At 54.8% G+C, this 113,699-nt stretch carries 115 protein-coding genes and 1 tRNA gene (2 of these 116 cut by a window edge); 68 read left to right on the top strand and 48 right to left on the bottom strand.

Features of this window, described 5'->3' with window-relative positions:
- The 4 genes from larE to rlmN all read right to left on the bottom strand — a co-directional run.
- Nucleotides 1-59 carry the 5' portion of an ATP-dependent sacrificial sulfur transferase LarE gene (gene larE / locus COMA1_RS02725; protein ID WP_245630818.1) on the bottom strand. 778 nt of this gene lie to the left of the window's left edge, so the window shows 59 of its 837 coding nt (coding positions 1-59); its start codon is at nt 57-59; its stop codon lies off the left edge, out of view.
- Nucleotides 60-86: 27 nt separating this feature from the next.
- The gene (locus COMA1_RS02720; protein WP_176697801.1) at nt 87-1,376 is read right to left on the bottom strand and encodes a M16 family metallopeptidase; all 1,290 of its coding nucleotides are present in this window, start codon (nt 1,374-1,376) and stop codon (nt 87-89) included.
- Between the two features lie 114 nt (nt 1,377-1,490).
- On the bottom strand, nt 1,491-2,870 hold the full coding sequence (locus tag COMA1_RS02715) for a M16 family metallopeptidase (protein ID WP_245630817.1): 1,380 nt from the start codon (nt 2,868-2,870) through the stop codon (nt 1,491-1,493).
- Nucleotides 2,871-2,892: 22 nt separating this feature from the next.
- Nucleotides 2,893-3,972, bottom strand: a complete 1,080-nt coding sequence (gene rlmN / locus COMA1_RS02710) for a dual-specificity RNA methyltransferase RlmN (RefSeq protein WP_176697800.1) — start codon at nt 3,970-3,972, stop codon at nt 2,893-2,895.
- A 141-nt stretch (nt 3,973-4,113) separates the two neighbouring features.
- Here rlmN and COMA1_RS02705 point away from each other — a divergent pair, with 141 nt between their 5' ends.
- From COMA1_RS02705 to COMA1_RS02665, 9 genes are all read left to right on the top strand, one after another.
- The gene (locus COMA1_RS02705) at nt 4,114-6,396 is read left to right on the top strand and encodes a transglycosylase SLT domain-containing protein (protein WP_090743409.1); all 2,283 of its coding nucleotides are present in this window, start codon (nt 4,114-4,116) and stop codon (nt 6,394-6,396) included.
- A gap of 67 nt (nt 6,397-6,463) precedes the next feature.
- Entirely contained in the window at nt 6,464-6,718 is a 255-nt protein-coding gene (locus COMA1_RS02700; protein ID WP_090743406.1) for a hypothetical protein, read from the top strand.
- The gene (locus COMA1_RS02695; protein ID WP_176697799.1) at nt 6,711-7,007 is read left to right on the top strand and encodes a cell division protein ZapA; all 297 of its coding nucleotides are present in this window, start codon (nt 6,711-6,713) and stop codon (nt 7,005-7,007) included. Before COMA1_RS02700 ends, COMA1_RS02695 begins: the two co-directional genes overlap by 8 nt.
- Before the next feature lie 385 nt (nt 7,008-7,392).
- A complete protein-coding gene (gene rny, locus COMA1_RS02690; RefSeq protein ID WP_176697798.1) occupies nt 7,393-9,126 on the top strand; it encodes a ribonuclease Y in 1,734 nt (577 codons plus the stop codon).
- Complete coding sequence (locus tag COMA1_RS02685) at nt 9,123-9,902, top strand: TIGR00282 family metallophosphoesterase (RefSeq protein WP_090743400.1); 780 nt, start codon at nt 9,123-9,125, stop codon at nt 9,900-9,902. The genes rny and COMA1_RS02685 overlap by 4 nt, the downstream gene beginning before the upstream one ends.
- A 139-nt stretch (nt 9,903-10,041) precedes the next feature.
- Nucleotides 10,042-11,370 (top strand): exodeoxyribonuclease VII large subunit, encoded by a 1,329-nt coding sequence (gene xseA, locus COMA1_RS02680; RefSeq protein WP_176697797.1) that lies wholly within the window; start codon nt 10,042-10,044, stop codon nt 11,368-11,370.
- A 49-nt stretch (nt 11,371-11,419) separates the two neighbouring features.
- The gene (gene xseB / locus COMA1_RS02675; RefSeq protein ID WP_090743394.1) at nt 11,420-11,677 is read left to right on the top strand and encodes an exodeoxyribonuclease VII small subunit; all 258 of its coding nucleotides are present in this window, start codon (nt 11,420-11,422) and stop codon (nt 11,675-11,677) included.
- Nucleotides 11,678-11,771: 94 nt separating this feature from the next.
- Nucleotides 11,772-12,500, top strand: a complete 729-nt coding sequence (locus tag COMA1_RS02670) for a TlyA family RNA methyltransferase (protein WP_245630816.1) — start codon at nt 11,772-11,774, stop codon at nt 12,498-12,500.
- A gap of 39 nt (nt 12,501-12,539) precedes the next feature.
- Nucleotides 12,540-13,463: an SDR family oxidoreductase gene (locus COMA1_RS02665; RefSeq protein ID WP_090743388.1), complete on the top strand. Its 924-nt coding sequence runs from the start codon at nt 12,540-12,542 to the stop codon at nt 13,461-13,463.
- A gap of 89 nt (nt 13,464-13,552) precedes the next feature.
- Here COMA1_RS02665 and COMA1_RS02660 read toward each other — a convergent pair whose 3' ends face one another.
- Together COMA1_RS02660 and aat are read right to left on the bottom strand one after the other, a co-directional pair.
- Nucleotides 13,553-13,873: a rhodanese-like domain-containing protein gene (locus COMA1_RS02660; RefSeq protein WP_090743386.1), complete on the bottom strand. Its 321-nt coding sequence runs from the start codon at nt 13,871-13,873 to the stop codon at nt 13,553-13,555.
- A 94-nt stretch (nt 13,874-13,967) separates the two neighbouring features.
- Nucleotides 13,968-14,669 (bottom strand): leucyl/phenylalanyl-tRNA--protein transferase, encoded by a 702-nt coding sequence (gene aat / locus COMA1_RS02655; protein ID WP_090743383.1) that lies wholly within the window; start codon nt 14,667-14,669, stop codon nt 13,968-13,970.
- Nucleotides 14,670-14,684: 15 nt separating this feature from the next.
- On the opposite strand from aat, the gene COMA1_RS02650 reads away from it, so the two are divergent.
- Nucleotides 14,685-14,885: a hypothetical protein gene (locus tag COMA1_RS02650; RefSeq protein WP_090743380.1), complete on the top strand. Its 201-nt coding sequence runs from the start codon at nt 14,685-14,687 to the stop codon at nt 14,883-14,885.
- A 204-nt stretch (nt 14,886-15,089) separates the two neighbouring features.
- On the opposite strand, the gene COMA1_RS21760 is transcribed toward COMA1_RS02650, so the two are convergent.
- Nucleotides 15,090-15,218 carry a hypothetical protein gene (locus tag COMA1_RS21760; RefSeq protein ID WP_281176216.1) on the bottom strand — a complete coding sequence of 43 codons (129 nt, stop codon included), beginning with the start codon at nt 15,216-15,218 and terminating at the stop codon, nt 15,090-15,092.
- 468 nt (nt 15,219-15,686) lie between these two features.
- On the opposite strand from COMA1_RS21760, the gene COMA1_RS02645 reads away from it, so the two are divergent.
- Together COMA1_RS02645 and COMA1_RS02640 are read left to right on the top strand one after the other, a co-directional pair.
- Entirely contained in the window at nt 15,687-15,956 is a 270-nt protein-coding gene (locus tag COMA1_RS02645; RefSeq protein ID WP_090743377.1) for a hypothetical protein, read from the top strand.
- Between the two features lie 404 nt (nt 15,957-16,360).
- Nucleotides 16,361-16,828 carry a hypothetical protein gene (locus COMA1_RS02640; protein WP_141654194.1) on the top strand — a complete coding sequence of 156 codons (468 nt, stop codon included), beginning with the start codon at nt 16,361-16,363 and terminating at the stop codon, nt 16,826-16,828.
- 228 nt (nt 16,829-17,056) lie between these two features.
- On the opposite strand, the gene COMA1_RS02635 is transcribed toward COMA1_RS02640, so the two are convergent.
- The 11 genes from COMA1_RS02635 to COMA1_RS02585 form a co-directional block, all read right to left on the bottom strand.
- On the bottom strand, nt 17,057-17,242 hold the full coding sequence (locus COMA1_RS02635; protein WP_141654193.1) for a hypothetical protein: 186 nt from the start codon (nt 17,240-17,242) through the stop codon (nt 17,057-17,059).
- 82 nt (nt 17,243-17,324) lie between these two features.
- Nucleotides 17,325-18,461 carry an ATP-binding protein gene (locus COMA1_RS02630; protein ID WP_090743368.1) on the bottom strand — a complete coding sequence of 379 codons (1,137 nt, stop codon included), beginning with the start codon at nt 18,459-18,461 and terminating at the stop codon, nt 17,325-17,327.
- A 474-nt stretch (nt 18,462-18,935) separates the two neighbouring features.
- Entirely contained in the window at nt 18,936-20,894 is a 1,959-nt protein-coding gene (locus tag COMA1_RS02625) for a variable surface family protein (protein ID WP_090743365.1), read from the bottom strand.
- 150 nt (nt 20,895-21,044) lie between these two features.
- Nucleotides 21,045-22,427 (bottom strand): M23 family metallopeptidase, encoded by a 1,383-nt coding sequence (locus COMA1_RS02620; RefSeq protein ID WP_090743362.1) that lies wholly within the window; start codon nt 22,425-22,427, stop codon nt 21,045-21,047.
- A 38-nt stretch (nt 22,428-22,465) separates the two neighbouring features.
- Nucleotides 22,466-23,944, bottom strand: coding sequence for a Dickkopf N-terminal cysteine-rich domain-containing protein (locus tag COMA1_RS02615; protein WP_141654191.1), 1,479 nt, complete (start codon nt 23,942-23,944; stop codon nt 22,466-22,468).
- Between the two features lie 57 nt (nt 23,945-24,001).
- The gene (locus COMA1_RS02610) at nt 24,002-24,835 is read right to left on the bottom strand and encodes a DsbA family protein (RefSeq protein WP_090743357.1); all 834 of its coding nucleotides are present in this window, start codon (nt 24,833-24,835) and stop codon (nt 24,002-24,004) included.
- A 551-nt stretch (nt 24,836-25,386) separates the two neighbouring features.
- Nucleotides 25,387-26,637 (bottom strand): helix-turn-helix domain-containing protein, encoded by a 1,251-nt coding sequence (locus COMA1_RS02605; RefSeq protein ID WP_090743355.1) that lies wholly within the window; start codon nt 26,635-26,637, stop codon nt 25,387-25,389.
- A 315-nt stretch (nt 26,638-26,952) separates the two neighbouring features.
- Nucleotides 26,953-28,659: a tetratricopeptide repeat protein gene (locus COMA1_RS02600; RefSeq protein WP_090743352.1), complete on the bottom strand. Its 1,707-nt coding sequence runs from the start codon at nt 28,657-28,659 to the stop codon at nt 26,953-26,955.
- A gap of 27 nt (nt 28,660-28,686) precedes the next feature.
- Entirely contained in the window at nt 28,687-28,992 is a 306-nt protein-coding gene (locus tag COMA1_RS02595; protein WP_090743349.1) for an anti-sigma factor family protein, read from the bottom strand.
- Between the two features lie 16 nt (nt 28,993-29,008).
- A complete protein-coding gene (locus tag COMA1_RS02590; RefSeq protein WP_281176235.1) occupies nt 29,009-29,623 on the bottom strand; it encodes an RNA polymerase sigma factor in 615 nt (204 codons plus the stop codon).
- A gap of 89 nt (nt 29,624-29,712) precedes the next feature.
- Entirely contained in the window at nt 29,713-30,939 is a 1,227-nt protein-coding gene (locus tag COMA1_RS02585; protein ID WP_090743343.1) for a hypothetical protein, read from the bottom strand.
- 447 nt (nt 30,940-31,386) lie between these two features.
- Between COMA1_RS02585 and COMA1_RS02580 the strand changes: the two genes are divergently transcribed.
- The 3 genes from COMA1_RS02580 to COMA1_RS21930 all read left to right on the top strand — a co-directional run bounded on the left by COMA1_RS02580 (nt 31,387) and on the right by COMA1_RS21930 (nt 32,177).
- Nucleotides 31,387-31,578, top strand: a complete 192-nt coding sequence (locus COMA1_RS02580; protein ID WP_090743340.1) for an antitoxin family protein — start codon at nt 31,387-31,389, stop codon at nt 31,576-31,578.
- A 204-nt stretch (nt 31,579-31,782) separates the two neighbouring features.
- Nucleotides 31,783-32,001, top strand: a complete 219-nt coding sequence (locus tag COMA1_RS02575; protein WP_090743337.1) for a type II toxin-antitoxin system HicB family antitoxin — start codon at nt 31,783-31,785, stop codon at nt 31,999-32,001.
- Entirely contained in the window at nt 31,998-32,177 is a 180-nt protein-coding gene (locus COMA1_RS21930) for a type II toxin-antitoxin system HicA family toxin (protein WP_090743333.1), read from the top strand. Before COMA1_RS02575 ends, COMA1_RS21930 begins: the two co-directional genes overlap by 4 nt.
- 544 nt (nt 32,178-32,721) lie before the next feature.
- Here the strand turns inward: COMA1_RS21930 and COMA1_RS02565 are convergent.
- Together COMA1_RS02565 and der are read right to left on the bottom strand one after the other, a co-directional pair.
- Entirely contained in the window at nt 32,722-33,297 is a 576-nt protein-coding gene (locus tag COMA1_RS02565) for a PEP-CTERM sorting domain-containing protein (RefSeq protein WP_090743330.1), read from the bottom strand.
- Nucleotides 33,298-33,725: 428 nt separating this feature from the next.
- A complete protein-coding gene (gene der / locus COMA1_RS02560; protein ID WP_090743327.1) occupies nt 33,726-35,108 on the bottom strand; it encodes a ribosome biogenesis GTPase Der in 1,383 nt (460 codons plus the stop codon).
- A gap of 83 nt (nt 35,109-35,191) precedes the next feature.
- Between der and COMA1_RS02555 the strand changes: the two genes are divergently transcribed.
- Nucleotides 35,192-35,890, top strand: a complete 699-nt coding sequence (locus tag COMA1_RS02555; RefSeq protein ID WP_176697795.1) for an HAD family hydrolase — start codon at nt 35,192-35,194, stop codon at nt 35,888-35,890.
- Here the strand turns inward: COMA1_RS02555 and COMA1_RS02550 are convergent.
- A complete protein-coding gene (locus COMA1_RS02550; protein WP_176697794.1) occupies nt 35,887-36,459 on the bottom strand; it encodes a class I SAM-dependent methyltransferase in 573 nt (190 codons plus the stop codon). The genes COMA1_RS02555 and COMA1_RS02550 overlap by 4 nt on opposite strands.
- A gap of 341 nt (nt 36,460-36,800) precedes the next feature.
- Here COMA1_RS02550 and leuS point away from each other — a divergent pair, with 341 nt between their 5' ends.
- Genes leuS through holA form a run of 3 tightly spaced genes read left to right on the top strand, consistent with a single transcriptional unit; the run spans nt 36,801 to nt 41,021 of the window.
- Nucleotides 36,801-39,236, top strand: coding sequence for a leucine--tRNA ligase (gene leuS, locus COMA1_RS02545; RefSeq protein ID WP_090743316.1), 2,436 nt, complete (start codon nt 36,801-36,803; stop codon nt 39,234-39,236).
- Between the two features lie 58 nt (nt 39,237-39,294).
- Nucleotides 39,295-39,888: an LPS assembly lipoprotein LptE gene (gene lptE / locus COMA1_RS02540; RefSeq protein ID WP_090743314.1), complete on the top strand. Its 594-nt coding sequence runs from the start codon at nt 39,295-39,297 to the stop codon at nt 39,886-39,888.
- 20 nt (nt 39,889-39,908) lie between these two features.
- On the top strand, nt 39,909-41,021 hold the full coding sequence (holA, locus tag COMA1_RS02535; protein WP_090743311.1) for a DNA polymerase III subunit delta: 1,113 nt from the start codon (nt 39,909-39,911) through the stop codon (nt 41,019-41,021).
- On the opposite strand, the gene rpsT is transcribed toward holA, so the two are convergent.
- The gene (rpsT, locus tag COMA1_RS02530) at nt 40,993-41,271 is read right to left on the bottom strand and encodes a 30S ribosomal protein S20 (protein WP_090743309.1); all 279 of its coding nucleotides are present in this window, start codon (nt 41,269-41,271) and stop codon (nt 40,993-40,995) included. The genes holA and rpsT overlap by 29 nt on opposite strands.
- 87 nt (nt 41,272-41,358) lie before the next feature.
- Between rpsT and pyrF the strand changes: the two genes are divergently transcribed.
- From pyrF to COMA1_RS02515, 4 genes are all read left to right on the top strand, one after another.
- Nucleotides 41,359-42,072, top strand: a complete 714-nt coding sequence (pyrF, locus tag COMA1_RS02525; RefSeq protein WP_090743306.1) for an orotidine-5'-phosphate decarboxylase — start codon at nt 41,359-41,361, stop codon at nt 42,070-42,072.
- 63 nt (nt 42,073-42,135) lie between these two features.
- A tRNA-His gene (locus COMA1_RS02520) sits at nt 42,136-42,212 on the top strand.
- Nucleotides 42,213-42,287: 75 nt separating this feature from the next.
- A complete protein-coding gene (locus tag COMA1_RS22100; protein WP_407921306.1) occupies nt 42,288-42,587 on the top strand; it encodes a DUF6538 domain-containing protein in 300 nt (99 codons plus the stop codon).
- A 322-nt stretch (nt 42,588-42,909) separates the two neighbouring features.
- Nucleotides 42,910-43,788, top strand: coding sequence for a site-specific integrase (locus tag COMA1_RS02515; protein ID WP_176697793.1), 879 nt, complete (start codon nt 42,910-42,912; stop codon nt 43,786-43,788).
- Between the two features lie 567 nt (nt 43,789-44,355).
- Here COMA1_RS02515 and COMA1_RS02510 read toward each other — a convergent pair.
- The 7 genes from COMA1_RS02510 to COMA1_RS21755 form a co-directional block, all read right to left on the bottom strand.
- Nucleotides 44,356-44,553, bottom strand: coding sequence for a hypothetical protein (locus tag COMA1_RS02510; protein ID WP_090743300.1), 198 nt, complete (start codon nt 44,551-44,553; stop codon nt 44,356-44,358).
- Nucleotides 44,554-44,783: 230 nt separating this feature from the next.
- Nucleotides 44,784-45,251, bottom strand: a complete 468-nt coding sequence (locus COMA1_RS02505; RefSeq protein ID WP_090743297.1) for a hypothetical protein — start codon at nt 45,249-45,251, stop codon at nt 44,784-44,786.
- A 149-nt stretch (nt 45,252-45,400) separates the two neighbouring features.
- Nucleotides 45,401-45,694: a hypothetical protein gene (locus tag COMA1_RS02500; protein WP_090743294.1), complete on the bottom strand. Its 294-nt coding sequence runs from the start codon at nt 45,692-45,694 to the stop codon at nt 45,401-45,403.
- 329 nt (nt 45,695-46,023) lie between these two features.
- Nucleotides 46,024-47,970 carry a hypothetical protein gene (locus tag COMA1_RS02495; RefSeq protein WP_090743291.1) on the bottom strand — a complete coding sequence of 649 codons (1,947 nt, stop codon included), beginning with the start codon at nt 47,968-47,970 and terminating at the stop codon, nt 46,024-46,026.
- A gap of 231 nt (nt 47,971-48,201) precedes the next feature.
- Entirely contained in the window at nt 48,202-48,612 is a 411-nt protein-coding gene (locus COMA1_RS02490; RefSeq protein ID WP_090743288.1) for a hypothetical protein, read from the bottom strand.
- A 198-nt stretch (nt 48,613-48,810) separates the two neighbouring features.
- Nucleotides 48,811-49,404 (bottom strand): hypothetical protein, encoded by a 594-nt coding sequence (locus COMA1_RS02485; RefSeq protein ID WP_090743285.1) that lies wholly within the window; start codon nt 49,402-49,404, stop codon nt 48,811-48,813.
- Nucleotides 49,405-49,409: 5 nt separating this feature from the next.
- Nucleotides 49,410-49,538, bottom strand: coding sequence for a hypothetical protein (locus tag COMA1_RS21755; protein WP_281176215.1), 129 nt, complete (start codon nt 49,536-49,538; stop codon nt 49,410-49,412).
- Nucleotides 49,539-49,853: 315 nt separating this feature from the next.
- On the opposite strand from COMA1_RS21755, the gene COMA1_RS02480 reads away from it, so the two are divergent.
- Nucleotides 49,854-50,453 carry a recombinase family protein gene (locus tag COMA1_RS02480; protein WP_090743282.1) on the top strand — a complete coding sequence of 200 codons (600 nt, stop codon included), beginning with the start codon at nt 49,854-49,856 and terminating at the stop codon, nt 50,451-50,453.
- A gap of 157 nt (nt 50,454-50,610) precedes the next feature.
- Here the strand turns inward: COMA1_RS02480 and COMA1_RS02475 are convergent, their stop codons facing one another.
- Complete coding sequence (locus COMA1_RS02475; protein ID WP_090743279.1) at nt 50,611-50,949, bottom strand: hypothetical protein; 339 nt, start codon at nt 50,947-50,949, stop codon at nt 50,611-50,613.
- Nucleotides 50,950-51,148: 199 nt separating this feature from the next.
- On the opposite strand from COMA1_RS02475, the gene COMA1_RS02470 reads away from it, so the two are divergent.
- Nucleotides 51,149-51,841, top strand: a complete 693-nt coding sequence (locus COMA1_RS02470; protein ID WP_141654189.1) for a hypothetical protein — start codon at nt 51,149-51,151, stop codon at nt 51,839-51,841.
- Nucleotides 51,842-52,153: 312 nt separating this feature from the next.
- Here the strand turns inward: COMA1_RS02470 and COMA1_RS02465 are convergent, their stop codons facing one another.
- A complete protein-coding gene (locus COMA1_RS02465; protein ID WP_176697792.1) occupies nt 52,154-53,110 on the bottom strand; it encodes an ATP-grasp fold amidoligase family protein in 957 nt (318 codons plus the stop codon).
- A 693-nt stretch (nt 53,111-53,803) separates the two neighbouring features.
- Here COMA1_RS02465 and COMA1_RS02460 point away from each other — a divergent pair.
- The gene (locus COMA1_RS02460; RefSeq protein ID WP_090743270.1) at nt 53,804-54,160 is read left to right on the top strand and encodes a hypothetical protein; all 357 of its coding nucleotides are present in this window, start codon (nt 53,804-53,806) and stop codon (nt 54,158-54,160) included.
- Between the two features lie 148 nt (nt 54,161-54,308).
- Here the strand turns inward: COMA1_RS02460 and COMA1_RS02455 are convergent, their stop codons facing one another.
- Nucleotides 54,309-54,959 carry a PilZ domain-containing protein gene (locus tag COMA1_RS02455; protein ID WP_141654188.1) on the bottom strand — a complete coding sequence of 217 codons (651 nt, stop codon included), beginning with the start codon at nt 54,957-54,959 and terminating at the stop codon, nt 54,309-54,311.
- Nucleotides 54,960-55,214: 255 nt separating this feature from the next.
- On the opposite strand from COMA1_RS02455, the gene COMA1_RS02450 reads away from it, so the two are divergent.
- Nucleotides 55,215-56,114: an integrase core domain-containing protein gene (locus tag COMA1_RS02450; RefSeq protein ID WP_090742504.1), complete on the top strand. Its 900-nt coding sequence runs from the start codon at nt 55,215-55,217 to the stop codon at nt 56,112-56,114.
- A gap of 288 nt (nt 56,115-56,402) precedes the next feature.
- Nucleotides 56,403-56,693 carry a hypothetical protein gene (locus COMA1_RS02445; RefSeq protein ID WP_090743266.1) on the top strand — a complete coding sequence of 97 codons (291 nt, stop codon included), beginning with the start codon at nt 56,403-56,405 and terminating at the stop codon, nt 56,691-56,693.
- Nucleotides 56,694-56,755: 62 nt separating this feature from the next.
- Here COMA1_RS02445 and COMA1_RS02440 read toward each other — a convergent pair whose 3' ends face one another.
- A complete protein-coding gene (locus tag COMA1_RS02440; RefSeq protein WP_090743263.1) occupies nt 56,756-56,974 on the bottom strand; it encodes a hypothetical protein in 219 nt (72 codons plus the stop codon).
- A 139-nt stretch (nt 56,975-57,113) separates the two neighbouring features.
- On the opposite strand from COMA1_RS02440, the gene COMA1_RS02435 reads away from it, so the two are divergent.
- The gene (locus tag COMA1_RS02435; protein WP_090743260.1) at nt 57,114-57,938 is read left to right on the top strand and encodes a hypothetical protein; all 825 of its coding nucleotides are present in this window, start codon (nt 57,114-57,116) and stop codon (nt 57,936-57,938) included.
- A gap of 41 nt (nt 57,939-57,979) precedes the next feature.
- Here COMA1_RS02435 and COMA1_RS02430 read toward each other — a convergent pair whose 3' ends face one another.
- Nucleotides 57,980-59,278: a BaiN/RdsA family NAD(P)/FAD-dependent oxidoreductase gene (locus COMA1_RS02430; protein ID WP_090743257.1), complete on the bottom strand. Its 1,299-nt coding sequence runs from the start codon at nt 59,276-59,278 to the stop codon at nt 57,980-57,982.
- Between the two features lie 309 nt (nt 59,279-59,587).
- Between COMA1_RS02430 and COMA1_RS20935 the strand changes: the two genes are divergently transcribed.
- Entirely contained in the window at nt 59,588-59,743 is a 156-nt protein-coding gene (locus COMA1_RS20935; protein ID WP_176697791.1) for a hypothetical protein, read from the top strand.
- 76 nt (nt 59,744-59,819) lie between these two features.
- Here the strand turns inward: COMA1_RS20935 and xth are convergent, their stop codons facing one another.
- The 3 genes from xth to COMA1_RS21320 are packed head-to-tail and all read right to left on the bottom strand — an operon-like array spanning nt 59,820 to nt 61,207.
- Nucleotides 59,820-60,593 carry an exodeoxyribonuclease III gene (gene xth / locus COMA1_RS02425; protein WP_090743253.1) on the bottom strand — a complete coding sequence of 258 codons (774 nt, stop codon included), beginning with the start codon at nt 60,591-60,593 and terminating at the stop codon, nt 59,820-59,822.
- Nucleotides 60,594-60,623: 30 nt separating this feature from the next.
- Complete coding sequence (locus COMA1_RS21925; protein WP_342672681.1) at nt 60,624-60,974, bottom strand: type 2 periplasmic-binding domain-containing protein; 351 nt, start codon at nt 60,972-60,974, stop codon at nt 60,624-60,626.
- Complete coding sequence (locus COMA1_RS21320) at nt 60,869-61,207, bottom strand: LysR family transcriptional regulator (RefSeq protein ID WP_218055291.1); 339 nt, start codon at nt 61,205-61,207, stop codon at nt 60,869-60,871. Before COMA1_RS21320 ends, COMA1_RS21925 begins: the two co-directional genes overlap by 106 nt.
- 381 nt (nt 61,208-61,588) lie before the next feature.
- Here COMA1_RS21320 and COMA1_RS02415 point away from each other — a divergent pair, with 381 nt between their 5' ends.
- Complete coding sequence (locus COMA1_RS02415; protein ID WP_245630815.1) at nt 61,589-62,671, top strand: cytochrome-c peroxidase; 1,083 nt, start codon at nt 61,589-61,591, stop codon at nt 62,669-62,671.
- A gap of 268 nt (nt 62,672-62,939) precedes the next feature.
- On the opposite strand, the gene COMA1_RS02410 is transcribed toward COMA1_RS02415, so the two are convergent.
- Both COMA1_RS02410 and COMA1_RS02405 read right to left on the bottom strand, forming a co-directional pair.
- Nucleotides 62,940-63,788 (bottom strand): mechanosensitive ion channel, encoded by an 849-nt coding sequence (locus COMA1_RS02410; RefSeq protein ID WP_090743250.1) that lies wholly within the window; start codon nt 63,786-63,788, stop codon nt 62,940-62,942.
- Between the two features lie 9 nt (nt 63,789-63,797).
- Complete coding sequence (locus tag COMA1_RS02405; RefSeq protein ID WP_090743247.1) at nt 63,798-64,319, bottom strand: hypothetical protein; 522 nt, start codon at nt 64,317-64,319, stop codon at nt 63,798-63,800.
- 69 nt (nt 64,320-64,388) lie between these two features.
- Between COMA1_RS02405 and COMA1_RS02400 the strand changes: the two genes are divergently transcribed.
- The 6 genes from COMA1_RS02400 (at nt 64,389) to COMA1_RS02375 (ending at nt 70,756) form a co-directional block, all read left to right on the top strand.
- On the top strand, nt 64,389-65,318 hold the full coding sequence (locus tag COMA1_RS02400; RefSeq protein ID WP_090743244.1) for a formylglycine-generating enzyme family protein: 930 nt from the start codon (nt 64,389-64,391) through the stop codon (nt 65,316-65,318).
- A gap of 91 nt (nt 65,319-65,409) precedes the next feature.
- Nucleotides 65,410-66,228, top strand: a complete 819-nt coding sequence (locus COMA1_RS02395) for a polyphosphate kinase 2 family protein (protein ID WP_090743242.1) — start codon at nt 65,410-65,412, stop codon at nt 66,226-66,228.
- A gap of 129 nt (nt 66,229-66,357) precedes the next feature.
- The gene (locus COMA1_RS02390; RefSeq protein ID WP_090743240.1) at nt 66,358-66,600 is read left to right on the top strand and encodes a MauE/DoxX family redox-associated membrane protein; all 243 of its coding nucleotides are present in this window, start codon (nt 66,358-66,360) and stop codon (nt 66,598-66,600) included.
- Between the two features lie 706 nt (nt 66,601-67,306).
- Nucleotides 67,307-68,305, top strand: a complete 999-nt coding sequence (locus COMA1_RS02385; RefSeq protein ID WP_090743237.1) for a chromosome partitioning protein ParB — start codon at nt 67,307-67,309, stop codon at nt 68,303-68,305.
- A gap of 86 nt (nt 68,306-68,391) precedes the next feature.
- A complete protein-coding gene (locus COMA1_RS02380) occupies nt 68,392-68,742 on the top strand; it encodes a 4a-hydroxytetrahydrobiopterin dehydratase (RefSeq protein WP_090743234.1) in 351 nt (116 codons plus the stop codon).
- Between the two features lie 163 nt (nt 68,743-68,905).
- The gene (locus COMA1_RS02375; protein WP_090743231.1) at nt 68,906-70,756 is read left to right on the top strand and encodes a RiPP maturation radical SAM C-methyltransferase; all 1,851 of its coding nucleotides are present in this window, start codon (nt 68,906-68,908) and stop codon (nt 70,754-70,756) included.
- A 14-nt stretch (nt 70,757-70,770) separates the two neighbouring features.
- Here the strand turns inward: COMA1_RS02375 and COMA1_RS02370 are convergent, their stop codons facing one another.
- The 3 genes from COMA1_RS02370 to COMA1_RS02360 all read right to left on the bottom strand — a co-directional run bounded on the left by COMA1_RS02370 (nt 70,771) and on the right by COMA1_RS02360 (nt 72,364).
- The gene (locus COMA1_RS02370; protein WP_090743228.1) at nt 70,771-71,103 is read right to left on the bottom strand and encodes an arsenosugar biosynthesis-associated peroxidase-like protein; all 333 of its coding nucleotides are present in this window, start codon (nt 71,101-71,103) and stop codon (nt 70,771-70,773) included.
- Between the two features lie 53 nt (nt 71,104-71,156).
- Nucleotides 71,157-71,438, bottom strand: coding sequence for a hypothetical protein (locus COMA1_RS02365; protein WP_090743225.1), 282 nt, complete (start codon nt 71,436-71,438; stop codon nt 71,157-71,159).
- Between the two features lie 95 nt (nt 71,439-71,533).
- On the bottom strand, nt 71,534-72,364 hold the full coding sequence (locus COMA1_RS02360; protein WP_090743222.1) for an inositol monophosphatase family protein: 831 nt from the start codon (nt 72,362-72,364) through the stop codon (nt 71,534-71,536).
- Nucleotides 72,365-72,550: 186 nt separating this feature from the next.
- Between COMA1_RS02360 and COMA1_RS02355 the strand changes: the two genes are divergently transcribed.
- Nucleotides 72,551-73,066: a winged helix-turn-helix domain-containing protein gene (locus COMA1_RS02355; RefSeq protein ID WP_090743219.1), complete on the top strand. Its 516-nt coding sequence runs from the start codon at nt 72,551-72,553 to the stop codon at nt 73,064-73,066.
- Nucleotides 73,067-73,290: 224 nt separating this feature from the next.
- Here the strand turns inward: COMA1_RS02355 and lpxC are convergent, their stop codons facing one another.
- Nucleotides 73,291-74,220, bottom strand: coding sequence for a UDP-3-O-acyl-N-acetylglucosamine deacetylase (gene lpxC, locus COMA1_RS02350; RefSeq protein ID WP_176697790.1), 930 nt, complete (start codon nt 74,218-74,220; stop codon nt 73,291-73,293).
- 569 nt (nt 74,221-74,789) lie between these two features.
- Between lpxC and COMA1_RS02345 the strand changes: the two genes are divergently transcribed.
- The 20 genes from COMA1_RS02345 to COMA1_RS02250 all read left to right on the top strand — a co-directional run bounded on the left by COMA1_RS02345 (nt 74,790) and on the right by COMA1_RS02250 (nt 95,239).
- Nucleotides 74,790-76,700, top strand: coding sequence for a sensor histidine kinase (locus tag COMA1_RS02345; RefSeq protein WP_176697789.1), 1,911 nt, complete (start codon nt 74,790-74,792; stop codon nt 76,698-76,700).
- Complete coding sequence (locus tag COMA1_RS02340; RefSeq protein WP_090743211.1) at nt 76,697-77,572, top strand: response regulator transcription factor; 876 nt, start codon at nt 76,697-76,699, stop codon at nt 77,570-77,572. The genes COMA1_RS02345 and COMA1_RS02340 overlap by 4 nt, the downstream gene beginning before the upstream one ends.
- Nucleotides 77,573-77,611: 39 nt before the next feature.
- The gene (locus tag COMA1_RS02335; protein ID WP_090743209.1) at nt 77,612-79,486 is read left to right on the top strand and encodes a response regulator; all 1,875 of its coding nucleotides are present in this window, start codon (nt 77,612-77,614) and stop codon (nt 79,484-79,486) included.
- Between the two features lie 50 nt (nt 79,487-79,536).
- A complete protein-coding gene (locus tag COMA1_RS02330) occupies nt 79,537-80,787 on the top strand; it encodes a hybrid sensor histidine kinase/response regulator (RefSeq protein ID WP_176697788.1) in 1,251 nt (416 codons plus the stop codon).
- A 35-nt stretch (nt 80,788-80,822) separates the two neighbouring features.
- Entirely contained in the window at nt 80,823-82,073 is a 1,251-nt protein-coding gene (locus tag COMA1_RS02325; protein ID WP_090743204.1) for a GGDEF domain-containing response regulator, read from the top strand.
- Between the two features lie 220 nt (nt 82,074-82,293).
- Nucleotides 82,294-82,971: a succinate dehydrogenase cytochrome b subunit gene (locus COMA1_RS02320; protein WP_090743201.1), complete on the top strand. Its 678-nt coding sequence runs from the start codon at nt 82,294-82,296 to the stop codon at nt 82,969-82,971.
- The gene (locus COMA1_RS02315; RefSeq protein WP_090743197.1) at nt 82,971-84,884 is read left to right on the top strand and encodes a fumarate reductase/succinate dehydrogenase flavoprotein subunit; all 1,914 of its coding nucleotides are present in this window, start codon (nt 82,971-82,973) and stop codon (nt 84,882-84,884) included. Before COMA1_RS02320 ends, COMA1_RS02315 begins: the two co-directional genes overlap by 1 nt.
- 45 nt (nt 84,885-84,929) lie before the next feature.
- A complete protein-coding gene (locus COMA1_RS02310; protein ID WP_090743194.1) occupies nt 84,930-85,718 on the top strand; it encodes a succinate dehydrogenase/fumarate reductase iron-sulfur subunit in 789 nt (262 codons plus the stop codon).
- 147 nt (nt 85,719-85,865) lie between these two features.
- Nucleotides 85,866-86,405, top strand: coding sequence for a PilZ domain-containing protein (locus COMA1_RS02305; protein WP_090743191.1), 540 nt, complete (start codon nt 85,866-85,868; stop codon nt 86,403-86,405).
- 167 nt (nt 86,406-86,572) lie between these two features.
- Nucleotides 86,573-87,175, top strand: a complete 603-nt coding sequence (locus COMA1_RS02300; protein ID WP_090743188.1) for a LemA family protein — start codon at nt 86,573-86,575, stop codon at nt 87,173-87,175.
- 25 nt (nt 87,176-87,200) lie between these two features.
- Nucleotides 87,201-88,094, top strand: a complete 894-nt coding sequence (locus tag COMA1_RS21750; RefSeq protein ID WP_218055290.1) for a TPM domain-containing protein — start codon at nt 87,201-87,203, stop codon at nt 88,092-88,094.
- Nucleotides 88,081-88,743 (top strand): TPM domain-containing protein, encoded by a 663-nt coding sequence (locus COMA1_RS02290; RefSeq protein WP_176697786.1) that lies wholly within the window; start codon nt 88,081-88,083, stop codon nt 88,741-88,743. Before COMA1_RS21750 ends, COMA1_RS02290 begins: the two co-directional genes overlap by 14 nt.
- Nucleotides 88,744-88,856: 113 nt before the next feature.
- Nucleotides 88,857-89,372 (top strand): bactofilin family protein, encoded by a 516-nt coding sequence (locus tag COMA1_RS02285; protein ID WP_090743181.1) that lies wholly within the window; start codon nt 88,857-88,859, stop codon nt 89,370-89,372.
- A gap of 167 nt (nt 89,373-89,539) precedes the next feature.
- The gene (murJ, locus tag COMA1_RS02280; protein ID WP_090743178.1) at nt 89,540-91,153 is read left to right on the top strand and encodes a murein biosynthesis integral membrane protein MurJ; all 1,614 of its coding nucleotides are present in this window, start codon (nt 89,540-89,542) and stop codon (nt 91,151-91,153) included.
- Between the two features lie 25 nt (nt 91,154-91,178).
- The gene (locus COMA1_RS02275; protein WP_176697785.1) at nt 91,179-91,691 is read left to right on the top strand and encodes a methylated-DNA--[protein]-cysteine S-methyltransferase; all 513 of its coding nucleotides are present in this window, start codon (nt 91,179-91,181) and stop codon (nt 91,689-91,691) included.
- 3 nt (nt 91,692-91,694) lie between these two features.
- On the top strand, nt 91,695-92,162 hold the full coding sequence (gene dtd / locus COMA1_RS02270; RefSeq protein ID WP_090743172.1) for a D-aminoacyl-tRNA deacylase: 468 nt from the start codon (nt 91,695-91,697) through the stop codon (nt 92,160-92,162).
- Between the two features lie 127 nt (nt 92,163-92,289).
- Complete coding sequence (locus COMA1_RS02265) at nt 92,290-93,273, top strand: IS30 family transposase (RefSeq protein WP_090743169.1); 984 nt, start codon at nt 92,290-92,292, stop codon at nt 93,271-93,273.
- Between the two features lie 87 nt (nt 93,274-93,360).
- Nucleotides 93,361-93,927, top strand: coding sequence for a hypothetical protein (locus COMA1_RS02260; RefSeq protein WP_090743165.1), 567 nt, complete (start codon nt 93,361-93,363; stop codon nt 93,925-93,927).
- Complete coding sequence (locus tag COMA1_RS02255; protein ID WP_090743162.1) at nt 93,924-94,808, top strand: isoaspartyl peptidase/L-asparaginase family protein; 885 nt, start codon at nt 93,924-93,926, stop codon at nt 94,806-94,808. Before COMA1_RS02260 ends, COMA1_RS02255 begins: the two co-directional genes overlap by 4 nt.
- Nucleotides 94,805-95,239 carry a VOC family protein gene (locus COMA1_RS02250; RefSeq protein WP_090743159.1) on the top strand — a complete coding sequence of 145 codons (435 nt, stop codon included), beginning with the start codon at nt 94,805-94,807 and terminating at the stop codon, nt 95,237-95,239. Before COMA1_RS02255 ends, COMA1_RS02250 begins: the two co-directional genes overlap by 4 nt.
- Nucleotides 95,240-95,407: 168 nt before the next feature.
- Here the strand turns inward: COMA1_RS02250 and COMA1_RS21745 are convergent, their stop codons facing one another.
- Complete coding sequence (locus COMA1_RS21745) at nt 95,408-95,536, bottom strand: hypothetical protein (protein ID WP_281176214.1); 129 nt, start codon at nt 95,534-95,536, stop codon at nt 95,408-95,410.
- A gap of 421 nt (nt 95,537-95,957) precedes the next feature.
- Between COMA1_RS21745 and COMA1_RS02245 the strand changes: the two genes are divergently transcribed.
- Genes COMA1_RS02245 through COMA1_RS21740 form a run of 9 tightly spaced genes read left to right on the top strand, consistent with a single transcriptional unit; the run spans nt 95,958 to nt 109,209 of the window.
- Complete coding sequence (locus COMA1_RS02245; RefSeq protein WP_090743156.1) at nt 95,958-96,281, top strand: hypothetical protein; 324 nt, start codon at nt 95,958-95,960, stop codon at nt 96,279-96,281.
- Nucleotides 96,278-97,018, top strand: coding sequence for a hypothetical protein (locus COMA1_RS02240; RefSeq protein WP_090743153.1), 741 nt, complete (start codon nt 96,278-96,280; stop codon nt 97,016-97,018). The genes COMA1_RS02245 and COMA1_RS02240 overlap by 4 nt, the downstream gene beginning before the upstream one ends.
- A gap of 28 nt (nt 97,019-97,046) precedes the next feature.
- Complete coding sequence (locus tag COMA1_RS02235) at nt 97,047-97,520, top strand: Tle-like phospholipase domain-containing protein (protein WP_090743150.1); 474 nt, start codon at nt 97,047-97,049, stop codon at nt 97,518-97,520.
- Complete coding sequence (locus COMA1_RS02230) at nt 97,517-98,281, top strand: hypothetical protein (protein WP_090743148.1); 765 nt, start codon at nt 97,517-97,519, stop codon at nt 98,279-98,281. Before COMA1_RS02235 ends, COMA1_RS02230 begins: the two co-directional genes overlap by 4 nt.
- Before the next feature lie 45 nt (nt 98,282-98,326).
- Nucleotides 98,327-100,063, top strand: a complete 1,737-nt coding sequence (locus tag COMA1_RS02225; RefSeq protein WP_090743145.1) for a Tle-like phospholipase domain-containing protein — start codon at nt 98,327-98,329, stop codon at nt 100,061-100,063.
- Nucleotides 100,060-100,800, top strand: a complete 741-nt coding sequence (locus COMA1_RS02220) for a hypothetical protein (RefSeq protein ID WP_090743143.1) — start codon at nt 100,060-100,062, stop codon at nt 100,798-100,800. The genes COMA1_RS02225 and COMA1_RS02220 overlap by 4 nt, the downstream gene beginning before the upstream one ends.
- A 28-nt stretch (nt 100,801-100,828) precedes the next feature.
- The gene (locus COMA1_RS21315) at nt 100,829-102,232 is read left to right on the top strand and encodes a hypothetical protein (protein ID WP_090743141.1); all 1,404 of its coding nucleotides are present in this window, start codon (nt 100,829-100,831) and stop codon (nt 102,230-102,232) included.
- Nucleotides 102,229-102,966, top strand: coding sequence for a hypothetical protein (locus tag COMA1_RS02210; protein ID WP_090743138.1), 738 nt, complete (start codon nt 102,229-102,231; stop codon nt 102,964-102,966). The genes COMA1_RS21315 and COMA1_RS02210 overlap by 4 nt, the downstream gene beginning before the upstream one ends.
- Before the next feature lie 12 nt (nt 102,967-102,978).
- Nucleotides 102,979-109,209, top strand: a complete 6,231-nt coding sequence (locus COMA1_RS21740; protein ID WP_090743136.1) for a calcium-binding protein — start codon at nt 102,979-102,981, stop codon at nt 109,207-109,209.
- Between the two features lie 302 nt (nt 109,210-109,511).
- Here COMA1_RS21740 and mtgA read toward each other — a convergent pair whose 3' ends face one another.
- Nucleotides 109,512-110,321, bottom strand: coding sequence for a monofunctional biosynthetic peptidoglycan transglycosylase (gene mtgA / locus COMA1_RS02200; RefSeq protein WP_090743135.1), 810 nt, complete (start codon nt 110,319-110,321; stop codon nt 109,512-109,514).
- 16 nt (nt 110,322-110,337) lie between these two features.
- Between mtgA and yihA the strand changes: the two genes are divergently transcribed.
- The gene (gene yihA / locus COMA1_RS02195) at nt 110,338-110,949 is read left to right on the top strand and encodes a ribosome biogenesis GTP-binding protein YihA/YsxC (RefSeq protein ID WP_090743134.1); all 612 of its coding nucleotides are present in this window, start codon (nt 110,338-110,340) and stop codon (nt 110,947-110,949) included.
- A gap of 54 nt (nt 110,950-111,003) precedes the next feature.
- Here the strand turns inward: yihA and COMA1_RS02190 are convergent, their stop codons facing one another.
- From COMA1_RS02190 to mfd, 3 genes are all read right to left on the bottom strand, one after another.
- Nucleotides 111,004-111,960: a peptidylprolyl isomerase gene (locus tag COMA1_RS02190; RefSeq protein ID WP_090743132.1), complete on the bottom strand. Its 957-nt coding sequence runs from the start codon at nt 111,958-111,960 to the stop codon at nt 111,004-111,006.
- An 85-nt stretch (nt 111,961-112,045) separates the two neighbouring features.
- Nucleotides 112,046-112,942, bottom strand: coding sequence for a peptidylprolyl isomerase (locus COMA1_RS02185; protein ID WP_176697784.1), 897 nt, complete (start codon nt 112,940-112,942; stop codon nt 112,046-112,048).
- A gap of 25 nt (nt 112,943-112,967) precedes the next feature.
- On the bottom strand, nt 112,968-113,699 hold the end of the coding sequence (mfd, locus tag COMA1_RS02180) for a transcription-repair coupling factor (protein WP_090743126.1). 2,718 nt of this gene lie beyond the right edge of the window; the window shows 732 of its 3,450 coding nt (coding positions 2,719-3,450); the start codon falls outside the window, past its right edge — the gene reads right to left on this strand; it ends in the stop codon at nt 112,968-112,970.

The following is a 113,699-nucleotide window of genomic DNA, read 5'->3' as shown; positions in this document are numbered from 1 at the left end:
AGAAGTTTGTCTTGGAGCCCAGCCACTTGCATAGGTGCTTCGTTCCTAACGTCGCGCATACATCACGATGATTTTTACGCGCCCGGCTAGTGACGGACTTTCGCTTTGGTAATGTTCCCCACTACCACAAGGGCGTAAAGCTGAGGGTTGAGGTATTGTTTGGCCACACGCTGCACGTCATCTTTTGTGACGCGGTCAATCCATTTGGGGTATTGGCTGAAGTAGTCGAATCCGAGGCCGAAAAACTCCACCTGTCCCAAGACTTGAGCCAACTTCGCCGTGGAATCCAGTCGTAACGGGAAACTCCCCATCAAAAACGACTTGGCTTCGGCTAGTTCGTGGTCGGTCACCGGTGCCTCACGGATTGCTTTCATCTCAGCTAAGACGCTGCTGATAGCCTGGTTGGTGGTCTCAGTGCGAGTCTGGAGGCTGATCCAGAATGATCCCGGCATGGCTCTCGCGTCATAGTGGCTCGTGATGCCGTAGGCAAGTCCCTGCTTGTCACGAATGGAATCCATCAGACGCGATGAAAATCCACCGGCTCCTAGAACATGATTCATGACGGTAACCGCATAGAAGTCAGGGTTCGTTCGGGTAATTCCAGAATGACCCAACATAATAGTAGACTGAGTTAGGTCTTTTTCGATGAATTGGACGGCCTTCTTCTCGACGCTGGGGGGTTTTCTGACGGGCCGAGGTTGTGCAAGGCCTTTCTTCCAAGACCCGAAATGTAGCTGAACGAGCGACGTCGCTTGTTCGACCGTCACGTCACCAACGATGGTCAGGATGACTTGGTTAGGGAGGTATTCTCTTGCGTAGAAGCCTTGGATATCGGACAAGGTGATCTTGTTGAGGGTCTCCTCGGTTCCCTGTACCGGCCAGCGGTAGGGGTGAGTCTGATAGACCAGTTGGTTGAAGGCTTTCATCGCCACATGGCCGGGATCATCGTTGTCGCTCGCGATTTCACCATGGATCTGTGATCGAACCCGTTCAAATTCCTGTTTAGGAAATGCCGGACGTTGAAGGATATCGGCAAGAAGCGTAAACCCCAGGTCAATATCCTTTCTCAGAATACGGGCCGACGCGGTCGTGAAGTCTTCACTGGCTTGCGCGCCGAGTGATCCCCCGACAAAGTCGATCTGTTCGGCGAGTTGCTTGGACGATCGTGATGTCGTGCCCTCATCGAGCAGGCTGGCTACGAGATTGGCAACACCTGCCTTCTCCGGAGGATCCTGCGATGAGCCGGCTTTGATGAGCGCATGGAGTTCCACGATGGGAAGGAAATGTTGTTCCAACACGACGACCGTCATCCCATTCGGCGCGGTGAACTTAACAGGTGCGAGGTCGGCAGCGGCCGCTCCCTGGGGAATACTCATCGACAATGTGGCACAGAAAGCCCAGTACATTGGTTGGAAAAGTGAACGCACTCGAGCGAGTCGGGAGCGCGAATGAGAGTATCCCGCAGGGCATGCAGTGTGAGTCATGGTGTCCTAGGACTTTCCATCATGGGTCGATGAGGAAGGCGATTCGGGGGGCTTTGCTGGTAAGGGGATGAGAATCCCTGTCGTCCGACTGTCAGGAGTCAAATACTGCTTCGCGACACGTTGAATATCTTGGGCCGTGACCGCACGGATATGCTCAACAAACTGATTGATACGTCGCCACCCTGCGCCGACGGTCTCTGCTTGTCCCATGAGCATGGCATGGCGAAAATTCGAGTCTTGCTCAAACACGCGCGACGCTTCCACCTGATTCTTGGCTCGTTGGAGTTCCAGCTCCGATGGGAGCTCATTCTGAAGACGCAAGACCTCTCGTTGGAGCGCTTCTTCTACAGCCTCGACCTTCGTTCCAGGATTGACCACCGCATAAAAATAGAAGAGGCCGGGGTCGGTTTGCAGCAAACTATAGTCTGCACCGACTGCAAGCGCCATTTTCTGGTCATAGACCAGACTCTGGTAGAGGCGGGAGCTCTTCCCATGCGAAAGGATCGACTCAAGGAGGTCCAGGGCGTAGCTGTCGTCGCTTGAATAGTTGGGGATGCGAAACCCTGTCATCACAAACGGAACCTGGGCTTCCCGCTTGAGGAGAAACCGACGTTCGCCGCGCTGTTCCGGCTCGGGCGGCAGAACGTGTTTCGGCGATGGGCCTCTGGGGATCGGCTCAAACAAGCGTTTGATCGTGGGGAGTAGCGAGTCGGTTTTGATATCGCCCACCACGATCAACGTGGCGTTGTTGGGGGAATAAAAGGTGTCATAGTGGCGCTGTAAGTCTTCGATCGCCATCGCATCGAGGTCTGCGAACCAGCCGATCACCGGCCAATGATAGGGATGGCTCATGAAGACTTGGGCGAACAAGGCTTCGACCAAGGCACCTTGCGGGTCATCCTCGGACCGCAAACGGCGTTCTTCTTTCACGACGTCGCGCTCAGTCTGGAACTCACTGTGATCGAGGAGCAACCCCTGCATCCGGTCGGCCTCTAGTTCCAAGGCAAGCCCGACACGGTCGGCCGCCACATTTTCAAAATAGGCGGTGAAATCCTGTCCGGTAAAGGCGTTGTCGATCCCACCATTCTTTCGGATAATTCGGGAAAACGAGCCTTTGGGATACCGGGCCGTGCCTTTGAACATCATGTGTTCAAGCATATGCGAGAGTCCCGCGCGACCCATGACTTCATTACGGGAGCCCACCTTGTACCAGACCTGGACCGTAGCCACTGGGGCTTTCGGGACCTCGATCAGCAGCACCTTCATACCGTTGGTGAGGATGTACTCGTTAGGGTCGGCTCCCATGGAGATGGAACGGTCGCCCAGGATTAGGAGAATCCCTGCCAGGGAGGCAAACCAAATGCGTGTGATAATCGGCCTGATCATGATGGATGTTGGATGGAGCATGCTAACAACGAGTTTCAATAGCTGTCAAGGTAACGGGAGGTTGGTTACCGGAGACGTCACCAAGTTGTCCGCAGGCGCCATACACGTCGCGCCCGCGACTCTGGCGGACATACACATCGAGTCCCGCCTTACGGAGATCGGATTGAAAACGAAGCACGTCCTTGTCGGACGGACGATGAAAGCGACTTCCAGGGAACTCGTTAAATGGGATCAGATTGACTTTGCAGCGCAAGGGTTTTAGCAACTGCACGAGGCGCCGAGCATCGACTGGAAGATCGTTGACATTGGCCAGCAGGACGTACTCGAACGTCAACCGTTGGTGAGGGGCAAGTGGGTACCGTCGACAAGCAGCCAGGAGCGATTTGAGGGACGCGATATTACTGGCGGCAGGCATCAGGTCTCGACGTTGTTCTTCCGTAGTGGCATTCAGAGAGACGGCGAGATTCACGCCCATCGCCGCGACGTCGGAAAGGCGGGAAGCCAGGCCGGCTGTCGAGACGGTAATGCGTCTCCGCGACCACCCCAGGCCCCACAGTTTGTTCGTGAGACCAGCGACGGCGGCCTTGAGTGTCTCCACATTGGCGAGGGGTTCTCCCATTCCCATGAAAACGAGATTCGTGATGCGTTCATCAGATGTCAGGAGGTCTTGGGAGGTCAGGACTTGGTCGATGACCTCATGGAGCTTGAGGTTACGTTTCAGTCCCATCTGTCCGGTGAGGCAGAACCCACAGTCCAACATGCATCCTACCTGTGTCGACACGCAGAGGGTCAGCCTGCTGTCGTCAGGGATCAGTACGGATTCGACCGACATTCCGTCTTCGAGTGTCAAGAGTACTTTACGTGTTCCATCTTGAGATTGGAGAACGCTCACCTGTGTCGAGCGACCGATGGAGGCGGATTGCGAGAGTGCGACTCGATCCTGCATCGGCAGATCGGTCATGTCCATGATCGTTCGAAGACGTCGTTGGTATAACCAGCGCAGGATTTGTGTGGCTCGATACGCAGGCCAGCGTTGTGTGCGGACAAACCGGGCCATCTGAAGTTCGGTGAGGGCCAAAAGATGAACCGATGCGTTGACCATATGTTCCCTGCCTTGGATGAGCAGCCTACCATAGCTCATGTCACCCCGCATATGATTCGGGTCACTCACCGACCCGCAATTCTTTTTCCATTGGAGGTGGCTCTGTATATAATAGGAACGGGTGGGTTGTGATGGGTGACTATGAGAAACCATAATGTATCGGCCATCGTCGGCATCTGTGTGACGTTGCTCAGTGTGTTCGTGCCGTCGCGTGACGCGCACACCGCGCAGGTTGCCGCGCTGGACCAACCGAATACCGAGAGCTGTGCCTCTCCCGAGGAGTGTTTTCTGGCAGCGGTTTGGCCAAGGGAACGACTGGGGAATGTCTTGACGAAGGACCAAGTCCTTGCACTGAAACTGGAGCGGCTCCGGAAGGTCATGGAAGGGGGGGCGGCGTCGCTCTGGGCTAAGAGGGCCGGGTTACTCTCCGGCGTGATTCTGACGGATCGTAATCCTGCTGCCGCGCTGCCGTATCTTCGAGCTGCACAGCAAGACTTTCCGGTCCTCGACGATTACATCCGATTCTGGATCGGCGAGGCGCACTTACGCTCGGGGGAGGTCAAGGAGGCTGCGGCGATGTTCGAAGGAGTGCCGCAAGCGGTCCCCGATTCCAACTTGCTCAACTTGGCCGCGCTCCGTGCCGGGGAAGCCTGGTACCGAGCTGCCAGTTGCCCCGAGGCCATCTCTTGGTCTCTGAAGGCAGTGAGTGGAAATGATAAAGACCCTCAAGTCGCGCAGGCCTGGCTGCGATTAGCCTCGTGTTATCTCCGTGAAAATCAATTGACCGAAGCCCGAGACACGTTGAAGCAGCTCTGGGTGAAGTTTCCGCAAACGAAAGAAGCCAAGGAGGCGGAGGCGTTATTGGCGAGCAACGGCGGAGGCACGTCGTGGAGTGTATCTCCTGACCTGCACTATGAGCGTGCCCAGGCATTTCTGGCACAGTCCCTTCATTCGGAAGCGATTGATGAACTCAAGAAGTTCATGACCCTCGATCCGTCCTCTCCGCAACGCTCGGATGCCAAACTCAAATTGGGGATTGCACAGGTTCGACTCAAGACCTACGACCAGGCGCGCGACACATTCTCTGCGCTGAGTGAGGATCAAGGGCCTCGGGGGGATGAGGCGACGGTTTGGCTGGGGAGAGTCTACCTCCGCCAGGGGTTGGGGGAGAAGCTGTTGGATTTGTGTCGTACGCTGTCCAAGCGGACTTTGACGCCGGAACAGAAAGGACAGATCAACCTGTTCGCTGGAATCTGGCTGGAGGATCAAGCTCGCTTCGACGAAGCAGCTGAACGATATCGGCATGTTGCCAAGATGGGTGACCCTGCTTCTCAACGAATTGAGGCGCAGTGGCGGGAAGGGTGGTTGTTGTATCGAACGGAGCGCCAACGGGAAGCGATCCGTGTGTGGCAACAGATTATCGATCAAAAAGACAGCGACATTGAACCGCAAGCGCTCTACTGGATTGCGCGCGCCCACGGGCAGCTTGGGGATACCAAGGCGAAAGATCTGTTTGTGCAAGTCTGTCAACGGTTCCCGTACACCTACTATTGTCAGATGGCACGTGAGCAGGGGAACATACCGGTGCTTCCACGGCCGGAACAGGAGTCGACCGTTTCACCTGTGTCAGCCGTCCAACCCGTTTTTGAAGCCGCTCACGCACCGACACCGGAGAGCCAGGTGACGAATCGGACACAGATCGAACAACAATCGGCCTTCCGGCGGGCGATTGAATTGAGACTGCTTGGCCGAGAGCAAGATGCCGCGAGGGAGCTGAGCGCCTTGACGGATCGGTATAGTCGAGAGCCTGAAGTGTTAGCAGCATTATCCATCATGCTGAATGAAGTCGGCGCGTACCATCATGCGTTGCGCCTCGTGCGATCGCGATTCCGAGAGAAATTAGAGCGGACCGGGGGAACAATCGCCGACGGCTTGTGGAATGTGGCCTATCCAACCGGATTGATCCCGACGATTAAAGTGTCGGCAACCAACGGGGTTGACCCCTTTCTGGTTGCGGCCATCATCCGAGAGGAAAGCCAGTATGATTGGAAGGCGGTTTCCCGCGTCGGTGCCATCGGCTTGATGCAAGTGATGCCGACCACGGCCACGGCCGTTGCGCAGCAACATCATCTGCCAAACGTGACTCGAGAGGATCTCTTCGATCAAGAAATCAACATTCGGATCGGTGTGCGGTATGTGGAACAGCTCCTGGCACAGTTTTCCGGCAATATCGTCCAAGCGATCGCAGCGTACAACGCCGGTCCGGTTGTCGTGGGGACTTGGGCGGAGACGTATCGCGGTCGAAGTGAAGATGAGTTCGTAGAACTGATTCAGTACCAAGAGACCCGGCAATACGTCAAACGGGTGCTCCGTAGTTACAAGGAGTATCTCCGCTTATACGGTGCCCCCAAAACCGTTTCTTGACAGGATCTTGTGAAATTTTTATAGTGCGCCACACTCTGTTGTGGCCTCTAACCAAGAGGGGATGATTATGTCGCTGGATCGAATGGATGCGCTCGAAACGCGAATTCGTGACCTGGTCAAGCTCGTTCAAGAGCTCAAACGAAAGAACGGACTCTTGGAGGAAGAACTCAAGGCGGCTCGCCAGCAGTTGGCCCAGCAGGATGACGTGAATCGCAGATGGGAAGTGGAGCGAACTGATATCAAGACGCGAATCGAAAAAGTCATGAGCGAGATTGAGCTGCTCGAGTGTATCGAGGATCCAAGGGAGGTGGCCATTGACTAAGACCATCGATGTGGAAATTTATGGTCACCGCTATGCCATCACCGGAGACAGCGATGATGCCTATGTCCGTCGGCTGGCTCATTTTGTCGACGACCATATGAAGCACCTCGCGGAGGGAATGAAGACCACGACACCCTCGAAACTAGCCGTGCTCACCGCGATTAATTTAGCTCACCAACTCTTCGAGTCCGAGAAGAAGCGGGTTCAGGGCGAGGCCGATGTCGAACGGCGGATGGTGACCTTAATGGAATCGATCGAGGAGCAGATGCCGTCGTCGCTCTTCCGATAGCGGTGATTCGCCTTGCTTTCAAAGAGTCCCTTTGTTATCGTGTAGATATGTCAGTATCGGTGGATGAGGTAAGGGCATAGCGTTGAACCGTTGAATGACTTGGAAATACGTGTCAAGAAAGCCACAGGCAGTGTTGTTCTGAAGGGATACGAAGTGTTTGTTCAAGGGGTGTGCAATTTGCGGATCGTGGATAGTCGATCATGCCGGTTCACCTTAGGACGGGCAGATGCGCAAGGCGCACTACGATCACGGCAAATGCCGGCCGGACAGGGGGATGATCCAGCGTCTAGAGCTGTGTTGTTCGCCGCCTCGTGTGGTTGACTGAGGAGTGCGAGGCAAAGGCAAACAGCGGAACCCGGCAGGTTAGGAAGTTGTATCCTGATGAATGCCTGTACTTCCAAGTGAAGCGATTTCTCGTCTCCTAAGCCCTTCCTTCGTCATCACCGCACATGTCCGAATCGTGTCCGTTGTCTGTGACGTGCCATGGTGTGTCCGTCTCGATCCAAGCGGATCTGACCGGGCGAAATTTAAGAAGGGGGTGACTCCCATTTCTACTGAAACGATTGTGTCCATCATACTTTCTCTGATCGTCGGCGCTGTAGTCGGGGCGGGTGTATTTGAGCTGTTCCGACGCCGTGTGACGGGAGCCAAACAGGCTGAGGCGGAAGAACTCGCGAAGCAGGTTGTCCAGAATGCACAGCGAGAAGCGGAGAATGTGCTTAAGGAAGCCAGGTTTGAGGCCAAGGATCTTGCGTTTAAGGCCAAGTCCGAGTTCGAACAAGAGCAAAAGGCGAAGCTAGGTGAACTATCAGGAGTGGAAAAGCGGCTCATCCAGCGGGAAGGTGTGTTGGATGGAAAATTGACGGCCGTAGAAAAGCGCGAGAGCGAAGCCCGGAAGCGCGAACAGGATTTCGCAAAACGGGAGGAAGGCTTGGCGGCGAAAGAGACTGCCTGCGCCAAGGCGGAGCGTGAGCACCGTGAGGCCTTGGAGCGTGTGGCAGGCATGACGGCGGAAGAAGCCAAGAAACAACTGATCGTCGAGATGGAGTCGCAGGCGAAACTGGATGCCGTGGGGATTGCCAAGCGGACCATTGAAGAGGCCCGCGAGAATGCCGAACGCGAGGCGCGGGAAATCATTACCTCATCGATTCAACGCGTGGTTCGTGACTATGTTTCGGAGTCGACGATTTCTGTCGTCCCGATTCCGAATGATGCGATGAAGGGGCGGATCATTGGCCGTGAGGGGCGCAATATTCGCGCCTTGGAAGCGGCGACAGGCATTGACCTCATCATTGATGAAACGCCTGAAGCCGTGATTATTTCCGGGTTTGATCCGTTGCGGCGCGAGATTGCAAAAGTATCCTTGGAACGCCTGATGCATGATGGACGCATCCATCCCACGCGTATCGAGGAGATCGTTGAAAAGGTTAAGGTCGACATCGACAAGTTGATGTATGAGGAGGCCGAGAAAATCATCTTTGAACTGGGTCTCTCCGATTTTAACCCGGAGTTGATAAAAGTCTTGGGTCGCTTGAAATATCGAACGAGCTACGGCCAGAACAATCTCTATCACGCCCGTGAAGCCTCCTACATCTGCGGCATCATGGCGTCGGAATTGGGCCTTGATGTTAAGTTGGCTCGGCGGGGGGCACTTCTTCATGATATCGGCAAAGCCGTCAGTCATGAAGAGGAGGGGCCGCATGCCATGCTGGGGGCTGAGATTGCCAAGAAATACGGAGAATCGGCAAAAATCGTCAATGCCATCGCGGCGCACCATGAGCAAGTGGAGCCGATTTGTCCGGAGAGTGTATTAGTGGCGGCGGCTGAGGCCTTATCGGCCGCACGTCCGGGCGCAAGGCGTGAGGCACTTGAGTCGTATGTGAAGCGGCTGGAGAAATTAGAATCGCTCGCAACCGGGCACAAAGGCGTCCAGAAGGCGTACGCCATCCAAGCAGGGCGTGAAATTCGGGTCATTGTCCGACAGGAAGATATTACGGATTCTGAGTCCTTTCAGCTGTCGCGTGAGCTGGCGAAGAAGATCGAACAGGAGTTGACCTATCCGGGGCAAATCAAGGTGACGGTCATTCGGGAAAGCCGATACGTGGAATACGCCAAATGAAGGTGTTATGCATCGGCGATGTCATGGGAGAGCCGGGCCGTCGAACGCTTGCCCGCATGGTGCCTCGGCTGGTGGCCCAGCGCCAGATCGATGCGGTGATTGCCAACGGCGAGAACGTCGCGGGGGGGTTCGGAATTACACGGGAGTTGGCGGAGGAACTCTTTGAAACGGGCGTGTCGGTCATTACGACCGGCAATCACGCGTGGGATAAAAAAGAGGCGGTTGAATATTTCTCTCGTGAACCGCGTCTATTACGACCGGGAAACTATCCTCCGGGAGTCCCGGGAAATGGCAGCGTGGTCTTCGAGACGGCAAGTGGAGAACGGCTCGCCGTCCTTCAACTGATGGGGCGGGTCTACATGCCGACGCTCGACTGTCCGTTTCAAGCAGCCAAGCGTGAGTTGTCACGGTTGAAACGAGAGACATCGGCCATTGTTGTCGATATGCATGCGGAGACCACGTCTGAAAAAATGGCGATGGGGCATTTTCTGGATGGAGAGGTGACGGCCGTCGTTGGAACACATACTCATGTGCAAACGGCCGATGAACAGATCCTTCCGAAAGGCACCGCCTATATCACGGATATTGGAATGACGGGACCGCTTCATTCAGTCATCGGGGTCAAAAAGGAACTCGCCATCGAGAAGTTCTTGACCGGCATGCCCAAGCGCTTTGAGGTCGCCTCAGGGCCTTCGGTGTTTTGTGCCGTCTTGCTCGAACTGGATGTGCGTTTGGGCAAGGCCGTGGCGTTCGAACGGATTCGCCAGATTGATTAAACGAAGCGTTACCCGATGGTTCACGTGTCGCTAGCTGCTTCCTGATCACTCTGAGTGCCTCACGGGTTTCATGAGAAGAGGACTCACTCATACCAAACCGTCTTCATCTCTTTTCCCTCTCGATTCGCCCTCGAGACAGGTGCTGACAGTCTCAGAACTGACGGCCATGGTGCGGGCCTCCCTCGAGACGTCCTTTTCGGAGGTGTGGCTTGAGGGGGAAATCTCGAACCTCCGGGCACCAGGGTCTGGGCATCTGTATTGTACCCTGAAGGATCAGACGAGTCAGATTCGCGCGGTGATCTTTCGATCAACCGCCCTTCGATTGCGGTTTGGCCTGGAGGACGGTCTCCATGTCATCGTGCGTGGGCGAGTGTCGGTCTATGAACCGCGGGGGGAATATCAGCTCATTTTGGATCATGTTGAGCCGAGAGGGCTGGGCGCCCTTCAGTTGGCCTTGGAGCAACTGAAGCGCCGCCTGGAAGACGAGGGGCTCTTCGATGTCACCAGGAAACGATCACTTCCGGCATTGCCACGGACCGTTGGTCTTGTGACCTCAGCCACTGGGGCGGCGGTTCGAGACATGATGGCGGTCCTACATCGTCGATGTCCCATCGTGCGCATTATTCTCGTGCCGGTCTCAGTACAGGGCGACGGATCGGCGGAACAGATCGTGGCTGCGATTGACGCGTTGAATCAACTGGAGGCCGTCGATGTCATCATCGTCGGGCGAGGCGGCGGGTCATTGGAAGATCTATGGAGCTTCAACGAAGAGATTGTCGTACGGGCAGTCGCCTGCTCAGCGGTGCCTATCGTATCAGCCGTCGGACATGAGACGGATGTGACGCTGACCGACTTTGCCGCAGATGTCCGAGCCCCAACACCCTCTGCCGCTGCCGAACTGGTCGTTCCGGTCTTAGCGGAGCTGGTCGAACGACTAGAGTTGCTCGTCACGCGCGCTCGGCAAGCTATCACCGCGCAGTGCGTGGAGCAGCATCAGCGCCTTGATCTTGTGTTGGCCGAGATGGGCCACATTCGGCTACGGATTCTCAAAGAAGCCCAGCGAGTGGATGAGGCCGTGGCTGATCTGCGAGAAGCGACACAGGCCACGCTAAGGAGTGCGATGGTCGATGCCCAAGCATGGACGCAAGCGTTGATGTCGCAGAATCCGGTCTTCCGCGTGCATCGGGATTTGGGGATTATTCCACAGTTGCGGTCGCGTTTAGCTGCGGCGATGGATCATGTCGTGACGCAGAAAATGCAACTGACACGCGGCACCCTCTGGAGATTGAATGGGCTGAGTCCGCTTGCGATTCTGGAACGTGGATATGCCATTCTTGAAATGGTGCCGAGCCGTCAGGTCATACGAGGTGTTGAGCAGGTGGCTGTTGGAGATGAGGTGGTGGCCCGTCTGACCAATGGGCAGGTTCGTTGTACGGTGAATGACGTCACGTCGAATCCATCGGTTTAAAATCGTACCGGGGCTTCGCTATAATGAACGCTCTTGAAGGGAGAAGGTTGTGGCTGGGGTGAAATTTGAACAGGCGATGGCTCGATTGGAAGTCATCGTGGGGGAGTTGGAAAAAGGCGATCTGCCCCTCGATGAATCGTTGAAGATTTTTGAGGAGGGTATTCGACTGTCGAAGAGTTGCCTCAAAGTATTGGAAGAGGCCGAACGAAAGGTCGAAGTGCTCGTCCAGGATAAGAATGGGAAGAAGCAGCTGCGGGCGTTCACCTCGGATGACATTGATGTCGTCGGCTCTGCCGAAGAGTCCTAGTCAGTTGTTCCGCTGATCCGCGATTCCTTTTTGATCTTCCCCTCTCGACCGCATGGCGACACGAGCGCGACGCGAGAAACATAGATGTGACCAGGTGTTGACGGCTCAGGGCCTCGTCCAGAGTCGTGATGCCGCCGTGCGGATGATTCTGGCGGGAAAGGTCAAGAGCGACGGAGTGCTTGTCGATAAACCCTCCAGGCTGATCCCTATCGATGCCTCCATCGAGATTGCCGGAGAGGACCAGCCGTTTGTCGGCCGCGGTGGGGAGAAACTCGACGCGGCGCTGGACGCAGGGACGATCAATCCACAGGGGTGGGTGTGTCTCGACGTCGGTTGTTCGACGGGCGGGTTCACAGACTGTCTGCTCCAACGGGGAGCGATGAAGGTCTACGCCGTCGATGTGGGCTATGGGCAATTTGACTGGCGGCTCCGTCATGACCCGAGGGTTGTGCTGCTTGAGCGGACCAATATCCGCTATATGGAGCGCTCCGCCGTTCCAGACCCGATTCAGCTGGTCGTCATCGATGTCTCCTTTATCTCATTGACGAAGGTCCTGCCGGCCATCACGCAGTTTCTCCGACCACAGGGTCAGGTCGTCGCCTTGATCAAGCCGCAGTTTGAAGTCGGCAAAGGTCAGGTTGGTCGGGGGGGGATCGTACGGGATGAGGGACAGCGAACGGAGGTTGTTCAGCGAGTGATACGATTTGCTGAGGAGCTGGGGTTACGGACTCTGACTACCGTTCTCTCCGCCGTCAAAGGAAAGAAGGGGAATCAGGAGATATTCGCAATCTTTGAGTACAATGCGCCGATTCATGATATGTAAGGAGCATCGGTAACGGAGAGTATTGATTCAGGAGGGCCAATGAAAGTACTCGTCACGGGTGGTGCAGGATTTATCGGATCTCATGTGGTGGATCGACTGATCGAGGAGGGGCATCAAGTTGTCATCGTCGACAATCTGGTGACCGGAAAGCGCAAGAATGTCAATCGCGCCGCCAGTCTCTATAAAACCGACATTACCAGCTGGCGCCTCGAACGGATCTTTCGCAATGAACGGCCCAATATCGTGCTGCATCTTGCGGCGCAAGTCAGTGTGCGCAATTCTGTGGCCGATCCGGTCTTTGATGCGCAGGTGAATGTGCTGGGTACCATGAACGTATTGCAACAAGCGGTCCGATACGGGTGCCGAAAAGTGGTGTTCTCCTCATCCGGCGGGGCGATTTACGGAGAACAAGAGGCCTTTCCGGCCCCTGAATCGCACGTCACCAACCCCTTGTCGCCCTATGGGATCAGCAAACTGTGCGGCGAACATTACTTATCGTACTTCCAGCGAGTCGGCGGGATCCCAGTGGTCAGCCTTCGCTACGCCAATGTCTATGGACCGAGACAAGATCCAGAAGGCGAGGCGGGTGTGGTGGCGATCTTCATTCAAAAGATGTTGAACGGGGAACAGCCCATCATCAACGGCAATGGCCGTCAAACCAGAGATTTTGTGTTCGTTGAAGATGTGGCCGAGGCCAATCTGGCCGCCATGGGTCAGGATGCGCATGGAGTCTATAACGTCGGCACCGGCGCTGAAACATCCGTGAACGAGTTATTCCGCATGCTGGCTGGATTAACCGGGTCAAGTGCCAAGGAAGTTCATGGGCCGGCCAAAGCCGGCGAGCAGATCCGGAGCGTCGTGGACGCGGCGAGAATCAAACAAGAGCTCGGGTGGGAGGCCAAGATGGACCTCGCAGAGGGGCTCAAGCAGACGGTGGAATTCTTCCAAGGAAAAGTTCAATAACCAGTCATCCCATGTACACGGAACGTCGGTCACTCGAAGCCCTTGCCGCGTTGAGCGAGGGGGGCCAGTGGCGGGCGTTCCTATTGTGATCAGTACCGGGGGACAGTCCCATCCACTTGGATCGACCAGGCATCGATCCCACCGATCAAATTCTTCACGTTGGAAAATCCCTGTTGAAGCAGGAATCCGGTCGCATCGCCGCTGCGCATACCATGATGGCAGTACGCGATAATCTCGGTGTCCCTATCCAATTTGGACAGTGACTGGGGTAACGTGCCGAGTGGAATCAGCACCGAGTTATCCAGTCTGGCCAACTGGTTCTCCCAGGGCTCGCGGACGTCCAAGAGTACCAACTGATCCCCTTTATCGATCCGAGCCTTCAGCTCTTTTGGTGTAATCGTAAAACTCATGTGACCGCCTCCTTTGTATTAAAACAAATCATAAGCGAGTGAAGAAAAGGCTGTCAAATGTGGTCGGCTAGCCTGGTTAACCGAACTCCTCTGCTCATTCCGTGTCTGATGCCTCGTCGAACACCCAGCGTCCCCGGCGGTCTGGAAGTGTGAGTGCTGCGGTGAGCTGATCGATAAAATCCGACCGTGGAATCTCTTCTGCACCGAACCGCATGACATGGGGAGAAGATTGTTGGCAATCGATCAGGCGGAAGTTCCAGGTCTGGAGTTGCTGGACAAGCCGCACGAGGGCAACCTTTGATGCATCATCCACTCTGGTGAACATGGATTCGGCAAAGAAGGCGCCACCGAGGGCCACACCGTAGACGCCACCGACCAGGCGGCCGTCTTGCCACGTCTCAACAGAATGGGCGTAACCGAGTTCGTGTAAGCGGGTATACGCGTTCAACATGTCTCCGGTGATCCAGGTTCCTCCTTCTGGATATTGAGGACGTGGCCCTGCACATTGCTCCATGACCTGCCGAAAGCAGGTGTCGAGCGTGACCATGAATGCATTTGAGCGAAGTCGTTTCTTCAGGCTTCGCGGCACGTGAAGTTTCTCGGGAAACAACACAGCCCGAGGATCCGGTGACCACCAGAGAATGGGATCGTCTTCGTTGTACCAAGGGAAAATGCCGTGCCGGTACGCTTCGAGTAATCGTTCGGGACGGAGGTCTCCTCCGACAGCAAGCAGACCTTCTGGGGAGGCTCGATCTACTGAAGGGAAACGAAGGTCGTGTCGGTGTAAACGAACCATCGCTACGTACGATACGTGAAGTGGGGTGAAAAGACCATGCCGGCCGGGGGCAACGGTTTCTTACATGCTCAAGAAAGCGCCAATCGGCTTCAATCGTATGATTATATCGGAGGTCTCACGATGGGAACGGCACGCAGGGTGATCGTCGGCACAAAACAGCAGGATCAATGGCTCAAGACTTCAGGTCGAGCGTGGGGAATTTACGAACGACAGTGAATATATCAACGATCAGAACAGCTCTAAACTTCTGACATTGAAGGACACCAGCCAGGAAGGGTTGGAAGCACGTGGAACTCACTGAGTTGACAAGAACTGTACGGATGTCGGAGCCGTGTGACCACGGCTCCGACCCGTACTCCCGTTCCGTCGGTAGGCATTCGCTTCTTCACGCTCCAGTTGCGGCACTCAGCAACACACGACTCATCTCATGAAACCGCCGAAATAGAATGCAAATCCGACGATCCCGATAAGAAGCGCGCCATACAAATACACCCATCCTGGTTCGTGAATGAGGTCGTCTTTTACGTCTTTTAGATGTAGATCACTCATAGAGCACCTCCTTGTGTGAACCTTCCTTTGTTCCTCAGAAGAGTGTTTGGACCGCCCTCTATGTTTGCTCCATACTAATCAGCAGAACATTTCTCTGCTATCGCCCAGAAGAGTGAATTTGCGGCTACACCGAATGGGTGAGGGAACTGGTAAGCAGAGGAAGGATCAATAGGACGTGAGGTATGTCGGATAGCCTCTGCACGACTCAAAACGGTCGATCAACGAATTGAAAAGCAGCCCAACGTCGGTGTGTACGGTGGACTAAGGATGTGAGCCTTCTCAAAATGGAAAAGGCTTATGCGGATCCCGGTGAGAATTGGTCCTGTAATCGCATTCATTGAAACGATAAGACTTATGGCGTATGGTTCGCGAACAGGAACGGTGTATTAGGCGGATGGAAACTGACAGATCCGGTTCTTATGCGGATCCGCCTAAACAGAGTTGGGCATATCTTGCACCTCGCTGTTTATGAAAGACATCACCGACCCACGTTGGATCAAATTCAAGGGGATACTGTTTCTGGTTGTCGGCCTCTTGTCCTCCACTCTGTTGTTACTTAATCGCTTCGATCTCAAAACAGTGCTGCTATTCGCCATCAGCATCTGGTGTTTTTGTCGCGCCTATTACTTCGCATTCTACGTGATCGAGCACTATGTGGACTCGACCTGCCGATTCTCTGGACTCTTCTCGTTCGTTCGGTACATGATGGGCCACCGGAATGATAATCGATCTGCCTAATTGTCGAGGGGGAACAGTATGGAGCCGCCCACGCAGGATACGGTAGCCGGCTCATCCGCCACCTTGCCCATGCTCTAGGTGAGGAATTCGGCCGGGGGATGTTTATTGCTAGCCTCAGGAACTTCCGGTAGTTCTATCTCACCTTCCCTTCCCCGATGTGGGAACAGGCTACGCATTGCATAGCGAATTGAGCTGAACACAGGTGGCTGATCATGCAGATTGAAGACCCAAAAGCTGGTGTCAAAGCGCCCGAGTTCATTTATCTGCAGGAGATAGAACGTGGCGTGCTATAGCCGTAGCCTATCGTTCGAAAGGGACGCTGCAAGAGCGCGGCGTCGTTTGGCATCGAAATGCACCTTGCTCCTATCGACGCACAGCGGTTCATTCAAGGTTACAAGCTTTTGATGCTTGAGATATTAGGTGAACAGGAAGATCGCATCACCGGCAGCGTCGTTCCGTTGCTTGCGAAGGCGCGTGCAAAACTCGTCGGTAAGCGGGCCTTGTTGCATAAGTCGATTGCGCGGCTTGAAGAACGAAATGTCAGACTCGATCGCGAGGTCATAATGGCCATCGAAGGGCTTGAAGTGCGGCAGTGGGTCTATCTTTGCGACACGATACGTCATTCCATGATGATTGATTCAACCGCTGATCGGGCATTCGGGGTGCTCGGGCTTACGCAGGGAATCCGCGATATTGTCGGCGGTACCGGACTCGTCATAGAGGCAGGGTTGGTTCATTACTGCGGGCGATATGTATGTGACGGCGTTATTTCACAAGTGGTGTGGCTCGGGCCAGGATACAGAAGAAGTTGGAATGAGATATTCAAGGAGATCAAGGCCTCAGGGCAATTTCATCTGAAAGCCGATGTCTAACCGTGCTGTCGACCGAACGTCCGCAAGGCATGCGTACGATACGTTTCGTCGTTACGCTTCCATCTCATCCGGTTACAGCCTGTATCAATGCAACAGAGCCAAGGACGACTTTATGACGCGGTGTGATCTCCGTGCCGACTTTCGCGATTGGCTGGGAATAGACGTTTGATGTCTGAATTCATCCGGAGTTGTTCCCCTATGAAGCAACGCCCAGACGAAACGAGTGGACTACTCTGTAGGTTTCTCCGCTGAGGCTAGGATAAGGCTGAAACATCGAATCGGCATCGAGTTCAATAATTCGCGCTGGAGGAAGTAGCGCCAGACTTCGTCGTCTTTGCCGGGTATCTCATCGAACCAGCGTTTGACCTCGGTGAGGCGGTGAAGCATCCGACCTTTGTCTTCATGGTTTGGCATAAAGATCATGCTCTGGTATAGGGAACGGGAGTCCATCTCAACCTAGGGGCAAGATAAGCGCTATGAATCAGGCGGCAGAGCCTTATGTGGCGCGCACCATGTGCGCGAGCGGTACCACCTCAACATTGTTTGCCAACGAGTATGGCTGCTCGCCTGGATACACGACCGTGAGGTGATCAAGCTTGAGGTCGGCCAGCGCAGTCCGCATTGAGGGTGTGAGTTGTGGCGCATCCATCCGTTTACACTCCACCCCGATCCGGCGGCCTCTATGAAACAAGAGTAGATCCAATTCAGCGCCAGTGTGCGTCGCCCAGTAATAGGCTTCGTCAGACCGGTACGCCTTCAACACTTCCTCAATCGCGTAACCTTCCCAAGACGCACCGACTTTCGGGTGATGCTCCAGGGCACGCTGGTCGGTGACACCTAAGAGCGTATGCAGGAGGCCGCTGTCCCGTACATAGACTTTCGGAGCTTTGACCTGTCGCTTGCCAAGATTCTCAAACCAGGGTGGCAATTGCCGAATCATCAGTACGCCGGTCATCAGATCCAGATATCGCCGCACGGTGGACTCGCTGATGGCTAGGGCGCGGGCGAGTTCTGCGGCATTCCATGTTTGTCCATGGTAATGCGCCACCATGTGCCAGAACCGGCGGAGCGCGACAGCTGGGATGGTGACGCCGAATTGCGGTAGGTCCCGTTCGAGAAAGGTCTGCAGAAATTGTTGGCGCCAGGCCACAGACTGGATCTCGCCGCGTGCCGTGAAGGCTCGCGGAAATCCTCCGCGCAACCAGTGGCGGGGCTGCAGTTCGGCCCCCAGGTCGGCCAAGCGGAACCCTTCCAATGGAACGGTTGCCACTCGGCCAGCGAGTGACTCCGACGATTGCCGGAGTAATTCCGGTGAGGCACTGCCCAAAATAAGGAATCGTGCCGTCACCGGCTGACGGTCGGCCAATACCCGCAAGAGCGGAAACAACTCCGGCCGGCGTTGGATTTCATCGATCACCACCAGCCCTTTGAGCGGACGCAAAGCCGTGGCCGGTTCTGCTAATCTGGCGAGACTTGCCGGATCTTCCAGGTCAAAATAGTTGGGGGAGTCGGTCGCGACAAACTGGCGAGCTAATGTCGTTTTGCCGCTTTGACGTGGACCGATGAGTGCGACGACCGGGTTGTGGCGGAGCGCTGTCCGTATGGCATGGATGTCGCGAGCGCGGTCAATCATGACACATAACTATACCATGAAAATCCTGCTTCGAGTGATGGAATTTCATGGTGTTACTTGCCCCGCACCACCTGGTTCGCACAGTGTATGTCTAGAAACAGCCGCTGGGGACATCTGTTCCTTTGACCATGTCTGCCCAATACGTGAACGAGCAATAGAACTGAGAGGACTACTCCTTGGATTTTTCCGCCGTCGCTAGGATCGGCTCAAACATCGGAGCGGCGTCGAGCACGACCTTCAGCAACGGGCTACGAAGGAATAATGCCAAACCTGACCAGCGGCAGGTTGGGCGACGTAAAATGATTCCGTCGCTTTCAGAATGATCGTTGCCCCTCCTGCAATCATTGAATTGGTGCAATACCTGGTTCCAAGTCGGATGAGAGCAGGGCTCTTGCCTCCTGCCCTCATCCGTCCTACGACCTTTTATTCCCTATGCTGGGTATCGCCGCTGGAATCAGCTTTTACCCCACGTCACTATTTGCACTCGTATTTTGGCGCTCCAGAACACTCCCCGGATTTGCATTTGTGATCATTGCCGAAGGAACCGAGCTTGCCGCACTTTTCGCCTTTGTTGAGCTTCGGTCGACAGGCATTCACTGTTGTGTCGATTCCTGCATCACACCACTTTCCAGGTCCGCAGTCCGCATCTGCTTTGCACACACAGGTGCCCTTGGTTCCATCAAGGCTACTACACTTACCCTCCTTGCAGGCATCATTGAGATAGCAGGTCCCACCCATCGGCACCGAATTGGGGGTGTAGCACCGAGACAACTTGCAATAGCCACTTTTGCATTGATGATCACCGCCGGCGATGTCACAGGTCTCATTGTCATTTTTCAGCATCAGGCAACTATTCTTGGTGGCATCCAACCCGGCATTGCAGTACTTGCCCGTCCCACAATCGGTATCAGCCTGACAGACGCAGGTGCCCTTTGTTCCATCAAGGCTACTACACTTACCCTCCCTGCAGGCATCATTGAGATAGCAAGTTTCGCCCATCGGCACTGAATTGGGGGTATAACAGCGAGAGAGCTTGCAATAACCGCTTTTGCATTGATGATCACCGCCGGCAATATCACACGTCTCGTTATCGGGCTTTTTTGCCATGCACTGGTTCTTTTTGAGATCGACGCCCGCGTTGCAATATTCGCCGTTGCCACAATCATTGTCGGCGTTACACTCTTTCTGCTTCGTAATATATCGAGAGACGGCCAGATAGTGGTAAATCGTCCGCTTTTCTGAAACTCCGGCATCACACATCTGGTATGTTTTGGGCGACCAATTCGCGTACTGCTCGTTGTCGCACCCATTGTCCTTGTATTCGATACCGTCTTTCTTGTCCTTCACCTTCCCGTATTCGTCGTCTAAGCCGAATGCATGACCGACTTCGTGCCAATAGGTGCCATCGGTGGTCATCGTGGAGAAATTGTTGAACTGAATCAGGTTGGACTTATACATCTGATTGAAATCATAGGGTAAGAATTTTGTCGCAAACCGTATTGTCAGATGGTCGTCATCCTCCAGGAGGTTCAACGTCGACTTGGGGAACTGAGACTCGTTTCGCCCCTTCATGAGCAGTTTGAGCTGAAACAGATCCTTGATCGACCAATAGTTTTCGGCGGTCCGCACAAAATTATCGAGGATCCAATCCTCAGGCTTTACTTTCGCGGCCTGATTTTCCGCCGGGTCAGGACGCCAATACAGATCTCGGGTCTTGTCCACACGGCACCCTGAGAAAGCAGAGCCGTCCTTCCCGTACTGATAGTCAATTCTCCCCAAGCTGATGAACTTGTTCTCGGGATCCCGCTGATGGATTTCTTTCTTGTCATACTTGCCCGCGTCTCCTGGGAAGTATGTTGTGGTGGAGCACAAGGTCGTTGCGATCGACACCGCCCCAGGTTTCAGGATGAAACTCTGCGCCTTTCCTCCACCGGCCGGAGACTCCAGCTGTGAGGCATCGTACAATTGGCCGGCATGTGTAAAGTTGAAATCCACACGATCAGGGACCACATCGTTGATAATCGGTCGGTACGGAATGATCATGGTCCAAATGCCATCTTGTTTGCTCAAGACATAGACATACTTGAGCTGTGTCACGAACGTGCCGAAGAAATTGTAGTGTCCGCGGATGACTTTCGGTTCAACGTCGCGCGCCTTGAGTATCTGCTTGTCGGCACTGGTTCCGGCGTTGGCCGTGATCTTGGCGACATCATTCCCCTTCGTGTCGCGTTGACGGTTACACTGCAGGATAATCTCATTCCACATCCGATGGCCACGCTCTACCGCACTAGGAAAGAGTTCTTCATAGAAATCCACATCCTTCTTTGTTTCGCTCGTTGTGGTCTTGTCCTTCACGCTGTCACATAAGTCGGCATAAGCAGGCGTCGTGAGCAGTACTAGGCCGAGCGACATCAATCCCCATATCGATTTCATCACATCTCCTCCCGACCCCCGAGACTCCTCCCAGTGGGTCTTGTACATCGTTGCAGGCACAACCGTCTCAAGCCTGGCGAGACGAACCTTCCTGAGCGTGACATGACGGACAGCAGATGTTCATCCCCTTAGGCTAGGCGTTGGCCCGAGCTATTTACATTCGTACTTAGGGAAGCCCGAACATTCCCCTGATTTGCATTTATGGTCATTTCCAACGGAACCAGCCTTCCCACACTTTTCACCCTTGTTCAGCTTGGTTCGGCAGGCATTGAGTTTGAAGTCCATTCCCCTATCGCAGTATTTGTCTGTATCACCGCAGTCCGCATCGTTCTGACAGACACACACTCCTTTAACACCTTGAAGGTCACTGCATTGTCCTGCTTTGCAGGCGTCATTGACGTAGCACGTGTTGCCTGGGTCCACAGACTGTGGGGTATAGCATCGTCCGTACTGGCACTTCCCACTCTTGCACTGATGTCCACCGCCAACCGCTTCGCAAGCCTCGTTGTCGCTTTTGAGCGGCAGACAGGCGTTTTTGGTCAAGTCGATCCCGGCATTGCAGTACTGCCCATCGTTACAATCGTCGTCCTTTTTGCAGCCGGATTTTCCGCCGACTACATAATCAGCCCCATCCGCAAATGTAAAAGTACCCTGTGGCCCCAGGAAACGCGGATTTCGTACGTACTGATAGTAGTCGCCCTCCAACTCCAACTCTCCACTCGCCGGGTCGACTGTAGGATTTGAGATGGAGGGCTGCACAACTTCAAAATGGAGGTGGGCTGGCCACGCACATCCGACATGTCCTTCGTCCCCCAGATAATCGCCCTGTTGGACGTGATCGCCAACCTTCCGCTTAGCTTTGGCCGTGGTCGTGCCCAGTTGCATATGCGAATATTTGGTCCATTCCCCATTGTCATGTTTGATCCAGACGAAGTTGTTAAAGCATTTTGCATTTCGAAGCCATCGCTTGGGATGTTGTTGCTTATCTCGACTGTCCTCGATGTACATGATCTCACCATCGGCTGCCGCCACGATCCTATAGGGTCCCCCACCGCGTCCGACCATGTCGATTTTTCCAGGAGGATTGTGATCTTGAAAATTCCGATTGACGTGTACCTTGGTCCCATCCACATAAGGTATCCGATACAACCCCTCGGAGACTTTGACCTCAGTTACCCCTAACTGCGGGAGTAAGCCCTGCATAGTCAGGCATTGCCGTTCAGTCTCGTCCGCCTTACGCAGGCAGAGGTCCTGATCCGGCGTCGGCCCGTCCATGCAGGTTGCATACGCCTTTTGAGCAGAGGGCTCGCACACCGCAGCCCCATTGGACTCTGCTGGCACAGTTTGACCCTTTTGTTTTTCCTCCGGCGCCTTGGATGCCTTGGCCATCAAGGAATGTGCCGACGCGCTCTCAGATTCAGCGTGAGATCGAAGAGCAAGTCCTAGCTCGAGAATCGCAATGAGACACCACATGCCAACGGCTGCGCGTGACAGCCTGGTCCAACCAGTCGACTGTTGTACGATTACATTCATGAGCCACCCCCTATTCGTGTTCCTCGTTCAAGCAAGCACTACTTGCATTCGTACTTCGGTGCGCCGGAACATTCGCCAGACTTGCATTTATGATCATTGCCGAAGGTGCCGAGTGCTCCACATTTCTCTCCTTTATCAAGTTTTGCCCTGCAGACATTCGCTTTGGCATCAACTCCGCCATCACACCATTTCCCCGAGCCACAGTCTGAGTCTTTCTTACAGACGCAGGTGCCCTTGGTGAGTCCACCGACCGGTGCGGTGCACTTCCCCTCTCGGCATTCGTCGTCAAAGCGACAGGATTCGCCCATTGATGCGGAAGCTGATGCAGAACAGAATCCTGTCTTGCATCGGCCTGCCTGGCATTGTTGATCCTTGGTGCAGACAGAACCGTCGCTCAACTTGTCTTTGCAGGTGCGTTTACCAGAAATCGGGTCGCCGCAGTAATTGCCCGATCCGCAGTCGGCGTCGGCTCGGCATTCGTCCGGATCGGCACATACACCCCAGCTACAACGGTCAGACGCACATTGCCGCTTGGTGGTGCACAGCGTCCCGCGGTCCAACTTAGGCTTGCAGACATTTCTGCTGAGATTCAGGATCCCTGCGGTGCAGAACTCTCCATCCTCGCAGTCGGTGTCAGCTTCGCACTGCCCTTCACCGCGTAAGCCGGCGAGTTTTACATAGTCAACCTTGCCGTCTTTAGTCATGAACTGTTGTCGTTGGTTGGCCGCACGTTCTTGCTGACAGGTGTTCAAGGTTTCGGTGCCTGTTACAGTAAACTCTCCCGTCTCATCCGAGATCAGACTTGAGCAATAGTCCATGATGTTCGACACTCCACCCTCACAGGCGTAGTACTGATTACCGTTGCTACGATCACGTACGGCGATCCTTCCATTACACGAATTGCAATGGCCTAAGTCGGGATTGAAGACATTCTTGTTGGCAAAATCCTTGTTGCATTGCTTGTTGAAGCCAATATAGGGCTCGAAAGTATGTTTGAGGCTGAAGAAGTGTCCCAGTTCATGCGTTAAGAGATATTTATCGCTACCCTCGCTCAGCCAAATCCCCTTCTTGCGGTTGAAGGGGTTGACGTCATGTGGAAAGTTTGCCCAGCCACCCCAACACTTCTGTTTGCCGAGTAGGTCGTTCCAGCACAATGTGTTACCCACAAGCAAGGTGAGATGTCCCTCCGTTTCCGTCCTGGCTTGATTGTCAAAGTGTTCATCCATGAATTTGTTGAACTCTGCCATTCCGTTAAAGGCAAGACTGGAGAGGTTTCGGCCGGCCACGGTGGTCTTCCGCTCAATGGTATAGGTGATTGTTAGCCGCGGTTTCGTCGCATATTGCCTCTCCGCTTCTTCAATCCACGATCGGATACGACGAACTTCCAAGTCTTCATTGCTTGTGTCTTTCGTCCCGTTCACGAAATGTAGGTTGAGGCGAAACTCGTCAAAATTGTCCGCTGCCGATGCGAAGCCTGAAGTTAATGCGAGCAAGAGAACAATGGATATGATCTTCATTGCGAGTTCCTTTCCATCGCAGCTTGCCTTATAGCCAATCCGCGTCACCTTCACTCCTCAGTGTGCCATTGCCTGTGGTTTCTGCAGCAGGTTGCCGATAATACGGTCGAAATCTCGTTTCGGATGGTTGCCGATCAATGAGATGCCGTTAATGAGAAACGCGGGTGTGCCGTCGAAGCCGAACCGTTCAGCTTCCGCTCGATCAGCTGCGATACGTTGCGCCACTGCGTCGCTCTGTAAATCGCGTTCGAGCTGCGCATGGTCGACATCCAGTGTTGCGGCAATTTCCTGCACGGCTTCGACGCCGCGAGACAAGTTCCGTTGCTGCTGGAACATGAGGTCATGGAATCGCCAAGCCTCCTCTTCGTTCTGTAGCGAGATCGCCTCAAAATATCGTGCGGCTGGTTCAGCCGTGGCGTGAAAGCTCAACGGGTTGTGCTTGTAGACGAAACGAACCTGGTCCGCATATGTAGAAAGCACGTCCTGTATGGCGGGCGACACCGCTCTGCAGTACGGGCATTCGAAATCGCTATATTCAACGATCGTCACGGGCGCTTGGCGGGTCCCTCGCATCGGCCGATCAGTCGCCACGTGAGGAACTTTGGGATTTGCCAGCTCGGCCCGCCATCGGGATTCTTCAACCTTCGTTTTTCGAATCTCGGTTCCACGTTCCACGAGATCAGCGAGAACTACAGGATCATGTTCCAATGCACGAAGGATCAGGTCAGGATGTTCCCGTAACGTCTCTTCAACCTGAGCTTTGATAGTGGTAGACGCTGACTGCAGATCAGAGGGCTGAGCCCACATCTCTTCGGTATTACCGACGAGACTTCCGAGTGATATGACTAGACTGAAAGACAAGAATGAGAATGTTCTCCGGATTGGTGTCATCACAAGCACCTCCTCGATAGTGGGTGATCATTGACCACATGCTTTGTCTCACGTGTTTTCAAAGCGATCAATTCAGGAATCGCTCCGCTGTAGGCCGAATCAGCAAAAAGTATTCCTCAAGTTGCACTATGAAAACGGCCCATGTCTCCTTGAGTTGGAACATGCGATCACGATGATGCCCGTCCTATGAGATACAGTCGTGTATCTATTTAGATACGCGATAGGCTGTCGAAGAATGAAGAATACACTTCCGATAGGTCAGGCTCCGTCATGATCAGAATTAGCCCAATGAAGCTCGCTTCCGTGGCTGGAGCGTGTGGCACAGGCTCGTAGTTTCTATTGCGCCGTCTGAATACCATGGTTTCCCATAGTCGGTTCAGGAGTAGATCTCTCCTTCCATGCAGTAATCAGTTCTTCCCTAGATGTAACAGGAAAGGCCACGGGATCTGTCGCGGCTGTCATGGTGGCGAGAATAGAAGGAGACGTGAGGAGACGCTATAGTTAATTTTACACGTACAGCCTATAAGCAGATTCAAGGTGCTGGGCTGGTCTCACGCGTCGCGTTGCAATCGTACAGGCAGCTCGCTCCGCGAATGCACACCGACTTTGCGAAAAATGGACTGCACCTGATTCGCCACGGTATGTTCGCTGCAGTTACGGCGCTGTGCAATGTGACGGTTCGTGGAGCCCATCAACAACGCGGCAAGTACTTCTCGTTCGGCGTCAGTAAGGTTCGCAACCTGACCGGCAGGAAGGAACGGATAGGTGCCGATCAGCAATGTATTCTCATGCACTCCATATTCCGCCAGCGTGGCTCGTGGTCCGTTCGGTGAAAAAAATGCCGCGAGCTCTGTGAGCGATGATAAACCCAGTTTGCGAACTGCGCGCGTCGTGCAGTTCGTCACGGCGGACGCTGAGATCCCCAGCATATAACTGATCTCCTTGCAGCTGTGCCCTTGACCGATGAATTCGGCAACTTGGCGTTCGCGCGGGGTAAGGCCACGCGGATCGGGAAACCGGGGATCATTCTTGATTGCAAGGACAAAGCGGCGTCCATCGGAATCAAAGTGATCAACGAGCGACCAGCGACCATGGACGAGTCCCTCCCAGGCCGCTAACGCCTGATCCGGGTCACGCCGGCCGTGATGGGTTCTGAGCTGTTCAAGGCGGCGGACAGACTTACGCAATGATACACGTGCGGACGGACGTTCCGCGCCCTTACGGGCTTCGTGGAGTTTTCCGGATCCATCGAAAATGGCCTCCACGGACGGAGAGTCGAGATCCAACGTCTGTGCGAACTCGCGCAGCCGGAGTCCGGCACCCAGATGGCTCGCCACACATTGCCAACGGTGGCGCTCCTGCACGGTCGGTACGATTCGTTCTGAAAACAACCAACACAGGATGAGCGCGCTGCCTTGGCCTGTCAGCCCCTTGATTGCGATCTTATCGAGGACCACACCGTTCGTAATCTGCTGAACAACCGCCGCAAGATCTGGCTCACGTGTGTACAGCGCTTCGCTGAGTGATGTCACGGCCGGCCCGCTGCGGAAAAAGTGGCTGACCGCCGGAGTGTGCACCTGCATACTGGCTGCAAGAATGTCGCGTGCGTGCGTCGGCCCCAGTGCGGCCGACCGTTCAAGCTCTAGGTTGCTTGGGGTATAGCGATAGGTGCCGATGGTGGGCCAGAATCCTCGCTTCGATAGAGGAGCGGCGTGTTCCAGTAGACGGTTCAGCCAGCTGTCGTCGTCCTCTTCAAGCCGATACACTTCTTCAATGAGCCCCACCCAATCCTTGGCGTTCATGGCTCTGGAATGCTGTGTTCTCCAATAGGTCGAGTTAGCAGCGAGCCGCTACAATCAGTCGCCAGCCGCCGTTGAATTTTTCAGTCTCGAAATTTCTGGCTACTATACCTGGTGAGGTCAACCAATTCATCTATGTCCCTTGTTCGGTCAATACGCGATTAGGCTCTCACGTCAACGGAATAGAGGAGCGGAATGATGGATGACCGCTCCTTGCACGAGAACCCACTATCGGGGCTATTCTCTCCAAACGAGAGGCGTTCAGCGTGGAGAGATCTGACCGACCGCTGTGCATATCATTCAGCGGCGATGAAGAGATTAATGCGAGGGCTTTTCAGTGGCTGCCAGGATGGATTGAAACATCGGATCGGCGTCGAGTACGGCCTTCAGCAATTCTCTGTGGAGAAAATACTGCCAGACTTCGTCGTCCTTTCCGGGGATCTCATCGAACCAGCGTTTGGCCTCGGTCAGATGGTGGAGCATCTGTTCTTTATCTCCATAGTTCGGCAGGAAGATCATGCTGTAGGCCATGGCGTATTCGGCGAGAAACTTGTCGAGCGGCCGTTCCGCGAGTTCCAGCGACGCCTTCGCAGCGTCATAGGCGCGGATACTGTCCTGGTCATGCAAGATCCGATTCCAGGCCACTTTGTTGATGCGGGACCAGGCCAGTTGTAGCAGGGCTTCAGCCTTGGGAGTCTGTCGGTCGGACGGAATCTCATTGGCCAAGGCTTCGAATGTTTCAATCATCGGCACCTGATCGTTGTTCCAACGATAGGCCATCCCAAGCCGAAATCGGTTCTCCAACTGCTCAGGATGGGTGCGTGCGAGAGTTTGCAGTGCCGGCAATAGCCGGTACAGCAGATCTGCAGAAGTCGGTTGCGAAAACCCACCGACTTCCATCCCCAACGAGAGATCAAGGCGGTCCGACGCGGCGGCGATCGTCCAATAAAACTCGTTGAGCATTTGGGCGAGTGCGGGATCCTTGACGAGGAGCTTGTGGCTTCGGGTCGCGTCCTGCAGCAGAGCCGCATAGAGATTCTTGGCTAAGACGGTGAGGGCTTCCGTCTGTTGTGGGTCAATGAGGAGAATGCGATTGAGGAGGGCGACGCGGTCACGCAGCTCGGGGAACGAGGCAGCGCGGGCCGCCGCCGCAGTCAATGTGCCCGGTTGATCGTTCGGGCTCCACCAGATGATGGAGTCGGCAAGGGCGCGGCTTCGCTCGGTGATGAACGGGATGCGTTCGGGGACCGTGCTTGGAGGCTCAGCCTTTGTGTCTACGAGAAGATGCACCACGGCTGTGTCGCGTGGAAACCCATGTGACCGGAGTCCGCTGAGCACGACCCATTGCGTGGTAATGGATTTGATGGCGCGGCGTTCGCGCTTGATGGTGCTGGTCCAGTGAACGGTGCCCGGCCCGTACGCAATCGGAGATGTGAGCGGGTCGTGGTAGTGAACGGTTAGGTCGACCAGTGTCGCGGGTACTCCAAACACCGTCCCATTCGGTTTCAGCCGGAAGGATCCGCTTGGAATAGCGCGGCTTCCGGTGACGGACAGATCAAGGCCGGTGCCTGGAGGGGAGGTTCCAAGCACATCCATGACAAAGGCCGAGGCTTGTGCGCCGGCTAGTGTATCCCCATAAAACACGAGAGGACCTGAACTGGGCCAGAGGACATCCATTCCGATATCCGACCGATTCAGGAAAGGACCATGTCCTGCCGTCATCACTCTCCAGCATTCGTCGTAGGAAGGCTCCTTTGCAACGGCGGATTTTGCTGTTGTTGCCGGAGCGGTGACCAAATTGTACTGGCAGGCAAAGTCGAGTTGCCCAGCCCCGATCTTGTCGCCGTTGGCAAGTGCTGTGGCATAGCGCAAGGCGGTGTCGATGGCGGTGGTCTGGACGGCCTTGTGTTTTGCCGTGGTGCGGGGCGCTTTCGACGCGGCGCTTGCCGTCTCCGGTACGTTCAATTCAACAGCCGTCAAGAGTCCGGAGAGGAGGAGTAATCCACGAAAATAGGTCTTGGTCATGATCAGTATTGCTCAGGCTGTTGGAGGTTAGCGAGTGTGTGTGGTCCCCAGGATCTTTTTCCGTATCATCGCTCGGCTTGCTGCCGATAATGTCGGCGGAGGACTATGGCGACAGAGTGACACGGTTTGGCGCAGCGATGTCACAAAGGTTTCGCAATTCGGACATGCGCCCAGATGTCGGCGAATTTCCTCGCAAATATCTCCGGAGAGCTCGTCGTCGATATAGGCGGACAACTGGCGCAGGATACGCAGGCAGTGGGCTTTCCCATGAGCCTGTTTTCGTTGCGTGGATGCCGATCGTCGTGGTCGTGTCGAAGTTCGACGTGGTGCCATCTGAACAGTCCTTCCGCTACCTCATCTCGTGGTGCTCATGGTCACTGAGCGGTTCCCCAAGTCCTCGTGCACTGAGCTGACGGCGTACAAACAACCGCGCTCGATGGAGACGTGATTTCACGGCTCGTTCATTCAATCCCATGATGGTTCCAACCTCCTTGGCGCTGAGGCCTTCCATATCGCGAAGCACCAAGACCATCTTATACTTTTTCGGCAGCTGATTGATCGCGCGGTCGAGCGCCTCTCGTAACTGCTTATTGTGGAGTGCGGCTTCGGGGCTCAGGCCATCGATCGGAATCTGTAACCGAAACTCACCGTCGGATGTGGGGATGAATTCCTCAAGGGACAACTCTCGCTCAGGAGCGCCCTTCCGTTTTCGCCGCATGCGGAGGCAGACGCGCGAGGCGATCGTGTACAGCCACGTCGAAATCTGCGCATCGCCACGGAACCGGTCGAGGCCTCGATAGGCATTCAAAAAGGTCTCCTGAACCAAATCCTTGGCCGCTTCCGCCTCACCACACAAGCGGTGAGCGAAACGATGCATAAGATCCACATGATCTCTGTATAGCGTATCAAAATCCTTCGCCGATTGGGTCCGAGCTGAGGATTTTTCTGGCCGGCGACGGGTCATGAGAGATGTATTCATATGTCGCGCAGTCTACGGGTGGATTGAAAAGAGAGTCAAGACGAAGGGTGGGGATGGACAGGAGAGGAGTCGGCCTACTTCACGCGATACAGTTCAACGACCTCGCCTTGGCCGTTGAGCTCCACGGTAATGGGGATTCCTTCTCGCGCCCCGTTCAGGTCGGATTTGCTGACTCCGACGGAGTAGGTCTGTTCTCCTTCAGGCGTCCAGAGTCGAACCTGGGCATGATCCGGAGCCGTGAAGTCCAATGGTCCTGTCACGAAACGGCGGATCAGAGCCGTATCGTTGGCGGCTGCAAGATCCGCCACGACGGAGTCGTTATGCATATGCAAGGTCATGGTCTGCCCGATCTTGGCGTTCTTGATGCCGATCTTGGTGTTGACGTTGACGATGCCGATGGGCGTCTTGAAGAAGATAAAATTCGACTTCATTTTAGCGATCGTTCCGGTCAGTAACAGCTGCGCCTTACTTCCCGGGGGGGCGATCTGCCCGATCTGAAGATCGAACTGGAGGTCATGCACACCGATGACGTTACCGGTTCCGTCCACTTCCACCGTCACAGAATCGCTGTTTTTGGGGGCCGTGAGCGCAGACTCGTAGGTTCCCATGTGGAACGCTTTCAGCCCACTATTCGGCGTCCACAGGAGTAACTTTGTATTGTCTCCGCTGTCTCGCCTAAACGGTCCGGTGAGGTAGCGGTGAACGAAGGTCCCATCAGTCCGCCGTACAATATCAATGACGATATACTCGTCGTGGACCAGGAAGGACACTTCTTGGGAAGCGGGGAGCGTTTTGAGCGTGGTCTTTGAACTGAGCGACATGAGCCCGATCGGCGTTTTCAAAAAGACGATTCCCGGTTTGGCTCGCCAGACTCGGCCTGTGATCTCGATGGATGGGTTGACGTCAACGCGAACGGGCGCCGGTTCTGCAATTGCTGGTTGAGCGGTCGGCTGGCTGTCTATCGGCGGACTGTCCACCGGTGGCTGAACCGCCGGGGCCGTATCTGTGGCCTGAGCAGGTGGTGCTTCAGGCTCTTGTGGCTGAACGGCTGGCGGGAGATCGCTCTGTGGCTGTGCTGGGATGACCTCTTCGGTTGCTGGTTGGGTGGGTGGGGGCTCGTCAGTTTGGGCTTGGGCCATTGTTGAGGTGGTATCGAGTTGCGTTTCGAAGGGGACGGAGTTTGAGAGATGCTCCTGGGGTTTGTCGCCGTCTGCGAGGCTGGCTGTGGCACAGCCGGCATTGACGACTCCCATCAGAAACACAGCCAATGCTAATTGTCGAGCCTGTCCAAATTGATCCATGGCAAGAACGCGTGGTCCGGATAAGAGGTGGACGTTGGATTCTGTCTAAATAGAGACTCCCTCTCGTGTGAAAAGAGTGATGAGGGGATCAACCTCCAAGAACCAAGGATTCACCTATGCGAATAACATGAGGTCAGAATGGGAGTCAACTTGAAATCGGATTTGTTCGTGGGGAGAGAAGCGAAAGCTGAATCGGCTCTCAATATGAATCAAAATACAACAGCGCAATGGATGCGATGAGAAATTCAGACAGCCAAACGGTTTGTCATTTGCCAGCAAGTTCATGACTCATAGTGGGCGCGTGTGTCCATGTTGCCACAGTGGTTGAGCCTGGTTCATGTTGGATTCCCGAAGGCTCTCTGCTACACTTCTTTTCTAGATGACACGGCTGCATAGCCGGATGCTGTCAACGAACGATTAGGCTCATCTGACTGAAGGAGCCGCGATATGACGACTACGATACGGGCTCGAATGAAAGGCGGGATCATCGAACCACTGGACCGCGTCGATTTGCCGGAAGGTCAGGATATGATGATCACGATCCTCATCCCACCATCGACAGCGGACCGAGAAGCGTTTCGGCACAGTGCTGGAAGGTGGCAGGGCACGTTTCTTCCTGTGATTTCCTCTTCCCGATAGGAAAGCCTCGATCTGCACTTCCAAGATTAGGTCGTGGCGATCATTGGAAACCCAGCTTGTCCCTATTTTCCTGCTCGGTCTCGTGTTTGATCAGATCAGTTCTATTGCGAGGAGGCAGACAGGAATTATACTGCTTTGGGTGCCTCGGATTCTCATACGGGGCCAGGGAGTCCGTTCTCCGATCAATAGCAGAAAGGAGCTTGAATGAAAGCTGAGTTCACGGCAATTATCGAACCGGCACCCGAGGGGGGCTACTGGGCTATGTGCCCGGAGATTTCCGGCGCCAACGGGCAAGGGGAAACACTGGAGGAGGCGAAGGATAGTCTGCGGCAGGCGATTGAATTGATTCTCGAAGACCGCAAGGCGGATATTCTTCGCGGACTGCCCGAAGATGCGATTCAAGACAAGGTACTGATTGAGTGAAACGGCGAGATCTAGAGCGCAAGCTGCGGATCGCTGGTTGCTATATGAAACGGGAGGGTGCTTCCCACTCCCTTTGGGTGAACCCGAAGACCGGGGTTATCGAGGCGGTCCCACGGCATGCCGAGATCAAAGAACCATTAGCGAAGAAAATCCTGAAGAATTTGAATGCAGAGTGAGTGATGGATAGTTCGTTAATCGGATCGTGTCAGTATCAGGGAATAGGTTGAAATCGCCTGGACTGTTCTCTGCCCCCGCTCGACTACCATGATTATCCTAAAGTCAGTCGGTCCCCGTGTTTAGTCCTCCTGACTCCCATCTCGACAGACTCCACGAAATAATTTTGAGGAAAGGTGCGCTCCTGGCAGACTATCGATCTGGGATGATTCCGCAAGCCGCGCAGAGAAATGAGGTCAGAGCGGCCTTGTGTTAGTGGCATCTCAACTGGCAGGGGCGGCTTTTCAAAAATTGCCTTCTGACTCCGACCTTCGCTCTCTCGCCGATTCCTCAAGGCACCTATCTTCCTCTGGTTTCCTCTCCGCGATCGAGGAAGCGCGATCTTTTTCTCCAGGTTAAGCCTTCGTGGTGAGCCGAAAGTCAGATCTTCCTATAGAAGCACAGGCTTTTCAGGGGTGAAGCGATGGGCCCCAGCAACGACTGCTGAGGCCATGCTTTATACAATGCACGCTGCTGGTTGAGCGGAAGGCGCGAGAGCTTTTCAACTCATGCTTTGTCTTTACCGACTCGGGACCTCCACACTCCTACCCCTACGAGGCCTGCTGCCAACAGGAGGACCGTGGCAGGCTCTGGGACCGGTGAGGAAGTATTGACAGAATTGACAGAACCCCCGGCAGCGAGGAAAGAGTTATTTCCACTGACAGCCGTTTGGGTGTACTCAAAAAAGCTAAAGACCGGAGCCCCAACAAAATTACTAATATGGAGGTAGAAATCATCCGTTGATGGAAGGATCTGTATACTCTCGGCGCCGGTCTCAATCCCGCCAACGATTAGGAGTTGAGTGCTGGCATCGAAGTTGTAGGCGAGTGCAGACCCTAAGGAAATATTTAAGGTGCTCAATGCAATACCGGCAGTTTCGTCAACCACTGTCACTGTGGGATCAAGCGTGATAGTGAAGCTGCCGGTAACAGGGTCTACTGGTGCTGGATCAGTTCCTGTGGAGATGCCAAATGAACTGGCACTAAAGGAGACATTGTACGTTATCGGGACGGCACCCACCACGGGAACGGATATGATGCAGCACAGAATCGCGACGCTAAAACACCCAATCAATCGGATCATTTTACTTTATTCCTCCAATTAGGTATTTGTACAAGAATGAATCTGCAACAAATTTGCAGCAATTGCCGTGCCGAGATTCTCGGTCATTGAAAATCAACTTAGTTGGATACGTCCCAACGGCGCTGACAGAGATGAGTGTAAGTAAATCTTACAGCATTGTATGGTAGAGAATCCCTGAAAAGCGCCCACGTCGTCGCGACACTTGATTACAAAGCATTGATCATTTGTATTTATTTAGGAGCTGAGCCCCGACGTGCAACATCTGTAAAGATTCTTTACATGTGTGAAGGTGTAAAAACGACAAACGAGAAGATAGGAAACCATTGTGCCTCTTCCTTTTTGGGGCATCTGCGGGATTGTTGTGTATTCTCAACGGACCAGCTAAAGTTTATGTATCAACAGTGAACGAGGATCTTCGAAGGGGCTGCTTACTTCTTTCTCACCATGATGCGGAGCGGGGTGCCGGTGAAGAGGTACGTCTCGCGGAGTTGGTTCTCTAAGTATTTTAGGTATGCGGGGGTGATGTCTTCAGGATGACCGACGAAGAGGACAAAGACCGGCGGTTTGGTGGCGACTTGAGTCATAAAGGCCGACTTCGTCCCGGCTGTGGGTTTGTGCTTCCGAGCCGGTAATGGATGGGTCTCCAGAATTTTCTGCAGCCAGATATTCAACGCGCCGGTGGAGACGCGCTTGGTAAACATCCCGTGCACATCTTTGAGGAGCGGGAAGAGGCGGCGAATAGATTCCGGTTTGAGGGCTGAACCATAGAGGACGGGGGCCCAGGCCAGAAAGGGAAACCGGCGGTTGAACTCGAGTTCGTACGCTTGTCGCGCGTTCTGGTCTCCGGCCCGCAGATCCCACTTGTTGATCAAGAGAATACAGGCACGGCCCTGCTTGAGAATCGCGCCGGCGATCTTGGTATCTTGCTCTGTGACGCCTTCCACTCCGTCCAAGAGCAACACGGCAATGTCGGATCGTCCGATGGCACGGAGCGATCGGAGAACGCTGTAGCCTTCTATTCCTCGGTCAATCTTGCCTCGTCGTCTGATCCCCGCCGTATCGGTGAAGACGTAGGACTGATCTTGGTGGGTGACCAGTGAATCCACCGGATCGCGCGTGGTTCCCGGCACATTGCTGACCACGACACGCTCCTCTCCGAGCAGCGCGTTCACGAGCGTGGATTTGCCGACGTTCGGACGGCCGACGATGGCCACACGGGGGAGTTGTTGCAGCTCGTCAGATTCCTCCGTTGAGGGAAGTAGGGGGTAAAGGGCGTCTAAGAGTTCAGAGACCCCGAGCCCATGTTCGGCGGAGATGGGATAGAGCTCATCCGTGCCCAATTTATAGAAGTCGGCGAGTAAGGGCTCGGATTTTGGCGTATCGATCTTATTGACTGCGTAGAACAAAGGTTTCGTCACGCCGCGTAGGAGTTTCACCACCTCATGGTCCGGGGGAGTCAATCCTGACCGGCCGTCCAGGAGGAAAATGAGGATGTCTGCCTCGGCGATCGCGAGTTCCGATTGACGTCGGATCAAGGTCAGCATGCTGTCCGACGAAGACAGATCCAATCCCCCCGTGTCGACCAGTCTGAACTTTCGGGTGCGGTAGGTGGCATCAGCATAGTTGCGGTCGCGCGTCACACCAGGGACGTCGTCTACGATCGCGATCTTCTGGCCAAGGATCTTGTTGAACAACGTCGACTTTCCCACGTTGGGGCGACCGATGATGGCAATGAGTGGGGGAGGTCCGCCCTCGGTTGGGAGCAACGGAAGGGTCGGTTCTTGTTTCTGACCTGATTTTGCACGAGGCATGATGATTCGGACGGTAACACATGGTTTTTCATAAACACAACCTGCCTCGTCTTCTCTTCACTCACTCGGGTATAATCTGGTCAATGACGCAGTCCTCAGCCCGCAGTCCTCAGCCCTACTTCGATTGGTCCCAGATCGATGATGTGCTCCTGGATATGGACGGCACATTGCTGGACCGCCACTTCGATAACTTCTTCTTTGACGAAGAATTGCCGCGGCGGTATGCCGCGTTGCACAGGCTCTCATTTCAGGAGTCTCGCGATCGTCTCATGGCGATGTACCGATCGGTCGAAGGAGAACTCGCGTGGACGGACCTGAACTATTGGACCAGGCGGGTCGGCATTGATGTGGTGGCGATGCACAAGGAACTCGATCACATGATCGGATTTCTACCAGGCGCTGAGGAATTCTTGCGCCATCTTCAACAGCTGGGGAAACGCGTGACCATCATCACGAATGCCCATTCGACCGGAGTGTCGGTCAAAATCTCGAAGACCGGTTTGGATCGGTATGTGGACCGAATTGTGGATGCTTTTGAGGTGGGGTATCTGAAGATGCGGCCGGAGTATTGGCCGAATTGTCAGCGCTTGTTGGGTTTTGATCCCTCGCGATCCCTCTTTATGGATGACGATGAAGGCTGTCTAACGGCGGCAAAAGCATTCGGAGTTGCTCATTTGGTGCATAGTGCGAAGTCGAGTTCGGAATTGCCGCCGGCCCCGCTTCCACAGTTTTTCTCGGTCACGGGATTTACGTCGCTCTTGAACGGCAGGTCGATGGGCTAGTTCTGTCTCACCGCCGTGCCTCGATACATTTCTCCGCCTAGTCTTGGTACCCCCTGCATGGCAAATCGATCGAGCTGAGTGATGTTCAGCCCGGCTTGAGCGATCAGATCATCAATCCGGCGATTCAGATTGCATCCGCAGCCGATGATGTTCTGGACAGGATTGAGTCTGTCCTGCCATCGGGCAATCTTGTGGTCGTCGCTCCTGCCATGTTCCAAAAAGAGAAACCTGCCGTCTGGTTTGAGTGCACGGCGCACTTCCCGCAGCGCACGCACCGCATCGGGAATGGTGCAGAGGGTCCAGGTACTGACTACGCAGTCGAATGTCCGGTCTTCATAGGGTAGTCGCTCGGCGCTGTGATGGGTGATCTCAACCGGAAAGGGCACGCCTGCACGACGCTTCGCCATCCGCGTGGGAAGCATAGGGGTGGGGTCAACGGCCCGCACCCGCGACACGTTAGGGCCATAGTGAGAAAGATTGAGTCCGGTCCCAATCCCAATCTCCAGCACCTCGCCGGCCACCGATTGGAGCACCTCGGTCCGTAATTGCTGGAACTCCTCCCCACGCATGACATGTTCCATCAGGCGAGGGAAGACGTGATTGCAATAGAGTCCCATCCGAGGGGCAGTATAGCAAACTTTAGGAGCCTCTCCGACAGTGACCTTTTCTACTGGAATAAACGATCTACGGCCATCTGCATCGTTCTCGGCTCCGAACAATCCTCACGGTATTCCAGCGAATAGACCTCCGGCTTTTCAGTGCCTGTGGCCTTGCGGCTCGCCGCATCTCCTTCGTCTCGCTACGAAGGCCATATCGGACAGGCTCCTCTACCTGGCAGAAATCTTGTGACCCCCGAGGGTCTATGTTAGAGTCCTTCGTCATTTTTGACAGAGGGAGTGAGTAGCAATTAATGGGCAAAGGATACGATCACCGCGCCATTGAGACGAAATGGCAGCAGTACTGGGAGGATCATCGGACGTTCCGCGTTGCGGACGATCGCGAGAAGCCCAAGTTCTACTGTCTCGATATGTTTCCCTATCCCTCCGGATCCGGTCTCCATGTCGGCCATCTTGAGGGGTATACCGCCACAGATATCGTCTCGCGCTATAAACGGATGAAGGGGTTCAATGTGCTCCATCCCATGGGCTGGGATGCGTTCGGGTTGCCGGCAGAGCAATATGCCGTGAAAACCGGCATCCATCCGGCCAAGACGACAGCGGACAACATTGCCACCTTCAAGCGCCAGATGAAGCGCGTGGGGCTCTCGTATGACTGGGAACGCGAGCTCAGTACGACGGATCCCGGGTACTATCGCTGGACGCAGTGGATTTTCCTCAAGCTCTTTGAGCGGGGATTGGCCTACGTGGCGGAAGTGCCGGTGAATTGGTGCCCACAGCTTGGGACGGTATTGGCGAACGAAGAAATCATCGACGGCAAGAGCGAAGTCGGCGGGTTCGATGTGATCCGCAAGCCGATGCGGCAGTGGGTGCTGAAAATCACCGCCTACGCCGATCGATTGCTTGAAGACTTGAAGCTGGTTGATTGGCCTGCCAGCACGTTGGAGATGCAGAAGAATTGGATCGGGCGGTCGATCGGGGCCGAGGTCGATTTTGCGCTGGCCGATGGGAAGGGCGCCATTCGCGTGTTCACCACCAGACCCGACACGTTGTTCGGCGCAACCTATATGGTGCTTGCGCCGGAACATCCCCTCGTTGATGTCATCACGGGCAAGGCGCAAGCAGACGCTGTCCAGAATTACCGTGAGGGTGCCGCCAGGAAGAGCGATCTGCAACGGCAAGAACTTGAGAAGGAGAAGACGGGGGTCTTCACCGGTGGCTATGCGGTGAATCCCCTGAACCAGGAGCGATTGCCGATCTGGATTGCAGACTACGTACTGATGAGTTACGGGACCGGCGCCATTATGGCCGTGCCGGCGCATGATGAGCGTGACTGGGCGTTCGCGCGTCAATATCAGCTCCCGGTTCGCGAGGTCATTACCGGCGGGAATGTGCAGGAAGCGGCCTTTACCGACACGAACCGTGGGACGGTCGTCAATTCATCGACCAGCGACGGCAGCTTTTCGATCAACGGGCTGATCCCGTCCGAGGCGATTCCCAAAGTCACCGAGTGGCTTGCGAAGCAAGGGAAGGGCACCAGGGCCGTCAACTACAAGCTTCGAGATTGGCTTTTTGCCCGGCAGCGGTATTGGGGTGAGCCATTTCCGATCGTGTGGGTCGATGGCGAGGCCCGTCCACTTCCGGAGGAGCAGCTTCCTTTGATCCTGCCGGAGACGAGCAACTTTAAGCCGTCAGGCACCGGTGAAAGCCCGCTCGCGAACTTAGAGACCTGGTTGGCAACAACCGACCTCGCCACCGGTAAGCCGGCTCGACGCGAAACGAACACGATGCCGCAATGGGCGGGTTCCTGCTGGTACTACTTGAGATTCATCGACCCCAAGAATTCCGCTCAGCTCGTCGACCAGGCAAAAGAACGCTATTGGATGCCGGTGGACTTATATATTGGGGGGAGCGAGCATGCTGTGCTGCATCTCCTGTACTCGCGGTTTTGGCACAAAGTGTTGTTCGATATCGGTGTGGTGAGTACTCCTGAACCGTTCATGAAGCTCGTGCATCAGGGCATCGTCTTGGGTGAAGACAATCAGAAGATGTCCAAATCACGCGGCAATGTGGTCAATCCCGATGAGATGATCGACCAGTTCGGTGCGGATGCGGTGCGGCTCTACGAAATGTTCATGGGACCGCTGGAGGCGATGAAGCCCTGGAGCACCAGAGGCGTCGAAGGCGTCACCCGGTTCTTGGAACGAGTCTGGCGTCTCATCGTCGATGACGAAGGCCACTTGTCCAGCACCGTAGTTTCAACCGCTGCGAGCCTCGAGCATCAGCGACTCCTCCACCAGACGATCAAGAAAGTGACGGAGGACATTGAGGCGCTCCGGTTCAATACAGCGATTTCACAGATGATGATCTTCACGAATGAGATGACCAAAGCGTCGCAGCGACCAAGGGCAGTGATTGAGCCCTTCATCCTTCTGCTCACTCCATTTGCTCCGCATGTCGCAGAGGAACTCTGGAGACTCCTCGAGCATCAACCCAGTGTTTCCCAACAGCCCTGGCCGACGTTTGATCCGGCCCTGACGGTCAGCGAACGCGTGACAATTCCGATCCAGGTTAACGGAAAGCTCAGGGCGAAGCTGGAGGTGGCGCTTGAGGTCTCGCGCGAAGAGGTTGAACGACTCGCTCGTGCGGAAGCGGCGGAATGGCTCCAAGGAAAAGAGCCGAAGAAGGTGATCTACGTCGAGAAGAAGTTACTGAACTTCGTGGTCTAGAGAAGTGCTGAGTACTGAATGCAAAATAATTAGGAATCAAGAGAGCAGGAGGCCGTTCATGTTTCTTCTCGGCACTCTCATCTCAGCACTCGTTGCCGCGATGCTTACCGGATGCGGCTATCAGTTTCGGGTGGGCGGGGCTGGCCCAACCATCGGTGGGGCTCCCGTTACCACGTCCACGGAGCCTCCTCCCCGGCTTGCTATCAAGACGTTGATCAACAATAGTTTTGAACCGAATCTAGAAGCGCGTTATACCAATTACTTCCGTGACGAATTTTCCAGCGGCAGTGGGGCGCAAGTTGTTTCTGAGTCTGAAGCGGCGGATCTCGTGTTGAGCGGGCAAATTCTGTCAGTGTCCCTGCCGACCCTCAGTTTTTCACAGACGACGACGTTGGAAAGCCGGGCCGAGGTTGTCGTGCTGATTCGGGTGGAAGAGGTCCGTTCGGGCAAGATTGTCTGGACGCAACTCGCCAAGGGCGGGTCAGAGTTCTTCGTTACGCCGGACCTTCAATTCAACCGTGTCCTTCAGAATCGAGCAGTGGAGCAGGCAGGTCGCATCCTGGCTGCTGACTTGGCATCACGGTTTCTGTTACAGGTGGAGACCGGGGCATTGAGGAAGCAGGTTCCCGCGTCAGTCTCTTTGCCGCAATAGCCTCGATACGGTAAATACCGATGGCCTCAACTCTGAATCATCTGCAGCTCGAGTCGTCTCTGAAACAGCAGGGACCCGGATGTCTGTATCTCGTGGTGGGGGAAGAAGATTTATTGAGAGATTCTGCCGTGAACGCCCTCACGCAAGCGGTTCTTGGCGCAGAAGGGGATGCATTCAATTGTGAACAGTTCTATGGTGATGAAGCGAGTGGGGCCGATATTCGGAACAGTATGGCCGCTGTCCCGGTTTTCTCAGCACGCCGCTTGGTCGTGGTGAAAGCCGCGGAGAAACTGAATGCGCGAGAAAGCGAGCCTCTGCTCGAGTGCGTGAACCATCCTATTGAATCCACAACCGTGGTCTTTGTCAGCTCAAAGATGGACGGTCGCCTGAAATTCTCCCAAGCCCTTGCCCGATCGGCGATTGTGGTCGATTGCTCCCCACTTCGTGATGCCCAATTACCGGCCTGGATTAGCCGCGAGGCCGAACGTGTTGGTCTTCGCTTGGAGGACGCCGCCGCTCAATTACTCCAGGAGGTCTGCAGTGCCTCGCTGTATAGTGTGCGGCGAGAGTTGGAGAAATTAGCTTCGTATGTGCCGCCTGATCGCATGGTCACTGCTGCAGATGTTTACCAGCTCCGTGGTATGGAGCCAGGTGCGTCGGTGTTTGACCTGGCGCTGGCTATTGCTGAAGGTCGTCAAGGGCGGGCGCTATCAATTCTGGCGAGGAATCTGGAGGCTGGGGAAGCACCACTTCGGATCCTCGGGTCACTCGCGTGGCAATATCGCCGGATTTGGAAGGCGAAAGACACCCTGGTCCAAGGAGGGCGTGAAGGGGAAGCCGCACGAAACCTGCGAATGGACCCGGGCAGGGTCAGGGCATTTTTGAATCAATTTTCCGAGTCTCACCTCGCCCTGGCAATCCGGCTCTTCTTGGACGCTGACGGACGGCTCAAGGGGGGAAGCAGTAGTCGTCCGAAGATGATCTTAGAACGACTACTTTTGACGCTCTGTGGGGAGTCAGCAGGTAAAGGAATTCAGCCAACGCCTCCGACACAGGCTTCACCGAAGCGAAGCGGGACACGGACTGTCTCGAACGTGCGGACGATTAAGAGCCGGAACCGGACAGTGCGTTGACGCGATGGGCCAACCGTGAAATACGCCGGGAGGCGGTATTGCTATGAAGCACGCCTTTGGAAACAGCTTTTCCAATCGCCGAGGTGGCTTCCAGCAAGCTGGTCTTCGCCTCGTCAACTTTTTTTCCGGCCACTGCGGATTGGACCTTCTTGATGAGCGTTCTTACGGTGTTGACGGTGGCTCGATTCCGCTCATGGCGTCGCTCGGATTGGCGTGCTCGTCGAATCGTTGATTTGTGAATTCGGGGCATCGATTACTCCTGTAAGTAAAGAAATAATTTTGTATCATAGGGTCTTGCTGACCGTCAAGGATCAGTTTTTGGAGAGGAGCAAGGAAGATGATGAAGATCGTGGCACGCGATCGGCTTATGTTTGCATTGGATGTTCCCTCGACAGGGGATGCCGATCAGCTTTTGGATCGACTCCAGGGGCATCTGACATTCGTGAAGGTCGGACTTGAACTCTACACGGCAGCGGGACCGGAGATGGTGAAGCGGATCGTGGAGCGAGGCATGCGGGTGTTTCTTGACCTAAAATTTCTCGATATCGAGGAAACAGTTCGTCGTGCGACGAGTCGGGTGGCCGCGATGGGGGTCGAGTTCTTGACCGTTCATGCCAATCGCAAGGCACTGACCGCCGCCGTGCAGGGGCGTGAAGGCTCATCGCTCAAGTTGCTGGCTGTGACCGTGTTGACGAATTTCGACGGCAACGACCTGCGAGAGATGGGGATTCAGCGGACGGTCCAAGACCTTGTGACCGCTAGGGCGGTACTGGCCTCAGAAGTCGGTTGCGACGGTGTGGTCGCGTCCGGTGAAGAAGCCACGGCACTCCGCCGGACCGTCGGGCCGCATTTCACGATCGTGACGCCGGGTGTCCGGCCAGCCGGTAAAGGGGTTGATGACCATGCTCGCGCGACGACGCCTACGCAAGCCATTGCCGCTGGAGCGGACTATCTGGTGATCGGTCGACCGATTCGTGATGCGGCAGATCCTGCTGCGACCGTCGGCGCTATCCTGTCGGAGATGCAAGCGGCATTTGATGCACGTGGGTAGCTGGAGTTGAGTTGCGATAGCAGTCGGCCCTTTGTTAATATCTCGATTCTTCAAACCCGTATGGTGGGTGTAGCTCAGTTGGTTAGAGCGCCGGATTGTGGATCCGGAGGTCGCGGGTTCGAAACCCGTCATCCACCCCATACAAATCATAGAAGCCTATCCTAGAGCGACGTTCCAGTCTTTTCCGTTCCTGAGAATGTAGCACTGTTACAGTTTTGCTACGGTCTCGGGGGCGGTTGTGTCTACGTTCTTCGTTCACAAAAAGCGGAAGTTCCTATACGCTCGTCTCACCATTCCCCAAAGCCCTTCGGGTTTATTTCCGAGGAAGGGTAGAGGTCTGGAAGTCTCTCAAGACCACGGATAAGGAGGAGGCATCCTGCCGTGCATCGCAGTGGATCGCCTCAGGGACACGTCTCTTCTTCACCCTGCGTAGACTCGGCGAAGCCTCGCGGAAACGTGGCAGACACATGACCAAAGGCCAGATAGAAGCACTCGTCTCAAGATGGGGCCAGTGAAGACTTAACCTCAGGAGACTACCGCACGGTTGCCACCGAAGCCGATGAACTGCTACAGGCCGCCAACCTTCCCGCCCTCGATCATGCCAGTTCAGAGTTTGCCCGTCTGTGCCGCCGTCTCCTGAGGGCTAAGATAGAGTATGCCCGTGTTGAAGCGGATCGATGGGGAGGCAAGTATCAGGAGAACCACAAGACGGCGGCTGAACCTATTCCAAGCAAGGAGACCCAAGAGCCAAGCCTGCCCTTCTCCGTTGTCCTAGAGAAGTATCTTGCTACCAATTCCCGTCCTGCCAGAACAGCCGATCCAATGAAAGCAGAGTTCATGAGGTTCCTGCAAGCCATAGGAGGGGACAATCCCATAGCGACCATCACCAAGGCCGATGGAGTACGCTACAAGGAGGGTCTACAACTCACGCGGAAAAGTCACCCGACTACCGCTATGAAGCATCTGTCCAATGCTGACGCTTTCTTCCGCTGGGCCGAAGTGCATGGATATATCCCAGAGGGGAAGAACCCCATGAAGGGCCTCGGCATCAGTAAGCGGCAATCCAAGAAGGCGGCGTTGAAGCGGCGTCCGTTTAGCGCTGAGGAGCTCTTGGCCGTGTTCTCTTCCCAGGAGTTCCTACGACAACGAACGGAGAGACCTGAGCGGTACTGGGTTATCCTCTTGTGTCTCTTCCAAGCCTGTAGAAGGGAGGAGGCTGCACAGCTCTACCACAAGGATCTGATCCACGTGGAGGGGATTCCCTGTATCAAGATCACCGATGAGGAGCCGGACCAGACCTTGAAGAATGAGCAAAGTAGGCGACGGGTACCTACTCACTCCAGCCTGATCCAGCTTGGATTTATGGAGTACGTCTCACAAATACAGAAGACGGGGCATCCTCGCATATTCCCCCAGCTCAAGCGGAAGGGGAAGAATGGTTATGCTGATCCGGCGGGGAAGTGGTTTGGTCGAGCACTTACCGAACTTGGTCTGACCGATCCTCGGTTGGTGATCCATTCACTGAGACATGGGGGAATTACCAAACTCCATAGTGCTGGTGTACCAGTCAATATCGTGGAAACCCTCGTAGGACACTCAGCGGGGAATGTTCATGAACAGTATGTGCACAAGGAGCTGTTGGCTATGGAGACACTAAAGGAGGGGTTGGAGAAGTTACAGTACCCGGAAGTGGTGAAGGTTCTCACGGAAGCTTAATAGTCCCTTCAGCCTCGATCGAGGAGTCAGGGCTTTGGACAATAGTGCCATGTCCGCCATTTTTCAAACTGTCCCTGAGCATCGGATAGGATCTTTCCCCAATCCTTCCTGATTGGCCTTACTCCAAACTCCTCCACGGTTAGACGTAGAATCTGTTCAATGGATACGCGCCCGGTAGGTAGATGCTTCTTATGGAAGTCGACAATTGGAGGGATCGAGGTTGGAACATGAAGGTGAAGATGTGGAGATAACATGCCTGTGTTTGGGTGCCAATCGTAGGATAGAATCTCCTTACCGCGCCTATCTTCAATTCCGTAACGATACGAAGTCATCTTCACCTTGTACGGTCCCCGGTCTCCATCGGCTTCCACAATCTTGTATTGCATGGAAACTGAAAGCCAGAGGGAAACACCAGGTAGCGAAAACCTGCTGCCCTTTGCCACGGTAGCAGCATAAGGCCCACCGTCCAATTGGTAAGAACCCGCGTGATAGATGACCGATTTTGTGAAGCAAGAAAGAACTAACTGGATAGGACGAAGGAAATTATCGACAGCTTCTTTGGGGGTCTTACCGGCCAAAGGGGAGTAGCATTGCTACGCGCATGACGTTAGGAGTATCAGCGGAACCGTTGAACTTCCCGCTGTCCCAGCGCTTGATGAACTCACTGCCGCTCATTTTAAGGTAGGTCTTCGCCTGACGATCAAACATTTTGCGAGCCTGATCGGTGGTGAGCTTCTTTACTTGTACGTTTTTACTCTTTGTCATTGTCATCTACTCTATTACTTCAGGCCTACTGTGGGACTAAGGTACCATAAAGTTCCAAAAAGGTGCAAAAGGATTCAAAATGTTACAAAAAAGATCTTTTGACCATTTGTTGCCCTTGAACTCACCCTTCTTTTAAGAACAGGCGGCCTGCGCTCCAATAACGAGAAGACAGACCACCCTACCTACTCTAAGTAATATCATCCCGAAGCAATTTTTGGGATCATCTTGGTTTAGTTGTCAGTCCTCACGGTCTGGTTCTTCCACCCTGCATAGGGCACTGCTGAGACAACACCCTTAGGCGAAGCATCCTGCACATTGTCTACCAACGGAATACGTACAGTGAGTGTCCTAAACCCCGTGGCCTTGATCGTGACCAAGACTTCACTGCTCTTCTGATCTCCCTTGAACACGTCGTTGGGTAGGTCGAACCTTACGAGACCAGGGAGATTGACACTATCCACTTCCTTCACACCGCCACTGGTCCAGACATCCTGGGCAGACGTGAGATCTACCAAGGCCACTGGTACTGGTGCCGTCCTGTTTTTAGTGTAGTACAGAGACAGACCAGGGGAGTTGTAGGCTAGCCCTGCTTTGGGTTGAAATGGTTCGGCTGCATCGGACATTTCCAGATAGACACTATATCTCACAGAGTTCACGGGGACGTTCTTGTAGTGGTGGATGGTGGTGTTGACTGACATGCTGAGGGTTCCTTTACTATGGCTTAGGTAGGTTAATGATCGTTCCGACAAGTCCCCTTGGTGGGGACTATCTTAGCCAGGCTGTCTACATGTTGGTTGAGTTTGGTCTCGATCTCTCTGGGCGCGAACAGGCTATGTAGGTTCATCTCCTAGAAAGACCAATAGTTGATTGGGGTGGGTGGTTCGACCTTGGTGATGTCCGTGCGGATCGTCCCCGAGGAGAGCTTCTGCACAATGTGGTCTTCGGTTCTCTCTAGAACTTCTCCAATCGGAGACACCGCCGATACCATCCCAGGGATTGCCTGGGGAGAACTCGGCGGGGTTGTGATTGGTTGTGCTTGGGGCTTGTCCAGGATGAGGTCTACCCGTACCGTTCCCGTCTTCAGGTTCTTGGTTGTGTGTTCCGTTGTAGAGTGGTCTACCTCGACAACAATGGACGGCATGGCATCCCGGCAGGCCTGCTCAAGTTGGGTTTCTAAGGAATGTCTGATTAATTCAGATTTTTGGTCAATTGTCTCTCAAACCATTGGAGATTCAACTGCCTTCTCCTTAAAACTTCGAATTAATCAGAGCTTCCCTAAGTCAGTGATATGGTCTTGTTGGGACATGGTGTCCGTTCCTTTATTTAAATAAAGTGGTTTAAATACAATCGCTTGTGAGTATTGCCCAAGTGGACATACTTCCGTATAGAAGAGGTCTTATACGGAAACATGTCTACTTCAGCCAAAGTTGAGAAGATAAGCACATACTTTCTGTATAGAACATACAGAAGTCATGTGTTTATTTTTTCCTCAAAGAGACTCACCCCGTAGCAGAAGCTCTTACCGGATCTGATCCAAGTCTTGTTTGTTTCCAAGACCTTAACCAAAGCTTCCTGGAAGGTTCGCGGGTTAAGCCTCTGACAACAGGGCAACTGCCTTAGAACCTTACTCGATACCTTACCGACCCCTTGGGAAGCGAGAGTGTCGAGGTGGGCACTGATAGCCCTAGCAGCCGTCTCAATGACCCCACCTTCCTTCCCTTCGGGGATCTCATCGTACTTGGTCTCCCAGGTCTTCCAGATAGCACCGGCCATCACCGGCTCAAGCCTCTCCTGAAGACTATTGGAATACTCAATCAACCAGACCTTGACGGGTAAGGCGTGACCATCCACCACACTTCGGCACCGAATGCGGCCTATCGCCTGGAAGCAATCGTGGGCAACCTCAGACATCTGGATATCTCGTACCCGTCGCTCTGTTTGGTCAGTCTCAAGACCTTCTCGGCCTCCGATCTCTCCCAGGAGGTCTAAGGGGTGTCTGTGAATGATGCCCATCTGGATTTCGTTCTGACAATACTTGTACCGATTGGTCCCCTTATGTAGACCCCAGGTGATGATCGAGATTCGGGGTTTCTCGACAGTCTTCCCGTTCTCAATCACCGAGATAGTCTCTTTCGATTGCTGATGCTCCATCGTGGCAATCCCAGACAGGTTAATAGCATCCTCAAGGGCCTTCACACAGTTGACCGTTCCCGTGATTTGGTAGATCGGTCTGAAGGCAATAATCAAGGTAGCTTGGTCCTGGGGGATCGTCCTCAAGACTTCGACGGCTTCCTTGCAGAGTCGGCTGTTGTGTTGCATGGCATGGCCCAAGGACCTGGCAATAGAACTCTTTCCACCTCCCGCCTTCATGCGGTAGATGATCGTTCCAGGGTAGGTCTTCAGGTCAGTCAAGCGACAACCGAGGGCCTTGAACTTGGGAAGATGCTCCTCGGCATTCAGGATGGTCCTGTCGTATTTCACAAGGTCTCTGATAGGGTTACTGGCGTCAAGCACGATGATGTTGTGTAACTCCATCGGTACGGCGACTTGAAAGGACATGATGCCCTTATCCTTGAAGTTGGCTACTTTGACCGGCGTTGGACACATAGCCAGGAGGGAGAGGATTGTATCGTGTCCCCCATGATTGCCCTTTGATGACACCAGTTCCTCAAAGGCGGTCAGGGTTTCCTCAGATCGTTGAGGGAGCAGCATGACGCTCTGTGTTGAAGCAATGGTCTTTAACCGTTCGATCTCCGTCTTGACGGCTTCCCGTACTTCGTCCAGCCAGATACTCAGCTCTCCGTACTTCTTGCGGTAGGAGATGCTGTCTTCACATTGAGCGTGGAAAGCTCCTGCGATTGCTGAGAGGTCTTTGGAGGAACAGGTACTTGAGCGGGTCGTCATGAGAGATTCGTCATAGATCAATAGGTCCCGCATCTCACCCCGATACTTGAACTGATCGAGAAACCGTTCCTTTACCCTGGCATGACAGAGGAGGAGTAAGGGTCTCTGTATGGCGTTCTCCGTGGCTTGGTGTCGGGCATCAGGCTTCCTGTGAAGGAGACCGATATGCTTCTCACTGATGCCTAAGTCTTGGGTCATGGTGTCCCAGGTCTCGCAGAGAGCTTCTACGTCCTGGGCTGCAATCACAACCGACACTCGATCTAACAGGTTCAACCGGGCCAAGGCTGCACAGAAGGCAGTGGCACAGGTTGTTTTGCCTAGTCCAGTCTGAAGCCCGAAGGCCCACCGTCCCTGTAACGTCCCCTGGGCCATGTTCGCCATTGAATCGAGGATGGCTTCCAGGGCTTGGAGGTGCTTGGGGTGGGGTCGGTTGCCTTTGTCACAAAGAAATTTGGTGGTAATGGCAAACGCGGTCTTGGTTAAGAGAGCTACTTCTTCTTTTGTGAGTTTCATGTAAATAATCCTTTCCTGGCCGTCGCCGCTGACGGCTCCTGTTCAAGAGGAAGGCAGACGTTGAACACCAGGGATTAGCTGGCCCACCGTCTCACGATAGGTGGCGTCTGCCTGGTTACTTGCTTCTGTTTGGAATGAACTACGGGAGAAGGTGACTCGCACATCAAACCGAGGCTCTTGCGACGGAAAACAGGGACAGGGAAGGTGAGAGGCGTTGCCACAACGCGAGGCTCAACGCTTACCTTTGCCAAGATCAATAGTTGGGAATGTAGGCTTACTTGGATTCGCCCGGTTGTACGCGATTGCTGCGCGGCGTTTATCCCGCCGGTCAATGTCGCGGGGTCTTGGCGGGTCTGGAAGTTTGGTGCCTTGCCGTGCTTCTTCTTTCTCGCTACTGACAAGGGCTGGGTCATTGAGGACGTGTAGGAGGTGCGTCTTGTAGACCTTCAAGGCACGTCTCACCACGGTTGACTGAGACAACCTCTCCTTTGGTCCCTTGAGGTATGACAGCTCCTTGGCCGCCCACTTCAGGACACCGTATGATTCAGGATCAAGGCGAACTGCAAGACAAGCTGCTGAACCAACAGCATAGCGGCGACCTTTCCCGGCTACCTCGGGGTTGTGGTTTTCGGTATAGGGCATGATGCTCCTTTCAATGAAGATGTTTCGCGGAGAAACGATAGATATGAGACAAACGGCTGACTATTACTGGATGAGTGAGGACATTTCGTAGGAAAAAAAGAACGGACACTAACGGGTAAGCGAACGCTCGATGTTTAGGTAGCTTGTGGGGAGGGAGAGAAACTGTTTCTGTTATTCATACAGATCGCCGGTGTTCGTTTATGCTGAAGTTCCGTGGGCTTCTGAGGTTTTCGTGGTTTCTTGTGGTCCCTGTTGTTCCAATGCCTTACGTGCAAGCCGCTTCTGTTTCCGTGCCTCAAACCACTTATCTGTGAGTACCTTTCTCGCTTTCCGTTTGTCCATGGCTCTCCAATAGCGGCGAAGGCGGTTCTTCTCCTTCAGTTCCCTAGCAAGCCTCTTGGCTCCATACCTCCTGAACAGCTCCAAGGTGTACTTCCGTATCTTCCTGGTGTTCTCGGCCAGCTCCTTCACCTTCTCAGGCTTCCCTAGCAGTGTTCCCCGCTGATCCTTCAACCACTTCAGGCGGTTCTTCAACTCCTTGATGGTCCAGTAGCTTGGGCGGTAGGGTGTCCAATTATTTGGGGCGCAGAAATCATCCCGTTCAAGCATACCGCTACGCCCGTACTTCTCACGAAATTCCCGTTTCTCGGCTTCCCAAGCCCGTTGAGATTTGACAGCATCAGCCTTGACCTTCTCGATCTCCAGACGGTGCTTCTTAGCCTCTGGGCTCTCCTTCGCGTAGTACGCCTCCAGTTCGCTCCTGACGTGTTCAGGGTATTTATCCAGGTTCATGGGGGCTACACCTTCCTGCTCCACACCAAGCGGCCTAAGCCTTGATCCGGTCCTAGATATAGTTCCAAGCCAAAGACGCTGATGAACAGATAATGCGCCAGTTCCAATTCAAAGTGCTTGGTGATGATCCGCATAACGCCTCCTCAGTTTGATTATTGACCACGCCTGACGGTCTTTCTATCACTCTCCAAGACTAGGGTAAAGTACCTAATTTAGCACACTACTGCATTCATCCCACATGTGGGCGTATCTCCTCTAGGCATCGCTACGCGGCGTAGCATCGCTGAGACCGCAAGCACTGGTAAGCCTGTCCTATAAACCCGTCAGAACTGACCTCTCAAATACCCAACAAACACGCGCAGTCTGTACCCCTCTTTTGAGTGACCTAAATATACGTGATTATAGGACAGATCAAAGGTATAGTCTGGTCATCACTTGGAGGGTAGGCCATGAAGGTTGCACTGTATGCCAGAGTCTCAACGGACGGCCAAACGGTCGAGAACCAGCTTCAAGACCTGGAGGCCGTCGCCAAACGGGAAGGCTGGGAAGTGGTCGAGCGGTTCATCGACAAGGGCATCTCGGGTGCCAAGGGTCGGGATGGTCGGCCAGCGTTCGATAGGTTGTGCAAGGGTGTGGTTCGTGGTGAGTTTGACTTGGTGGCTTCGTGGTCGGTAGATCGGCTAGGTCGTAGTCTTCAGGACTTGGTGAGCTTCCTGAACGAACTCCAGAGCAAACGAGTCAACCTCTACCTCCACAAACAGGGCCTCGATACCTCAACGCCTGCGGGTAAGATGCTGTTTCAAATGCTGGGTGTGTTCGCTGAGTTTGAACGGTCGATGATCGTTGAGCGGGTCAAGGCTGGATTGAAGCGAGCGAAGGCACAAGGAAAGACCCTCGGGAGACCCCGCATTGACCCCGCTGTTGAAGCGCAGATCGTTCACCTGCGGGATAGCCAGCGGCTTGGTATGCGAGCGATTGCGAGGACATTGCATGTGGGGAACTGCACGGTTCAGCGAGTGTTATCAAGCTGCAATGACAACAAATCCTAATACCTGAGCCGATCTAGTTGATCCTACTCGGCAACTCTCTGGAGACTCCCTAAGGTACCCGATTGTGTACCGAACCGAGTACCCTACGGGGGAGCATTGGGCGGATGCTCTATCGTATTAGGCAAACAGATTTTTGCACCTGAATTATTTCCCCCCTTCAGTAACCGTAGTTCCCGGAGGAACGTTGTTGTCTCTGTTGCTCTTGCCTATCCCGTTCCTGTCGTTCCTGCGTCGCTGAACGCTCCTGCTCTTGGCGTTCCCTCTCGTACCTCTGGGCGCTACTCTCCCTTGGCTCATAGGGTGTCCGCCCATCACCCGGCTGATACTTCCCGGCTTCCCGGCGGTTTTCAAAGCTGGAGCTTCCGTAGGATGGTTCGGTCGTGTCACAGCCCGGACAGTGGGTAGCATTGGCCTCTCGCGCTGCAAAGAACAGGAGTGCTCCAAACACCAGAGTAGCAAGGGCATTACAGAAGATCTGAACAAGCAAGTGGTACATGCTGATCCCTCCCCCTGTCGTCCTTACAGGTTATCGAATGCGGTTGCCGTGAGACAATTCAACGCGAGCGGGGGCGTAGCACCCTACGCGGTAGAGGGTACTGCTGAAGAAGGGCAGAGAGCTACCGCTACCACGTCTTGGGGATTGCTCACATGAGAGAGGGCGTGTTAAATGTCCCTGCTGATTTGTGGGGCCTGGTGTGGGAAACAAGAACAAGAAGCACAATCCTAGTACTACGTCACCACTGGTCCCCTCTGATCGAGAGAGGATAAAGGAATCATTCATCAGTAAGTATGGGAGCGCAGCAGGTGTAGCAGCCCTGTTGGTTTATATCTGGCAAGATCATTCAAGCCAATTCACGAAGCTACAGGACAAACTCACACAGAAGAGTGAAGCAGTAGAACGAATCGACGAGAGAACTAAAGATTGGGGAGAAAGGATTAAGTCAGTTGAGTCAAAAATACTCGTATTAGAAAAGCTCAATAGCGGAGAATACAGGGCTCAGGCAAAAGCCGCCGGTTTCACAAACGATGCCAAGATAATTCCAGTAAATTTAACCTCAAATGCCCCGATCCATGCCACTAGCGATGCACCGAAAGTAACCACCAGCGGTACACCTAACGTACAGTACGCTTTGAGCTTCTCAGATCTGCGATATGACCAGAACAGTAAGAGGTTAACATTCACAGTTGGGGGTAAAGTAGGTGAACTCGTTCTGAGAGGAAACCACGTCTCTATAATCTTACAGCCAGGGAAATTTCAGAACCTCCTCCGGGATTTTAACGCGGACGGACTCCCATCAATCTTTATACAGGTCTTAGACGTTCCGACCCCCAATCAAGCCATTCTGGCAGTTGGCACAAAGCCTGAATCAAAAGAAAGCCGATCATAGATACAAGCCTTACGTGTTAGCCCCACAGCACAACCGCCCTGATTTACCTTGAGTGGAACCGGCACCCATGGGCTTCCCTTTCACCCGGAAAATCTGCTACGTCTTCCTGCTACAGTTTTGCTACGGTCTCGGACGGAAGGGTTACACGTAACCTGGCGAAATGGCTCTTGGTAAGGATTTGCGGGTGGTCATAGGTCTATACCCGTCATCCACCCCATACGGATATGCCCTCGTTCCTCCCATCTCAGAGTTTTGTCGGCGCCTATCGATGGAGTTTCATCAGAAATTAGTCGAGTAAGAGGTAGCTGGCACTCACTCTCTGACAGCTGGTGGTCGATGTTCCAGTGATAAGTCCCACTTTTCCCCTAGCACGGTATCCCAGCTGTCCGGTTGCAGTTTCATGTGTCCGGACGTAGGGGTAAAGGTCAATTCCCCAAAATAGACTCTTCCGTTGACATTGTATAAATCGACACGGACAAACCCGAAACCAAGCGACAGCTTCGATGCAATGGCGAGCATCTCTTCCAGGTTCGTGGGCTTTGGGATTGACCGTTGTGAACGTCCTTCTTTGTTGGTGAGGTCCAAGAGGGTCCATGTCTTGTCAAAGAATGAGCTCATGTCCCGCGTATGGGTGATCACTTGAATAAGCTCCGGCACTCCGTTGAAACACCAGATCTTATAGTCAAGGGGAAGGCTCCCGTCTGGATTTTCAAGACACTCCTCAATCATGACCCGTGGTTTGATGTGATAGTATTGGTACTCTCGTGCGATCCAATAGTAATTACTGCCCAGCCAGCCTGATGCACGGTCGATGTAGTCAGCCCGTTCAGACTGCCCTTTGACCACAATCACCTGTTGGCTTGAGTGGCTCGGCTTCATGACGTAGCTTGCTGGAAGTCGTTCAAATGGGATGTTCTGAGTCGTTTCGCCAGACCATAAGAGCTTGATCAGGTACTGATCTCCTATCGTATCTGCCACGTGAGTTCTCACTGAATACTTATCGGTCAGCTGTGTAAAGATAGGATGGACGCCTCGGTTCCAGGAAATCATTCTCCAGAAGAGTTTTTCCGTAAATGTCTTCGGGGCATTCATGTTGAGAGGTTTGCCATGCACTCGATGATATCGTGCTAGGAGCATGGCTTCCCCTTCGGATTGGCGGAGTAGACGACGTTTCGCCTTTCGGGCACCGGTATAGAATTTGTGGACCCATGTACCTCGCAGCCGGTCTTGAAAGTTGGCGTTCCGTGTTATGGGGATAGAATGGTTCATTTCCTTAGTCCCTTCCTGAAACATACAGCTGTAGGTCGTCTGCTTTCACGGGCAGCAGTTTTGAACTGAAGCCAAGCCTTTGTTTGCCCATCAGATTGGTTGTCCCCTGATTAAAGGCAAAGATGGTGCCCCCGATTCCGTTCGCTGGCTCGCCTATGCTTCTAATCCCTATAAATCCATGATTTCAATATCGTTGTATCACTTAGTCTCTCCGGAAGATGGACAGAAGGTGCGCTAACCTATGCGTGTTCTTGGGTAAGATATGTATGGATCAGAATGCAGATATGTATGGCCCTGAAGACAATGAAAGGCAGGTCAGGAAGATGCATAGACAGCGGAAATCTTGCTACGAAGACGCGTTACTCGCAACTAAACACTGGCACCTACTTATGCGGGGATGGGAGCAGCACAATCCGAAATCCAGCTTCCATTGCATCTTTCCCCCACGCGGGTTTCAGTAGGTGATCGAACAAAAAGGATTTCAGGAGACAACGGCTCCTCATGAAGGTCTTAAGGCTGGATACCTGTGATCCTATTGGAGATTATGATGCTCGGTTCGACAAGTGTGGGTATGAAACAGAAAGGTGTAGCCATGCTGGCCCGTCTGATATCGCGTCACAATTATTAGGTGATTATTGCCATGCATTTAAATTGATTGACTGTGGCGTGATAAAAGTGTAACCATTGGTTACTATGGTGACTCGTGAGGACATTGCTCTCGGTGTCTATCTTAGGCAGACAACCGGTGAACGCCTCGGCGTTATTGCCGTTGTACATCAAGTTGGTACCAGCTGGTCCGGCGAATGGTTTTTTCAGTTGCGCTACTTGAGTCGGCCGGTGGGAGTGAGCAAGCGAGCCAGTTCCGAGTGGAGCTCAAATCTCCGACAGAAAGATCTGGCCCACTTTGAACTAATTGGAGCATGGATCACGGCGCAGGCCTTGTTGGCAAGCGGCCCAGCTCCTCAGAAGCCAAAGAAACCGCCACGGGTACCAGCTTGGATGAGAGGAATCGGACGACCGAATCAGCTTCGTTTATTTGAAGATTTCTAATAGCCACCATGGCTAGGTGGCGCCTTAATGGTGGGACTGCTGTAAAAGATCAGCTTTCTTCTTGCAGAAATGGTCAGCTCCTAAAAATGTTCTGATTTTTCCCCTGGGAGGGCGTTGTCAGGGGACCCAGGCTTTAGCGCGGGAAGGGCTAATTATCCGGAACCGGATTGCAACCGGTTCGGCCTCGAGTAGCCTTGATTGCGAGCATGCGCCGAACAATGGAGCGCGCTTCACCCCAGATTTTCTCAGGCACGTCATCGATGGGCCCAGTGATCTCAACCTCGGAGCGGTCTGAATTGCTATTCCGATGGGTTTTCGCCGTCATCATGGTCGAAGCGAGATCTGCAGCAGCGACGCGGCGGAGGATGTCTTCCAGGGATGGAAGGGAAGGCTGTGGTGAAAGGTCTTCACCGCGGGACTGTGTCATTCCGATCTGTCGTGAAGGCTCTTGGTCGGTGGTTTGCGACATCCACATGAGTCCGAGTTTGTGTCGAAGGAACTCGGCAACCCACGCTTGATCATCCGGAGCGATCTCATTCGCTTCAACAGCAAACTCATGTTCCTTTACCCACAGCACAATTGCACGATGAATGCACAATGGGGTGGACCTGTCTGGGACTGACACCTTTAAAGTCAGTTGCATGCCCGCTACGACGGGCATTGATCCTGTGACTCGCCAACCGCGAGTAGTCAGATCAAGGACCGTTCCTTCTGCGAGAAAGGCACCATTTCCATATAGCACCGGCCAGCTCACGGGAAACCGACTATGTCGCCGCATGGGATCTGTTCTATGGCTCATGGACGCTCCCTATCATCTATGTCCATCGGATTGGTAATACAATGGTAGCTGGGAGAGTAGCTGAGCACCTTCCTCGAAATATTTACCTCAAAAGAGGGGGGATGTGGATTTGAGCAAACAGCTCTCCTCTACAAGGCCCTCTGCTTCACCGAATTTTGAAGCACAAGAGAGTGGATAGTGCACTGTTTCGGTGATCGATGGCAAGTCCCCGCATTGTTGCCGTAAATATCCGACAGTCCAGAGTAGACTCTGGACATGGACACAAGAACTCGGATCATTCTTGCAGCGGAACTGGCGACTCAAGGGCTCTCCGTTTCCGCGATCGCGGGCCAACTTGAGCGCCATCGAGAAACCATAGGACTCTGGCTGAAGGCGGTTCGAATCGAAGGACTCTCTGTCTTTCTGGATCGCTATGCTGCGGCCAAGACGGGGCCACGTCCGGCACGACAGGTCCCGGGAGCGGTCAAACGCCTTGTCTGGGCGATTCGCGCCCGTGAATACGACTGCTGTGGGCAGAAGATTCAGTACTTTCTGGCTCATGAACAGCATATCCATCTCTCTGTTCCCAAGATCTATGAAATCTTGGCTGAACGATACGTCTTACGGCCTCGGGGCCGGACCAATCAGCCACGCGGCGTTGTGCCGATTGCCACGGCTCCCCGCGCGGTCATTCAGATGGATACCGTGGTTTTTGGCGAGGTCTTCGCCTTTACCGGGGTGGACATCTATACGAAGGAAGCGGATGTCGTTCTGCGGACCGGACTAACAAGCGAGGATGGGGCCATGTTTTTGCGCACAGCCATGACTCGCCGCTTTACCGGGCCTGTGCAGATCATCCAGACCGATGGGGGCTCAGAGTTCAAAGGCGTGTTTGCCCAACAGGTGCTCCAGTATTGTACACGACATCGCATCGCCCGTCCCTATAAGAAGAACGAGCAGGCGTATATTGAGAGCTTCAATCGAACCCTGCGCAAGGAATGCTTGGGGTGGATCTCCTATCGAGTAGAAGAACTGCCCACACTCCAGGGCGAGGTGCGTGCATTTCTGGACCGGTATCACTATCATCGGCCGCATCTTGGATTCACCCCGATGCGACCGCCGTTATCGCCAAGCCGTGAAGGACCTGACGGACTGTCGGATATTTACGGAGAATAGTGCGGTCCCATGTAATGAAAGACGCCTTATTCGCTATCCGAATTGACGGAGAGAGGGAAAGAGAGACGTATAGATCAGGAATGGCTCTCTGAGATGGGCTCCGGCCGATACGCTGTGCAGCAAGCCGATAAATTGATCTGTCTTCTCCGAATAGGCGAGATGGGCCTAGAGGAAGCTCTGTATCTTGGTAGAATGAGAGCCATATCCAGCGGTAAGTGAACCTATCAATGGTCATGATCTTCGCGTGATGACGAATCGCAAGCACACGAGTCGAAAGGAGCTGTCGCCATGGAGACGCTAGTATTCCGAGTAGTGGGCAGTTTGGTGCTCATGGCTGTGATGATGGGTAGTTGGCCTGGTTCCGTTTTTTCTCTTCCCCCGGTCGAAGGGGAGGTGATTTCCCTGACAACAGGGATTCCCGGAACCATGGTGATTCGGGACGACAAAGGGCAGCTTCACATCCTCAATCTTACTCAGCAGACTCAACTCGGGGCTCAGTTCAAGGTGGGTGACAAGGTGTTAGCCTTCTTCAGTCCCTATGGCGTCAGTGCAGTTCAACTTCAGGGAGGAAATCGATAACGGGGCTCATGTGAACAGGGCTGATAGATCGGGCCACGCTCGTTCTCCTACGTGTGCATCCATCACCGCCGAGTTGCAGTCAGAAGTCCTGCACAGCCGAGAAGTACCCCTAGGATGACCAAGAAAGAGGACGTGTCCGGCAGACTGGCATCCTGAGATGGCGACCAGTCGACGCACATGCCGAGTGCGATGAAGACGACACTCAAGGCCAGCATCACCTTCCAGCGCAACGTGAAGCGGCGATTAGTCTCGACGATACCTTCCTGAATTCCATCCGGCATTTGCTTCCCCAGGCGTACGAACCACTAGCATGGCAAATGGGACTGTCGACGGTCAAGGCGAAGTCCTGCCCTTGTCGGGAACTCCTCCAAGAGCGTATCTTTACGATGGGTCAGGCTGAAGCAATCAAATGGGCTTTGCATGGATAGTTTAAAAAAGGGTTGGGCGTGGTTCTGGCGGCAAAGTGTTCTCAGCAAGGTCGCCATCCTCGGCCTCATTGCTGCCTTTGTCCCCTTTGTGCTTCCGACGGTCGTAGCCTGGTTTAGGCCGACGATGATCCATGTTGGGGTATCGTTCTACACCTATGAACGGGGGGTTCAGCCGCAGGGTATGAATACACTGTATTTCTTTGAACGACGTAATCTCGTTTCAGACTGCAGCATCCGACGGGAGGAGCAGTCCATTCCGAATGGACGGGCGAAGGCGCTTGATCCACAGGGCTGGGTGCTCATCAAGCTTCTTCTTGAAAATGTGTCCAATCGTGACCTGACGAGCCTCCGTGTCGGCGTGCGGTCTCCGGCCATCAATCAGACGACGCAGTTGACGGCTGCTCCCACCGTGATGGTTTCGGGTAACAAGGAAGCACCTCCCGATGTGAAGCCCTTGTATGTGATCTCAATTGCAACCTTGTCGGCGGAGAGCTCCGTGGTTGTGACCCTCAAGACTCCCATTGATGACAATCTACGGGACTTTATTTATGCTAAACGTCGTCCTGTCACCATCCAGGTCCCCTACGTCGCCGCAGAGCAATTCAGAGAGTATCCACCGATTGTTTCACGCACGAATGCGGTCAAAATGTTGAATCGGGAAGGGGTCTTGCGGAGCCGCAATGACGGCTTCTCCGACGAAACGCTTCAAGTCACGATGTTGCCTTCGAATGAATCTCCCCGGGGGGACGGAGAGATTTCGTATCACCCTCTCCCGAGAGCTAAGGTGTGTTCGGAGGCGGAAGCGGGCACGTGGTGATTGTGGTCTCGAAGTATTGAGGGCTCACAAAAGTAGAGATGTCATGCAAGTGATGAAGCTGGATGAGGTAGAGGCGTGTCCTTGAGAAGGCTCCTTACCACGGATTCTCCAGCCAGCCACCCGGTTGTCCAGGCCCATTGAAAATTGAACCCACCGATTCTGCCGTCACAATCGAGCATTTCCCCGAGAAGGTAAAGCCCTGGGACCAGTTTCGACTCCATTGTTCGGTAGTTAATTTCCTCAAGTGGAACCCCTCCGGCGGTAACTTCTGCCACGTTCCATCCACGATCACCGATAATCGGAAAGTGAAAGTGAGTGAGTGCATTCAATACCCGATCTCGATGGGGGCGTGGGACCTGGGCCACCGTCGTTTGCGACTCACATGCCTGATGGCGACAGAGGGATTCGGCAAAGCGATCCGGGACCAGCGATGATAGTGTTCGAACCAATGAGCGTCTGGGATGCTGAGCCGCTTGGGCAACGAACCATGATCGAAGTGCATCAGCCGACTGTCCGGGAACAAAGTTGCCGTACATTTCGACGACGGCGCCTCGTTTCGTTGCCAAGGTCCAGAAGCGGCTGGCGTCTAGGACCACGGGACCACTAATTCCGACATGGGTCCAGAGGAGACTTCCCGTGCGACGGTCCACTTCTCGCTTATCGACCAGTGTCGTGAGTTCCACATCATGGGAGAGGCCTGAGAGGGTAGCCTGAAACATGGAGCGGTCAAGTACCAGTGGAACTAAGGCTGGTGCGGTCGGAGTGATCTGATGCCCAAGCTTGCGCGCCAACTGAAATCCGAATCCGTCACTCCCACTTCTTGGTAACGATTGCCCGCCGGTGGCAAGCATGACGTGGGAAGCATGTGTGGTGCCATGGTTGTGTTGTATGAGAAACCCTCTGTCGGTCTGAGAAATGGCAGCTACGCGGTGACCAGGACAGATCGTCACGCCGGCGCGTCGAGCGCTATCGATCAATGCCTGAAGCACGGTGCGTGCCTTGTCAGTCATGGGGAAGAGTTTACCCGTCGGTTCATGCTTCAACTCAACGCCTAGGGAAGTGAACCAGGCGATCGTTCGCTCAACCGGAAAAGCTGCCAGCACATTCCGGATGATGTTGCGATTCCCGAAGAAATCCTTTGGTGTCACGACGTCGTGAGTCACGTTACACCGTCCCCCGCCCGAGACGAGAATCTTCGCTCCAATGTGTCTCGCGCCATCCAGTAGGAGGACGTCTCCGTCGATTTGTGCTCGTGTGAGAGTTTGTGCTGCAGCGATCGCGCCGGTCAAGCCAGCGGCGCCTGCACCTACAATGACGATAGTGGTAGGGCGATCTGTCATTTTGTCATTGCTGTTTCATAGCTAGGTATTGGTGTAGGCCCATTTATATCGCTTCTGCAAGGGGGGCGCGTGTTGTATTCCGTCAGGACATTCAGGGTGAGCTGGGTGAGGAAGCATGACAAGTCTTCTCAAGATATCTGTGGATAAACCGCTCATGATTCTGTGCAAGATTTTGAAAACAGAGAAGGAACTTCCGTTTCAGCGAAAGAGACCGAAAAGTACATTAGATAGTTTTAACTGACCGTTAACACGACGTTAATGTTTAGGTGTTAGAAGAGACCGGTCATCATTATCAGGAGGAGGAACTCCATGACCTGTCAAAAATGCAAAGGCTTGATGATTCAAGAGCGCCAACCAGCGGTGTCTTCCAGTACCGTCATTCTTCGTTGTCTGAATTGCGGCTTGATCATTGACCCATTGATCGAGGTGAATCGCAACAACCACCTGCGAGCAAAGGCCGCGTAGAGGGGACTCTCCATTCCGTCTTGCCGCGTAACAGGGGGGATGGAGAGTTCGGATGGAGTGGGTGTCGCGTGCGTGGTCAGATCGAAAACTCTGCCCACAAAAATGTATGGTCGGAAGGTTCTTTCGCTCGTCGCGGCTCGACATCCACATCCGCCTTCACGCATTTCTCCGCCAATGGTGCTGTTGCCATCATATGATCGATGCGCCAGCCCTTGTTGGCTGCCAGTGAGCTGGGCGCACGGTAGTCCCAAAATGTGTATTGTTGACGAGTCGGGTAGAGTTTCACAAAAACATCCTCGAATCCCCAAGCGACGGTCTGCTCATACGCCGTGCGGGCTGCCTCGTGATAGCACACATGATTGAGATGTTTTTCCGGGCTGTGGACGTCCATGGGTCGAGGAGCCACATTCATATCGCCACACCAGATGGCCGGGGCCTGTGGTGAAAGATGTTTGGTAAAGTAGTTCCGTAGGCGCTCATACCAACCTAGCTTATAGGTGTATTTGGGGGAATCAATTTCAAATCCTTGCGGGACGTAGGTGTTCACAATGGGAATCCCATCAATGATGACTCTCAGTAAACGGGAGTCGTCCGGCTCCCCGCCATCATCGAATCCGTAAAAGACCGCCTCTGGCTTACGACGGCTGAGAATTGCGACGCCGTTGTAGGACTTCATGCCGCGAAAGGTAATGGTATATCCACTGGGTGCTAATGCCAGTAACGGGAACTCACTATCTTGAACTTTGGTTTCTTGGATACAAAGGACGTCCGGCTTGTGCTGTTCAAGCCAGGCAAGCACGATCGGCAGGCGTTTGCGTAAGGAATTTGCATTGAACGTGGCGATTTTCATCGGAAGGTGCTCCAGTCGACTTGCCGCATCCTAACAAATGCACTCCGGGGCAACAAGCAGAACAAAGCGCCGGTTGAAGGTGGTGATCCGGCCACCATGCTGAGGCCGGGGATCTTTAAGGCCCTGACGGCTTCCCGTAGAACTTCGGCAACTTGTGGGCGAGTGTAACCTCGACGCCAGGCGAGACCGGTCCGTCGGCCAGGTACGGGTTGCGCCAGCTTGATCCCAATCAGTCGTTTGTGTTGGTACTTGTGATGTGAGGGCGCTGTAGGGCATCACGGTGATCCCAAACCCAGAGACGACCATCTGTCGGATGGTTTCGAGGGAGTTCCCTTGCCGACCTTCTGCGTCTGACCGACCGAGTTCAGGACATGCCTCCAGGATCTGTTGCCGAAAACAATGATCGGCATACGGCAACAGACCTTCCCTAATACTCGTTGAGTCTGATGGACGATTTGTTCGCCAAGCGGCGTCAGCTCCACCTTGTTCTGTCGACGCTCAAAAATGGTTGTGCCTAAGTCGTGTTCCAGTTTTTTGATCGCGAGACTTAGGGTTGGCTGTGTGACGAAGACTCGCACGCCGGCCCCAACATATTGCAGCTCAGCAAGTGTCATCTGTTCCCAGGTCTCAGTTCATGAATAGGACTTATGTCCTCACAATACATTATCACTTAGACTAAGTACGGCGGGCCAGGTATCGTGCACTCACGCATGTGGATGGATTTCTGAATTTTCTGGTTCGTAGGCCATGCTGTACATATGGGATTATCAATAGCTGTGAGGAGGGATGGATACGGAGAGAAAGTTCTGTTCGCGATCAACCGATTGAGTCGATAGGACAAGTCATGGTATGACAAGCCCCAGCCGCAATTCGGTTAAGCACTCACGGCGGTCTCGATGACCGTCGTGAAGGGTGAACTGCAATAAGCGCGATGAGTGAGTGAGCCAGGGATGGGCATCAACACACACATCAACGTGTGCAGAGAGGAGGATGTAATGGTACGGAGGGCGATAGCAGGGAGAGGACTATGGGCAGGGGCATTGGCATTTGGACTGGTGATGGCCATGCCGCTTGTCCCTGTGATTGGTGAAGATGGACAGGGGCACAGGGCGTTTGCGGGAGAACCGGTAACCCTGCCGACGATCGCAGGGTTAGAGGATCCAAATACGTATGTGCCGGCTGATAATCCGCTCACGAAGGAAAAGATTGAATTAGGACGGGCGATCTTCTTCGATAAGCGCATGTCAAAGGACAACACGATCGCGTGCGCCAGTTGTCATATGGCGAAGAAGGGCTTCGCGGACGGCATGCCGGTGTCGACCGGAATCAAGGGCCAGAAGGGCGGGCGAAGTGCGCCGGTGTCATTCAATCGGGTGTACAGCAAGGCACAGTTCTGGGATGGTCGAGCGGCAACGTTGGAAGATCAGTCCATCGGGCCATTTGCGAACCCCATCGAGCATGGGTTTGCCAATCATGACGAAATGGTTGCCAAGATGAAGAAGATGCCTGGCTATCGCAAGCTCTTTCAAGAAGTCTTCGGCGGGGAGATTACGATTCAGGATGTTGGGCGAGCGGTGGCCAGCTTTCAGCGGACGGTGTTGTCTGGGAACAGCGCGGTGGACAAGTACGACATTGGCGGAGATCAAAATGCCTTGAGCGATGCTGCGAAGCGGGGGCTTGAACTGTTCCGCGGGAAAGCCCGTTGTACGCGTTGCCATTCCGGATTCAACTTTACGGACGAGAAGTTCCACAATTTGGGAATTGGCTGGGACGACAATAAGGTCGATCTGGGCCGATACATGGAGACGAAGAATCCTGAGGATATCGGGGCCTTTAAGACTCCCACCTTACGCGAGATCTCGCGAACCGCTCCCTATATGCATGACGGGCGGTTTAAAACCTTGGAAGAGGTCGTGAAATTCTATAACCAGGGCGGTGTGAAGAATCCACATCAGGACAATACCATTATCCCTTTGGAAATGACGGAGGATGAGCAACAGGATTTGGTGGCCATGCTCAAGTCGCTCAACGGCGAGGGATGGCAGCATGTTGCCCCGCCGAAGTCGTATCCAAAATAACGCGAACCGTTCACGATAGATGAAGCGGAGGGGAGGGCCATCGCAAGATGGCCCTTTTCTTTTAGCAGGATGCGGGAAAAGACTGCCAGCGGCGTTCTCGCCTCGCTCAGAGGCTCACCGTACGGCGCAGAGTACGATATTCACCTCTGAGCTCGCTGCGGCCTTGCTTGACGGCCTTTTTGCGCACTCTGCATGGCTGCTCACAGTCGGTGAATACCTCGATCTCTGCGACGGCTACAGATGTCGAATTTGGTTTTTCCGTAGCCTGTTAGGCCAAAGGCATGGATCCGCGATCGTTCATGCGGAGAAGATAACGACGGAGGATGGCTTGCTCGATGCGGGAGCGACCTCGATCCGGGGCCGGAAATCGGAGCACCAGATGGATCTTCCCGGACTCCGGCAGTTGAATAGTGATGCGGGGTTCCGGGGAAGGGGCTTCGAGCAGATGTGCCTGTTCTAAGAGCTTCATTTGCCGTACAGCTTCTTCCATGAACGACGCACATTCGATTTTTGCCGCTTCCAGGAGTACGCGCTCCGATCGCTGCCACTCGTCATCATTCTTGATTGGTACGACCACTGTATACAGCCCATACTCCTGTTCGGGATTTTCTTTGATCAAGGGATTCGTGAAGAGCAAGCTGTTGGGGAACACGGTTACGCGTCCGGTGTAGAGGTGGGCGGACTGCCCTGGGCCGATCTCCAAAAGCTTTGTGGCGAACATATCGTGGTCCAGCACGACTCCGCGATAGCCTGCGATCTGAATTCGATCGCCGACAGCATAGACCTTGCCCCCCATCCGAAGTGCCGCGCCGCTCCAACAGAGAAGCAGCTCTTTGGTCGCCAGAACCATTGCGGCTGCCAACGCGACCAGTGACACCGCAAACGCTTGCAGTTCATGCGCCCAGATTATGACCAGGCCAATGAGGAAGGCGAAGACGACGGTGTTTCTCGTCGTGACCACCCATCGACGTTTCGATTCCATCGAAAGTGTCGGGTTCCCAGAGATCCACCGCACAATGAGCGTTCGGGCGACGACCAAGGTCAGCAGCAGAACCAGCGATTTCAAGCTGTCGAGCGCCACCACACTGTCGATGGAGAACCATTCGTTCTGGGGCACGGGTATCCTCTATTTGGCAGTCAGTGTCTCGCGGGTACCAGGAACACATTCTTCTCGGCTCCAGGTCTTGAGAGTCTTATCTTCTGAGAAGGTCAACGCATAGCGGTAACAATAGAGTGTCGGCTTGGTGGTTTCCGTCCCTTTGCCCATCATACTCGTGAGTGAATTGGAGGCATCACCGAGCATGGAGGACCTCCACGACGTCAGGTCCTGTTCGCTGAGTGGGAAGCGGTAGGTCCAGAGGCTGTCTCCGCCGAGCGCAGGCGTTTTTGCAGTATGTGGGGGACCCAGTCGTTCACGGATGTCTTCCTGCGTCAGTCGGCCAACCCCTTTCTTGAGATAGGCGTCGCGCCAGGGGCCACCACATCCAGAGAGGCTCATCACGAGTGTGATGAGCAGGGACCACAGGAGGAGATGGGAACAGCTGTTGTGGGCGGAAAATATCGAACCAGGCATGCTGGAGCCTACGCTACACTGGACGATGGCCAAGTGCAACTCTCTTGGAATCTTCTGTGGTGGGATCAGTCCCATGGCTACAGATCACTGGGCGACTGGATTTCTAGGTGACTTTTGGGTACCTTACTCCGCAAGGGGGGAGGAATGGGCGCACTACGAATTCTTACCGTGTTTCTGGCTGGTTGGGGTTCTTTCTTTCTGCCCGATGGGTTCGCGACGGTGGCTGATGGCCGGGCAGTGAAACCCGACATGCTTCTCGTCCAAGGGAAACCACAGGACCTCACTGGGACCAATGGTGAACCCAAACCTGGAGACAAGGGGAAGCCTTCCACAACCAGACCCGCTGTCTCCTTCCCTGAACTCCATGGAAAAGATGGCGCACCGATGATGTTGGTGCCCGCCGGAGAATTTATCATGGGAAGCGAGAGGGGGGATGAAGATGAAGCCCCTGTGCATCGGGTGTATTTGAATACGTTCTATATCGATAAGTTTGAAGTCACGAATGCACGATTCGCCAAATATGTCGAGGCGATCCAGAGTGAGCCGCCATGGGGATTTTCTGATAAAGAGACTCCGGTGGTTCATGCGGATCGTCCGGTGCGCTGGGTGAGCTGGATGGATGCTATGGGGTACTGCCTCTGGGTCGGGAAACGGCTTCCCACCGAAGCGGAGTGGGAAAAGGCTGCGCGAGGGACTGATGAGCGGCTGTATCCATGGGGAAACGATCCACCGACTCCGGTCCATGCTGTCTATGGGCTCAAGGAAGGTGGCGCCGAGACGGTATCTGTTATCGGAGATCACCACATGGGGCAGAGCCCATACGGGGTCCAGGACCTGGCCGGTAATCTCTACGAATGGGTGATGGACTGGTACGAGGAAGATTTTTATTCCAGCTTTCTCAATAATCCTGCCACCAATCCTCGAGGTCCCAGCGAAGGGACGGCAAAAGTCCAGCGGGGCGGGTCGTACATTAACACCCCTTATCGGCTTCGCTCATCATTTCGCACCAAAGGCAATCCGACTGAACAGGATCCGAACGTCGGTTTCCGTTGCGCGCAGGATGTTCCCAAGTAGACCAAGCCTTGCACGGCCTTGCTTGGTATCAGCGTATCGTATTCGACGCTCAGGCTAAGGCTTTGTGATCACCACCACAAAGGAGGGGCCTTTGAAGCGATATGGTGTAAAAGCAGGTTGCAAACTGTCATTGAGGGGCTACGATCCCGATGACACCGGAGACTATAAAAAGAACGATCAGGGGAAAGCCAAGGCGAAAGCCGAAACGGCCAAGCTCATCGCCAGGCTCGATGGACTACAAGAACGGTTGTATGCCAACGCCACTCGATCCCTCCTCATTGTGCTGCAGGGGATGGATACGAGCGGAAAGGATGGGACGATCAAAAGTGTGATGTCCGGTGTCAATCCGCAGGGCTGCAAGGTGGTGGCGTTCAAGGCTCCGTCCAAGGATGAATTGGCGCATGATTTTCTCTGGCGCGTGCACAGGGAGGTTCCTCCCAAGGGCTACATCGGAATCTTTAATCGTTCCCATTACGAAGACGTTTTGATTACACGAGTGCATGGTTGGGTTTCTGACAAAGTGGTCAAGCGGCGCTTCGACCAAATCAAGGAATTCGAAGAGCTACTGACTGAAAGCGGAACGGCTATTCTCAAGTTGTTTCTGCATATCTCAAAAGACGAGCAAAAGGAACGGTTAGAAGCCCGCATTGCTGATCCCGAGAAGCGCTGGAAGTGGAATTCAGGAGATCTGGAGGAACGGAAGTTGTGGGAGGATTATCTCAAGGCGTTTGAAGATGTCATTTCAGCGACCAGTACCGACTGCGCTCCCTGGTATATCGTGCCGGCTAATCGGAAATGGTACCGCAATCTTGTGGTCGCGGAACGCATCGTGAATGTATTGGAGGACATGAAACTTAAGACACCTCCAGCGCCGGACGGTGTGGATTTCACGAAACTCAGGATTGTGTAGCGGGCGGCCGAGGCAGCGGGTGACGGGTCACGTGCCGTGATAGACGCTCGGTCATTGGGAAAGGTGCGACGTAAGGAGGAGTGTGGCAGGGGTGCTGCGCTCCTCCTTCGTGTTTGTGAGGACTGTGTCATGAACTGGATTGTGCTGACCTGGTGCTGTCGGTTCCTGATCGGTGGTGTGCTGCTGGCCTCGGCCTTGGGAAAGTCACTTGATCTTCAGGGGTTTGTCGACGTGTTGGTCACCTATCGCCTGTTCCCAGACTGGTCTCTCTGGGGGCTGGCGTTTGGGATCACGGGGATCGAGTGGAGCTGGCAACATGGATTCTTGTTAGATGGCAATTACCGACGGGAGCCCTCCTGGCGATGGTGTTGAACGGTTTCTACGCCATGGGGATTATCGTCACGCTCATGCGCGGTCTCGATCTTCCAAACTGTGGATGCGACGGCGTATTCTCCACTCGCAGGCTTCGCGCTGGTTGGTCTTAGCTCTGCATTACGTGTCGGTGCTCAAGCGAGTCATACGACTCTTGACAAGGTTTCCTAATGGGCGTATTGAAAAAATGCGGCTCATCTATCAATCGAAGTTCGAGAGATCGGGTAGACCGCGCGGCTGCCATCCAGGTCTCTCGATGACTTCAGTATGAGAGGAGGGTGGATATGGACGACACAACGCCACCTGGCCCATCAGGCCCATCGATACCTGGGTGGGTTTCTCATCGGTTCTGTTGACCGACTTCTTCGCTGGCCGTGCCATCAAGGCACAAGGTGTCCTTCCATAAAGAAGGCCAACAGCCATTGAGCGGAGAAAACTTCGGCGACAGGAAGTACACAATCGCCTGGGAATGACGAGGTCTCCCCAGGTTGGAAACCGAGGATCCCAACTATCGCGTGGGTCTTGTGGGCCGCGACAACACAAGATACTGTCGGCGTCCTAAGCGCCAAGTGACGGGCGACCTCCCACCTCAGTGCAAGGTCGCCCGCAACTTTTTTCAATTCTCACCAGTCACACCGCTGATCGACGCACACGATAACCCCGGGTCGGCGTTTCTTTTCTCGAGGAGCTGTCCTACCATAGTGTGATGACTGAAAAGAAACTTAAGAAACCACAGTCGGCCAACGGGGCCAAGCGTCGCCGGAAACTCGTCAGAGTCTCCACGGGTTTGGCTGCTGGTGAATTACAGGCTGCGGCACCACCCGGAGCTGTGGCTGAGCTTCATCGGCAGATCGAAATGGATGGAGGGAAAGCCCTCGCGGTCTATCGGGAACCCTATGGTGGCCACTGGCTGGCCCTCGCGGCACTGCCGATCGATCTTGTGGAGCCGACGCCCTATCAACGGAATATTTCCGATACCCATGTCCGAAAGCTGGAAGGGGTGATTGGGAAGATCGGTCGTTTTCTCGATCCCATCATCACCGTGCGAATTGCCAAGCCTGACCATGTGGCGAAATATTGGACTCCAAACGGCAACCATCGCCTCTCCGCCATGCGAACGCTGGGGGCCAAGAGCATCATCGCCATCGTGGTGCCGGAACCGGCTGCTGCCTATCAGATTCTCGCGTTGAATACGGAGAAAGCTCATAATCTTCGTGAAAAGGCGCTCGAAGTGATTCGAATGTACAAGGAACTTGCACAACTCGATGAGGCTACCGAAGAGACTTATGCCCTGGAGTTCGAGGAGCCAGCGCTGATTACACTGGGGCTCTGTTATGAAGAGCGACCTCGATTCAGCGGGGGTGCCTACCATCCCGTCCTGAAGCGAGTGGATCAATTTCTAGAGGAACCGCTGCAGGCTTCGCTGCCTGTTCGACAACAAAGAGCGAAAGTGGTTCTCGAGTTGGATGATCTCATCGTCAAGCAAGTCGAAGCCCTCAAGGCCAAGGGGTTGACTAGTCCCTATCTCAAGAGTTTTGTCGTCGCCCGCGTGAATCCCATTCGGTTCCGTCCCAAAGAGGCTCCGCCCTTGTCGTTCGATGAGGCCCTTGACCGGATGACGCAGGCGGCACAGAAGTTCAATCCTGACAAGGTCAAACTCGACGATCTGGCCAAGTCAGGCGGGGCACCGGATGAGACTGAGTAGCTAGTTGCCTCTTCGTCTCTCAATCTTGTTTATCTCCTGAAATCCCCTTTACAATGCCGCATTGATCGTGTGGTAAGGAGGACGCTATGAGTCTCGCCGACAATAAATGTATCCCCTGTCGTGGGGGTGTCCCGCCGGTGCCGAATGATCGTGCGCAGGCTCTACTGAAAGAACTGGGACGAGGCTGGTCATTGAATGCTCAAGGGCATCTAGAACGGCTATTTACTTTCCCAGATTTTGCGCAAGCATTAGCCTTTGTGAACAAGGTTGGGGCGATCGCTGAGGCCGAAGGGCACCACCCCGATCTCTATCTTGCCTGGGGGAAGGTGAAGGTTGAGATTTGGACGCACAAGATCAATGGCTTGACTGAGAGCGATTTTTATCTGGCGGCAAAAGCCGATCGAGAGTTTGAGCCGTTTAGAGCTACCGCAAGTTAGGCGTGATCGGAAAAACTCCCGTTCGTGGTGAGCCCGTTCGGTGAACTCAGGACAGGCTTATCGAACCAGGAGCGGAGTGTCTTGAATTCACACGCCCTTCGACAGGCTCAGGGCGAACGGTTTTTTGACAAGATTTGAGCGGCGTAATCGTACAAGGCATGGGATGAGCGACCAAACCAAAATCGCGCTCGTCAATATGCCGTTCAGCTATGCCAAGTATCCTTCCATTCAACTCGGTACACTCTCCGCGTTGCTCAAGTCCAACGGAATTCCCGTCGACTGTCACCACTTAAACGTCCGGTTTGCCCACCTGATCGGCGTGGAGTTGCATGAATCCATTTGTGAGAAGCGGGCGCTCTTCGGTGAGTGGCTGTTCTCCTCTCTTCTGTTCAAAGACAACCCGAAGCGGGCAGAGTACCCACAGGTCTTTAAGCCGGTTTTTGAGCAGGCGGCGAAAGAGTGTGGTAAGCCGGTTGGCTATTTCGAAGAAATCGCTACGCGTATTGCTCCTCAGTTTTTAACCTGGGCGCTACGGTCGATTGATTGGGGCCAATACAAGCTGGTCGGCTTTACCTCGACCTTTGACCAAAATGTCGCAAGCCTCACCATGGCCAAGTTGATCAAGGATCTCTACCCTCATGTCACGATCGTTTTCGGTGGAGCGAACTACGATGGCGAGATGGGTCATGAGTACTTCCGAGCGTTCCCCTTTCTCGATCATGTCGTCGTCGGTGAAGGTGAAGAGAGCTTTCTTGCGTTGGTTCGGCAGGTTCTCGCCGGCAAGACCGAGGACTATCCGAATGGCGTGGCGTACCGCCAAGGCGAGAAGATCATGTTCACGCCCAACCCCTCGCTCTTTTCAGATTTTGCGAAGACCGGGCCGCCTGATTATGACGACTACTATCAGCTGCTTGCAGAGCTTGGCCAAACGGCGCAGGGGTTGGATCGTGTGCTCTTGTATGAAGGCTCACGCGGTTGTTGGTGGGGTGAGAAGCATCACTGCACGTTCTGTGGGCTCAACGCACAGAGTATGAAGTTTCGGGCGAAGGCGCCGGACCAAGTGCTGCGAGAGATCGCCGACCTCTCACAACGCTACGACGCTGTCCGGTTTCGGCTGGTCGATAACATTATCGATATGGGCTACATCGACGACCTCTTTGGCAAGCTGGCTGCCGACCATTGCGACCTGGATGTCTTCATTGAAACGAAAAGCAATCTGCAGAAGCGCCAGATCAAGACCTTGGCAGCCGGCGGGGTGAAGTGCATGCAGCCTGGTCTGGAGAGTCTGAGTCGCAATCAGCTGCAGGCGATGGACAAGGGCGTCACGCCGCTGCAGAACATCGTCTGTCTCAAGTGGAGCCAGTACTATCATGTGATGGTGTCTTGGAATATCTTACTGGGATTCCCAGGCGAGACCAATGATGATTACCAGCGGCAGCTCGACCTGATCCCGTCACTGCTCCATTTGCAGCCACCAGAAGCGACCGGGAAATTCTGGCTCCAACGCTTCAGTCCGTATTTCACCAGGCCACATGAGTATGGTATCCGGATTACTGGGTCCGGGATGGCCTACGAGTATGTGTATGACGCGCGACAGGTGGATTTGAAAAAGATCGCATACGACTTTGAGTATGAACTCGACAACTGGCCGGTCGATCCAGATCTGGATCAAGAGCTGGTTGCGGCGATTGAAAACTGGCAGCGGATGCATCGGTCCGGAGACAAACCCTTTCTGTATTATTCCAAAGCGCCGAGCTACGTCACGATCTACGATGGGCGTAATCCGAAACAGCCGACTCGTCGACGATATGAAGGGCTAGCGGCGTTGGTGATCGAGATCTGCAATGAGGCGGGCAAAAGCATGGAGCAGATCCGAATAGCGGTAGCGGACAGAACCCATGGCAGTGATACGATCCTCAAGCCAATTCTTGATGATCTCACGACTCAGCGAATCCTGTACGAAGAGCGCGGCAAATACTTCACACTGGCGATTCCGGAAAATCCGTATCTCTGATCTAAAGCGTGCTCCTACATCGACAACTTCTCTGCCACGTTGCGCATCTGTACGCCATGGACCAGTGAGGCACCGCCGCGGATGGCGCAGGCGACGTGGACGGCCTCGGTCATCTCTTCGACATTGGATCCTTTCTCCAGTGATGCTTGCGTGTAGGCATCAATGCAGTAGGGACATTGCACGGTGTGGGCGACGGCCAGGGCAATGAGTGCCTTCTCTCGTTCGGTCAGTGCGCCTTCAGTAAATACAGCATCGTAGTAGCTCTTGAACTTTTCCCACAAGGCAGTATTGCCTTTCCCAATTTCAGCAAACTTCCCTAAATCATGCGAATGGTAATACGAGTCCATGGGGACCTCCTCTGTCGATCGGATGTGAAGAGAAAAAACAAGCGGCGGAACGGTCAGGCATTGCCAGGACGAATGGGGTCGACATCGGCGAGGGCTTTGGAGAATCGTTCACCGACGATGTCGGTCGCCTTGGCCATAAGATCCATCACTTCTTGCCATTCAGCGGGCAGTAGGTCTTGCTTCAGCTGAGGATGGATGGCCCATTGGGCTTCAACCTGTGTGCCTTTACGGCTGACGAGTACGCGGAGTAACTCCACTTCCCAGGCCTGGTTGCCTGGGTTGTCACTGGAAGCTGGCGTATTCGGCTGTTCGGACGGAGGAATGGAGCGTGCCATGAGGTCCTTTGTTGGTCAATCGTCCGACAGCATACCGCATCCTCTATCGGATTGTATATTCGCGCGGCCGACAGCGGTGCGGATTCCTTGTCGTGTTATGGCTGGGGGGATGCGTGATTCAAAACGGCGAGCATCGCCTCGTGGATCTGTCCATTGCTCGCCACGAGTTCTTGTCCATAGATGGAGAGGTCTTTTCCGCTGAAATCGGTCAAGCGCCCACCAGCTTCACGAGCGATGACTGAACCGGCAGCCATATCCCATGGGCTGAGTCGTACCTCCCAGAATCCGTCAAACCGCCCTGCCGCCACGTAGCACAGGTCCAAAGCCGCCGATCCCGTTCGTCTGATCCCCTGAGCTTTCAGGGCAAATTTTGCAAAGTGATCGAGGTTGTTCCGTGTAGTTTCTCGGATGTCGTACGCAAATCCGGTGACTAAAAGGCTGCTATCGAGCGTCTTTGTGTCGGACGCATGGATGGGCCGACCATTTACCTGCGCCCCACGATGTTCGATGGCTGTGAACAATTCATTCCGGGATGGATCGAAGACGACCCCGATGATACACCGCTTCTCGTATTCGAGGCCAATGGAGACGCAATAAGTGGGATAACCATGCGCAAAATTCGTGGTCCCATCAAGCGGATCAATAATCCATCGATAGGGGGAGGATCCGCCATTGTCACGACCCCGCTCTTCGGCCAGAAAATGATGATCGGGAAAGCGAGCCTTTAGATGATCAATCACGCACTGTTCGGCGGCTCGGTCGGCATCGGTGACCAGATTGATGGGATTCTTGTATTCGATCTGAAAGCCGGTTGCGGCATAGTGCAGCAACAGAACCCCTGCTGCTTGACTGGCGTCGACTGCCGCTTGGAGCAGGACATCATGTGAGGGTGATTCGTGAGGACTTGGCACGCCCGATTGTAACATGACCGGACTTGCGGCCAACAAAAATCCTGCTACTCTTGTCAAGGCAAGCCTTATGATCACCGACTATCAAAGGATTACTTGCTTGCAAGCGATAGAACTGAATAGGCAATGTATTATTCAAATAATGAAACTTGACAAGGTTTCTAAGCAATGATATAAAGCAAGCATGCTTTATGTGAGGAGCTTGTGGAGGAGTTAACAGACATTCTCGTTGGTCTGGAGCAGCGGATCAATGCCTATAAGAGTCGGTATCAGGAGCTCGAAAAGAAACGTCGCCGGCTCGATGACGAGATTGCCACCATCAAGAAGTATCTCGAACTTGCTGAAACGCTCTATCGTGTCGAGGCCGACAAGGCCAAGCTTGCCAGTCTTTCTAATCAAATCATTACCACGGACGATTCAAAGGGAATCCGACCGGTTCCCCTTATGGATGTGACTGATCAGTCTCGAGAAATTCTTCTTGGACGGAGTAAATATGTAGGGAAGAGCGTGCCCCAGGCCGCCTATGAAATACTCCGGGAGTCCAATCGAGCCATGCATGCAAAGGAGCTTGTTCAGCGGTTGATCGAAGGCGGGTTGCAGATCAAAGGGAAAACTCCGCTAACGTCGATTGCCACCTCGCTCAAGCGCGACAAGCGATTCAGAAAAGTGGGTCCCAATACGTTCGAAGCGTTAGACGATATGTTGATTCAAGCCGTCTAGTAATTGCTGTTCATGGGCCAAACTTGATAATGCGAAGGGGGGTGAGACTCTTGGCAACGAAGAAGGCAGCAGCGAAGAAGAAGAAGAAGTAACCCCAATGTGATGCGATACGCCGGGGGTGAGGTTCCTCACCCCCGGCGTACCATCCTACGATGTTCTGAATTGTGTCGTACGTCCTACCGAAAGACCGCAACTCACTAGACAGTAAGAAAAGTGCCTATGAGCTACGAAGCCTGAAGAGCCACGGCTGGTTGACGTGGGGTGCTGTAGGGACTTGCATGCACTGCCACTTCTGAAGTCTCAACGTTCAGGAGCACCCACTTGTCTGGCTGGGACAGGATTTGCTGGACAAGCCGGGTGTGGAGCGCATGCCCTGAACGATCTGCGACGATATGTCCGATGAAGGGCATCCCTAAGAGCGAAAAATCACCGATCAGATCCAGGATCTTGTGACGAACAAATTCATCGTCAAATCGAAGGCCGGATTGATTCACGATACCGTCGCCGGAGAGGACGACCGTATTGTCGAGTGTCCCCCCCTTTCCGAGCCCACGAGCCCACAAGGCTTGAACTTCTTGGAGAAAGCCGAATGTGCGGGCTTCTGCAATCTCATTCTCAAATGTACCGACTGAGCAATCGTAGTCATACGTCTGTGTCTTGATCAGCGGGTGATCATAGTGAATCGAATAGGTAATCCGGGGGGTAGGAGATGGCTCGATCCGCACCCGCTTTGATCCATCTGTGATTTCAATCGGCGCCATGATTTTGAGAAACGACCGTTTTCGCTCCTGGGGCACTATGCCGGCAGACTGAATGAGTCTGACAAAGGGTGCAGCGCTTCCATCCATGACCGGCACTTCGGTGGCCGTCACTTCAATAAAGGCGTTATCGATATCCATGCCCGACAGAGCCGCCAGTAAATGCTCAATGGTTTGGACCTGAAACCCATTTCCCTTGATAGCGGTGCATAGTTCGGTTGGGATTTTATGCTCAATGGAGACAGGTAGATACGCATCAACGTCTGAACTACGGTTAACGAAAACGATGCCGGTGTTTGGAGGAGCGGGGCGCAGCGTGATGGACGCGGATTGTCCTGAGTGTAGCCCGACGCCGGAACAGGTGACCGTTGATGCTAAGGTTTGTTGATTCCGCACAAGTCCTCCCTCGTTAGAGCTTCGTTCCGAAGGCACCATTCTCCCAAAAAGACACAAGCAATTAAAGTGCCATGGTTTATTTAATATAACAGCATGATTTTAAATGTAAAATATTAAATCAATAAAATGTCACTCTGTATCAAAAAAGGCACAACTGTGTATTTCGCAATCCGTGAAGTGTAGATAAAAAGTAATTTTGTCATGATGAACAAAGGGTTATCAAGACTTTGCCAAGGGATCAAGCGGCCAAGGCGCGTATTGCTTGAGCTGAAGGGGTTCTGGAGGGGAACAGAGGCCGCTTTCATGTCCCGATAATCCCACGAGTAGCTCGCGTGGCTACGCCTATCGCGAGATCGACGTTGGTGTTGCCTCATCGAAGCGTTCGTGGTTCATGCCAAGCTAATTGGTTCTAGCACCACCGAAACTCAAAGACAGATGGGAGATCTAGAGGAGATCCGGTCATCGAGAGACCGAGGCAACAGCCATTCCGCAGATAGGGACGGGGCTTAACTTCTTCAGGCTAGAAACCGAGTAAGAAGCGGAAACGCTCATATAAGGGTATGTCTATCATGAATGTGAGTCCCTTGGTCTGGATCAGCTTTGGTCTCACGAGTCTGACGCTCAGCGTCATGCTGGCGGGTGACGCCTTGGTTGGTCTAGTGCCTAACCACGATCGCCAAGACTTTGAATATCGTCGCGATGTGGCCGAGGCCTTGGCAGTTCAATACTCTGCGTTGGCGGAGCATCAGCAGATTGCGACCATCAAACTATCGATGGCGCGGTTTGCTCAGCGGAATCCTGAGATCCGTTCGTTGGCGTTGGTCCTTCAAAGCGGAGAGGTTCTTGCTCAGATTGGGGACCATACTCGCATCTGGGTGCAGCCATCCGGTGGCGCATCATCACTGGAATTTCTCCAAGTCCCAATCTTTGCCGGGGATGAGTCGTGGGGAGTGCTCCAAGTCGCATTCCGTAAAGCCGACATGTCGGAGACGGAGCGGTTTTTGAACGATCCATGGGTGCGGTTCCTCACCTTCGTCGGCGTGATGGGATTTATCGGCTATCTTGTCTTCATGAAACGCACTCTTCGACAATTAGACCCATCCGGCATAGTTCCGACACGAGTCAAAGCCGCGCTCGATGCACTTACGCAGGGTGTGGTGATGATCGACACACGGGACCTCATCGTATTGACGAATGAAACCTTCAGTCGAGCGGTGGGGAAGTCCGTGACCGCTCTGATCGGCACCGACCTTGGGGCCATTGCCTGGAAGTCGTCGAATTCAACTGGGGCCTTGACGGTGTATCCCTGGACCAGGGCGATTATGGACAAGCAGCCGCAAGACAATATTTCACTCTTCTTGCCAGGCGAAGAGGGAGAGTCAAAAAAGTTTATCGTGACGACAGTCCCGATCATGGATGATGGATCGACGGTGCGAGGTGCGCTCGTTTCGTTTCACGATGTCACGGAGCTGGATCGGGCAAATTCACAACTCAAGGAAGCAAACAATGAATTGGAGGTCTCCCGCGTTCAAATTCTCCAAAAGAACCAGGAACTCGAGGTGACGAATACGAATTTGCACATCGAGATGGATCACCGAAAAAAAGCCGAAGCCGAAAAGGAGAAGTTGTATCAGCAGCTCATGAATGCCTCACGCCAAGCAGGTATGGCGGATGTGGCGTCGAGTGTTCTTCATAATGTCGGTAATGTGCTCAACAGTATTAACGTCTCGACGGATACCTTGCTCAAGACGCTCAAGAAGCCGATGGTGGGCGATGTCTGCCGCATTGCGGCACTGTTCAGCGAGCATCAGGATAATCTGCAGTCATTTTTGACGGCTGATCCAAAGGGGAAGCAGATTCCTTCTTATCTGGGGTTGGTCGCCGAATCTCTCAGTGGAAGCCATCAGACCATCCAACAGGAACTCGACTCGCTGGTGAAGAAGGTCGATCACATCAAGCAAGTGATCATGTCGCAGCAAGACATCGCACGTGCGGGGAGTATTCGAGAACCGGTCTCGGTTGAAGACATGATGGAACAGGCGTTGATCATGGCGATGCCTGAGCCGGAGAAGTATCATATCCAAGTGGTGCGGGAATATCGCCCCATCCCTGCCATTATGACGGATCGGCACCAGGTGCTACAGGTATTGGTGAATCTCATCACGAATGCCAAGAACGCGATGATCGAGCACTCGGGCAGCACGCGTTGTCTCACCTTGCGGCTTGGCGTGCCGGCTGGCAGCGCCTTCGCACGATTGGAAGTGATCGACACGGGTGGGGGGGTCAAGGCGGAAAACCTCCACAAGCTGTTTGCACAGGGTTTTACCACGCGAAAGGCTGGTCATGGGCTTGGACTGCACAGTTCCGCCATTGTGGCGAAGAATCTTGGCGGCGCCTTGCAGGCTCAAAGTGCCGGTGAAGGACAGGGGGCGACGTTCACGTTGGACCTGCCGCTGGTTCTTGTCGAGGCAGCGGCATGACCATTGACCGAGACATCATTAACCGTCGGATTCTCATTATTGACGACAATGTCAATATTCACGAGGACTTCAGGAAAATATTGTCTCCACCGATAGATTCGGGAGCACTGGACCACGCACGGGCGGCTCTGTTTGGAGAGACCCCGACCCTTCCCACGCATGTGTCGTATGAACTGGAGTTTGCAACCCAAGGTCGCGAGGGATTCGGGCTTGCTCAGACGGCTCGTCAGAGTGGGGTGCCCTATGCGGCGGCCTTTGTGGATATGCGTATGCCCCCGGGCTGGGATGGGCTCGAGACCATCGAGCATCTGTGGTATGTCGATCCTGAAATCCAAATCGTCGTCTGTTCGGCCTATTCCGACCATCCATGGGAAGACGTCAGTCGCCGCATTGGCGATACCGACAAGTTGCTCATTCTGATGAAACCATTCAACAGCATCGAGGTCGTTCAGATGGCCAACGCCTTGACCAAGAAATGGAACCTGGCTCGTGCGGTGAAGCTACAGATTGAGGGGCTGGCCCAGAATGTCAGGCAACGGACGACTGACGTACGCGCCGTGAATCAACAGCTTCAGGAGCAAATTGCCAGCCGAATAACCGGATCCCGTACTGACGATTCACAGGAACCAGTTGGGGTGATGCTTCGCCAGAAGGAAGAGTTTCTCGCAATCATGAGCCACGAAATCCTCACACCGATGAATGAGTTGATCGCGAAAGTGACTCTCTTGCTCGATAGCCCGCTGAATCCAGTCCAGCGTCAGCATGCGTCGACTCTTGAGCACTGCGCACAGGACCTGCTCTCCTTGATCAAAGATATGCATGAATTCTTGACCAGTCGAAGACAAGAGACCGAAGTCCGCGATCAGTCTTGATGGTAGGACGTTCCCGACGGGGAGCCGGTATTCATTCAGATGGATAACCACAGCAAGAATCCTCGAGTCTTGATCGTCGACGATAATCAGTCGATCCATGAAGATTTTCGGCGGATCCTTCAATCTCAACCGGAAGACAAAGATCTGAATCGAGCGCGTACGGATTTGTTTGGTGGGGCGCCGCTTGTGGAAGCGCTGGATTGCTTCGAGTTGGATTACGCGGTTCAGGGGCAGGCTGCTCTCGCATTGGTCCAGATGGCAAGGGAGGAGGGGCGCCCCTATGCCGTGGCATTCGTCGATATGCGGATGCCTCCGGGCTGGGACGGCCTGGAAACGATTCAGCGACTGTGGGAGGTTGATGGTCGCATTCAGGTCGTAATCTGCACAGCCTATTCGGACCATTCGTGGGCCGAAATTGCGGCACGGTTGGGTATGAGCGATCGGTTGCTGATCCTGCGCAAACCCTTCGATGCGATCGAGGTTCAGCAGATTGCCGCCGCACTGACACGCAAGTGGGAGTTGGGGCGTGATGTCCGGTTACAGATTGAAGACCTCGTTGCACAGGTCAATGCCCGCAACCGGGAACTCCGGGTCACGAACCAACTTCTTGAGCAGCAGGTAGCCGAGCGGACTGCAGAGCTCAAACGGCGTAACGAGGAGTTAGAGCGAGCGGTGGAGGCGCTGAAAGAGGCCAAGGCGGAGGCCGATGATGCCAACCAGGCGAAGTCGCAGTTCTTGGCTCGTATGAGCCACGAGATTCGGACGCCCATGAACGGCATGCTCGGTATGAATGAGCTGCTTCTCTCGACCTCCTTGACCGACCAGCAGCGTTATTTTGTTGAAACCATCGATAATTCAGGCAAGCAGCTGGTTCAGATCGTCAACGATATTCTCGATTTATCGAAGATCGAAGCCGGCCAGATGGATCTCCATATCGCAGGGTTCGACCTGGTGGCGACCGTGCAAGCTGTCATTGATGGGTTCTTCGCGCCGGCCCAGAAAAAAAAGCTCAGTTTAGAATGTCAGATCGACCCCAAGTTGTCCGCCATGTGGCGAGGGGATGCCGCACGATTCCGGCAGATTCTGACCAATTTGGTGGGGAACGCCGTGAAGTTTACGGAACAAGGTGGCGTCTTAATTCACATTGCGCGGATTCAGGATAGCCATGACAACGCCTTATTCAAAGTCACGGTGTGCGATACCGGGATCGGTATCCCCCTCGATGCGCAGCAGAAGATCTTCGATCCCTTTGCCCAGGCGGATGGGTCGATGACAAGGCGATATGGGGGAACAGGGTTGGGGCTCGCGATCGTCAAACGGCTTGTCGCATTAATGGGGGGAGACATTGGCTTAACCAGTACCCCGGGAAGGGGTTCCACGTTTTGGTTTACCGTCTGTCTTGAGAAACAGAGAATGAGTGAAGGCATGGGGGGAGAGAGTAAGCGTGTGGATTCGTGCACGAATCTTGACGTATTCATCAACAAGGGGTCCGCTCGCACATTCTCAAAGCCACGGTCGCATGCGCGTATCCTCTTGGCCGAGGACAATTCGACGAATCAGGAGGTGTTCCGTGGCCTGCTGGAGCTCTGCGGCGAATCAGTCGACGTGGTCAGTACGGGTAGAGGGGCTATTGATGCGCTGGAACGGTTCAGGTACGACCTCATTCTTATGGACTGTGAAATGCCGGAGATGGATGGACTCGCCGCCACCGCAGAAATTCGCCGACGGGGAGTGAGACGAGCAGATGGTCAACGAGTCCCGATCATCGCCCTATCAGGGTACGCGCTCAGCAGCCATCAAGATGCCTGCTTTGCTGGCGGCATGGACGGCTTCCTCTCGAAGCCGGCAGGCATAAAAGAGATTCGCAATGTGCTGCAACAGTGGTTACCAACCAGTGAGTCACGGGCTGCCTAACAACAGGACCGTTCATCCAATTTGCTCGAATGACGATGACGACGGAGCTGATGGAATCTTCGGAAAATCGACGGATCTTGATCATCGATGACAATGTGCTCATCCACGATGACTTTCGAAAAATCCTTCAACCGGGGGACGAGGCTCACCGTCTGGAGGAAGTCCGTGCAGCCGTCTTTGGCGGTACTCCACGTCTGAGGCCGCTGATCCGGTTCGAGTTGGATTGCGTGGATCAGGGGCAAGCTGCATTGGCTCTGGTTCAGAAGGCGCGTCAGGAAGATCGACCCTATGCCGTGGTGTTTGTGGATATGCGCATGCCTCCCGGCTGGGATGGGTTGGAAACGATCGAGCATTTCTGGGCGGTCGATCCAGAGATTCAGGCGGTGATCTGCACGGCGTACACGGATCATTCTTGGGAAGAGATCATCGAGCGATTAGGTTCCGACGATCGTCTGCTGATCCTGCAAAAGCCTTTTTCCGGCGTTGAAGTCTCTCAACTGGCGATGTCGCTCACGACAAAATGGAACTTGGCTCGTCAGGCGCACCAACGTCTGCAGGCTGCCGAGGTTGCCAATGTCGCCAAGTCACGGTTCTTGGCCAACATGAGTCATGAAGTTCGTACCCCGATGAATGGGATTCTGGGAATGAGCGAACTCTTGATGCAAACACCACTGAATGACAAGCAGCGGCGGTATGTGCAAACCTTGCAGAAGTCCGGCCAGACACTCATCCAAATCATCAATGACATTCTGGATATTTCAAAAATTGAAGCCGGAAAGCTGAAGCTTGAACAGATCGCCTTCGATCTTCGTCAACTTGTGACGGAGGCGCAGGAACTCTTCTCGGGGCAGGCGGGAAGCAAAGGGCTTCGATTAACGACCATCCTATCCGAAGCCGTCGCTCACGAGTATGTGGGGGATCCGGTACGCATTCGTCAGATCCTCGCGAATCTCATTGGGAACGCAATTAAATTTACCGCGCAAGGCCAGGTAACTGTTTCCATGACGGTGGTCGATGATGCCGTTGGGCAGACGAACGTGTGTCTGAAAGTGCAGGATACAGGGATTGGTGTGGAACCGGCGATCCAAGCCAATCTCTTTACACCCTTTACACAAGCCGATGGCAGCACCACACGCAAGTTCGGCGGGACCGGACTTGGCTTGGCGATTGTGAAGCAGTTAGCTGAGATGATGGGCGGAACAGTGGGGGTTGAGAGTGTTCCCGGACGAGGCTCGACATTTTGGTGCACGATGAGGCTTGGAAAATCGACCGCTCAGTCGATTTGTGCCAAAGCGAGTTAAGCCATCATGATCGAGAGTAGTCGGAGGAGTGCGGAGTGACAAGCGACGAGATCAATCGGCGTATCCTGGTCGTGGACGACAACGTGTCGATTCATCATGACTTCCTGAAAATTCTACGGCCCGATATGGGATCGGAGGCTCTGGAACAGGCACGGGCGTCCTTATTCGGCGACTCCAATCCGGTTCGGACCAATGATGAGTTCACGGTCAATTGCGCAGATCAAGGGGCCACCGCGCTGGCCTTAGTTGAAACGGCGGTTAAAGAGGGGAAGCCCTATGCGGCGGCCTTTGTGGATATGCGGATGCCACCCGGTTGGGACGGGTTGGAGACCATCGAGCGTCTCTGGGAAGCAGATGTTGCGTTGCAAGTCGTGATCTGTACCGCCTATTCCGACCAACCGTGGGATGAGATCAGAGACCGAATTGGGCGAACTGATAAGTTGTTGATCCTCCAGAAGCCATTCAATAGCATCGAGGTGTTGCAGCTCGCGACTGCGCTGTGTCGGAAATGGGACCTTGCGAGAAAGGTTTCCGGACAGATGACCGAATTGAGCCATCTTGTCGATGAACGGACCACGGAGCTCCAACACGCGAACCGACAGCTTAGGGAATTCAATGAAGCACTGGTACAGACCGTTGCGAACCTTGAGGCCGCACAGACAGAAATCCTACGGCAAAATGATGAACTGGAGCGTCTGGCCTCACGTGATGCACTGACAGGATGTCTCAATCGCCGTGCATTTTATGCCTTGTTTGAGGAGGCGTTTGCCGAGGGCCGTGGACAAGGAAGTGAGCTCTGCTGTCTCATGGTCGACATTGATGATTTTAAGCGCGTGAACGATGAGTTTGGGCATGCCGTCGGGGATCAAGCGATCCAAGCTGTCGCGGATTGTCTTCAGTCTGGATTGCGGCTGACGGATATGGTCGGACGGTATGGAGGTGAAGAATTCTGTTTGATGTTCCCGCGAACGACCTTGGGCGAGGCGACGGTGTTGGCGGAACGCCTTCGAGCCCGTGTGGCCGCGGAAGCTGGCAACCGTGTGCGAATGGCATCCGGCATGACACTGACGGTAAGTATTGGTGCGTCATCCAGTGTATTTGGCTCCCGCGCTCCACTGGAGTTGATCGATCAAGCAGATAAAGCGCTGTATGCTGCGAAGGAGGGTGGCCGCAACTGTGTCATGGCGATGGATGTGCTGGTCCCAGGGCTCAATCCTTCTGAACAGCTTGAACTTCAGGTCCGCCGAGTCACCCCCCGCGCGTCGACGTCTGCCCATATTAGATAAGCGGTGAATGTATGACGAATGGTGCCGATGACATCGGCATCAATGCTCGTGCTCTCCGTCATAGCCTTATCCAGTCCAGTAGAGCAGGAAGATGCCTTATATGGTTTGGAGTGCAGTCGTCGAAGGATGGTCAAGCGTAGAGAGCCGTTTGAGCCATGGGTGTGTGAGGTAGGCAGACAAAGCGATCGTTCACGCGTCGTTCATTGTATAATGGCCCTTGATGGTACGCCTCTTCAGCCATTTCCAGTCTTCAGTCGGAAAGAAGATGGTCATAGCTCTGACCGGGCTATGCCTTGTCGTGTTCGTCGTGGTCCATATGCTGGGAAATCTTCAGCTATTTGAAGGGCCTCACGCACTGAACAGGTATGCCGCCTTTCTCCGTGATATGCCAATCGTGCTCTGGATGGTCCGCATCGGATTATTGAGTATAGCGGTGTTTCACATTGGGCTCGCAGTCCAGCTGAGTATACAAAATCGTCGGGCTCGTCCCGTTGAGTATACGATCCATCGCTATCGACAGGCATCGATCGCGTCCCGCACAATGATGATCTCTGGAATGACTCTGTTGGTATTTCTCGGCTTCCATCTCCTTCATCTCACGGCCGGAGTCATCGATCCTGTATTCTCTGATCGCGTGGATGCGGAAGGCCATCGGGATGTCTATGGCAAGGTGGTGCATGCCTTCCAAAATCCTTTCATGGTCATCATCTATCTTGCGGGACAGGTGGGGCTCGGTCTCCATCTGAGCCACGCGATTTCTAGCAGCGTACAGACGATGGGGTTTGAGCACGCGGGGCTGAGTCGGTTGTTGAAAGCGCTCGGACCCGTGATTGGGCTGATCGTGATCCTCGGGAATGGTGCGATCATCCTTGCCGTCTTTTTGAGGATCGTGCACTGATGACGAGGCTGGATTCAAAAATTCCGTCAGGACCTTTGGAAAGTAAATGGGATCGGCACCGGTTCGGCGAAAAGTTGGTCAGCCCCAACAACAAGCGGAAGCTCACCGTGATCGTCGTCGGGACCGGCCTGGCCGGCGCAAGTGCGGCCTCGACCTTGGGGCAGCTCGGGTATCACGTGGAGTGCTTCTGTTTTCACGATAGTCCACGCCGGGCTCACAGCATTGCCGCGCAGGGGGGAATCAATGCGGCGAAGAACTACCAGGACGACGGAGATAGTGTCGGGCGTTTGTTTTATGACACGATCAAAGGCGGTGATTTCCGCTCGCGAGAAGCCAATGTCTACCGGCTCGCCCAGGTCAGTACACAGATCATCGACCAATGCGTGGCGCTTGGTATTCCCTTTGCCCGGGAGTATGGCGGTCAATTGGCGAACCGCTCGTTTGGGGGCGTGCAAGTCTCCCGGACGTTCTACTGTCGAGGACAGACGGGGCAACAACTCCTATTAGGTGCCTATTCAGCGCTCTGTTGGCAGATCGAACGTGGCCAGGTCACGATGCATCCGCGCACGGAACTGCTCGATCTCATCCTGGTCGATGGTCAGGCTCGGGGCATTGTGGCTCGAGATTTGGTCACCGGACGGATCAGCGCGCACACGGCCCACGCCGTGGTCTTGGCCACGGGTGGGTACAGTAACGTGTACTATCTCTCCACCAATGCGAGCGGATGCAATGTGACGGCCACATATCGAGCATGGAAGCATGGTGCCGTATTCGCCAATCCATGTTTTACCCAGATTCACCCGACGGCCATCCCACCGGGCGGGGCTCATCAGGCCAAGTTGACCCTGATGTCCGAGTCGCTCAGGAACGATGGCCGATTATGGGTGCCCAAGGTGTCATCGGACCATCGTTTGCCGGGCGATATTCCTTCAATAGATCGAGATTATTTTCTCGAGCGGCGATACCCCCGGTTCGGGAATCTCGCTCCGCGAGATATTGCCTCACGGGCAGTCAAAGTTGTGTGCGATGAAGGGCGCGGTGTCGGGACAGGCGGCCAGGGTGTGTACCTGGATTTTTCGGACGTCATCGAGCAACAAGGGCTGGAAGTGGTCCGTGAGCGTTATGGCAATCTCTTCGACATGTACCATCGCATCACAGGAGAGGATGCCTACCACGCTCCCATGCGGATTTACCCGGCGCCGCACTATACGATGGGGGGGCTCTGGGTGGATTACAATTTGATGAGCACGGTCCCGGGACTCTTCGTCATCGGCGAGGCAAACTTTGCGGACCATGGCGCCAACCGGTTGGGTGCCAGCTCATTAATGCAAGGATTGGCCGACGGCTATTTCATCCTTCCCTATACCATTGGTCATTACCTGGCGACGGCAAACCTCCTCCCTATTCCGGAGGATCATGCGGAGGCTCGTGGGGCGATTCAGCTGGTTGAGACTCGGATCAACCGTCTGCTGGCGGTAAAGGGACGTCGGACCGCGGCGATGTTTCATCGGGAGTTGGGGACGCTCTTGTGGAATCATTGCGGGATGTCACGCACCGAAGGGGGGCTCACCTCAGCGTTGCAATCGATTCCCAAGCTTCGTGAGGAATTTTGGCGGGATGTGATGGTCCCAGGGTCAGGAGATTCCTTCAACCAGGAGTTGGAGTATGCGGGAAGGGTGGCGGACTATCTCGAATTCGCTGAATTGCTCTGTCACGACGCCCTCCATCGTCAGGAGTCATGCGGCGCGCATTTTCGCGAGGAATATCAAACAGAGGATGGTGAGCCACGGCGCGATGATGCGCGCTTTGCCTACGTGGCGGCATGGGAGTATCGGGATCGAGCCGTGCCGGTCTTGCATAAGGAACCGCTGGCGTTCGAATTCGTGCCGCCGACCATGAGAAGCTATCAATAGGTGGTAAAAGGTGAGAGGAAGAGGAATCGGATTGCTGCACACGTTATGAAATTCACCTTGAAGATTTGGCGCCAGAATGGCCCGCACGAACGGGGTCGGTTTGTCATGTATGAGGCGCACGATGTGAGCCCCGGCATGTCGTTCCTTGAAATGCTCGATGGCGTCAACCAGAGCCTGCTCGGCAATGGTGAAGAGCCGGTGGCGTTCGAACAGGACTGTCGGGAAGGAATTTGTGGGAGTTGCTCGCTGGTCATCAATGGTTTGCCACACGGCCCGGACCAGGGCATCACGACCTGTCAGCTGTACATGAGGCGGTTTTGTGATGGGGCCCACATTACGATTGAGCCCTGGCGAGCCAAAGCCTTCCCGATCTTGAAAGACTTGGTGGTAGATCGCAGTGGGCTGGACCGTATCATACAAGCGGGCGGGTATATTTCAGTCAATACCGGTGGAGCCGTGGACGGGAACGTCTTATTGATCGGGAAGGACCAAGCTGAAACCGCGATGGATGCCGCTTCCTGTATCGGGTGTGGAGCGTGTGTCGCAGCCTGTAAGAATGCTTCTGCGATGTTGTTTGTCGCGGCCAAGGTCTCCCACCTGGCAACCCTTCCACAAGGAAGCCCGGAGCGAGAACGCCGTGTGAGCGCCATGCTGGAGGCGATGGACAGAGAAGGGTTCGGGTCCTGCGGAAATCAATATGAATGCGAGGCTGTGTGCCCCAAAAACATCAGTGCCCGTTTCATTGCCAATCTCAATCATGAATATCTCCGTGCCGGCATCGTCGAATCCGGCCGTCCCAGTGAGCCGGAGTCTCCCCATGCAGAATCTTCATAGCTGAACCCTCGCGGACTCGAGACGGTACATGGCGAATCCCTACGGGCAGAACACGCAGACGGAAGCTGTTTGCGATAGAAGGCAATGAGCTTGACTGTGAAGGAAAGGCCGTTATAGTGCGATCAAGGGCTGTGATCAGGATGGTGTATGCCAGAGAGTATCATGGGGCGACAGATCGTGTGTCCTCAATGTCGACAGGACAGCGCAGTTCGTGTGCAGGCTCAGTCGCCACGTGAATTTGTTGCCTCGCTGCTGTGGAGGGTGCCCTTCCAGTGTCAACAGTGTGACCACCGGTTTCTCGCTCGTCGCGTGAGTCTCCCGAGCGACTCGCAGCTCACTGATCGCCGGGAATACATGCGTATTCCGGTCAAGCTCTCGCTCTCTTTTTCCGGAGGACGAGTACGCGGAGAAGGGACCGTACTGGATATGTCATTAGGGGGCTGCATTATCCAGAGTGAGACTCATGTGCGGGTTGATGATATTTTTTACCTCGAGATCATCCTGGCCAAGGATGAGCCCCCGGTCGAGGCGGCAGCCATTGTTCGTTCCGTCAGCACCCGCGGGATCGCGTTCAAGTTCTTGCGCAGAGCGCAAGAGGATAAGCGGTTGACCGCCTTTATCCAAACCCGTTCGGGATCCGCCGCATTGAGCCCATCTAAAATTCCTCAGTCGGTACTTGCCGAGTAGCTGCTCGATCCGCTACCTGCATTTTCGTGTGATCCATCTGTTCTATCCACTACCGCTCAGCTCAGCGTAGGGCCCTTGACCGACATATCTTCATGATTATTCCTCATGGTAGCATGCTAGCCAGCTTCGGGGGCAGCGTCCTTAGGGTATCGCTGAAGGAGGAGACAATGGGACGTCGTTGGTGGCAAACGATGGCGATTACAATAATGATGGTCACGGCATTGTCCGTGTCTGGGTGTGGGTACAATGATCTGCAAGGCTTGGATGAAGATACGAAGGCCGCGTGGAGCGAGGTGATCAATCAATACCAGCGCCGTGCCGACCTCATTCCCAATCTCGTGGCAACAGTCAAAGGGTACGCCGCCCATGAGAAGGAGACGCTGGAAGGCGTTGTCAACGCCAGGGCCAAGGCAACCGGAATGCAAGTGACGCCGGAGGTGCTGAAAGATCCGGCTGCATTCGAGGCGTTTCAAAAGGCGCAAGCGGGGTTGGCCTCAGCGTTGGGACGACTGATCGCGATCGCCGAAAACTACCCCAACCTCAAGGCCGATCAAAACTTCAGAGACCTTCAGAGTCAGCTGGAGGGGACGGAAAATCGAATTACCGTGGCCCGCAAGCGGTATATCGATCGAGTCGCGGATTACAACAAGATGGTTCGGTATTTCCCAACGAATCTGACCGCGAAGTTCCTCTTGCATTTGGAAGAGAAGCCCAACTTTACGGTGGCCGACGAAAAAGCCGTGGCGAAACCACCGGAAGTGAAATTCTAACGCGGTTCATGCCTAGGGGACAGTCGTGGAGCAGAGGTATGCGACTCGATTGCTGCAGGCGGTCCTGGTTGGAATCGCCGTTGTCTTTACCGTTATCTCAGCCTCTCCAGTCTCCGCACTCGATGTCCCTCCGTTGACCGGGCGGGTTGTCGATCTCGCTCATGTCTTGCCACAGTCCACCGTGGAGGCGCTTACCGCTCGCCTCACTGCGCATGAAGGGCAGTCCAGCAATCAAGTTGCCGTTCTAACCATTCCTTCCCTCGAAAGCGAGCCTCTCGAGGAGTTCACGCATCGCGTGGCCACCACCTGGAAACTTGGTCGAAAGGGGACGGACAACGGAGTGCTCTTGCTGGTGGCGATCAAAGAACGCAAGGTACGAATCGAAGTCGGGTATGGGTTGGAAGGTATCCTGACCGACATTCGGTCGGCACAGATCATCAGACATGAGATCGTTCCTCGATTTCGAGCCGGAGATATGCCTGGTGGGATCCTAGAAGGAACCTATGCAATTTTGAAGACCATTGACGGAACCTATCAGGCCACCGAGAACGCTCCCCCTCGGCAAGAGGGTGCTGTTGTCGAGCAGGTTGTGGTGGCGGTCATCGCCGGGCTGTTCGTCGGACTCCTGTTCACAAATGTTCATCGTGTCGTCGGACCTGTTGCCGGTGCAGGAATCGCAACGCTCCTTGCGCCTTGGGTGGGGCCGGCACTGCTTGCGGGTGGTGTGACGGTGGTCCTGCTGCTGCTTTTTGGTGCAGCGGGGACGGGAGGGCGGGCCACTCGGTCCCGTGGGTTGGATGATTGGATTTGGTACAGCAGCCGTAATGGTGGATGGGGAGGAGGATCGTTCGGTGGCGGGGGAGGATTCAGTGGCGGCGGAGGCGACTTTGGGGGAGGGGGTGCCAGTGGAAACTGGTGAGCGACTGGAGCTGACAGCGGAGGAGCGTGAGCGGATCAGATTGGCGGTGTATGCGGCGGAGCAGCATACCAATGCAGAAATCGTTCCTATGATCGTCAGTCGGTCCGGGCTCTACCGTGATGCTCAACATCGTTCCGGGTTGTTGCTTTCCCTCGCGGTCCTGGCGCTCATGCTTACCACGGAACGATTCTGGCTTCCTTGGGGATGGCACGGTTCCAACGCGGTGTGGCTCGTCTCGGCAACAATTTTGGCGTACGGCGCCGGTGCCTGGCTGGGGACTCTGGCCCCGTGTATTCGCTTTCTGACGCCGACGGATCGATTGCAGCACAAAGTACGACTTCGGGCCGAACGAGCGTTCACGAAACATGCGGTTTCGCAGACACGTGAGCGTACCGGAGTGTTGATCCTGGTCTCGTTGTTGGAACGTCAGATCTATGTGTTGGCGGATCAGTCTATTGCACAGCGAGTTCCATCGGAAGGTTGGTCCTCGGTTGTGGAGGCGGCTGTCAGCCGGTTGACAAGGGGAGATCTGGTCGGCGGGTTATGCCAAGGGATTCAGGTCTGTGGCACGTTGCTTGCTGAGGTATCCCCAGGCCGTTCCGGCGACAATCCTGATGAATTGTCGAATGAACTGGTCATAGAGTCGTAAGCTGCTCATCCCTATTCCCGCCACTCAATAAAACATCACGACCAGCCGATAGAGGAGAGACTCGGCGGGCTGCTCGTCTGGCCAGACCAATCTCGACAAGGAGGAGGCGTACGATGTGGAAACATGAGGAGGCGGTAGGGGGCGATATGGAGCGGGGACAGGAGCGCGAGCAAGAACGGTGGGTAGAGGATCGGCGGAGCGCTTTACCAAAACACAACGGTCCGATATTACCGGATGAGGTCGCGTTTGTCGGCAAAGATGTCGCGTTCAAGGGTGTCATCACCTACTCAGGGACGGTACGAATCGATGGGGCCTTGGAAGGAGAAATCCATACCGACGGCGGATTGCTCGTTGGTCCTGAGGCAGTGATTAAGGCCAAGGTGACGGCGGGAGCGGTTGTCTGCCACGGGCGTATCACGGGAGACATTGAGGCGACCAGCCAGATCGTATTATGCGCTCCAGCGGTTGTTGACGGCAGCCTGACCACGCCGGTGCTCTCGATGGAGGAGGGAGTGGTATTCAATGGGACGTTGGAAATGAAGCCCCAGGCCAAAGTCGAAGTGTTGCGTGATACAGACGCGCCTTCCACGAGTATGAGCAGTCGCCCCCCTATTCGATTGGCTGCGTAAACGAGGGCTCGAAGACTCCTGGCGTGATGTCCGGCACGCGTCAGGAGTTTATCGTTCGCTTGTGTGGACGGTCATGGCGGCAAGGTGCCAGGCTCCAAGCGACTGGCGGATCAGACGACGTTCACCTTCCATAGACGCCCCGCGATTGTTCGGCTAGAATCCGACCCATGTCAGAGCCGACCGCCTTCCCCACTCCTTCACCCCAACAGCAGGACGAGAATCAATCAGTCATCAAATCGGCCGGCATCATCGGGGTCGCCACTTTTTCCAGCCGCATCCTTGGGTTTATCCGAGACATGGTTATCGCACGACTCTTTGGTGCGACTCCCGCTGCGGATGCGTTTTTTGTCGCCTATCGTATCCCGAATCTGCTCCGTGAGCTCTTTGCGGAGGGCTCCATGTCCGCCGCGTTTATTCCTGTGTTCACCGAATATCACACCCTCAAGTCGAAGCAGGACGCGTGGGAGTTGGCGAGCGCCGCGTTCACGACACTGCTGACTATCGTCACGGGCATTACGCTCATCGGGATTCTGGGATCGGCGGGCATTGTGTGGCTTTTGGCGCCGGGATTTCATGATGATCCAACCCGGCTGGAAATGACGACGATGCTCACCCGCATCATGTTCCCCTATCTCATTTTTATCAGCTTGGCGGCTCTGGCCATGGGCGTGCTCAACTCATTACGGGCCTTTGCAGCTCCGGCGTTTTCTCCCGTCTTTTTTAATCTGTTCATTATCGGGTGCGCGGTGTTTCTTGCGCCCACCATGCCGGAGCCCATCATCGGTGTTGCGATTGGTGTGGTGGCCGGTGGTGCCGCGCAATTTGCCATGCAACTGCCGGGACTCAAGTCGCGTGGGATGTTGTTCGGGTTCAAGTTTAACCCCGGCCACCCCGGTGTGCGAAAGATCGGCCGACTGATGATTCCATCATTGCTCGGACTGTCGGTGACGCAGATCAATATCACGGTGAGCACGATACTGGGGTCGTTCTTTGCTGGTGGGCCGACCTATTTGTTTTACGGTATGAGGTTGATCCAATTCCCTCTGGGCATCTTTGGCGTGGCGTTGGTCACCGCCATCCTGCCGACCTTGTCGGCGCAAGCAGCGCGAGGTGCACTGGATGAACTGCGCACGACGCTTGGGTTTGGACTCCGCATGATCATCTTCATCATGTTGCCGGCCATGGTGGGGTTGATTGTGTTACGGACTCCAATCGTGCACCTGGTGTTTGAACATGGCACCTTTACGGCACACGATACCGCTGAAACAGCCCTTGCGGTGCTCTGCTATTCTGTCGGGTTATGGGCGTTCGGGGGAGTGCGCATCATCGTCTCAGCCTTCTATTCGCTGAAGGACACGACGACGCCGGTGATCTCAGCGACTATTGCGGTCGTGGCCAATATTCTGTTCTCATTGGTCTTGATGTCGCGCTTGGGGGCGGCCGGGCTTGCACTCGCCACGGCCCTGGCGGCGATGGTCAATGGCGGAATCCTTGTGGCCGTGCTGAATCGGAGACTCGGCGGTGTCGACTGGTTTTCAGTGCTCCGTTCGGCTGGTCGGGTAGGGATTGGCTGTGTGCCGATCATAGCGGCTTGCTGGTGGGTCGCCAACGCGCAGATTTGGGCCCAACCCGACGATTGGGTCGCGAAATCCGCGATGCTGTTCGTCGGCATTGGACTGAGTGTAGGCGGATATCTGGGCGTCCATGCCTTATTTCGGTCTGAGGAACTGGGGATCCTCTGGGGGATGGTGCGCAGAAAGCTCGGGCGTTTCGCGAAATAGCGAGAAGTGGTCTATGCAGAAGGTGATGATGTTTAGATCACCCTGGGGGTGGATGGGGGTCGCGGAGTCTTCAAAAGGAATTCAAGCCATCGTCTTGCCGAAACGGTCAGAACGGGCGGTGGAGGCTGACCTCAGAGCCCAGTCAAACGGTCCACTACAGCGAGGCGAGTCTGCACGACTGGATATGGCTCGTCGTCAGCTACTCGACTATCTTGCAGGCACGCGACACACCTTTGACGTGCCGCTCGATCTGTCGCAAGGGACGGTGTTCCAGCGGCAGGTCTGGCGGGTGCTTCTCCGTGTGCCGCACGGCAAGCTGCGTTCGTATCAATGGGTCGCCGCGCGTGTGGGTGGACCACAGTATGCCCGTGCGGTCGGTAACGCGGTTGGTGCGAACCCGATTCCAATTGTGATTCCTTGTCATCGGATTGTCTCCCAGGATGCCACGCTTGGAGGGTTCTCGGGAGGACTCTCGATGAAACGCAAGCTACTCTCTCTTGAAGGAACCCTGGTTCAACTCCAGCGAGGCCGGGCCTGATCGATGAAGGCGGTTCTGCAGCGTGTCACCAGTGCCTCGGTTGAGGTCGATGGACTGGTCGTCGGTCGAATCCAGCAAGGCTTGATGGTGTTGCTGGGTGTCGCGAAAGGTGATGCCGAGTCCGACGTACGCTACGTGGTTGACAAGATCAGGACCCTCCGCATTTTCTCCGACGAACAGGGGAAGATGAATCGATCGCTGGCCGACGTGGGCGGCGCGGTGTTGTTGGTCTCTCAATTCACCCTCTTGGGCCGGACGAGCAATGGCCGCCGCCCGAGTTTTGATGACGCGGCCCCTTCTGATCTGGCAAAGGGACTCTATGAACAGGTCGTAACTAGACTGCGAGAGAGCGGAACGATGGTTGAAACAGGGATCTTTGCGGCGCATATGCAGGTGACTTTGGTCAACGATGGGCCGGTGACATTTGTGCTGGATAGTCGGGAAGGAGGCTTCTCGCGCCTCAAGATCTGACGGAGGAGTTCCGATAGATCGATGAATTCTAATTTGAAGTGCAACGCAGGTCGCGACGAAGAGATTTGGGTGGTGCGGTTCGATAGAGTGGGGCAGACATTTCACCTCCAGCAACGAGGAGTCTGCCATGCCCTATCAGCACCTCACCTTGGAAGAACGGTCAATGATGGCCCCGATGCGAATGCTTGGCTGGTCTATTCGGTCCATTGCAGCCCAGCTCGGGCGAGCGCCGAGTACCATCAGCCGGGAACTGCGACGGAACGGTGATGGAAGTGGAGCCTATGCTGGGTACTGGGCCCATTGCGATGCGCAGCGCCGTCGCCGTAACATTCGGCGGTCACATCTGACGAGTGGTATGCTGGCAACTTATGTCCAAGAGAAGCTGCAGTGCCGCTGGTCGCCCGAACAGATTGCTCACCGTGTGCGGGTTGACTATCCCCACGCCACTCAGATGCGGATCAGCCATCAAACGATCTATACATGGTTGGCAGCTGATCACCGCACGGGAGGATCTTGGTCGCGGTACCTCCGCCACCATTGTCGGCGTCGGAAACGCTACGGGAGTGGGCCGCGTGCTCCACGCCTCAAAGGACGCGTGTCTCTCGCCGAGCGACCGGCCATTGCACAACGCCGAGGACGCCTGGGAGATTGGGAAGGGGATCTCGTGGTCGGTCGAGGCCAGCGCGGCTTCGTGGCTACGCACGTGGACCGGCGCAGTCGCTTTCTTCTGGCGGCCAAGGTGTCACGCCGGACTGCTACAGAGGTCACGGTGGCCACGCGGAAACTTCTGCACCCGCTTCCAGCGCATGTACGGCGGACCCTCACCGTGGATAACGGGAGTGAATGGGCGTCGTTTCGCTGTCTTCAACGGACCCTGGGGCTCCAGGTGTACTTTGCCGCTCCCTATGCGGCATGGGAACGTGGGACGAATGAGAACACCAACGGCTTATTACGCGATTATTTCCCGAAACAGACAGATTTCTCGACGATCACGGCACACCGACTTGCGTCGGTCGTGGAGGAATTGAATAATCGACCCCGGAAATGCCTCGCCTATCGGACCCCAGCCGAAGTCTTTGCGCGGGCCGCAGGTGTTGCTCTTCAACCTTGAATTCAAGATCGACAAGAGTGACAATCCGTTCCCGGTCCGGATTTGGTATACTGAGCGTAAGCCACACCGACGTCACAGGAGGTGGAGATGGGAGCTCAAGTTCCTCTTCGGCACCCGCTTAGAGAACTCTTTGGCGCCCTTACCGAGAAGAGTTTCACGGAACATCTCGGTTGGCCCGATACCAAGGTTACATCCTACGTCTCAAATCTTTTAGTAGATTTTACCCGTACAGATCAGCTCTATAAGATTAGAAACCGGGAGGATCAGCCGGTCGATTCGGTTGTCGATTTGCTGTTCGAGTCTGAGGTGATGCTGGAAGCGCAATCGCTGGATCGTGAGCGGGACGTCCATCGCCATATCGGGGATTTCACGCTGTTTATGGCGGGATTGTTTCCCGAGTACTTGAGACGGCTCAAATCGGCTGGGCGCATCTATCACAAGGACTTCCTCGTGGACTATGTGAAGACCGGCAAACGATCGTACGGAATTGTCGCGCAGATCGGTCGTGAGGATGGGGAAACCAGCTTGCTGTTGTTCAAGAAATTATCGGAGAACTTTGAGCTCTGTGTCACCGGCCTGGGCTTTGTGCGATCTGACCTCGATCGTATGCAGAATCCTGCCTACCAAAGGACCCGGGATCTGCTCCTAAATTGAAACCCATCAGACCGATCATTCTCGCGCACGGGGGTGCCGGCTCCCGTACCATGACCTCCCTACAAGCCGCATGTCTGCGTGGCGCATTGCAAGTCGGCTATCACTTGCTGGATCGTGGTAGTTCTGCACTTGTCGCGGTGGAGCAGACTATTCGAGTTCTTGAGCGCAGCGGGCTCTTCAATGCCGGAAACGGGGCTCATCGACAGCTGGATGGAGTGCGGAGAATGGACGCATCCATCATGGAAGGGGAATGCTTGCGCGCTGGTGCGGTCGCCTCTATTGAAGGTATTGTTCATCCGATTACAGCCGCCCGCCTCATTATGGAAGAGACGGCGCATGTCTTGCTCGTCGGCCCTCTGGCGACCAAGTTTGCCAAGCATCACAAGATAGAGCTTCAGAAGCGTCAGGCTCCGAGAGACAGGCTCTCGTACGATTCTATGCTCAAGCGGATGGTCACGAAGGGGGATCGGCATGGAACAGTCGGGGCGGTTGCGCTGGACCGGTCTGGGACAGTCGCTGCCGGTGCCTCGACGGGGGGGATCGACCTCATGCTGCCAGGACGAGTTGGAGATACGCCGATTATCGGCTGTGGAGTGTACGCGGATAATGAAGCCGGTGCCGTATCGATGACGGGATGGGGTGAGAGTATCATGCGTGTGGCCGTTGCGAAAACAATCTGTGATCGGTTAGGGCAGGGAGAGACAGCGAGAAGAGCAGCGCGATGGGTGTTGCAGAAGCTGGTCACGAGGGTCAAAGGATCGGCTGGTACGCTGGTGCTGACTCCGGAGGGCCGATTTGCCATTGCACATGTGACACCCCACATGGCGGCTGGGTGGTGGGATGGGACAGGAGAGCCCATCGTGAAAGATCGGTTTCGATGAACCGCACGCTCTTCCATCTTGCCTTCCCAATCCACGATATGGAAACAGCAGTCACATTCTATGTGGATGGTCTCGGCTGCACGGTCGGGCGGCGGACGAAACATGCGATGACGCTGGGCCTAGCCGGTCATCAACTCGTCGCGCATGTCGTGCCGGAGCAACCTCCTCAACAGAAGGGTATTTATCCGCGCCATTTTGGGTTGGTCTTTCTCTCACAGGAAGAGTGGCAGGCACTGGCGGATCGTGCGAGAGCCAACGGCCTCTCTTTCTACCAACAACCTCGCGTGCGTTTCCCTGGCACACGTATCGAGCACCGCACGTTCTTCCTAGAAGATCCTTCCCGCAATCTCCTGGAGTTCAAACACTACACCCACGAAACGGCCATTTTTGGAGAGCAGGATCATGGCCAGGTTGGCGATGCCTCGGAGTAGGCAGAATACCGCAGCTTGGCTGATCTACTCCTCGGTGACCGGTCCGGGCGCCGCGGGTTTCCGATTCTAAGGTATCGGATACCTATATCAAACCAGTCCTCGCTGTGAGTTCAAATCAGAAGTCCAACATCCGCGCGAGCGTCGAGTTGTTTTTCTAGAGGTGGCCTATCAGGGTCGGTCCTTGACGTGATACTCCTGTTTGATCAGCGCAGCAGCGAACCACGAGCTGATCCCATAGGTGTTGATTAACAACAGCGGCACCGACACTGGATTACGCGGCACGGCGCTTTTTGCCATGCCCGCCCTACAGTTTGCTGAAAAATTCGGTTTGTGTGCTTCGCCCAGCTCAGCACGAACGGGAGGTTTTTCAGCAGACTGCTAGCGTGTTGTGATCCGTGATGATTTTGCAAGGCCGTAGCGAGCAACGGGGCATACCATTTTCGGTACGGTAAGTCTTGGAGCAACGCGAGAACGCAGCGAGAGGCAAGGTCAACATCCTCTCAGGCGCTGTTCGTAAGGGGTGGGTGCCGTTACCGGGGAACAGGTCATCTACAAGATGGATAGGGCCATTTAGCCTTGGTATCTGTATTGACACGCAGTGAAGAGTCATCGTACAGTCTGCCACTTTTTCCATCCGGTGAGGAAGGTTCATGCGTTGGGATTCTCCCAATACAACTTCCATCTGGTGCTGTCACCCGTGCGTGAGGAGTGTCAGATTATGAGTGAGTTCAAACCGACCACGATTCCCTTGAACGTTCAGCTGAAACCGTCCGACTCGTCAGCGCACCCGCGTGCGGTGAATTACACCAACGTCGGCGTGGCGCAGGGCACGGCCTATCTCGACTTCGGCTTCATTGAGCCGACGCTGCTAGCCGCGATCGCGAAGACGGCAAAGGATGGTCAGGCGGCCCCCAAAGGGTTAGAGCGCCATCTCGTCACCCGGGTGGCGATGGATGTCGGTTCCCTGGCGCGGCTGCATCAGCAGATCCAACAGGTCTTGGTCAGTCTGCGAGACGCGCGGCAGGGGAAGACCAAATCATGAAAGAACGCGACATGCGGATTCGGCAGGTGATGTGGCAGCGGGCTCTGATGATGTGCCTAATCTTAACGGTGGGGATCAGCACAAGTTCCTGCGCGGGGATCTCAGGATTGATCGGCGATAGATGGAAAGAAGAAGTGCTCTTGCATGATGGGCGCAAGATCATGGTCGACCGCATGGTGAAACGGGGTGGGCGGCATGAGGTCGGACAAAAGCCATCTTTCACAGAACAGTGGCTGAGTTTTCCTATCCCTGGTAGCAACCAGACTATCACCTGGGAGGATCACGCTAGCCAGGATCTGGGCCAGGCGAATTTTCTGCCTATGGCAGTCGATATTTCTGGTGGTACACCATACCTCGTGGTCTATCCAATGGGTTGCCTGTCGTACAACAAATGGGGGCGACCCAATCCGCCCTATGTGATTTTCCAGTACCAAGGGAACGAGTGGAAGCGGATTCCCTTGCAGGAGTTACCAAGTGAAATCAACACTCCCAACATGATCTTTTCCATGCCCGATGTTGTCGTCGAGAAATTCGACAAGCTGGTTATCACGGCGGACATGATCAAGGGAGTGATCGCTGGCTATCCACAGCCCGAATTCAAAACCATTCAGCGGGAGCCGGTGAAGCCGGGATCAGAAGGATCCACGAATTGCGAGGAACGGGTACTGTACAAGGGTCATTGGATTCTTCCGAATGACCCGATTGCGAAGAAGTTCATTGACAAACAGATGAAATAGAATCTCACCTCAACTAGAAGCGAAAGTCATGGCAACAACAATTGAGTACGCATTGCTCGCCAGTGATTCTTACCATGATACGAGGGCTGACCTGAACCGCTTCCCAATCCCGAACGGTTGGAGTGTTGTCTCGATTGTACCGGAGGATAATTCGACCGGTTTTGAGACATCTGCCTATAGAAACTCACTGACGAATGAGATCATCATTTCGTATGCGGGTACTGATCCCAGCGATCTTACAGGCGACATCTCGGCTGATATCGGATTGGCCACTGGCATTGGATCTATTCAGCTCGTGCAGGCCGCTGAATACTACTTACAAGTGAAGGCCGCCAACCCTACTGCCAACATTGCGTTTACCGGGCATAGTCTGGGTGGCGGCTTGGCGGCGCTCATGGGGGTGTTCTTTGGTAAGCAGGTGGTGACCTTTGACCAGGCCCTGTTTGCCAGGTCAGCAACGCTGAATGTGCTCAGAAATTCTCTCGAAAGGATCGTCGCATGAGAAACGCATACGAATGGCGACGACTGTTGCTGCTACTCAGCCTGGTCGTCAGTCTCGATATGGGTGGATGTGCAGGAGTAGGGGCTCTACCGTTCGGCGATCCCAGTTGGAAAGAAGAAGTACTGTTGCACAACGGGAGCAAGATAGTTGTGGAGCGGTCGCAAAGTTATGGGGGACGGCATGAACCCGGACAATCATCGCCGATCAAAGAACAAACGGTGACGTTTACCCTGCCCAATACGAGCACAACCCTTGAATTTAAGAGCGAATATGGCGAAGCCATCGGGCGTGCAAACTTCCAGCTAATATCGCTGCATATTTTCCACGGCATCCCGTACATCGTGACCGTGCCCAACCTATGCCCGTCTTATATCAAATGGGGGCGGCCAAACCCGCCGTACGTGCTTTTCCGATATGACAGCACGGCATGGCAGCGCATCCCGTTGGAAGAACTCCCTTCGGAGTTCAAAGACATCAATTTGGTTGTCAATTCCAAAGGTAAGGAGAAAATCCTCACGGCGCAATCCGTCGTCACCGCAGAGCTTGTCAAGAAACTGAATGGTGAGCTGGAACAACCTGAATTCAAGACCATCCTGCGGATGCCTATATTGGACAACGGGATCGGCATGACTAGTTGCCCAATCCCCTCAGGAGCGACTGGAAAGCTCATCGCGCCAGAAGTAGACGGGAAACTTCTTTATTATAACTGGTGGCCTCTAGCACAGGAATGGTTTCAACGCACCTATGGTAAGGGCAAGTAACGCCTATCAGCGAATAATAATCTCGAAAGTTTAGGAGAATAAATCATGCCTTCAACACTCGATTACGCGTTAATGGCGGGCGCTTCGTATATTGACACTCGTAATCCAATCAATCGACTGTCAGTTCCACAGGAATGGGCTGCGGTTGCACATGTTCCAAACAACCCAGCATTTCCTCAGATCACTGGGGCCGCTGGCTTTGAAGCTGTTGCCTTCAAAAAAGGTACCGACATCGTTATCTCCTATGCTGGTACCTATGCCAAAGACCTCACGGGGGATATGGTTGCGGACTTTAACCTCGCCACCGGCCTCGGGTCAGCGCAACTCCTGCAAGCGGCCCAATACTATCTGCAGGTCAAGGCTGAAAATCCCACTGCGACGAGCATTACGTTCACTGGACATAGTTTAGGCGGCGGGCTCGCCGCCTTGATGGGCGTGTTCTTTGGTCAACAGGCGATGACCTTTGACCAAGCCCCGTTTGCCAGGTCAGCACAACTAAATGTGCTCACTCCCGATGTCGCAGCCACTCTCAAAGCCGATCTGCTGGCCAGCGGCCGCACCGAAGCTGACCTCGTCGGCCTGACCAACTTCTTGCAACTGCGTGCCACTAATGGCGGCATTCCCAATTCCAATTTGGTGGCCAATATCAACGTGCAGGGTGAATTTCTGTCTGGTGTACCCTGGAACATCCCCGACCGCATCGGCACCACCCTCTTCGACATCAATAACAGTGCGCCTGGCGTTTCGGGCGACGACCTGCATGCGCAGTCCGTGCTCACCGCGTTTCTGCAAAGTAAAGAGACAGCTGTGACAGGCAAGACGTTGAACCAGGTGACGGGCGAACTCACCGACTTGCTGAAAATGGTATTTGATCAGAACTTGTTTGCGAATGAGACCGACACAAATCAGAGGAATTTCCTCGACCATCTCGTTCGCCATCAAGTAGGTGTGCAAGGCTCATTTGCTGCTGATGCGATGGTGACCCGTTTCACCAGCGACCTCTGGAAGCTGGCGCAAGATGGCGGGTTGACGATGGCCGATGATGCCTTCGCGTCGGCCAAACTGGTCAGTAAAGCGATGATCGCATTTGCGATGCAGAAGTATTACACCGAGACTCAGGCCAGCGCCGGGTACAATCAGGAGATCTTTACCAACGTGTCAGGCGGCGTGCGCTTCGATCGGGCGGATGTTGCCACGACGTACGACAATACGGTGAAGGGCTACAACGATTTTCACTTGTATCTGGCGAACAACTTTTCTCTCGCCGATCGTCAGCGGATTGAAAACGCGCTACCGGGATTGCGCGATTGGTATGTGCAGGCGGGAACCAGTGGTATGGATGCGACGGATGCGCAGAATCGTGGGGCGTTCATGCTGGGCGGTCGCGGGGCTGATTCGTTGACCGGGGGTACGGGCGACGATCTGTTGGTGGGGAATACGGGGTTCGATAGCCTGACGGGCGGAGGTGGCACCGATACGTTGATCGGTGGGGCCGGGTTCGACCGGTACTATTACACCACCGGCAACGGGAATGATCGGATTGAGGACTCGGACGCCGACGGCGTGATCTTTGTCAATGGCCAGCTGCTGATCGGTGGCGTGAAGAAGGACGAGGATCAGGATTGGACCAGCCCTGATGGGACGATCAAGTACGTCATGTCGGGCACGGATTTGGTGGTGAAGCTGGGTAACCAGACCATCATGACCGTCAACGAGAATTTTCAGAACGGTCAGTTCAGAATTCAGCGGCGTGTGGAGAAGGAAGAAAGGATGGCGGCATGATGAGGAAACGGAAAACGGCAGGGTTTCTGTTGGGCCTGCTGTTGGTGCTGGGGACGAGTGTTGCAACAGAGGCGGTTGCTCCGGAGCAGTTCAAATTTATCTTGAAGTGGAGCCAAGACAAGAAATTATGTCCAGCTATTACACAGGTGTTGTCGGATGAATATAACGACCATTGGATTCAAGATCCTCCAGTCCATGAATGGTTTGTGAAGTGGGAGTCGATACGCAGCCTTGACGAAAAGTTTCGGGATGGTCCGGAGTTTAATGATGACCATTGTAGCCTCTATCTCTGGGCGCAGTTTGATATCGACAATGATGGGCAAGCCGAGTTGGTTGTTAAATGGAGTGCCTGTCTTGGGGGGATTCGCAGCGACCATTTGTATATCTTTCGGAATCAAGAGCCGCCAACAGGGATCTATGAATCACTCATGAATAAGTCGCCGCTCGCAGATAGCCCTCAGGCAAAAGCCAACCAAGAGCGGCTGCTTGGGCAGATCAGCTATACAGGCCAATGGTACGAGCTCAAGAAACTTCCGCCATTCAAGAATAAGTTTGGACGTAAGGAACTACATGGGATAGGTGGCAAGGTATGGATGCATCCGTTTAAGTTTGGCGGGCAAACGTACTTAAATTTGCACGGTCTGAGCGGGATGCACGTCATCGCGCGCTATAAACGGTCAGAGAAGCTCTCTCCTCAGCTTGAAGATATCTGTTACGTGGATCGACGGAAACTGTAGCTCTCCACCGTAAGAAGGGAAACAAGACATGGCACTTTCTAGCTTGCATACCAACTGGTCGCTGGGGTCGTATTTTGCCGATCGAAACGATCTTGTGAAGCGGGAAGAAAATAGGCCTTTGTACGAACAAGTCACGAATGGTCAGCAAGGACAGACGTTCGCGTTTAATAGCCCTGACTCTATACGGCTAAAGCTTCAGCCTTATCTTGATGATCTTGGTGGCGGGAAGTTTTCAGTGGCGGTGGGATACGGATTTGATCTCTACAAGAATTCAGTGAGTGACATCCAGGCGTTTCTCGCTCAAGTGGGTGTCACCCTCACCCAATCAGATATCAATGCGCTCAACAATCGAAACACGCTGACACCAAGTCAGTTGAAAGCGAGTCTTTCATTCACTCTCGGCAACGAAATCACCGCCTCAAATCTCATGGGGCTCTATTTGGAGCAAAAAGCGGAGGTCCAGCTTGATGCTGCCCTTGGGTACCATCTGACTGAATCGCAGGAGCGGGCGGCATTGGTCTCGCTGGTCTATAACGGAGGCTCTGGGATTATCGGACCTAAGCTACGCGCAGCATTAGATTCAGACAACCGTCCTGAAGCCTGGTACGAAATTCGGTATCAGTCGAATGGTGATGGTACCCATGCCAACCGCCGCTACGCGGAATCCGATAAGTTTGGCCTCTATGATGGGCCTGACCAGAACAATGCCGCGCCGAATCAAGACGAAGCGCGGGAGGTGATGCGGATGTATACGATGCATCACGAAGAGATTCGTGCTTACGAGGCACTGTTTTCACCGCTGGCGGGGTCACCGCCCATCAGCCACGGGATCGATTTTAACCTCTCGTTTTCACGGGACCGGCTGATCACCGATTTCGCCGAAGGCCGCACGATCGATGGTGAGGTGTGGGTAGGGAAGGATGACGTCTTTCCTGGCGACACGCTCGATGGCACGGCGAATGGGGACCTGTTGTTCGGGGAAAAAGGCAATGATGTGCTGCGTGGTGCGGCGGGGACGGATGTGCTCTATGGGGGTGACGGCATCGATACGCTTTCCGGAGGCGCGGATGCTGATTTGCTCCGAGGCGGGGCCAACTATGACTCACTGCAGGGTGGCGCAGGTGATGACCGTCTCGAAGGCGGGGCGGGATTTGACACGTATGTCTGGAGCATCGGCGACGGGAACGACCGGATCGAAGACTCAGGTGCCGACGACGCGATCTTCGTGAACGGTCAAATGCTGGTCGGCGGGGTGAAGGAGGCCAATCAACCCTATTGGGAAAATGCCGATGGGACAATTAGGTACGAGATGTCGGGCACCAATCTCATTGTGACGCAGGGTGGTACGCAGATTTGGACTGTGGAGAATTTCCAGAGCGGGCAGTTTGGGATTGATCTGACTGATTCGGCGATGGAAAGGATGGCGGCATGAACAGAGCAATCTGTCAGGTGGTGCTTGGGCTGATCGTCATGCTTGTGGTGCCGGTATGGGCCGGGGAAGTGGGGGCACCGCCTTCGGTGAAAGAACAGATCGTCAAGCTACTGGCGAGCATAAGTATGAAGATGAACTTTTCGATTGATGAAAAGTTCTGTCGGCAGTTTTTTGAGGATTTCAAGAAGCAGCACAAGATTGAGTACGTTCAGCCAATCATCCAAGCTGACCGCGTTGACGATCCAAAATTGGCGCCTTTTTTTGCCAAGTGTCCCACGGTGAAATGGATTGGGGACGAAACGGATGAGCCAGGCTATCGCCTGAACACCAAAGAGTTTCGTCATCAGCTAGCCCCCACGTTGGTGGGCACCGCCCATTTCCGCTTGTACAAGGTGGACATCGATAACAATAAGGCCAATGGCAAAGAGCATGTGTTTTACAGTGACAAATTTGTGCGAGAGCCTCCGCCAGGCGAAGAATTGCCGCCAGTTCATGAGGGCGATAACACCAGGGGAGAATATGTGGCTGTTGATTTTGAAGACTGCGCGGTGCTTGGTGGAGTCACGGTGGGGGATGGCGGGACACCAGAGTTTCCAATATACAACGGGGTGATCAGGTACCGTGGACGTCTGTACCTCTACGATTTGATGGCAGCAGGCGGATACAAGCTGTACCTCAATGAGTTAACCGCACGCCAGGACAGGTTTAAAATTATCTGCCGCTACTGGCAGTAAAGGAGTTTGTCTATGTCAACGCTCAACTTTCCTCATACCATTGCGGGTGATTTCAATGCGGCGGTCTTTGCCTTCCTCAAGGCTCAAGAAGGGTTTGTGCCGCGGATCTATCTGGACGGGAAGAATATCCCCACATTAGGAGTCGGCTTCGCGTTGGCAATTCAGAGGTCATCTGGGCTGTATGAGTTGAGATCTGACGTGGCTGATAAAATGCAGGCGTTGGGTGTCACGTTGACGAACGATCCTCAGCGTACTGACGATGACATGGATATTCTTCAAGCTGCCGTAGATAGATTGAATGGTATCCCGGTCGCATCAAATATCCCCACCATCGCCCATTGGAATGCGGGAAGTCCTGATCCGACCAATACCCCGTTCAGTTTCGGCACGATTACGGAAACGCAGTTTCAGCCGTTGTTCAATTTGCTCGTCGATGACGCCACGGCAGCGCTGATCACTAAAATCGGGCAGCCGACGTTCGGCGCCCTAGCCGGGTCACAAGAAATGGTGGCGTTGCTGTCGCTGATGTTTAATGCTCCCAGCCTCATCGGCCCCAACTTGGTCCATGCGTTGCAAACCGGCGATCGAGCCGAGGCTTGGTATGAGATTCGATATCAATCCAACCGTGAGCGCATCACCGATCCGAATTTGGCGGAAGGCATTGCCAATCGTCGCTATGCGGAGTCCGACAAGTTCAGCCTGTACGAGAACGCAGCGCTGAACGATGCGGAAGCCAAGTCAATCTTTCGCATGTACGCAGCACATCGGGACACCATTCAGACCTATGAGAGTGATATACATACCGCCCCTTCTGCCACAGATACCTTTGCATATGAAAGCGGTAATGCAAAAACTCGTCTTGTCGGTAACTATGCCGAAGGCCGCACGATCGATGGTGAGGTGCTGGTGGGAAAGGATGCGGCTCCGGCGTTGGCTCTGTTTGAAACCCTGAAAGGGACGAGCAAGGGAGATCTCCTCTTCGGCGAAGGCGGGATGGATCAACTTGAGGGCGGGAGTGGGACCGATGTGCTCTACGGTGGCACCGGGAGCGACACGTTACTGGGTGATTCTGAGGCGGATCTCTTGCTTGGCGAGGCGGGGTTCGATGTGTTGGAGGGTGGAGATGGTGCGGATGTGCTGCGAGGCGGGGAGAATAGCGACACCTTGACGGGTGGGGCCGGGGACGATCGCTTAGAAGGTGGCGAGGGGAACGATACGTACTACTTTACCAGTCTCACCGACGGCAACGATACGATCGAAGATTCGGATGCCACCGGCATGATCAAGGTGGATGGACACTTACTGGTTGGCGGGATTAAGAAGGCTGGCGATACGACCTGGAAGAGTCCAGATGGGCAATTTGAGTATCGGCTTGAAGGTGGCCATCTCAAGCTGACGCTGAATGGGAACACCCTGACGATTAACGAGAACTTTCAGAGCGGCCAGTTCGGGATCAAGTTGATCGATGCCACCAGTGCTCCACAAGATACGGGCGTGCCCACCGGCCCGTTTGACCTCACTGTGACCCTGGGGCCAACCGATATCAATGGCTCGCTCCCGGAGAATCTCAGCGGCCCTGGGGCTGTCTATGGCAATGCTCTGAACAATATCTTGGATAGCAGCATCAGCCTCAACGATCAGTTTGGCGATGTGCTCGACGGGGGGGCGGGCAACGACTCGTTGGTTGGGGGAAACAGCCAGGACTATCTCATCGGCGGCGCCGGGAACGATTTCGCCTATGTCGGCGACGGCGATGTATTTCAGGGCGGAGACGATGCGGACATCATGGCCGGGAGCACGCGCGTCGTCAATTTCACCCAGTATACGATCGAGTCGGGCGAGCACTATGCCGACGGCGGGGCGGGCAACGATATCTTGATGGGGGCGCTTGGAGTCGATGTCCTCAACGGTGGGGCGGGGGATGATCAGCTGTGGGGAGAGAATCGACCGGACGGGTGGATTGCGCAAGTCGCCGATGGGCAGGGCGCTTTTGTGAATGTGGCACAGACGGCCTTTGTCAGCGTGACGGGCGCGGCAGACATCCTCGACGGCGGGGCCGGCATCGACTACCTCCGAGGTGACGGCGGCGACGATGTGTTGCTTGGTGGCACTGAGGACGATCGGCTCTACGGCGACGATGAGACACTGAATGGGGTGACACCTGGTAACGACCTGCTGGACGGCGGGGCTGGCAGCGATCGGCTGTATGGCGGTGGTGGGGGAGATCGGCTGATCGGCGGGGACGGAGCGGATACGCTATTCGGGGATTTTGTGAATGATCCGGTGGGGGGCGACGATCTGTTGGATGGCGGCGCCGGGAACGATACGCTGGCCGGTGGGCAAGGAAAGGATGTGCTCAACGGCGGCGCGGACATCGACACGCTGTTCGGGCATGCCGGGGAGGATACGCTGTTCGGCGACGCCGGCGATGATCTGCTCTATGGCGACAGCGACGGACCCATTGTTGGTGTCGGCGCCAACGATGTGCTCAACGGCGGGGACGGCAACGACCAATTGCTCGGTGATGGCGGGGATGATCAGTTGTTCGGTGGAATTGGAAATGATGTGATCCTGGGCGATACGAACCTCGATCCACAGATTGCAGGAAACGATTCGCTCTTCGGCGAAGAGGGAGACGATGTCCTGCAGGGCGGTGCCGGTACGGATCTCTTGAGCGGCGGCGACGGGATCGATCAGATGAAAGGGGACGAAGGCGCCGATCAGCTCTTCGGTGGGGCCGGCAATGATGCGCTCTTTGGGGATGATCCTCTGCGCGTGACGCTGATCGGCGATGACCTGCTCGACGGCGGGGAAGGCGATGACGAGCTGCAGGGTGGTCTCGGGAACGATACGCTCGTCGGGGGAGAGGGGAACGACGCGCTGCGCGGCGATCGGATGGCGCTCGAGACGAATCCAACCAATGGGGGAAACGACCAGCTCAACGGTGGCGCGGGCGACGACGAGCTCGATGGTGATTCCGGAAACGACACACTCGTTGGCGGGACCGGTCAAGATCTACTCATCGGAGGATCTGGGCAGGACACCTATGTGTTCAACGTCGGCGACGGCGTCGATACGATTGAGGACACAGCGGGAGAAGGCAATCGGCTGGTTTTCGGGGTCGATGCAGGATCGGTGGCGCTGGAGCAAGTGGGTAGTACGTTGCTCCTTCGCGTAGGGACGGTCGGTGATACGGTGCAGATCAGCAACTTCAACGCATCGGTTCCAGCCGATCCGCACCCGATCGACAGTTTTCAATTTGCCGATGGAACGGTGCTCACCTACAGTCAGTTGCTGAGCGCGCGTGGTTTCCAGCAGGTCGGAACCAGCGCCGGCGAGTCGCTCGTCGGCACGGAGTTCACTGATCGGATTGCGGCAGGTGCCGGCGATGACACGGTCTCCGGACTGGGCGAGGCGGATACGCTTCTAGGGGAAGCCGGGCTTGACCAATTGCAAGGCGGCGCCGGCGACGACACGTTGGACGGTGGCGACGGGAATGATCAGCTGAGAGGAGATGAGGGCAATGATGTGCTCTATGGAGGAGCCGGTGATGACCAGGTGAGGGCCGACCTGGGAACCGATCGTTTAGTGGGCGGAGCGGGGAATGATCTGTATGAGCTCTATGGGTCAGGCCATGTAATCGTCGAGTCCGCTGGTGGAGGATTTGATACGGTCAGCGTGGCGATACCCGGGTTGTTTGTGTTGCCCGACGAAGTGGAGAATATCGAATTGCGCGAAGATACGTTTTTCCCCAGTGCCACCGTTGATCTCGTCGGGAACACGCTGAACAACCAGATGACCGGGTCGGACTTGCTGGATGGGAAGCAAGGCAACGATACGTTGATCGGACAGGGAGACAATAGCTATGTGTTCGGACATGGCTATGGACAGGATGTGATCCAGACCGGAACGCAGTTCTATGACACGCCGAATTTTATTGACTACATCCAATTCCTTGCCGGAGTGACCCCGACAGATGTGACGTTCGAGGGGCAGGGCAACCATTTGGTCCTCAAGATCGTGGGCACGTCTGATCAAATCACCGTCGAGAACTATCTGATCGAGCCAGGTCTTCGGACACCCACGGTCGGCGAGATTCACTTTGCCGACGGGACAATCTGGGGGGAGACCGAGATTGCGAGTCGCGTACAGCTGATCATGGGCACGAATGGGAACGACGTCCTCAGCGGGTTCGGCAATGACAACGACATGTTCGGGCTGGATGGAAACGATACGTTGACCGGCTTCACCGGAAACGATCGACTGGACGGCGGGGCCGGCAACGATAGCCTCATCGGTAGCGATGGGAACGACATCTATCTCTTCGGCCGGGGAGGTGGGCAGGATCGGGTGAATGATTTTCCGGACCCGGGGCCTGACGGGGGCGTGGACACGGTGCTTCTCGATAACACGGTGGCACCGGCGGATGTCCGACTCCAAGCGACGATCGAGAACAGTCTTCTCTTGACGATCAACGGCACCACCGATCAGCTGACGATCGAAAGCTACTTCGTTGGGCCGCTCTATCAGGTTGAGCAGATCAAGTTTGCGGACGGGACGATCTGGGATGCCGCCGCCATTGCAAGCCGGACAGAAGGAGTGACACTCGTCGGTACCGACGATTCTGATTTCCTCACCGGTGCCGCAACCAACGATACGCTCTCTGGTCTAGGCGGCGACGACACGCTCAGTGGCGGCGGGGGGAACGATACGCTTGATGGCGGCAGTGGGGCTGACAGTATGGCCGGGGGAACGGGCAACGATCTCTATCTGGCGGACAACGCCGGCGATGTGGTGACCGAGCAAACGAATCAAGGCACTGATACGGTCCAAAGCTCCGTTACCTATACACTCGGTGCGAACGTCGAGCATCTCACGCTGACCGGCACGACGGCCATCAATGGTACCGGCAACTCCTTGGCAAACATCCTGACCGGCAATAGTGCGGCGAACATCCTGACCGGTGGAAGCGGGAACGATACCTATGTCGTGGGGACCGGCGATACGGTGACCGAAGCCTCGAGTGCAGGGACTGATACTGTGCAGAGTGTCGTGACCTGGACTCTGGGCGCCAATCTGGAGAACCTCACCTTGACCGGCACCACGGCCATCAATGGGACGGGCAACACGCTGAACAATAGTCTGACCGGCAACGTGGGAAACAATGTGCTCGACGGCGGCACAGGGAACGATACGATGGTAGGCGGTGCGGGAGACGACACCTACGTCGTCAATGCGACGGGCGATGTCACGACGGAGAATGCCAATGAAGGAACCGATACCGTGCTCAGCGCCGTGACTCGAACGTTGGGGGCGAATTTCGAGCAGCTCACGTTGACCGGCACCACGGCCATCAATGGGACGGGGAATACCCTGAACAATATGCTGATCGGCAATGGTGCCGTGAATACGCTGACCGGCGCCGCCGGCAACGACACGCTCGACGGCGGGGCCGGGAACGATACGATGGTGGGTGGGGCCGGGGATGACACCTACGTCGTCAATGCGACGGGCGATGTCACGACGGAGAATGCCAATGAAGGAACCGACACCGTGCTCAGCGCCGTGACTCGAACGTTGGGGGCCAACTTCGAGCAGCTCACGTTGACCGGGACGACGGCGATTAACGGGACGGGGAATACCCTGAACAATGTGCTCACCGGGAACAGTGCGGTGAATGTGCTGACTGGTGGGACGGGGAACGACACCTATGTCGTCGGGACGGGTGATACGGTGACGGAAGCGGCGAGTGCCGGAACGGATACCGTGCAGAGTGCGGTGACCTGGACCCTGGGTGCGAATCTCGAAACCCTCACCTTGACCGGGACGACGGCCATCAATGGGACGGGGAATACGCTGGACAATGTGTTGGCGGGCAACAGTGCCGCGAACATTCTCACCGGCGGGGCCGGGAAGGATACTTTGACGGGCGGAGCGGGGAACGACATCGTTGACTTCAATCTGATCACTGAAAGCCCCGCTGGTGCGAACAAGGACGTCATCACCGACTTTGTCAGCGGCAGCGACAAGATCGATCTAGCCGGCATCGATGCCGTGCTGGGTGGGAGCGACAACGCCTTCACGTTTATCAACACGGGGGCGTTTACCTCAGTCGCGGGTCAATTGCGCTTTCATGCGGCGACCGCAACGCTGCAAGGCGACACCGACGGCAATGGTGTGGCTGATCTTGAAATCCAGCTGACTGGGGTCGGCAGCGTCGCCGCCGGGGATTTCCTCCTCTAACTCTCGAGCAGGGCGACTATCGAACGGGCCAGTCAGATCGAATCGGTTCGACGTGGTGTCAATTCCAGCACCGGTGTGCAGTCGCTGGAATATTCTATGACCTGATTGTGGTGGCAGGCATGACTCTTGGTGTATGTGCTGCTGTGGTATCTCTTGAGCATCGCAGAATCTTTCTTGTGGACCCCTCTCACAAGATACTGGAGTTCAAACACTACACCCACGAAACGGCCATTTTTGGAGAACAGGATCACAGTCAGGTCGGCGATTCTTCTGAGTACTCAGAGTAATGGCTGTTTGGAATTCTATTCTTCCGCCACTGGCGTAGAGGTTCCGGATTGCCGATCAATCAATCGGAGAATACGCTCGTGACGTCGCGTTAAGAAGGTCGTTTTCCTGAGGGGATCGTATCGGCGGGGGGAGGGCAGCATCGCCGCGAGCCAGGCGGCTTCGTCGGCCGTCAGTTCGTGAGAGGGCTTGCCGAAATGGTGATGGGCAGCGGCTTCCGCGCCATAGACGCCATGTCCCCACTCAGCCACATTGAGGTACAGTTCAAGAATGCGCTTTTTGGAGAGGCGTTGTTCCAGTTCCCGAGTAATCAGGGCTTCCTTGGCTTTCCGAAAGAGGGACCGTTCGGACGATAGGTAGAGATTTTTTGCCAGTTGCTGCGTAATGGTGCTGCCGCCACGCTTGAATTCGCCGGCTTCAAGGTTGTGCATAGCCGCGTCTTTGATGCCTTCCCAGTCGAATCCTTCGTGAGTAAAGAACAACGCATCTTCTGCGGCCACCACGGCATGACGAAGGTGGGGAGAGATACGAGAAAGCGGGACCCACGTCCATTGCTGTTTGCTGGCACGCCCCTGCTCCTGTGCCTGAGTCTGCCGGGTTTCCATCAGGGCGGTGGATGTCGGGTTGGTCCGCGTGAGTCGCTCCACATCGGGCAAGCTTATGAACCAGCTCAGCACCAGAATACCCAGTAGAAGTCCAATGAAGAGGGTGCCCCAGAGCAAGACGCGCCGGATTTTGCTGCCACCGGTTGACTTGAGCGGGGGAGGGTCGTATGTGTAGTGACGCAGAAAGACGGGACTCTGATTGGGTTTCCGGCTCGTATCCATTGATCAGCCTGACGACATGAAAATCTTTGCCGCCGAGTTTATCAAAAGTTGTGTCTCTTCAGAACAGTTTCCGTCCGGTGATCTCCATGAGATTGCCTTCGTCGGGCGCTCCAACGTAGGCAAATCGTCCTTACTCAACTCGTTATTGAATCGTCGGGATCTTGCCAAGGTCAGCCGAACACCTGGAAAAACACAAGCTGTGAATGTGTTTCAGATCTCGACATCAGATCCTCATCTCTCGCAATTTTATCTCATCGATTTGCCAGGCTATGGATTTGCAAACGTGCCGAAAACCGTTCGCAGTCAGTGGGGCCCCTTGCTGGAAAGCTACTTGCTTGGTCGCGAGGCGTTGCTCCGAGTTGTACTGTTGGTGGACAGTCGCGTCGTGACAGACCAAGATCGGCAGACCATGGCCTGGCTCCACTCGATCGGGCACGATCCGGTCGTCGTCGTGACTAAAGTCGACAAGCTAAAGGCACATGAGCGGGTGCGAACCATGCGCCAGATCCATCAGAGTTTAGGACTGGCCGAAGGAGACGCCGTGATTCCCTATTCGTCCATGACGGGGGAGGGAAGAGACCGGCTGTGGGGATCGCTGCGTGAGGCGGCCGGCCGCTGCGATCTTTAGTGATCTCTGTTCATTGTCGGAGAGGAGCGGGGGGAGGGGCGCGTGACCGCTGCGCTAGAATTTAATCTCGATATAGGACTTATTCTTTAGCTGGACGAGCCAGGCTTGATACATGTCTTCGCTTTTTTGCTGATAGACCAGGTCTTGAAGTTCTCGCCGGACTTCCTCGTACTTCCGAAACCGTTTGGGTTTGCGATCGTCCATCCGGAGAATCTGAATTCCTTCGGGGCTCTCGATAATGTCGGAGATCCCACCGGGTACCAAGCGCGCGATGGCCTGATCGATGATGGGGATGAGCTCACCCTGCCGAACCACGCCGAGCCGTCCGCCTTGCAAAGCATTGTCGCCGTCGGAGTACTCCTTGGCGACATCTTCGAACTTGTCACCTCGCTTCAGATCATTCATGGCGCGGCGCGCTTTGGTCAGCGCATCGGCCAGCCCATCCGAGGAGCGTGGGCGGATCAGAATTTGACTCAAGTCGTACTCTTCGGGGAGAGCAAACCGGTCGCGATGTTCTTGGTAGTACCGCTTCATCTCAGAGTCGCCGACCATGATATTGCCGCGAATATGCTGATCGGCCACTCGCATGAGTACGAGTTGATCGCGCACGGTCTGGAGGTCGCTGGGGCTCGCAGGGTTGAGGGACGTGCCCTGCCGCGCCATTTGCTCCATGGCTTGTTTGACCTCGCTGTCGGACACCTCCACCTTCTTTGCCTTGGCTTCCTGGAGTTGCAATTTCCGTTCAATCAGCTTCGTCAAGGCCATGTATTCCGCGGTCTTCAGCCGTTGGGGGAGATCAGTTCCACGGTGTGTGCGGGAGAGACGCTCTTGCTCGGCTCCAAACTCGCGCTGAACATCGGAGAGCATGATCAGCTCGGAATTGACGATGGCGACGATACGATCCTGCAGGTGAGCTGAAGCCAGATGAGGGGACCAGCAGGCGAATACGAAGAGGGTCAAGGCCGATAGGAGTTTCGTTTCCCAAGAGGATTTTTGAGCAGCGGTGGTCATGGTTCCTGCACCCTGGGGTGGAAAGCGTTCGTCACTCGTTCGATAATTCTACACGAAGCGGTGGGTTCGTGGAAATCAGCAGGGACTAACGCTTGCCGGTGTCCTCGTTGATATATCGAGCGGCTTCAGCAAACCGAACTGCCGCATTGGTTCGAATATCGGCAATCACTTCGTCGAATCGTTTGCGCCGCTTATCGGCCAGGAGCTCTTGCCGAAGGCGTTCTTTTGTCGCCAGGTCGGTTTGGATAATCGCTTCATCCAGAGGGGACAGCATGACAAGATAGTATCCATGCTCGGTCTTGATGGGACCGCTGACCATCCCAGGCTTGAGGGTATGAATGGCCGTATCCAGCTCAGGAAGCAGCAGCCCTTTTCGATAGGGGCCCAGATCGCCGCCTTTGGACTTTGTCTTGTCGTCCATCGAATACCTCTGGGCGAACTTGGCAAAGTTCCCGCCCCGATTCACCTGCGATTCCAGGTCTTTTGCGGCATAGACATTGGGCAGAAGCATGACAGAAATGCTGGCTTTCAACGGGTCCAGCAGTTCGGCGGCGTGCTTCTCGTAGTAGGCATCAAGTTCGACTTGTGTCAGTTCGACCTTGGATTGGAGCTTGTCTTTCAGAAGTTCGTCGAGGATGAGCTGTTCCTTATACCGTTGCGTCTTGTCCCGGATGATCTCACTATGGTCTAAGCCTCGTCGGCGCCCTTCCTGCATGAGGAGCTCTCGGGTAATCAGTTCATCCAAGAATTTCCGCTTGCCGCCGTCCTTCTCATAGCGAGAACGCGTGGCAGGTGAGAGCTCTCCCCATCGAAGATCAAATTCAGTTTGAGTGATACTTCGGCCATTCACCAGCGCGACGACCGGTTCCTCCTGTCGATCGGCACACCCGGAGACCACAGGCCCGAACCCGGCTACCATGCCGGCAAGCAGTCCAGGCAGGAGATAGGTCCGACAGAAGGTCAGGAACAGGAAGTGTCTCATACGTGGTGGTACCTGAGGGTCTCGATCAAGAACTTGTCGTATCCGTGCTGATCGTCTTGGTATCACAGAGGTCGAGGCTTTGCAAGATTGCATTGAGTTCCGAAAACAGCGACGGCCAGTCGCTCTGACGCATGGAGATTTCAAAAGAGGTGGGACTGAGGAACTTCAGCCGTTTCTTCAGCTGGTCCATCAAGCGATGAACGGCCGGTTCAGGGAGCGTCACCTTCGGTTGGAACACGATCGTGACCGATTGACCGTGTACGTCGAGCGAAGTCAACCGGAGGCGTTTCGCATGGGTTCGGAGTTGCATCACTTCGAGCAACCGCTCGACCGGCTCTGGAGCGGGGCCGTACCGGTCCTGGATCTCTCCGTGCAGGAGGGCGAGCTCGCCGACTTGGTTGCAGGCCGTCAGCCGTTTGTAAAGGGAAAGCCGGTGGTGGGGATCCGTCACGTAGGGCTCAGGGATAAAGGCTGAAACGGGCAGCTGCAGCGTCGGGTCCGGTTCCTCCTCGATCACATGCCCCTTCAACCGTTGAACGGCTTGTTCGACCATTTGCATGTAGAGATCCAGTCCAATGGCAGCAATATGGCCGGACTGCTGCTTCCCTAACAGATTCCCGGCGCCTCGGATCTCCATGTCAGCCGCAGCGATGCGGAACCCCGATCCAAGCTCTGTAAACTGTTGAATCGCGATCAATCGTTTCTGTGCATCGCCGGTCAGTGTGCCTTCATCGGGAATGAGGAAATAGGCGTAGGC

Source organism: Candidatus Nitrospira nitrosa, assembly GCF_001458735.1.
Classification (GTDB): domain Bacteria; phylum Nitrospirota; class Nitrospiria; order Nitrospirales; family Nitrospiraceae; genus Nitrospira_D; species Nitrospira_D nitrosa.
The sequence above is the reverse complement of the archived record's forward strand: the minus strand, read 5'-3'. Positions and strand labels throughout refer to the sequence as shown.

Excerpts from the sequence above, each read along its gene's own strand:
- COMA1_RS02720 (WP_176697801.1), bottom strand. The coding sequence starts at position 1,376 with ATGAGTATTCCCCAGGGAGCGGCCGCTGCCGACCTCGCACCTGTTAAG.
- COMA1_RS02715 (WP_245630817.1), bottom strand. The coding sequence starts at position 2,870 with ATGATCAGGCCGATTATCACACGCATTTGGTTTGCCTCCCTGGCAGGG.
- rlmN (WP_176697800.1), bottom strand. The coding sequence starts at position 3,972 with ATGGTCAACGCATCGGTTCATCTTTTGGCCCTCACCGAACTTCAGATG.
- COMA1_RS02705 (WP_090743409.1), top strand. The coding sequence starts at position 4,114 with ATGAGAAACCATAATGTATCGGCCATCGTCGGCATCTGTGTGACGTTG.
- COMA1_RS02700 (WP_090743406.1), top strand. The coding sequence starts at position 6,464 with ATGTCGCTGGATCGAATGGATGCGCTCGAAACGCGAATTCGTGACCTG.
- rny (WP_176697798.1), top strand. The coding sequence starts at position 7,393 with ATGCCTGTACTTCCAAGTGAAGCGATTTCTCGTCTCCTAAGCCCTTCC.
- COMA1_RS02685 (WP_090743400.1), top strand. The coding sequence starts at position 9,123 with ATGAAGGTGTTATGCATCGGCGATGTCATGGGAGAGCCGGGCCGTCGA.
- COMA1_RS02665 (WP_090743388.1), top strand. The coding sequence starts at position 12,540 with ATGAAAGTACTCGTCACGGGTGGTGCAGGATTTATCGGATCTCATGTG.
- COMA1_RS02660 (WP_090743386.1), bottom strand. The coding sequence starts at position 13,873 with ATGAGTTTTACGATTACACCAAAAGAGCTGAAGGCTCGGATCGATAAA.
- aat (WP_090743383.1), bottom strand. The coding sequence starts at position 14,669 with ATGGTTCGTTTACACCGACACGACCTTCGTTTCCCTTCAGTAGATCGA.
- COMA1_RS21760 (WP_281176216.1), bottom strand. The coding sequence starts at position 15,218 with ATGAGTGATCTACATCTAAAAGACGTAAAAGACGACCTCATTCACGAA.
- COMA1_RS02645 (WP_090743377.1), top strand. The coding sequence starts at position 15,687 with ATGAAAGACATCACCGACCCACGTTGGATCAAATTCAAGGGGATACTG.
- COMA1_RS02640 (WP_141654194.1), top strand. The coding sequence starts at position 16,361 with ATGCTTGAGATATTAGGTGAACAGGAAGATCGCATCACCGGCAGCGTC.
- COMA1_RS02635 (WP_141654193.1), bottom strand. The coding sequence starts at position 17,242 with ATGCCAAACCATGAAGACAAAGGTCGGATGCTTCACCGCCTCACCGAG.
- COMA1_RS02630 (WP_090743368.1), bottom strand. The coding sequence starts at position 18,461 with ATGATTGACCGCGCTCGCGACATCCATGCCATACGGACAGCGCTCCGC.
- COMA1_RS02625 (WP_090743365.1), bottom strand. The coding sequence starts at position 20,894 with ATGAAATCGATATGGGGATTGATGTCGCTCGGCCTAGTACTGCTCACG.
- COMA1_RS02620 (WP_090743362.1), bottom strand. The coding sequence starts at position 22,427 with ATGAATGTAATCGTACAACAGTCGACTGGTTGGACCAGGCTGTCACGC.
- COMA1_RS02615 (WP_141654191.1), bottom strand. The coding sequence starts at position 23,944 with ATGAAGATCATATCCATTGTTCTCTTGCTCGCATTAACTTCAGGCTTC.
- COMA1_RS02610 (WP_090743357.1), bottom strand. The coding sequence starts at position 24,835 with ATGACACCAATCCGGAGAACATTCTCATTCTTGTCTTTCAGTCTAGTC.
- COMA1_RS02605 (WP_090743355.1), bottom strand. The coding sequence starts at position 26,637 with ATGAACGCCAAGGATTGGGTGGGGCTCATTGAAGAAGTGTATCGGCTT.
- COMA1_RS02600 (WP_090743352.1), bottom strand. The coding sequence starts at position 28,659 with ATGACCAAGACCTATTTTCGTGGATTACTCCTCCTCTCCGGACTCTTG.
- COMA1_RS02595 (WP_090743349.1), bottom strand. The coding sequence starts at position 28,992 with ATGGCACCACGTCGAACTTCGACACGACCACGACGATCGGCATCCACG.
- COMA1_RS02590 (WP_281176235.1), bottom strand. The coding sequence starts at position 29,623 with ATGACCCGTCGCCGGCCAGAAAAATCCTCAGCTCGGACCCAATCGGCG.
- COMA1_RS02585 (WP_090743343.1), bottom strand. The coding sequence starts at position 30,939 with ATGGATCAATTTGGACAGGCTCGACAATTAGCATTGGCTGTGTTTCTG.
- COMA1_RS02580 (WP_090743340.1), top strand. The coding sequence starts at position 31,387 with ATGACGACTACGATACGGGCTCGAATGAAAGGCGGGATCATCGAACCA.
- COMA1_RS02575 (WP_090743337.1), top strand. The coding sequence starts at position 31,783 with ATGAAAGCTGAGTTCACGGCAATTATCGAACCGGCACCCGAGGGGGGC.
- COMA1_RS02565 (WP_090743330.1), bottom strand. The coding sequence starts at position 33,297 with ATGATCCGATTGATTGGGTGTTTTAGCGTCGCGATTCTGTGCTGCATC.
- der (WP_090743327.1), bottom strand. The coding sequence starts at position 35,108 with ATGCCTCGTGCAAAATCAGGTCAGAAACAAGAACCGACCCTTCCGTTG.
- COMA1_RS02555 (WP_176697795.1), top strand. The coding sequence starts at position 35,192 with ATGACGCAGTCCTCAGCCCGCAGTCCTCAGCCCTACTTCGATTGGTCC.
- COMA1_RS02550 (WP_176697794.1), bottom strand. The coding sequence starts at position 36,459 with ATGCGTGGGGAGGAGTTCCAGCAATTACGGACCGAGGTGCTCCAATCG.
- leuS (WP_090743316.1), top strand. The coding sequence starts at position 36,801 with ATGGGCAAAGGATACGATCACCGCGCCATTGAGACGAAATGGCAGCAG.
- lptE (WP_090743314.1), top strand. The coding sequence starts at position 39,295 with ATGTTTCTTCTCGGCACTCTCATCTCAGCACTCGTTGCCGCGATGCTT.
- holA (WP_090743311.1), top strand. The coding sequence starts at position 39,909 with ATGGCCTCAACTCTGAATCATCTGCAGCTCGAGTCGTCTCTGAAACAG.
- rpsT (WP_090743309.1), bottom strand. The coding sequence starts at position 41,271 with ATGCCCCGAATTCACAAATCAACGATTCGACGAGCACGCCAATCCGAG.
- pyrF (WP_090743306.1), top strand. The coding sequence starts at position 41,359 with ATGATGAAGATCGTGGCACGCGATCGGCTTATGTTTGCATTGGATGTT.
- COMA1_RS02515 (WP_176697793.1), top strand. The coding sequence starts at position 42,910 with ATGAGGTTCCTGCAAGCCATAGGAGGGGACAATCCCATAGCGACCATC.
- COMA1_RS02510 (WP_090743300.1), bottom strand. The coding sequence starts at position 44,553 with ATGACAAAGAGTAAAAACGTACAAGTAAAGAAGCTCACCACCGATCAG.
- COMA1_RS02505 (WP_090743297.1), bottom strand. The coding sequence starts at position 45,251 with ATGTCAGTCAACACCACCATCCACCACTACAAGAACGTCCCCGTGAAC.
- COMA1_RS02500 (WP_090743294.1), bottom strand. The coding sequence starts at position 45,694 with ATGCCGTCCATTGTTGTCGAGGTAGACCACTCTACAACGGAACACACA.
- COMA1_RS02495 (WP_090743291.1), bottom strand. The coding sequence starts at position 47,970 with ATGAAACTCACAAAAGAAGAAGTAGCTCTCTTAACCAAGACCGCGTTT.
- COMA1_RS02490 (WP_090743288.1), bottom strand. The coding sequence starts at position 48,612 with ATGCCCTATACCGAAAACCACAACCCCGAGGTAGCCGGGAAAGGTCGC.
- COMA1_RS02485 (WP_090743285.1), bottom strand. The coding sequence starts at position 49,404 with ATGAACCTGGATAAATACCCTGAACACGTCAGGAGCGAACTGGAGGCG.
- COMA1_RS21755 (WP_281176215.1), bottom strand. The coding sequence starts at position 49,538 with ATGCGGATCATCACCAAGCACTTTGAATTGGAACTGGCGCATTATCTG.
- COMA1_RS02480 (WP_090743282.1), top strand. The coding sequence starts at position 49,854 with ATGAAGGTTGCACTGTATGCCAGAGTCTCAACGGACGGCCAAACGGTC.
- COMA1_RS02475 (WP_090743279.1), bottom strand. The coding sequence starts at position 50,949 with ATGTACCACTTGCTTGTTCAGATCTTCTGTAATGCCCTTGCTACTCTG.
- COMA1_RS02465 (WP_176697792.1), bottom strand. The coding sequence starts at position 53,110 with ATGAACCATTCTATCCCCATAACACGGAACGCCAACTTTCAAGACCGG.
- COMA1_RS02460 (WP_090743270.1), top strand. The coding sequence starts at position 53,804 with ATGGTGACTCGTGAGGACATTGCTCTCGGTGTCTATCTTAGGCAGACA.
- COMA1_RS02455 (WP_141654188.1), bottom strand. The coding sequence starts at position 54,959 with ATGAGCCATAGAACAGATCCCATGCGGCGACATAGTCGGTTTCCCGTG.
- COMA1_RS02450 (WP_090742504.1), top strand. The coding sequence starts at position 55,215 with ATGGACACAAGAACTCGGATCATTCTTGCAGCGGAACTGGCGACTCAA.
- COMA1_RS02445 (WP_090743266.1), top strand. The coding sequence starts at position 56,403 with ATGGAGACGCTAGTATTCCGAGTAGTGGGCAGTTTGGTGCTCATGGCT.
- COMA1_RS02440 (WP_090743263.1), bottom strand. The coding sequence starts at position 56,974 with ATGCCGGATGGAATTCAGGAAGGTATCGTCGAGACTAATCGCCGCTTC.
- COMA1_RS02435 (WP_090743260.1), top strand. The coding sequence starts at position 57,114 with ATGGATAGTTTAAAAAAGGGTTGGGCGTGGTTCTGGCGGCAAAGTGTT.
- COMA1_RS02430 (WP_090743257.1), bottom strand. The coding sequence starts at position 59,278 with ATGACAGATCGCCCTACCACTATCGTCATTGTAGGTGCAGGCGCCGCT.
- COMA1_RS20935 (WP_176697791.1), top strand. The coding sequence starts at position 59,588 with ATGACCTGTCAAAAATGCAAAGGCTTGATGATTCAAGAGCGCCAACCA.
- xth (WP_090743253.1), bottom strand. The coding sequence starts at position 60,593 with ATGAAAATCGCCACGTTCAATGCAAATTCCTTACGCAAACGCCTGCCG.
- COMA1_RS21320 (WP_218055291.1), bottom strand. The coding sequence starts at position 61,207 with ATGACACTTGCTGAGCTGCAATATGTTGGGGCCGGCGTGCGAGTCTTC.
- COMA1_RS02415 (WP_245630815.1), top strand. The coding sequence starts at position 61,589 with ATGGTACGGAGGGCGATAGCAGGGAGAGGACTATGGGCAGGGGCATTG.
- COMA1_RS02405 (WP_090743247.1), bottom strand. The coding sequence starts at position 64,319 with ATGGGACTGATCCCACCACAGAAGATTCCAAGAGAGTTGCACTTGGCC.
- COMA1_RS02400 (WP_090743244.1), top strand. The coding sequence starts at position 64,389 with ATGGGCGCACTACGAATTCTTACCGTGTTTCTGGCTGGTTGGGGTTCT.
- COMA1_RS02390 (WP_090743240.1), top strand. The coding sequence starts at position 66,358 with ATGAACTGGATTGTGCTGACCTGGTGCTGTCGGTTCCTGATCGGTGGT.
- COMA1_RS02385 (WP_090743237.1), top strand. The coding sequence starts at position 67,307 with ATGACTGAAAAGAAACTTAAGAAACCACAGTCGGCCAACGGGGCCAAG.
- COMA1_RS02380 (WP_090743234.1), top strand. The coding sequence starts at position 68,392 with ATGAGTCTCGCCGACAATAAATGTATCCCCTGTCGTGGGGGTGTCCCG.
- COMA1_RS02375 (WP_090743231.1), top strand. The coding sequence starts at position 68,906 with ATGAGCGACCAAACCAAAATCGCGCTCGTCAATATGCCGTTCAGCTAT.
- COMA1_RS02370 (WP_090743228.1), bottom strand. The coding sequence starts at position 71,103 with ATGGACTCGTATTACCATTCGCATGATTTAGGGAAGTTTGCTGAAATT.
- COMA1_RS02365 (WP_090743225.1), bottom strand. The coding sequence starts at position 71,438 with ATGGCACGCTCCATTCCTCCGTCCGAACAGCCGAATACGCCAGCTTCC.
- COMA1_RS02360 (WP_090743222.1), bottom strand. The coding sequence starts at position 72,364 with ATGTTACAATCGGGCGTGCCAAGTCCTCACGAATCACCCTCACATGAT.
- COMA1_RS02345 (WP_176697789.1), top strand. The coding sequence starts at position 74,790 with ATGAATGTGAGTCCCTTGGTCTGGATCAGCTTTGGTCTCACGAGTCTG.
- COMA1_RS02340 (WP_090743211.1), top strand. The coding sequence starts at position 76,697 with ATGACCATTGACCGAGACATCATTAACCGTCGGATTCTCATTATTGAC.
- COMA1_RS02335 (WP_090743209.1), top strand. The coding sequence starts at position 77,612 with ATGGATAACCACAGCAAGAATCCTCGAGTCTTGATCGTCGACGATAAT.
- COMA1_RS02330 (WP_176697788.1), top strand. The coding sequence starts at position 79,537 with ATGGAATCTTCGGAAAATCGACGGATCTTGATCATCGATGACAATGTG.
- COMA1_RS02320 (WP_090743201.1), top strand. The coding sequence starts at position 82,294 with ATGGTACGCCTCTTCAGCCATTTCCAGTCTTCAGTCGGAAAGAAGATG.
- COMA1_RS02315 (WP_090743197.1), top strand. The coding sequence starts at position 82,971 with ATGACGAGGCTGGATTCAAAAATTCCGTCAGGACCTTTGGAAAGTAAA.
- COMA1_RS02310 (WP_090743194.1), top strand. The coding sequence starts at position 84,930 with ATGAAATTCACCTTGAAGATTTGGCGCCAGAATGGCCCGCACGAACGG.
- COMA1_RS02305 (WP_090743191.1), top strand. The coding sequence starts at position 85,866 with ATGCCAGAGAGTATCATGGGGCGACAGATCGTGTGTCCTCAATGTCGA.
- COMA1_RS02300 (WP_090743188.1), top strand. The coding sequence starts at position 86,573 with ATGGGACGTCGTTGGTGGCAAACGATGGCGATTACAATAATGATGGTC.
- COMA1_RS02285 (WP_090743181.1), top strand. The coding sequence starts at position 88,857 with ATGTGGAAACATGAGGAGGCGGTAGGGGGCGATATGGAGCGGGGACAG.
- murJ (WP_090743178.1), top strand. The coding sequence starts at position 89,540 with ATGTCAGAGCCGACCGCCTTCCCCACTCCTTCACCCCAACAGCAGGAC.
- COMA1_RS02275 (WP_176697785.1), top strand. The coding sequence starts at position 91,179 with ATGATGTTTAGATCACCCTGGGGGTGGATGGGGGTCGCGGAGTCTTCA.
- dtd (WP_090743172.1), top strand. The coding sequence starts at position 91,695 with ATGAAGGCGGTTCTGCAGCGTGTCACCAGTGCCTCGGTTGAGGTCGAT.
- COMA1_RS02265 (WP_090743169.1), top strand. The coding sequence starts at position 92,290 with ATGCCCTATCAGCACCTCACCTTGGAAGAACGGTCAATGATGGCCCCG.
- COMA1_RS02260 (WP_090743165.1), top strand. The coding sequence starts at position 93,361 with ATGGGAGCTCAAGTTCCTCTTCGGCACCCGCTTAGAGAACTCTTTGGC.
- COMA1_RS02250 (WP_090743159.1), top strand. The coding sequence starts at position 94,805 with ATGAACCGCACGCTCTTCCATCTTGCCTTCCCAATCCACGATATGGAA.
- COMA1_RS21745 (WP_281176214.1), bottom strand. The coding sequence starts at position 95,536 with ATGGCAAAAAGCGCCGTGCCGCGTAATCCAGTGTCGGTGCCGCTGTTG.
- COMA1_RS02245 (WP_090743156.1), top strand. The coding sequence starts at position 95,958 with ATGAGTGAGTTCAAACCGACCACGATTCCCTTGAACGTTCAGCTGAAA.
- COMA1_RS02240 (WP_090743153.1), top strand. The coding sequence starts at position 96,278 with ATGAAAGAACGCGACATGCGGATTCGGCAGGTGATGTGGCAGCGGGCT.
- COMA1_RS02235 (WP_090743150.1), top strand. The coding sequence starts at position 97,047 with ATGGCAACAACAATTGAGTACGCATTGCTCGCCAGTGATTCTTACCAT.
- COMA1_RS02230 (WP_090743148.1), top strand. The coding sequence starts at position 97,517 with ATGAGAAACGCATACGAATGGCGACGACTGTTGCTGCTACTCAGCCTG.
- COMA1_RS02225 (WP_090743145.1), top strand. The coding sequence starts at position 98,327 with ATGCCTTCAACACTCGATTACGCGTTAATGGCGGGCGCTTCGTATATT.
- COMA1_RS02220 (WP_090743143.1), top strand. The coding sequence starts at position 100,060 with ATGATGAGGAAACGGAAAACGGCAGGGTTTCTGTTGGGCCTGCTGTTG.
- COMA1_RS21315 (WP_090743141.1), top strand. The coding sequence starts at position 100,829 with ATGGCACTTTCTAGCTTGCATACCAACTGGTCGCTGGGGTCGTATTTT.
- COMA1_RS02210 (WP_090743138.1), top strand. The coding sequence starts at position 102,229 with ATGAACAGAGCAATCTGTCAGGTGGTGCTTGGGCTGATCGTCATGCTT.
- COMA1_RS21740 (WP_090743136.1), top strand. The coding sequence starts at position 102,979 with ATGTCAACGCTCAACTTTCCTCATACCATTGCGGGTGATTTCAATGCG.
- mtgA (WP_090743135.1), bottom strand. The coding sequence starts at position 110,321 with ATGGATACGAGCCGGAAACCCAATCAGAGTCCCGTCTTTCTGCGTCAC.
- yihA (WP_090743134.1), top strand. The coding sequence starts at position 110,338 with ATGAAAATCTTTGCCGCCGAGTTTATCAAAAGTTGTGTCTCTTCAGAA.
- COMA1_RS02190 (WP_090743132.1), bottom strand. The coding sequence starts at position 111,960 with ATGACCACCGCTGCTCAAAAATCCTCTTGGGAAACGAAACTCCTATCG.
- COMA1_RS02185 (WP_176697784.1), bottom strand. The coding sequence starts at position 112,942 with ATGAGACACTTCCTGTTCCTGACCTTCTGTCGGACCTATCTCCTGCCT.